Consider the following 114,806-nt stretch of genomic DNA (forward strand, 5'->3'; position numbering starts at 1 on the left):
TCGGTGAGTTCTTCTTCCTCTTCTTCCTCTTCCAGCGCCTCGGGTTCGTCGTCGTAGTCTTCGTGCAGGGTGAATTTCACCGGCCGCATGCTGTAGACCTTCTGGGTCAGGCCCTCGGTGTCGGTCAGCCCCCGCACCACACGGCCATCTTCGCCATTGATCCGATACGGCACGTAGGGCATCGGCGTGCCGTTGTGCCGGTCGAGGATCTGGAAACTGGCGTTCATGGGGTAGATGTATTGCGGGTCTTCGAGCTTCCAGGGTTTAAGGGCATCCTTGAGCGATGCCGCGCCGCCCCAGTCGACATGGTCGTTCTTGATGCGCAGATCCATCGGCGCACCRATTTCGATGGAGCCGTCCTTGAGCTTGATGTAAGCCCCGCCGCTGGCCAGGGTGATGCCCTGTTTGGCGTCGATCAGCACTTCGTCGCCGACGCTGGCGAGGGTCAGTTTCTTTTTCGAGCGCAGGAGCATTTCATCATGCTGGGCCTGGATGTCCACCGGACCATGGGCGGCCATGACCTTGATGCCCAGTCTCTGGGCGAACAGGCTGACGGCTTCGCCTGCGGCCACGCTGAAGCGTTTGAAGACGCTGACGTCGGCGCTGTCGCGCGCGGTGGCGGTCAGGTTCTGACCTGCCGAGAGTTGCAGGCTGGCGGGGGTGGTCAGGGCGATGCCGGCCGGGGCCGAGGCGATCAGGCCGGCTTGCTTGAGTTCGGTCAACACNGTTCTGACCTGCCGAGAGTTGCAGGCTGGCGGGGGTGGTCAGGGCGATGCCGGCCGGGGCCGAGGCGATCAGGCCGGCTTGCTTGAGTTCGGTCAACACYTCCTTGAGCGCGTGCTGGGCTGAGGCATCCGCAGGCAGGGCCTGCGAGTCAGCCGCGCAGTGTGCCAACGCCTTGACCAGCTCCAGGGATTGACTGAGCTGGGCCACGGCGTCATTCATGTCCAGCACATCGCCTTTGCCTTTGGGCTGGTTGTCGGCACTGATGAACACCCCCTTGCCACCGCGAATCGCGCCCCAGCCATCGGTGCGCAGCTCAAACCCTTCGCCACGCTTTTGCTTGTCGGCATCCACCAGATGCCCCAGATTGAGCTGGCTCTTGCCGCTGTTGTCGGTGCTGAGCTTGACGTGTTCCTTGCCCCGTTCATCCTCCATGCGCAGTTTGTTGTTGGCCGGGGTGCGCAGCACGTTGCGGGTGTAGTCGCGGTCCTTGAGGGTGACGTGGTCGGGGTGCTGGCTGTCGTGCAGGGCGTGGGCGATGTAGGGACGGTCGGGGTCGCCGTGTTCGAAGGCAATCGCCACTTCGGTGCCGCAGATCAGCGGCAGGTGCAGGCCGTGGGTGTCGCCGGCGTAAGGCCGGGCCAGACGCAGCCACAGGCTTTCTTCGCCGATGTCCCAGGTGTCGCGGTCGAACAGGAAACTGACCTTGTAGCGGCCTTCCTGGTCGATGTGGCTGTAGGGGTCGTTGCTCTGGCTGCTGGTGACGCGGGCCGGGAGGGTGCCGGCCATTTTCGGCTTGGCGAGTAACGGCGGGCGAAAGCACACGCTGCTCGACCAGGGAATGGCTTCGAAGCTCACCTCAAGACTTGAATCCCGGGCCGCGCGAATCACCAGCCGGGTGATGACCGCGCCGGGCGCAAAGGCCTGCGGCGCRCCGCCGGAAATGTTCAGTATCTGGGCCAGGGCCACGCTGGCGCTGCTGGTCACGCCGCTCAGGCGGGTCTGGTCGTTGAGATAACGCTCATGGCGCAGGCGCCCATAGAAAAACCCGCTTTCGCTTTGCAGGTCTTCGGCCTGATCCAGCTTGTCGCCCAGCGCGGTGTAGGGCTCGGCGTAGTGATAGGCCTCACCGTAGGTGGTTTTCGCCCCTCGGGTCTGGTCCACTTCACCGTTGAGCCAGGCCCTGGCTTCGCGTGGATCGTAGGCGCGAAAGTGCAGGTTTTTTTCCACCACTTCATGGCTGGACTGCAGCCCCCAAACCGCATCCTGCCCGCTGCTGCCAAGGCCCGATTGYGGACGATAGGGCAAGTCGAGCGAGCCTGCGTAATGCCGCTGATCGTCATGAAACTCGACCACATCGATGTTCAGCCGCGCATCGCGGGTGAGGCGGTACCAGATGCCGACCTCGGCCAGCAGCCGCGCGATRAACGCCAGATCGCTTTCGCCGTACTGCATGACCTGCTCGCGAGGAGGGTATTGGCGCACCAGCTTGAACAGGAAATCCTGGCCTTCGAAATCRTGGCGGCTGCGCARAATGCTCTCGACGATCTGCGGCACCGACTGGTGCTGATAGAGGCGGTATTGCCGACCGCGCTCGAGCAACGCAAGCCGCGGCTGMAACACCACTTCATAACGCGCTTCGTCGCTGGAGCCGGACAGGCGCTTGAACGAGGTGATCACCCCGTGCAGCGTACGCAGCGGTTTGACCTCGGGCGTCGGCAGGCTGCGGAACACCTTGGGCAATAAATGAGGCGCTGTGTGCAGGCTGAAATCGGCGGGTTTGCCGAGGATCTGCTCGGCGGCGATGTCCTGCTCGCTGGAGGTGAATTCGAGGGTGTAGCGAAACGGCTGGCTGAGGGTTTCTTCGCCGATGAAGGTCAGGACGTCGAGCTGAGCCTTGAGGTCGTGGACGATGAGTGTATGGCGGCTGTGGTCGAAGAACGTGGGGAATGTGTTCAACATCATTCCACCTCCGCGATTGCAACGGCGTCATCGAATTGCAGGGTGATGCCATCCGCTTCGTTGTAGCCAAACGTCACGCTGCGGGTTTTCAGGCCCGCGGCCTGACGCTCCAGCAATTGCTGACTGAGCACCGGTAAAATCAGCTGACTGAGCACACTGTCGATCGCCCGCGCGCCGTTGTCGGGCTGGGTTTGAGCCGCAAACACCAGCGCGTCCTCGAGCTGCACGTCGATGTCGCACTGCAGCCCGTAATAGCGCCTGAGCCGTTGAGCGACTTTGCCAAGCTTCAGCGAGACGATAGGCTTCAACGCCTCGGCTTGCAGCGGTCTGTAGATCAAGGTCTGGAAGCGGGCCAACAGCGCTGGCTGAAAGTGTTCGCGCAGAATCGGGCGCAGCAGCTCATGCATTGAGGCGTCCGGCGCCTCGGGGGTTTCCCTGAGGCAGGCGTGCAAAGGGTCGCTGCCCAGATTGGAGGTCATGACAATGACGGTGTTGCGAAAGTCGATTTCCCGGCCCTCGCCATCGCGCATGAAACCGCGGTCGAATACCTGATAAAAAAGGTTGAGAACGTCGCGATGGGCCTTCTCTACCTCATCGAGCAGCACGACGCTGTAGGGCCGTTGGCGCACCGCTTCGGTCAGCACCCCGCCCTGGCCGTAACCGACGTACCCCGGTGGTGAGCCCTTGAGCTGACTGACCGTGTGGGCTTCCTGATATTCCGAGAGATTGAGGGTGATCAGCGACTTTTCGCCGCCGAACAGGATGTCCGCCAGCGCCAGGGCCGTCTCGGTCTTGCCGACCCCACTGGTGCCGACCAGCAGGAACACGCCAAGCGGCGCGGCTTCTTCGGTGAGCCCGGTCTTGGCCGCTCGCAGACGTTTCGCCAGCGCGCCAAGCGCGTGATCCTGGCCCATGACACGCTCGCCCAGCTGCTGTTCCAGCGCCAGCAGACTCGCCTGTTCATCCTTGAGCAGACTGCCCAGCGGCACGCCGGTCCAGTCGGCAATGACCTCGGCGACACTGCGCGCGTTGACGTCCAGAGACAGCAGCGGCGTATCGCCTTGGGCTGCGGCGATCTCTTGCTGCAACCGCATGCACACGTCGATCTGAGGATTGTTCGCCTCACGAGCGTCGAGCAGTTGCCGGGCAAGATCACGCTCGCGCTGGTATTGCTGTTCCATTCGAGTCTGCTCGAGCGCGCGTTCGCGATACTGCTCGTCAATGATCGCCACTCGCTCATCCGCATCGCCGCCGGCAAATCGCGCATCCTCCTCAAGCGCCTGACGCTCCATTTCCAGCGCGGCCTGCCCTGCCTTGAGACGCACCAAAGCCTGAGGCTCACAGTCGAGGCTCATGCGCACGCGAGCGCTGGCGGTGTCCAGCAGATCTACCGCCTTGTCCGGCAATTGACGGCCAGGCAGATAACGACGTGACAGGGTGACCGCCGCCTGAACGGCCGAATCTTCAATGTGGACGCCGTGGTGACTGGCGTAACGGGCCTTGAGTCCCCGCAGCATGAGCATTGCGTTGCCGTCGTCAGGCTCCTCGACTTTGACCATCTGAAAGCGCCTTTCAAGCGCCGCATCACGCTCGAAATACTGTTTGTATTCGCTCCAGGTGGTGGCGGCGATGGTGCGTAATTCGCCACGCGCCAGCGCAGGCTTGAGCAGATTGGCGGCATCGGCTCCCCCAGCCTGATTACCGGCGCCGATCAAGGTGTGAGCCTCGTCGATGAACAACAACACCGGATGCTCGGCGCGCTGGACCGCGTCGATCACGTTTTTCAAACGCTGTTCGAACTCGCCTTTGACCCCCGCTCCGGCTTGCAGCAATCCGAGATCAAGGGTGCGCACGCTGACCGGCTTGAGGCTTTCGGGCACGTTGCCCTGTGCAATGCGCAAGGCCAGACCTTCGACCAGCGCGGTCTTGCCGACGCCGGGCTCGCCGACAAGAATCGGGTTGTTCTTGCGCCTGCGGCTGAGGATGTCGATGACCTGGCGAATCTCGTCATCGCGACCGAGCACGGGGTCGATCTCTCCCTTTCGGGCCTGGGCGGTGAGGTCCTGGGTGAACCTGTCCAATACCGCATCCGGCTTGCTGCCGGCGGGTGCCTCCACCGGTTGCAAGTCGTCGGCGGTCGGGTCACTCGCGAGCTGTTGCGCTGTGCGCTCATCGGAGTGTTGTTCCAGCAACGGCAGCAACTGCTGCAATTGCGAGTCGCTGAGGCTCAGCAACGGCCACGTCGCATCGCACGCCAATAGCCCGGGGCTTTCCATCAAGGCACCGAGCACGTGGACAGAACGCAACTGTTCGTTAGGCTCGTCGAGGGACGCACGCAACCACGCGTTCTTGATCAATTGCTGCAACCTGTTGCACAGCTGCGGCTTGCCCTGCACGGTGCAGGACAGGGTGTCCAGATGGTCGAGCAGCCCGCGCCAGAGGCTGTCGATGTCCCACTCGTAACGACGTGCGATGAACACCAGATCACCCTCGCCTCGCTCCAGCAGTTTGAGCAACCAGTGCTCGATGCTGATCCGGGCGTGACCTCGGCTTTGACACAGCGATGCTGCCGCGCTGAGCGCTTGTGCGCAAAAGGGATTGAGGCGGCGAAGCAAGCGAGTGGAACTCTGAGCCATGAGCGATGCGTCCTTGTTCTGAAATCCGGTCGATGAATCGACAAATCCGGGGTAACGCAGGGTGCAGCGAGTCGAGCGCCCGACAACGAGCGCTCAACCCTGTGCGTCACCGGCAAGCGCAACCGCTTGCCGGGGTTATTGCGGGTCAGGCGGTCTGGCGTTCATTCCACGAATCGGAGTGAATGATGTTGCCGTCCTTGTAGGTCCAGGTGACCTTCTCGTAGCGCAGTTCGATGGCCTCCAGATGGTTGTGTTTCTCTTTGTCGGGGTCCTTGACATCGTGCATTTTCGGCGCCACGCGCACGACCTTCACGTTCTCCAGCAGGGTGTTGAAGTACTCGACTTCCTGCCCGGCATCGTCGATGCGATACCACTTGAACTCCGCACTCTTGAGGGTCTGGCCAGTACCTACCGCCTTGTAGAGGTAGGGAGTGCTGGCGTCGACCTCCTTGGTGAACAGAAACGGGGTGTGAACACGGGCACCGGTCAGCTTGCCGGTGTTGTTGTCGGTGGGGATGTAGACGCTGTGGTCCTGAGCGACCACCTCAATGCTGCCCTCGCGGGACTGCACATTGACGGAACCCTTGATCTCTGCACCGCCGTCATCTTTCAGCCACAGGTAAACGGGAATTGCCATTTAAAGCTCCTTCTCTCACTTTTCGAATGTCGCGGATTGCGACTCAGGGTTTCTGCCCGGTGCGGCGACGGGCAGCAGACACGCGCCCTCCTCCGGCACCAGACGGATGTCGACGCGACGGTTGGCCGCGCGTCCTTGCTTGGTTTCATTGCTGGCAACGGGATGACTTGCGCCCAGGCCCTGAACGGCAAAACAGCTGTCGGGAATGCCTCCCATACGCTGCATCCAGTCCCGCACCGCTTCGGCCCGGGCGCGGGACAGGCTCAGGTTTTGCGCTGCACCGCCCGTGGCATCGGTGTGCCCGGTGATCACGATCAGCCAGCCCGAGCGAACTTTGATATCGACCAATGCCTCGATCAGCACTCTGGAAGCTTGCGCCCTGAAATCGGCGCGCCCAGGCATGAACAACGACAGGCTGTTCAGGCGTACTGGCGCGGAACGCTCCGGGACAGGCTCGACCTCCGGTGCGCGGTATCCGGTGATGGCTTCCCAGAGCGGCGCCCGCAGACGCTCCCCCCGATACAGCCCCAGCGCCAGCGACAGTGGCTCGCCGCGGCGGTAGTGATCGTCCAGACGCTGGGCGTCACGGCGCAGGGCCAACAACGACTCTTCGAGCAGTACAAGTTGAGGGGTATCGCGATCGGCCAGAGCGCTCACCGATGAATAACGGCGCAAGTCGTCACTGATTTCCCGCAGCAGCAGCGTGTTCTGCCAAGCGGAGTTGATGAGCGCGATGGCCCCGGCCGCCGCGAACATCCATACCGCGATGACGCTGGCGCGGCGTATCGCGGTGTCGCCCGAGTGACGCGGCAGCACAGCCAGCAATGGGTCCGGAAAGGGTATCGGGTGGCCAGCGGCGACGGTTGGCTCACAGGCATCCTGCAGACCGGTCTTGTCGATCAGCCACTGTTCCCACAGATTGCCACTCGCGGTTGCGCCGGCCGCAGGGACCATCGTCATGACCCAGGCGCATGGCATTTGCCCGCGCTGCCGGCCCTGTGGCGTCACGTGCGGCAAGACACACTCACCCAGCCAACTGACAAGGCTCCTCAGCTGAATCGTGATGAACACGCGCCGCTGCTGTTCGAGGCTGTCGGCCGCGTCGCATTGCCAATCCTCAAGGCCTGCGACCCCGCCATCGACACGCACGCGTATATCGAGCCTGCCCGCCTCGCAACTGAACCACGCCCCGTGACTACCCTTACTTTGCAGGTAGCTGACCAACACCACCGGTAACATCGGCGAGCTCCGACGGGCCAGCGTCAGTTGATGACAGAGCGCGCGAACCTGCCCCGCCAGCACGGCTCCATCAGCATGTGCCTGCGGGTTGACGATGAACATGACGCTCAACTGCCTTCGCCAGTCCGGTCGAACGGTCAGCAGGCCGGCGACCATGTCAGGCAGGCGCTCCACATCGGGGACCCGGACATAGCAACCTCGATTCGTGATACGCAGCATCGACTCCGTCGTGGTGCTCGCGAACAGCCCGTTCGGCGAGTCGCCACAGACCAGAATCACCGGTCGCCGATAGTTCCTGGCTGGCAACGCGTTGACATTGTCGAACGGCAGCGATTCACGAAACCGCGCGGCGCGTCGTTTGGTCCACCTCCATGCGAACCCAAGCACGATCAAAACCAGGACCATCGCGCCGATGCGCATCGCGGTAGTCAGCGCCAGCATGGACAACAACGCAAACGCCAACGCGCCAGCCCAGAGTACGAGCCCGTAGATCATCTTGGGTGTCATCGGCTCGTCACCCCTGATCCATGGCGAGGGAGGCGATCTGCTGAGCCAGCAGGTAATCGAGCCCCCACCAGGTTGCCACCAGCAACAGCCCTGCGACGACGATATGCAGAAGGGGTGACCGCAGCCAGCCAAGCTGCAGTTTCGGCTGGCAAGCGCTGACCACCGTGGGCAGGCCTTGATCCAGACCCAACGGCGCCACTCGTTTCGCCATCTCTGCCACTAACAGCTGGCGCTCGGGATCGTCGAGTTGCGGGTAGCGGCCCAGAAAACCCAGCATCAGCACCCGGTGGTAAACCGTAAGCACGTGCGGATCCGGCGACGGCTGACGCAGGACATCGCGCATCTCCTCGTAGAGAAATTCGCCCGCCTGATGGCGGCTGAAGTACCGCGCCTGCATCGGTTCGCCTGCCCATTTGGCACGAGCCTCTGCATCGGCGTGGCCGAGTACGGTTTCATCGAGCAACGCGCAGTGCGCATAGCTGATCAGATCGACGCTGCGCTTGCTCAGGCCCGCAGTCTCCAGCTGCTGCCGCACCCGTTCGATCTGCACGGTGCACAGGCTCCAGAGATTGCGACTGCTCTTCGCCGCGCCGCCTTGCTTGAGCTCAACGACCAGCAGATAGCTGTCTTGCAGCAGCAGGTCCAGATCCGGAGCGGCGGGTTTCGAGTGTCGGGCATTCGACCGGCTCATGTGCGCAGCACCGCGAAGAGTTCAAGCTGGATCTGCGCCAGGGTGCCGGGGACGTAGAACGCACAGACGCCGTGAGCAAGAACCGCCTGGCCCTTGGGATGGGTGAAATCGAGGGCGAAGTACTGGTTTTCAAGGCGCAACGGGATCGCCGCCGGGACGTGACCGAGTGGTTGAAGAGGCACACCGTCAAGCGCGGCATTGATCAGTTGATCGACATCGTCCGGCGTCCCGACCTTGCACAGGCGCGGAAACTGCGTCTGCAATTGCGCTGCCGAATCACGGCCGCGCACCGACAGATAGAAGTCGGCTGCATCGGCTTCACGCAGGCGCAGGTCATCCAGCGACACCTGCCAGCGATTCGGACCGGTTTCCGTCAGCGCCAGTGCGACGACGCGCGACGGCAGGCTGGCCTCAAGCAAGCTGGAAATCAGCTTGAGCAAGGGGGGAAAAACGCCTTCCAGCTGATCGTGTCGGTACACGGGGATCATCTCGGCATCGTGATCCAGAGAAAATGTCAGCAGCGCTCCGGCGAACTTGACCATCTCCACATAGGCCTGCTCGGGATGCCGAGCGCGATGCCGGATGAGATCGGCCAGCACCGGTTGATAGGTATTCAGGGCGTTGAGCAGCCAGAACAGCGACACATCGGCCACGGCAAAGTCCGCCATGCGCTGGTTGCTTTCCCGGCGCATGCTCATCAGCCGCTGGCGCCGGGCCGTTAATTGCGTCAGCAGATTTTCAAGCTGCGTCACCAGCCCCGAATGACCGGAGACGCTCAGCAATGGGGGAATGAACGAGGCGTCCAGCACCCAGGCACCCTGTCCGTCGCGCATCAGCCGAGCAACCGGGCAAGTCACGTAATCAGCGTTGTCATCGGTGTCCAGACGCAGGCTGAGCACATGCTCCAGCACGCCTACCGATTGCTCCTCGTCTCCATGAACGTCTTGCACTGAACGCCAGTCCTGCCGGTAGCGCACAGGCCGTTCGCAGGCGACCCCATCGAACAGGCAGTTGTTGCCGTTGGCCTGCTCCAGTGGCAGCGCCAGCACAATCGTCGCGCTCGACCCCGCGTTTGCCAGCCATGCGCTCAACTCCAGCGCCGGAGGCAAGCGGTCGAAATGATCGGTATCGATCAGCGTCCCGTCCGGCAAACGTACCCGGACCAGCGCCGCTTTCAGTTTGCCCAGACTCAGCGCCTGGAGGTCGAAACCCACTGCCTGCACACCCCAGGGATGCACCAGCGAGAGATGCGCGATGCTGTCGTTGCTCCAGGCTTCCCAGCGCGCCTGCTGCTGAAATTGCTGCTGGGACAGCAAGGCCCCTGCAGCCCACAAAGGACGGTCGATTTTCATGATGGAAGCACCTATGGCCGACGTCAGGCTTTCGCCTTGGGCATTTGAGAAACCAGCGAAAGATTGACGTCCATGCCTTCCACCTGAAAATGCGGCACGGCATACAACGTGCTGCGGAAGAACCCGGGGTTGTCGTCAATGTCTTCCACCACCACCTTGCCGTCACGCAAGGGATGCGAGGCTTGCAGATCGTCCCCCGGATCCGTCATTTCGGTGACGAGCCCGCTGATCCACTTGTTCAACTCAAGCTCGAGCAACCGGCGGTCCTTGGTGGTGCCGATGTTTTCGCGCTGGATCAGCTTCAGGTAATGCGCGATGCGCGACAGGAGAAAGATGTAGGGCAGACGCGAGTTGATCCGGCTGTTGGCGGTGGCTTCGGCGGTGTCATACAGCGCGGGTTTCTGCGCGGAGTTGGCGGAAAAGAAGCAGCCGTAGTCGCGGTTTTTGTAATACGAAAGAGGGATGAATCCGAGGTTGGCGAATTCGAATTCGCGGGTCTCGGAAATCAGCACCTCGGAGGGAATCTTCACCTGGTTGCCGGTGCCCAGGTCATACAGGTGAATCGGCAGATCGGTCACCGCCCCGCCTGACTGTGGCCCGCGAATCTGCACGCACCAGCCATTGGCGATGAAACTCTTGACCATATTCGCCGCGAAGGCGAAGGAAGCGTTGGTCCACAGGTATTTGCAGTGATCGGGGCCCTTGACGCTCTCGACGTAATTGAAACTGCGCACGGGAATGGTGTCCGGCCCGTAGGGCAGCCGACCCAGAACGCGGGGCATGGTCAGGCCGATATAGCGCGCGTCGTCGGTCTCGCGGAAGGACTTCCACTTGAGGTATTCCGCCCGGTCGAAGTAGTTGCCGATGTCTTTGATGGCGGCGACCTCCTCCATCGTCTCCTTGCCAAAAAACGCTGGCCCCACCGCTCCAATGAACGGCATGTGCGCCGCGGCGGCGACCTTGGAGATGCTGCGCAGCAGCGCGATGTCCTGGGGACTGCGGTCGAATTCGTAATTGGAAATGGCCGCGGCGATGGGCTCGCCACCCGGCGTGTCGTATTCCTGGGTGTAGGTATGGATATAGAGACCGCTCTGGGAGATCTCGGGCGCGTCTTCGAAATCCTGAATCAGGTGATCCTTGCTGATGTCCAGCAATTCGATTCGCACGTTCTGACGAAAATCGGTCTGATCGATCAGCGACTTCACACCGCGCCAGGTCGACTCGACACGTTGAAAATCCGGATGATGCATGACCGCATCCAACTGACGGCTGATCTGCGCATCAATTGAAGCGATGTGTTCGTCGAGCAATGTTTTATCCAGCCGATCGACGGTGCGCGAAGACGCTTTCAATAAATCGAGAAAAACACTGACCGCCGCCGTGACACGCTCATCAGCGGACGTATCGGACAGCACTTCGTTACTCTGAAACACTTCGATATCGCCAAGGGCGGAAACCGGACTCAGGTTTATTTTATTAAACAAAGCGTTGTAAACACTTTGACGTTCTTCGGACAACACTTCGCCGCCGTCCGTCACTGCGGAACTTTGTTTCAAGGACATGTGAAAAGCCTGTTTTATATAAACGAGATGTTTAACTTTTTTCCCGGGAGGAAAGCCCTGTCAGTTCGTTGCGAAGTTCATTGCTGAGGGTTTCATCCTTGAGAATGCGCTCCAGTTCCTGTCGGAAGGTGGCGTTATCCAGCAGGTTGGATTTGAGATCGCGCAAGAGATTGCGGGTCGCCAGAAGGGCCCTGAGTTCGGGAATCTGCCGTGCTACCTGCTCGGGCTCGAAGTCCTTCATTTGCTGGAACCCAAGCTCCACGGCGGTATCGGAGCCGTCTGCGGCAAAGGTATTGGCCACCGTCAGTTTGAGGGAGGGCGAAAATTCGGACAGGACGCTGTCGACATTATTCTTGTTGATATTGACCTTGCGGCGTTCGGACAAGGCGCGTTGTTCGCGGCCATTGCTGTAGTCACCCATGACCATCAGTTTCAAGGGGAGTTCGACCTGCTTCTGCGCACCGCCGGTGTGCAGATCGAGTTTTATATTGACGCGTGCCTTGGGCACTTCGTTTTGGAAACTGTTTGAAGTCATGACGCCTCCACGGACAGTGTTTGCCATAAGGTGGGTAAACGCTCTGAATAAACAGAGCCGATGAGCAGACCAGCGATATTGAATCAGGCAGTCAAACGTTCAGATATATAAACGCAACGGGACGCATGAATAATCGGGCGACCATTCATCTGCGAAAGAGGTTAATCGTCCAGGAATAGAAATTCCAGCCAGCGCATAACCAACAGGAAGTTTCTTACTTATTTGGGGAACATTCTTACAACACGAAATTTTCATGTTTTTTCGGAAAACACCGGAACACTACGAGATAGAGCGTTCCGGGGTTCTGATCGAGGATTCGGCCACTGACGGGCGCAGATCGCGGATCGAGCATGGCACGCTTCAGGCGCGCCCCATTCCTTCTGCCTACAGCCAAACACCCCCTCGCTCAGCCCCCATCAACGAGTGACCCGTCGCGTCAGGTGCCCACCGGGAATCGGATACGACACGTACAACCCCGACTCGACCTGCGCTCGCGAAGCCTGGGCCATACTGCGGACTTTCTTCGCGGCGTCGAGCACAAGATTACGATCAAGGCCCTTTGTTTCCACAGCGTCGACAATGGCGTGGGCAATGTCATCCAGCCCCGCCTCGCTCGACACCAGCAGCAGATGCGCGCCGGCCCGCAGTGCGGCGATCGCGGTATCGGCAATGCTGTTATCACGCAGGATCGACACCGCATCCAGATCGTCGGAAACGATCAAACCATCAAATCCCAGGCTGTCTCGCAACAGACCGATGACCTTTTGCGAAGTGCTCGCCGAGTGCTCCGGATCGAGTGCCGGGAATACAGCAGGGCCAGGCATGATTGCCTGGACTCCGGCGGCGATGACCTGGCGAAAAACGTCGAGCCCGTCCTCCAGCGCCTCGAGTGGGCCGGGCACTCTGGCTTGCGCCACGGCTGGATCATGCTCGGTTTGATAATGCCCCGGAAAATGCTTGGCGGTGGCGATCACCCCCGCTCGCTGCACACCGCGAATGAACGCGCAGGCGATGCGTGAAACCTCGGCAGGATCGGGCCCCAGATTGCGGTTGTGCAGCCACGGATTGGCCCCGGTGACCACATCGACAACGGGCGCCAGGAACAGATTCACGCCCATGACCCGCGCAGAACTGGCCATTTCGTAGCTGCGCGCTTCGATGTCCTCGGTGGTCATTTCCTTGAGCGCCTTGGCGGTCGGCATGCCCGGCACCAAATGGTGCAGACGCTGAATTCCGCCCAGCTCCTGATCTACGGCCACCAGTACCGGCGCCCCCGCGCAGGCCGACGCCTGCTCGGCGATGCCGATGAAGTGCGCGCTCGTCTCTGCGCGGCGTCGCTCGAAGCTCATGTTGCGGGCCAGGTATTCATCGCGGGTTTCGCCCAGCAGGATCGAAACCCCGCCGCGACTCAGGTAGCGCCGCACATTGTCATCCAGCTCCAGTCCGGCAAAGGCCGGAAGGAGCACCGCGTAGGCGGCGCGTTGCAGTTCGTTCGACATACCCTCACCTCGCATTCGGCTCGCTGCAATGCTCGATAGTGAAGTATCTAACATTACAAGTGCTCGTTCTTGCTCACTCTAAACCCAAAGCGAGCAAAGTCAATGCCCTCTTCGCGCGAGCATGGAGCACGATCAAGCCCCAAGACGGGGAAAAAAAAACGGCCACCATCGCTGGCAGCCGCAAGGGGAAAACGTAATTCGCTTGGGTTCACTGCATGTGATGTCCTTCATGACCGGCATGGCTCTCATGCCCCGCATGCATGTCATCGCCCGCCACAGGTGTGACCGGCTGCTGGCGATCGGTCTCTTCCTGCAGATAACGCACGACTTCGGCGATGTCGTTGTCGGCCATGCGCAGGTTGGGCATCGCCACCTTGTTGTAGGCCTCGTACAGACTCATTGCCAGCGGGTCCTTCTGCGCCAGCATCACGTCCGGTTCCTTGAGCCAGCGTCCGAGCCACATGCTGTCGCGTTGACGCGTTACGCCGAGCAGATCAGGTCCCACACCTCGCAACCCGGTCGCTTCTTCGCCTTCGTGGCCGAGGGTGTGACAGGCACTGCAACGGGTGCGGAAAATCTGCTCACCCAGGCCCGGCGCGCGAACTTCAGGGGCATTGGCGTAGCTGTCCTGATGGGCGCTGGCGACTTTCCAGTTCTGCAGGCTGTTGCCCAGTTGATCGGCCAGAATGTAGGGGTTCTCGAACGGCGAGGCCTTCATCCAGCGCCCGGTGGTCTGGTTGCCGACGATCAGGCTCAGGTTGTGGTCGGTGGTGCGGCCGTTGTCGACCCCTTCGATGAACAACCCCAGCTTGCGCCGCAGTTCGATGATGTCGTCCTTGTTGCCGGTCAGGAACTGCCAGCCCGGCGCGACCTTGAACTTGGCAGCGTACTGCTTGAGCACCGCCGGGGTGTCGGTTTCCGGGTCGATGCTGATGGAGTAGAAAAACACGTCGCGCCCGACTCTATCCCCCAGCAATCGCTGAACCTGGCGCAAGCGTGCTGTCTCCAGCGGACATGAATCGGTGCAGGAGGTGAAGATGAAGTTGACCACCACCACCTTGCCCTTGATCAGATCGTCGTAGAAATGCACGGGCTGTTCGTCCTGATTGATCAGCACGGTATTGGGGAAGAATTCCTGCCCCCAGGGCGTGGCCGACTGAACCTCGGCGGCGACGCCCGGAAGGCTGCCCCAGCACACGGCGATCACTGATACGGTCACTGCAATGGCCGCGTTGCGAAGCATCTGGAACATGACTGCAACCTCCCCGATCCTGCGGATCGCTATTTGCCTTTGCCTGAGCCGGAGCCGCCGGAGCCGGATCCTGAACCGCCCGAACCCGAGCCACCGGAACCGGAGCCAGAACCACCGGAGCCTCCCGAACCGGAGCCTGATCCAGAGGCCGCAGCCGCGAGTTTGACCGTAGGGCCTACACCGTCGCCGTCGTGATAGGTGGGCAATGCGGCGGAGCTCACATACCCCACGCCGTCCCACGTTGGCATTGGTGTCGGCATCAACTGGAATTGGCCAGGGTGCTCGATGTCCCAACGCAACAGCATCGAATTGTCTTCATGCTGGGTGTTGTGACAGTGCTCCATGTAGGTCCCGGCGAATTCGCGGAAATGGATCGCCATTTCGACGTTGTCGCCACTGTCGGTGCCGATGCGATAGACGTCTTTGCGTGCCCATTTTTCCCACTCAGGCGGAGCCTTGCCGCCGCGACTGAGGATGATCCCCTCCTCGAAATGCACGTGTACCGGGTGAGTCCAGCCGTTGCCGCCATTCTGGATTTTCCAGACCTCCAGCGTGCCGGTGCCTTGATAGCCAGACTGCGTCGGACCGTTGGACAACTGCATGGCGGTCGACAGTCTGCGCGGGTCCATCAGGAAGCCCAGGCCGCCATCGGTCTTGACCGTCCATGGCGTCGAGTCGGTGCCGTCGGAACGGCCGAAGATGAAGGTGCGATGACGGGCCTGATTGATCAGCGCGATATCGGCCGGATTGTCGCGATGCAGGGTCAGCGGGACCATCACCTTGCCTTCAGCCTTGCCGGGTTTGGCCGGTTCGTACGCCACAGGATCCATGCTCAGGTCCTGACCGCTGTAAGGCTTGACGTTGATCTGCATGAACTTGCCGACCACGGGGTCGCCCTTGTCCCATTGCGGGCCTTTGCTGCCTTGCTTGATGACCGCCAGATACTTCTCGGACAACACATCAGCCAGCGGCACTTCACCCTTGGGTCCCTTGCCGGTGTCGTGCTCCATGACGTTGACGAAGAACAGTTTGTCCCCCGCCTTGATGCCGTTTTTCGCAAAGTTGATGATGATGTCGTAGCGCTCGGCGATGCCCTGATTGGGCAGGATGCCAAAGTTGTTTTTCAGGTCGCCGTCGCCATCCAGGTCCATGCTGCCGTCGAACGGAACGGTGTGCTCCATGATGTTGCCGTCATTGCCGATCATGTGGAACGGCACGCGGGCGTAAGACACGCCGGAGTTCTTCGGCCCGGGAAACTCACCGCCATTGCCTTTGATTTCGCGGACCACGGCAATCTTGATGTAGCGCGATACCGAGCCATTGAGGATACGGAGACGATAACTGCGAGCCCGTACATCGAGGAACGGTTTGTAGCCCCAGTTAACGACCATCTCATCACCGAGAAAGCCATCGGTATTGAACGGGTTGAACCACAACTGGCCAGCCTGATCCCAGGCCTTGTCGGCGACGGTCAGGTTGACGTCGTAGTCGCGGTTGCCCCAGGCCAGCGTCGAGCCGCTGGGGAAACGCAGGTTGACGCCATCGTCGATGGCTTCATTGCCGCGATCCAGCGCGCTGTAGTAGTTCATCATCGCCGCGTTGCCCTTGTAGACGTTCTGGGCGGTGAAATCCATCATGTGGTCGTGGAACCAGTGGGTACTCATGGTCTCGCGCCAGTCGCCACGAATCTTGATCGTGCCGTGATCGCAGGTTTTCAGGCCCGGCGATTCATCGTTGACCCACAGGGTTTCACCCGGCGCACAGGGGAACGCTGCGCGGGGGTCCTGAGCCTTGGTGTTGATGGTGTCGTACCCGGCCAGTTGCATCGGCCAGCGATAGTCGTAGTACTGCCCCGGAAAGAAGAATGCGTTGGCGTAACCATCGCTTTCGGCCGGGTTGTGGCCATTGTGTTCGTGGGTGGAAATGGTGTGCAGACCGAAGCCCTTGTTGGCGGACGGATCGATCGGCAGCCCGTTGTAGTGACGCATCAACACAGGCTGACCGTAACGCACCATCAGCAGTTTTGGCGGCAGCGTGCCATCGAAGGTCCACACCGAATTGTGTTCCTGAACCGGCATAAACGGGTGCAGGCGCACGCCGATGCCAGTGGCGGTGCCGCCGTGGTTGGTGCTGCCGTCAGGATAATAATTCAGGCCGCCCGGGCCCCACTCCCCGCCTTTGTAATCGTGCAGTTGCAGGTGGTCACGAAAGCCGCTGTTGGCGTGCGCGCCGGTCTGCACGGTCTTGTAGGCGATCTGAGGGTAGAACTCGTTCCAGCGCTGATGGGACCAGCCTTTTCCGGGTGGACGCCCTTCGGCTGGCGCATCCACGCGACGGTTCAGGAAGTCCTGAATCTGCGCCTGCCACGGGTTGCGATCCAGCGAGTTGGCGAACTGGGTCGGAAATGGCGTCAGCCCCGGTTGCGCCAGAAAGGCCGCCAAGGCATCAGGCGACGGACCGCTACGCGCAACATTGGTCGGGTCCTGCGCCGGGCCAGGGCCCAGGGTCGGCGCAGGGAACGGCAGCAGCGACGGCGACGCGGCCGGATCGAGTCTGGTGGGCCCGAACTCTTCGAACAACAACACCGCCTGCGTGAATGGCTGAGCTCCGAACAGCGGGCTGGGCTTGCCATTGGTGGGGAAGTTGAAGCTGGTTTGTGCCGAGGGCGGCAGCACGTTTTCGATTCGCGTCGTGGCGCGAGTGCCCTTCTCATCGTTGGGTAAATCGATTGCCCCCTCGTTGGCCTCAGGCAGCGTCAGCAGATTGTTCAGCGCTGCGGCGGGGTCTGCGGGAGGGTCGTAGTAAGCGGAGGGATCGGTAGGCGGTGGTTGATCTTCGTTGTCGATCGGCCCGGCATGGACGCCGGTCAAACCCATGCTTAGGGCCATCAATACCGCGGAAGATCCGCGCAAAAGCTGAAACCCGTGAATGGGGGGAAACTTTAATCGCGCAGGTTGTTTCATGGTGGTTCACCTTCAACTCATGCACAGGGGCATTTGTGTTTCATCCGACTGCCCTGGTGGAGCGCCGAAGCGCCCGCAGGTAGTGGGTGAAGGGGCAAAACCCCTGCCAGAATTGAGGTGTCACAGGATAAAGGCAAAACAGTGGCCAGCCGACGCGGCTAACTTGCGGCTTTCATTGAAAAATATCGTAACAATTTGATGAGCAGAGTTGGCACGGTAAATATGGGCTGCGGGGAAAAGGCCCCGCAGACATGGGGAAATTCACGAAGTATTGGGGACTTGATTGGGGTTTTCGCCAAGCTAAGAAGCCGCTTCCTGCGGCTTCATCCGATGCTTTGAATGTTGCTGTCAGGCGCCGCCGCGATCGTCTCCAGGCTCGCCGTTCACATGATTGCCTCGGTCGTCACCGACTTCACCCAAGGCGTGATTGCCGCGATCATCACCAATCTCGCCGGCTCTGTGAACTCCGTGGTCGTCGCCGATCTCGCCGGCTCTGTGCACGCCATGGTCGTCGCCCACCTCACCCGCCCTGTGATTGCCATGATCATCTCCCGCCTCGGCGTGATCGCCGCGATGGCCGCCGTCTGCGCGTCCGCCGCTGGCACTGCTGGAATGGCCGCCGTCATGATCGCCAGCGCTGTGACCGCTACCGCCGCCATTACCAGCGCTGCTGCCACCATGGCCACCGCCTGAACCGCCAGATCCACCTCCGCCGTTGCCGCCGCCACCACCAGAGCCGCCTCCGCCGTTGCCACCGTGGCCTCCGCCTCCACCGCCGCCGCCACTCCCTCCTCCGCCACCACCACCCCCGCCATCTTTGGCGTACGCGCTGGAATGAGAGATCGGGTCAGGAATCAGGACTGTGGATGCCGACAGCACCCCACCCACGGCGAGCGCCAAAATCGCTTGTTTGAATCGCATAACTACCTCCACCTTCTTGTTCTGGTATCGAACCGCAAACAGAGCCGGTGCAAAACGAAGGCCATTGCCCCAAGGCAATCAAAGCTTCAGCACATCTCGCGACAGCACAGAAAACAGCGGGTGGCCCAAAGAGCCTTCTTCGCACATGTACCGTGAGACCCGACACCCGGAGCACCCGGGTGCGGACGGTGTTCTTGGGGTGAACACGTCAAGGCTGGCGAATATTCGTTTTTCGGTACGAACGGTCACGCTGGAATTTTTTTATAAGCGCTCTTTTCATTTGCGACGTTGCTGGTCAACATATGCGCCAACTAATAGTGGGTACGCCCAGCATCAATGCAAATGGTTTTGTTTCTTAACTTCGCACGATATCTAATCGAGACAAAACAAGCACTTTGCCCGGCACTGTAAACATGGCGGACAGACAGCGCGTTGATGGGGTGTTGCCGTTCTTCACTTCTTAAAGTGTTTCAACTTCTGTTTTCAGGATGAAATAGATGCGTCTTTTTCTGCTCACCAGTGTGCTGGCTGTTGCCCTGACCGGCTGCAGCTCAACCCCGAACAACCCTTCTGTCGACATGGAAACGCCCAAGCCGGCCGCGGACTACGCACAATGCGTTTTCGCCAAATGGCAACAGATCAAACCCGACGCCACCCTGACCGAAAGCAAAGGTCACTACAAACTGCTGGTCTCCGGCAAAGTGGCGCAGGACGATATTCTCGAAGTCTTCAAGGGCAACCCGAACACCCGCGTGTTCTTCTACCAACGGGCTCCTCTGGCGTCGGCGTTCGGCAAAAGTGCGCTGGAGAAAGCGGCTCGCGATTGTCTGTGAAACTGTAGCGGCCCTGAAAGGCCGACGACGCAATCAGGCTGAACTTCGCTTTTTCGATTCCCTCTCAGAGCCAATGGCACCCGTTTTTTTGCGGGTACAGCTCTCACCACAGAGGAATCACGTCATGAGCAATGAACTGAACGGCAAAAAGGTCCTGATCATCACCTCCAATACCGGCATTGAGCGCGATGAGTTGCTCAAGCCACTGGAAGCGTTGAAAGGCATGGGCGCCGCCGTCACTCACGCGACAATCAAGGGCGGCGCTGCGCAGACCTTCCTGCACGACACCGACAAGGACACCAGCGTCACCTCCGACACCCGATTGACGGGCCTTTCGGCGGATCAGTTCGATGCACTTGTAATCCCCGGCGGCACGGTCAATGCCGACACCCTGCGCCAGGACGCCGATGCGCAACGTCTGGTCAATGAGTTCGCCAAGGCCGGAAAAACCGTCGCCGCGATCTGCCACGGGCCGTGGTTGCTGATCGACGCTGGTGTGATAACTGGCAAGACCCTGACTTCTTACCCGAGCGTGCGCATTGACCTGCTCAATGCCAAGGCTGCCGATTGGGTCGACGCCCAGGTCAAGGAATGCCCGGCCAATGGCTGGACGCTGATCACGTCGCGCAATCCCGACGACCTGCCGGCGTTCAACGCCGCCATTGGCAAGTCGTTGCAAGCCGCGTAACCCGAATAGATTAAAGCCCCCAATGAAAAACCCATCGACGCCGCTACTTGCGGCGTCGATGGGTTTTGGGTAAGTCATAACCCCGGTGGAAGACAGCGACGTACAGACCACCGGGGGAGCTCTCGCACTCACAGGCTCTGAACCGCTCTGGGCCAACTAATTCAATCTTTATCGTCTTTTTGCGTATCCCAGGCGATATAAGTGCAATCTGTCTTCGAAAGCGAAAATACTTGCAACCAAATTTTCGCCAGCCCGGTCGACATCGAAAGGCTAACGCGATGACCGCGAGCGCCCACACGAGACTCGCCCATGATTGGAATCATTGTCCCCGCGCACAACGAACAGGACTTCCTTGATGATTGCATCAAGTCGTTGATCGCCGCCGCCAGCCACCAGGAGTTGAAAGGTGAAGTCGTAGAGATCCTGATCGTGCTCGACGATTGCTCCGATGACTCGGCTCTGATTGCCCATGCCCACGGCGTCCTGACCCACAGTTGTCAGCATCGCAACGTCGGCATGACTCGCGCAGCAGGGGCCAAGCTGATGATCGAACGAGGTGCGCGCTGGCTGGCCTTCACCGATGCCGACAGCGTGGTGCCTTATGCATGGCTGGCCGACCAGGTGGCATTTGAGGCCGATGCGGTCTGCGGCATCGTTCACGTCAATGACTGGTCCGAACACCCTGAACAGGTGCGCACCCGCTACGACTCGCTGTATCGCCCGGTCGATGACCACCGGCACATCCATGGCGCCAACCTCGGCGTGTCGTCGATCGCCTACCAGCGCGCGGGCGGCTTCAAGGCACTGGCCGCTCACGAAGACGTGCATCTGGTCGAAGACCTGCAGCGCACCGGGGCTCGCATCGTCTGGACGGCGCGTAACAGCGTCAGCACCAGCGCCCGCAAACACTGCCGCTGCAAGGAAGGTTTCGGCGATTACCTGAATTCACTGGCGACTCATACGTTATTAGGCTAACCCTAGCTACGCGTACAGCACTGAATGCTCCGTTCAGGACGTCAGTCTGCGCCCGTGGCGACCCTCACCTGAGCGGGACAGCAACCGATGCAACCGATTAAAAACCGGGCCAACCCCGGTGACGACACACTGGGCGGCGGCATGCCCAGCGCCAGTGTCGCCATGCCCAAGACCGGCAACTGGTTCAAGCGCCTGCTGGCGTTCACCGGCCCCGGTTACATGGTCGCCGTGGGCTACATGGACCCCGGCAACTGGGCGACCGATCTGGCTGGCGGCTCGCAGTTCGGCTATATGCTGCTCTCCGTGATTCTGCTTTCCAACCTGATGGCCATCGTGCTGCAGGCGTTGTCCGCCCGTTTGGGCATCGTCACCGGCTGGGATCTTGCGCGCGCCTGCCGCGAACGCTACAGCCGGCCGGTGTGCATCGCGCTGTGGATCGCCTGCGAGATTGCGATCATTGCCTGCGATCTGGCTGAAGTGATCGGCACCGCTATTGCGCTGAACCTGTTGTTCGGCATCCCGCTGGTGTGGGGCGCGGTGATTTCGGCGGTTGACGTGTTCCTGATTTTCCTGCTGATGGGCAAAGGTTTCCGGGCGCTGGAAGCATTCGTCATCGCCCTTCTGCTGATCATCTTCGGCTGCTTCGCGATCCAGATGGTGCTGGCGCGCCCGGACATGGCCGAACTGTTTGCAGGGTTCATTCCCAAGGCAGAGATCGTTACCAACCCGGCGGCGCTGTATCTGGCGATCGGAATCATTGGCGCGACGGTCATGCCGCACAACCTGTACCTGCACTCTTCCATCGTCCAGACCCGCGCCTATCCGCGCACTGACGAAGGCCGCAGGATCGGCCTGCGCTGGGCCGTGACCGACAGCACCATTGCCCTGACCCTGGCGCTGTTCGTCAATGCCGCGATCCTCATCACCGCTGCCACGGTCTTTCACAAGGCAGGCAAGACCGACGTTGTGGAAATCGAGCAGGCCTATCACCTGTTGTCGCCGATGCTGGGGGTGGGGATCGCCTCGATGCTTTTTGCCATCGCCCTGCTGGCGTCCGGCATCAACTCCACGGTGACGGCAACATTGGCCGGGCAGATCGTCATGGAGGGCTTTTTGCGCCTGAAACTGCCGGGCTGGGTGCGGCGCTTGCTCACACGCGGGCTGGCAATCATTCCGGTGATCGTGGTGACCAGCCTCTATGGCGCCGAAGGCACCGCGAAACTGCTGGTGCTGAGCCAGGTCATCCTGTCGATGCAACTGCCGTTCGCCATCGTGCCGCTGGTGCGTTTCGTCTCGGACCGCAAACTGATGGGCAGCTTCGTCACCGGCCCGGTGCTGACCACACTGGCGTGGGGGATTGCCCTGCTGATCATCGGTTTGAACATGGTGCTGTTGCTGGGGATGTTCGGGGACTGAACACCGGTCATTGCGACCGGCATTCCTCGTCATGTCAATGCATGGAGCCGTGATCGTGGCTCATGTCCATCGAGTCCATCATCGCCCGCGCCGGAGCTTTTACCTCGATGGTCTCGCGCACGCCCCTGGCGTCTTCGACGGTCAGGGTCAGCGGCACCTGGTCGCCTGCCTTGATCTGCCCGACCAGGCCCATGAGCATCACGTGATAGCCGTCAGGGTCCAGCGAAACAGTCTTTCCCGCAGGCAGTGGCACCGAATCCACCGGCCCCATCCGCATGACATCGTTGGTCATGCTCATCTCGTGAATCTGCACGTCCCTGGCCACCGGCGAGCTGACACTCAGCAGTTTGCTGTCGGTATCGGCAGTGATGCGCATGAAGGCGCCGGAGGAAGGTTGGCCGGGCACCGAGGTGCGCACCCAGGCGTCATCGACCCTGGTCTGCGCGAACGCTGACGCACTGGCAGCCGTCAGCAGCGACACCAGCAGAACCCGGGCAACGTTGAAAAACAGCGCGGTCATCAGCAGACCTCCATGACAGTGAGCAGATCTTCCGCGCATTGCTTGGCGGAAAGCGACGGCGACAGACCCAGGCGCAGGTTGCCGCGGGAGTCGAAGACGAAACTGGTGGCGGTATGGGACATGGTGTAAGTGTCACCGACCGGCACTTTTTCGTAGAACACACCAAATTCCTTGGCCACCGCCTGCGTCTGTTCCAGCGTGCCGCGCAGAGCGACGAAGCCCGGATCGAACTGTTTGACGTAGGCGTCGAGGATTTCCGGGGTGTCGCGCTCGGGGTCGACGGTGATGAAAATCACCTGCATGGTCTTGCCGTCCTCACCCATGAGCTTTTTCGCCTGCACCGCCCGCGCCAATGCGGTGGGACAGACAGACGGGCATTGGGTGAAACCGAAGAACACCACCGGCATCAGGCCGCGATAGCTCGACAGCGTCTTGACCTCACCGGAGGTGTCGGTGAGCTTGAACGTACGGCCCATGATCTTGTTGCTCAGATCCTTGCCGTATTTGAAATCCAGCGCGGTGGTCGAACCATCGCAGCCTGCAAGAAGGCCAAGACCCAACAGGCCCATGCCGGTGACCACCTGACGGCGGGTCAGTAAATCATTCATGTGACGAACTCTCTGAAGCAGCGGCCGGTGTTGCGACCGACCCTGACTCGCCCGCGAGGGACGACGCTCAACAGCATCCTGATCTCGCCCGCGCGCTCAGGGCGCCTGGGGTGACCAGCCGGGGAAGGCGTGTCGCGGCGGTTTGCGCAACAGGTAGTCGGAGCGGGGAACGAGTTTGCGCTTGATCCGCGCCAGCCAGCCAAGGCCGATGAAGAACACCAGCGACAGCGCGAGGGTGCCGGCAAAGGCGCAATCGGTCATGGCGAGTTTCATCAACTGGGCATGATCGCCCATCTGCGCCATGTCCATCTGGCCGGTCATGCCGTGATGATCGTTGCAGACCACCGATTCGCCGGACTGATTGAACGCCCGCAGCATCTGCCCATGGCTGAGGCTGCACACCAGCCCACTGAACAGCACGATGCCGTACAGCATCCAGGCGATCAGCGATTGGTGGGTTCGGACGAATTTCATGGGGCGCAATTCTACATCGTTGCGCCCCATGACAGGTTTCAGCGCCGGACTGCCGGGTGCGACAAAACCGCGCAGGGTGTTCGAGCGCCGGACACCAATGGCACCGGCGACCCGAATGATTGTGGGAGGAAGCTTGCTCGCGAAAGCGGCGGTGCGGTTACCACCGCCAAGTCATCCCGACCTCAGCCCGAAATCTGCCGCGCCCCCTTGATCGGCTCTTGCGGTAAGACCCGCTCATGGCCCTGACGCAAACGCAGCGCTGCAATCGCCGCCACCACCAGCACCACGGCAATCACCTTCATGCCGTTCATGGCATTGCCGGTGCTCTGTTCGATCAACCCCATGACCGACGGCCCGACGAAACCGCCCAGCAGCCCCAGACAGTTGACGAACCCCAACCCGCCAGCCAGCGCCGCGCCTTTGAGGCGTGAGGCCGGGTAGAGAAAGATGATCGACTGCACGACGAAGAACATCACCGCCGAAATGCAGAACCCCAGCAGACTGATCACTGGCCCGGCCAGCGACGCGATTGCCAGCCCGATGGCCATGGTCAGCAGGCCGGTGACGAGCATCCGCCGGGAACGCTGCGGGGTGTTGGCGAATCGTGGCAAGGCGACCGCCCCCACGGCTGCGGCGATCCACGGCAACGAGGTCAGCAGACCGACCTGCACCGTGCTCAGATCGCCGTATTCGCCGATGATCCCCGGCAGAAAGAAGATCACGGTGTAGATGGTGATCTGGTGGCAGAAGTACACGAAGATCGCCAACAGGATCTGCGGCGTCAGGCACTGCTTCAGTGAGTGCCCGCCGTGCCCGGCCCCCTCCTCGGCTTCGCTCGCCAGTTGCCGCTCGATCTGTTGCGCTTCGGCAGGGCTCAGCCAGGTCGCCTTGCTCGGACGATCGGGCAGCTTCTTCCACACCACAATGGCGAAGAACACCGCCGGAAGGCCTTCGAGCATGAACATCCACTGCCAGCCGCGCCAGCCGAACAGGCCATCCAGTTGCATCAGCGCCGCACCCAGTGGCCCACCGATGATGTTTGCCAGGCACACACCGAGCAGGAAATACCCGGTGGCGCGAGCGCGTTGTTCGCGGCCGAACCAGTAGGTCAGGTACAGCATTACGCCAGGAAACAGACCGGCTTCGGCAATGCCCAGCAAGAGACGCAAGACGTAAAACGAGGTCTCGCCCTGGACGAAGGCCATGGCCGCGGAAATCAGGCCCCAGGTAACCATGATCCGGGCAATCCAGAACCGCGCGCCGACCTTGTGCATGATCAGGTTGCTCGGCACTTCCGACAACGCGTAAGTCAGAAAGAAAAGCCCCGCGCCCAACCCGTACGCGGCGGCGGAAATCCCCAGATCCACGTCCAGATGATGCTTGGCCAGGGCGATGTTGGTGCGGTCAAGAAAGCTTAAAACGTAAGCCGCGATCAGCAGCGGCATCAGCTTGACGAACAGCAGCTTGTTCAGCGTGGCGGCGTCGCGGGGTGAAGAAGGCGCTTCGGGCGTTTTTGTAATTGTCATTGTGCGAACCTCTTTTCAACTCATGTAACGGAACGGGCCGGCCAGTTGCGCCGGCGACAGGATTCAGACTTGCGGTTCGATGACCAGCACTTCGGGACGATGGGAAAACAACTGCAGAAAAGCACCGCCCAACGCGCAACCGGCCATGACGAAGAAGCACACGGTGTAACCCCCAAGGCTCGTCCAGCCGCCACCGGCGCTGATCAAACTGCCCATCAAGACCGGTGCGATGCCGCCACCGATGAACATCGCGGTGGTAATGATGCCGTTGGCGGTTGAGGTGGCCGAGGGTTGCGCCGAGTCGGACGCCACCGCGTAGTAGATCGGCCACACCGCGTTGGCCACCAGACCGAACAGCAGTTGCACGACGATGATGATCAGCATGGTGTTGGCGAAGTAGAACGCGCCGACACTGGCCGCCATCCAGAGGCCGCAGATGATCAGCGTGATTCGACGGCCGATGATGTCCGACAGCGATGGCCAGACCAGTTGGCCGACAATGCCGGTCAGGGTGAATACCACGCTCATTCCCGCCGACTCGGCCAGCGACAGGTTGAGAATGTTGTACAGGTAGGCCGGTAGAACGATGTTCACGCCCATGTACACCACCTGCGTCAGCATGGTGTTGCCAGCCGTGAGTGCGATGTTGCGGTTGGCGATCGCCGCCTTGAAGGTCGCCCAGGCCTGGCCCTTGACGTTCGGCGACGGCGTGCTGTCCGGCGCGGTCATGCCTTTGGCGGCGATGTCGACGTACAGCTGAGTGATACGTTCGGCCGTCGAGTAGCGCGACCAGAAAATCATCAACGGCAACGCCACGACGAAGGCAAAGAAGAACACGTAGCGCCAGTTTTCCTCGCCAAAGGTGGCGATCACGAAACTGGCGACAATGCCGCTGAGCATCGCGCCAATCGGGTAGCCGGTGTGGTGCGCCCCAAGTGCAAAACCACGGCGTTCAACCGGCCACCACTCGGCCGTGTTGCTGACCCCTACCGGTTCGCCCCAGCCCGCGCCGAGGTTCACGCCCACGCGCAGCGCGATGAAAGACGCCAGGTGGCCGCTGAGAAACTTGAAGCCCGAGAGAAACGAGAGGGCGGTGTATCCCAGAACCAGCGGCACTTGAAAGCGCGCACGCTTCCAGCCGCCGCCGTACCGGTCGCTCCACACCGAGCCCGGGATATCGAGCACCGCCAGCGCCAGCATGACCACCGTGGCCACGGTGCCCCATTGATCCGCCGACAGGTCGAAATGCCTGGAAATGGTCGGCCCCAGTCGCAGCACGATTTCGCGGTCGTAAGCGTTGAGAATCCAGATCATCCAGCAGACCAGCAACGAAACCCACGAATAGCGATGAATCTTGCCCAACGATGCTTTCTTGTTGTTTTGCATGAGGGTCTCCAGGCGTGCCGCACACGCCTTGTCGAGAGAAGTGTTCCTGTGATCCTTGTGTGTCGATTCGGTCGGTCGTTGCTCAGCCGGCAAAGCGCTGTTCAGCGATGCCGCGCACGCCCAGGCCGGTGATGGCGAACAGTGCGCCGCGTTGCTGGCCGTCTTCCGGGAAGCGCGGCAGCGGCGGTCTGGCCATGGAGGTGGCGAACAGCGTGTCGAGATCCGGGCCACCGAACGTCAGGCTGGTAACCTTCTTCACTGGCATCTCGATCATCCGGTCGACCTGGCCGTCCGGGGTGTAGCGCACCAGTTTTCCGGCATACACCAGCGCCTGCCAGAGGCAGCCTTCGGCGTCCACGGTGCAGCCGTCTGCCGCGCCACCGCCTGAGGTGTCGACCTTGGCGAACGTGCGTCGATTGCGGGTGGCGCCTGTGGAGTTGTCGTAGTCATAGGCCCAGATTTCGCCCGACCAGGTATCGGCGAAATAGAACGTCTCGCCATTCGGACTCCAGCACGGGCCGTTGGACACGATGATGCCTTCATCCAGGGTGTGCAGACTCATGTCGGGATCGAGGCGATACAGCTTGGCGCTGGCCTGATCCTCCTGGGTATCCATGGAGCCAAAAATGAAACGGCCACGGCGGTCGACCTTGCCGTCGTTGAGGCGATTGTGCGGATGGCCGGGTTCCGGATCGACGATCAACTCCAGTTTGCCCGTCGGCAGGTCAAGGCTGTGCAGGCCGTTCTGCAGGGCAACGATGGCGGCGTCGCCGTTCTTGCGCAGCGCCATGGAGCCAATCTTCTGGCCGACGTCCCAGGCGCGTAGTTCACGCCCGTCATCGGTGCAGCGCAGAATCCGGCCGTCGAAGCTGTCGATCCAGTAAAGCCGCTGTTGCTCCACGTCCCAGACCGGGCCTTCGCCCAGCGTGGTCTTCACATCGACGACGATTTCGATACGCATGATTCACTCCTGTCTTGTTCTTATGGGAGGTGATTGCCCTTGTGAGGCGCGCACACCGGGTGCGCGCCTCGTCACGTCGAACAGGCTGCGGGCCTTAGAAATCCACTTCGTTCTTGCCCTTGAGGGCGAGCATTTCCCGCGCCTCGTCCGGGGTCGCGACACGGCCACCCAGCGCTTCGATCACGGTGCGAATGCGCTTGACCTGATCGGCGTTGGACGCCGCGAGTTTGCCCGGGCCGTCCCACAGCGAATCTTCAAGACCGACACGCACGTTGCTGCCCATCGCCAGGCCCATGGTGCCCAGCGGGATCTGATTGCGGCCGGCGCCCAGGATCGACCATTCGTAGGCGTCGCCAAACAGGCGGTCGGCGGTGCGACGCATGTGGGCCAGGTCTTCCGGGTGGCCGCCGATGCCGCCGCGCAGGCCGAACACCGACTGAATGAAGATCGGCGCCTTGAGCAAGCCGCGTTGCAGGAAGTGCGCAGCGGTGTAGAGGTGGCCGATGTCGTAGCACTCGATTTCGAAGCGGGTGCGGTTTTCGGCGCAGGCATTGAGAATGTGGGCGATGTCGCGGAAGGTGTTGCGGAAGATACGGTCGTCGCTTTCTTCCAGGTATGGCCGTTCCCAGTCGTGCTTGAACTCGGTGAAGCGGTCGAGCATTTCGTACAGGCCGAAGTTCATCGAGCCCATGTTCAGCGAGGCCAGCTCGGGCTTGAGTTGGGCCACCGGTTGCAGGCGTTCTTCGACGCCCATCGTGGGCGCACCGCCGGTGGTGATGTTGATCACCACATCGCTCTGAGCCTTGATCTGCGGCAGAAACTGCCGGAACAGATCGACGTCCTGGCTCGGGCGACCGTCGAAAGGATCACGGGCGTGCAAGTGAACGATGGCCGCGCCCGCCTCTGCCGCACCGATGGCAGCCTCGGCGATTTCCTGCGGCGTGATCGGCAGGTGCGGCGACATGGATGGCGTGTGAATCGCACCGGTGACGGCACAGGTGATGATGACTGGACGTTTTTTCGACATGACTGTTCTCCCTTCTTGTTGTTGGTGAGAGCTGTTCCGGGTATGAAGCTTTTATGCGTCGCAGCGCGCAGGTTCAGCGACCGGCGTTGCAATGGTCGCGGTCAGAGATACTCGACATTGCCGTCGACACTGATGGCCTGCCCGGTGACGTTGCGCGCCGCTGGCGAGCAGAGAAACAGCGCCATGGCAGCGACGTCCTCGGCGGTGACCATGCGTTTCAGGGAAATCTTGTTCAGGTACTCCTGACGCATCTCGGATTCCGGCACATTCAGTTGCTCGGCGCGGGCACGAATCACGCCGTCCATGCGCGGCCCTTCGACGATGCCCGGCAGCAGTGCGTTGACCCGGATGTCGCTCTCGCCCAGTTCCGACGCCAGGGACTTCATCAGGCCGACGATGGCCCATTTGGTCGCCGCGTAAGGGGTGCGCCAGGCATAGCCCAAACGCCCCGCCACCGAGGCGATGTGCAGCAGATGCGCGTTCGGCGACTCTTTGAGCAACGGAACCGCGTGATGCGCGAAGCGGTATTGCGCAGTGAGGTTGATGTCGATGGTGCGCTGCCAGTCTTCATCGGTGACGGCGTCGATTCCGGCGGTAGGCCCGGCGATGCCAGCGTTGTTGATCAACACATCGAGGCCACCGAACTGTTCGCGCTGGACCTTGAACACCGCTTCGATCTGCGCGGCATCGCCGACATCGGCGCGGGTCGCCACACTGCCCGGATAACGATCACGAAACGCCGCCAGCGCCGACTCGCTGACATCACACACATGCACCTTGGCGCCCGCTTCGATGTAGGCCGCGGCCAGCACTTCGCCGATCCCGGCGGCACCGCCGGAAATCAGCACCCGCAGGCCGCTGTAGGGAATCAACCGATTGAGAACGCTCATGCTTTTTTCACTCCTGAGGCAGACGACCGCGCACGGTCGTTATTGACGAGCAGGCGCGCCAGCGAATCGGCGGCCTGCATGATGTCGTCGGTGACCGCAGCCCGTGCCCCGGCACCATCGCGGGCGGCCAGCGCCTCGACGATGCGGTCGTGGGCTTCCATCGAGCGCTGCAAGTGCGCCTTGTCCGGCGCGACCAGGGCGAAACATGGCCCCATGTGCAGCCAGAAGTTCTCCACGGCGGCGATGGTCAACTCGGCCTGGGCCACGGCGTAGATGCGTCGGTGAAAGGCAAAGTTGGTCCACAGATAGCGCGACACGTCGACCTTGTCGGCGGCTTGCTGCATCTGCCGGCAGAGTTCGCTGATGTCCGCCAGATCGGCATCGGTGAGCAGCGCCACTGCCCTTTCGGCCAGCAGGCCCTCAAGGGCGACGCGGGCATCACGAATTTCGCGCAGACGTTCAGGCGTCATGATGCGAACGCGCAGCCGCGCGGTTTCAGTCACTTCGAAGGCGTTTTCTGCGCTCAGGCGATGCAGCGCTTCGCGGACCGGCATGGGGCTTGAGCCCAGCGCGTCGGCGAGGCCGCGGATAGTGAGTTTCTGACCGGGTTGAAAACGCCCGCTCATCAACGCTTCGCGGATCTGCCGGTAAACCTGGTCCTGCAACGTGTCGCGGGATACCTGGCGCATGGACGGCAAAGGAATGGGGCGATCTGTCATGGGAGAGAAGCCTGTGTTGTCGTTCTTGTGGCTGAAATATGTGATCACAAATCAAATAAGTCAAATAGTTTCAGCAGACGACTGTGCGACGGCGGCGCAGATTGTTTGAACCCCCACGCGCGCCAGATGCCGAATTTCATGGGCAACGCACGCATCTCGCGACAGCGTTGAAGGATTGGAGAGGCCCGTTCATGCAAGACGACGCACAAGGGATCGAATCAGTTCTGGCTGATTTAGCGCACCGACCCAACCCGCCAAGGACCGACGAAAGGTTGCGTGAGGCGATGCGCCTGTGCGTCGAACGGGGGCTGGACCGCCTGCCACTGCCCGGCAGCGGCCAGACCTTGGCGCGCTGGCAGCAACTGGCAGCGGTGGCAGGGCTCGATCTGGCGCTTCTCAAACTTTACGAAGGCCATACCGATGCGCAGGCCATCCTTGAAGAACTGGGTTGCCAACCCTTCACCGAACCTGGGATCTGGGGTGTATGGGCGGCCGAACCGCCCACGGCACGGGTGGTTGTCAGTGGTCGCAAAGGCGATCAAGTCCGCCTCGATGGCCTCAAGGCCTGGTGCTCCGGCGCGCAACAGATCGACTACGCGCTGATCACCGCCTGGACCGAACAGGACCAGCCGCAGTTGATTGCCGTGCGTCTGGATCAACCCGGAATCGGCATTGATGCTCAAGGCTGGCAAGCAGTGGGCATGGCCACCACTGCCAGTGTCGATGTGCATTTCGACCAAGCGGTCGGACATTGCGTGGGTGACCACGGCGCTTACCTGTCGCGGCCCGGATTCTGGCATGGCGGCGCGGGCATCGCGGCATCCTGGTACGGCGCGGCGGTTGCACTGGCGCGGGTCCTCCATCAACAACGCCAGAAAGGCCGACCCGACCCTCATGCCGACGCCCATCTGGGTGCTGTGGACGCCGCGCTGTATGGTGCCGCTGCGGCACTGCGCGCCTGCGCGGCGTGGATCGATCAACATCCGCAGGACGACGCTCGGCTGCCGGTGCAACGGGTGCGCGCTCAGGTGGAAATGGCCGTCGAACAGGTCTGTCGGCATGTGGGCCGCGCCTTGGGCGCCACGCCATTTTGTCGTGATCCGCACTTCGCTCGCCTTGCCGTGGATCTGCCGGTGTTCATCCGCCAAAGCCATGCGGAGCGGGACCTGGAACAGTTCGGCCAGTTGCTCGCCAGCCATTCAACGCAGGAGTGGGCACTATGAATGCGCAGCGACCTTTCGGTGTCAGCGGCACGCCCTTGAGTGAATGGCAGAACAGCACTGCCCTGCGCGGGGCGCTGTCGATCTCCCTTGAGGAACTGGTGCCGTTGGGGGCCAGACTGGTGGTTCTTGCTCCGCATCCGGACGATGAAATCCTCGCTTGCGGCGGGCTGTTGGCGGGAATGTTCCCGAGACAGGAAGACGTGCAGTTGATCTCGGTAACCGATGGCGAAGGCAGTCATCCCGGATCGACACAATGGCCGCAGTCGCGCTTGCGGGCTGCGCGCCAACAGGAAAGCCAGTGCGCCATGGCCAGCCTGGGGTTCGACATCGACCGGGTGGCTTGGCAGCGTCTGGGAATTGCCGACGGGCATGTGGCTGAGCAGGCGGAATCGCTCATCGCGCTGCTCAGTGAAGACCTGCGTTCCACCGACGTGCTGCTCACCACCTGGCGCCACGACGGCCATTGTGACCATGAAGCGGTGGGCCATTGCGCAGCGCAGGCTGCGGCCAATTCCGGAGCGACACTGGTGGAGGTACCGATCTGGGCCTGGCACTGGGCCGAACCCAACGACCCGCGGATTCCATGGGGCCAGGCGCGCAAGCTGTTGCTCACTGATGAACAGCAGATGCGTAAGCGCCGCGCCATTCATGCTCATTTCAGCCAGTTGCAACCTGACAGCAGCACCGGCGCTGCGCCTGTGCTGGACCCCATCACGCTGGAGCGCCTGCTGCAGCCCTTCGAACTGGTGTTTCTGTGAGCCTGCCTGCCGATTATTTCGATGAACTGTTTGCCGACAGCGATGACCCTTGGGCCTTTCGCACACGCTGGTATGAACAGCGCAAGCGCGACCTGACCCTCGCAGCCCTGCCCCGTCAACGTTATGCCCGCGTGTTCGAACCGGGCTGCGCCAACGGCGAACTGAGCCTGCGCCTGGCGCAGCGGTGCGACGCATTGCTGTGCATGGACATGAGCGCCAGAGCCGTCGAACTGGCACGCGGCAGGCTGAGCCAATACCCCCGAGCAGAGGTCATCGAGGGTCGCTTGCCGCAAGACTGGCCGGAGGAGAAATTCGATCTGATCGTGATCAGCGAGTGGGCCTACTATCTGGAGCCTGCGTTGTTCATTGAAGTGATCGAACGGATTGCCTCCAGCCTGACGCCGGAGGGTGCGGTACTGGCCTGCCACTGGCTGCACCCTATCGAAGGCTGCCCGATGCTGGGCCGAGAGGCACATGCGCTGCTCGATGCACACCTTTCGATGCGACGCACGGTAAGGCATGAGGAAACCGATTTTCTATTGGAGATGTGGAGCAACAAGCCGGGCGGGATCGACCTGGATGAACAGGCTGATTGATACAATCTCGGGCCCGCAGCAAGTCTCGCAGGAGGGAGCTTGCGCCCTTCCACAGAGTTCAGCGTCAAACCGATGATCCCGTACCGACGCTTCATCTGCGCAACGCAATGTACTCGTAGCAGCACGGCTACAGGTTCTGCATCCGCTCCTGCACGAACACCCGCGCCTGGCGGGTCATCTGGTCAAGGTGGCGATCGCGCTGTTTTTCGGCGTCAGTCATGGCCCGTTTGCCGTTCTGCTTGAGCAGGTAGGCGTGGATCTGCCGCACTTCCACGGAGTTATAGATCGGCGCTACATCCAGCACCGCCAGCAAACCATCGGTCTGGTGATCGCGGGTGTTCATCAGCACTTGCGGGCCGCGCGCGCTCAGCACCTGAAAGCCCATCGCCTCGAAATACGGCACCTTGCCAACGAAGCACGCCAGTTCGGCATGGGGATAGCGCTCGGTCATCTTTTGCAGCATCGCTCGGGCAATGCCACGTCGACGCTGACTCGCCTGTACCGCCATATACGCCACCGCGCACGCCTCGGGATCGTCCTGCACCGGCAGGTACAAGAGAAAACCAGACACCACAGACGGGTCTTCATCGTCCAGCGCGACGATCAGCTCCACCGGAAAACCTCTGGAGCCGTTCATCGCCTGCAAGTACTGATGCACTTCATGCCCGACCCCGTATTGATACAACGGATACAGCGGGTTGCTCGGCGCGATGCCGACCATGCTGATATCGCTCACGTAGTCGACGACCATCTGCATGATCTGACTGTCGACGGATTCCGGGGGCGTGCTTTCAAGGCGAGTGATGATAGGCATGAAGGTCCTGACTGGGATAAAGACGGTGCGGCGATGGCGTTGCAGGAAGCTGAATGCGCGCATCATACCGCGTTTCTCGGCCAGGCCTGCCAGGCTCCACGCCAGCGCCGGTTCATTTCGAGTAAGGTAATCCCCAGCCCCACATCGCTTTCAACGGGAACCCGAGCCAACCATGTTCGACTGGGACGATCTGCGTTTTTTCTCCACCTTCGTACGCGAAGGCAGCCTCGCCGCCGCGGCGCGCGCACTGGGCGTCGAACATGCGACCGTGGCCCGACGCATCGCCTCGCTCGAAGCCTCTCTGAACCTCAAACTGGTGGATCGGCGCGGGCGCATCTACGAACTCACCGCCGATGGCATCAGGGTCGGTGAGTTCGCCGAGCAGATGTCCAGCACCTCGTTCGCCTTGCAACGCTTCGTCGGTGGCGAGCACGATCGTATCGAAGGCGAAGTGGTGATCTCCTGCCCTCCCGCATTTCTCGCGACCTTGATCGCGCCCAACATCGGCAAGCTGCGCGAACGTTATCCGGGCCTGCACATTCGCATGGTGGGGGCCAAATCCACCGCCTCGCTGGCGCGCAAGGAAACCGACGTCGCGGTGCTCTATGCGCGGCCGGAAGAAGCCCAGGTGGTGGCCAGACATCTTGCCGATCTGCCCTTCGCTCTCTATGCCAGCGAGCGTTATCTGGCCAACCACGACAGCCAGGATTTCGTGTTCATCGGCTACGACCAGAGCATGGAGCACTCGCAGCAACAGCAATGGTTGCGGTCGCACCTGGCCGGTCGCGCATTGGTGATTTCCAGCAATGACCTGCGAGTACAGGCACAGGCTGCGGCGGGCGACGGCGGGCTGGTATTGCTGCCGGCGTTTCTCGCCCGCGAATATCGACTCAGACGTGCGCCCACTGGCGATACAGCGTTGAGCTTGCCGGTCTGGCTGGCGTATCACGAAGACCTGCGCAGCGCCGGCAAGATCCGCGCGGTACTGGATTTCCTCATCCAATGCCTGGAGTCCCCCGACGAGCTGTGAATTTTTTCACATGCCGTATGCGCAGCCAGCCAATTCTCGGCCCCCTCCTCGCCCTCTATCCTCGCTGGCAATAGAGAAATCGATGAGAGGGTTCAACCATGAACAACCATCCACAACCTTGCGGCACGTTGCCAATCTTCAAGGCGGCCTGGATCGTCACCGCTGTATTTATCCTGTCCAACGCGGCCACGCCGCTGTACACCCATTGGCAGCAGAATCTGGGCTTTGCCTCGGGAACGCTGACGCTGATTTTCGGCTGCTACATCCTCGGCCTGCTGCTGACACTCGCTGTCGCCGGGCAACTGGCCGACCACTTCGGGCGCAAGGCTTTGCTGCTTCCCGGCATCGGCATCGCGATCATCTCGGCGCTGCTGTTCGAACAGGCCAACAGCGTCGCCCTGCTGATGCTCGCCCGTCTGCTCAGCGGCATCTCGGTGGGCATCGTGGTGTCCGCAGGGATGGCCAATGTGGTCGAGCATGCCAGCGAATCTCGCAAACCCTTTGCTTCGCTGATCGCTTCGGTGTCGATGGTGTTGGGCGCCGGGACCGGACCGCTGCTGGCCGGGCTCATCGCGCAATTCATGCCGGACCCGGTGTCCATGGTGTTCAACGTCGAAATCGCCTTGCTGGTGCTGGCCTTGGTGGTGGTGCTGTGCCAGCCCAACCGCAAGCTGGGCAGCGGCCGTTTTCGTCCGCACCTGCCATCGGTTGCCAGAAAACATCTGGGCGTCGTGGCGCAGGGTGTGTCGTTCTTCGGCCCCGGCCTTACCGCCACCTGCTTCGTGCTGGCGCTGGGTCCGAAACTGCTGGCAAATCTGCTTCAGGCCAACAGCCCGTTGATCGCCGGCGCCATGGCGTTCGTGATGTTCCTGACGGCCGTCGGCGTGCAGTTTGCGGCGAAAAAACGCGGCATGAAGCTGATCTTCGTGCTAAGCGGGCTGTCCACCATCGCTGCCATGGCCAGCCTGTGGGGCGCGCTGCAATCTGGTTGCGCTGCGTTGCTGGTGATCTCGGCGATGCTCGCCGGTGCCGGCCAGGGCCTGGGCCAACTGGGCGGGCTGACCCTGATCGCCAACAACATCGCGCCCCAGCGTCGCGCCGAAGCCAACGCGATCTTCAACATGGGCGGCTACATTGCGGCGGGGATCATCCCGGTGGTCACCGGTTACCTGATCGACCTGTTCGGCATTCATGTGGCGATCAGCGTGCTGGCTGCGGTCATCGCGATCCTGGCGCTGCTGGCATTGTCCGTGTTGCTGCGCAACCACAGGGCGCATTCATGCGATGCGGGACAACCTGCCTGATCGAAACAGGATGAGCCTCACCTGCCGTAGCAGTCTGGCTTGCCGGCGTTGCGACTGTAAAACCGTCACCGCCAGCAAGCGCGACGGCTAGAGAGCAACCGGGGAAGCGCCCAAGCGGCCAATCGACATCACGGATCGTTTGCGCAAAGAGACCAAGAGTGCGATATTCGCAACCGCGAATTATTCTCATCAAGCCGTCTCATTAAAGCATTTACCCATGACCCCTACTCTGCTGCTGGTCGAAGACGATGCGCGCCTGCGTGACGATCTGGACCAGCATTTTCAAAAACGTGGTTTCTCGGTCACAGCCTGCCCCTGCGGCACTCAAGGATTGGCGGCCATTCGTGCCGGGCATTTCGATCTGGTGTTACTGGACATCATGCTGCCCGGCATGGACGGCCTATCGCTGCTCGAAGCGCTGCGCGATGTCGAGGACACGCCGGTGATGCTGATGTCGGCCCTCGGTGCCGAGCAGGATCGCATTATCGGGTTCACCCGGGGTGCCGACGATTACCTGCCCAAACCGTTCAGCCTCGCCGAACTCGATGCCCGCGCCAACGCGTTGCTGCGGCGCATGGCCCGCACGCACACGCCAAAATCCGTGCGCGAGGACGGTCGCGTGCAGTTCGACGACGAATTGCAGGACGTTATCCACGCCGGTCAACGGGCCGGTTTGACTGGCTCCGAATATCGCTTGCTGATCACACTGCGTGAGCACGCCGGGGAAGCCCTGAGCAAACCGTTGCTCTATCAGAACGTGCTGCACCGGATCTACACACGGCTCGATCGTGGGCTGGACGTCCATGTCTGCAATCTGCGCCGCAAGCTCACGGCAATTGGCGTGCAGCATCTGCAAATCCAGGCCGTGCGCGGTCAGGGCTACATCCTCATCGAGTCGGACCAAAGCTGATGCGGCGCCATCCCTTGCTGTGGAAGCTTGCGCTTCTGCAGATTTCCTTCTGCCTGCTGCTGACCTGGATCATCTGGACCTGGGGGCTTTCGGCTGAGCGCAGCACCTACTTTCTGGATCAGGCTGATCAACTGTATCTGGCCCGCTATGCGCAGCAGGCCGAGGACGTCTGGCACAACGAAGGCAGCGTGGGCGTTGAGCGTTTTCGTCAGCAGTTGTCTCGCGACGAGAACACGTGGGTGGCGGTGATCGGGCCGCATCTCGAAAGTCTGGGCACCACGCCACTGACCGCGCTGGAAGCCAGTCATCTGACCTTCATGCGCATGCTGCACTGGCCGATGAGTCGGCGTCTGCAGGATGAGCTGCCCTTCGTCAGCATCGAGTTTCCCGATGCGCCGCAACAGGGTCGGCTGGTCATGCAACTGCCCGAGCGTCTGCTGCCCGGCGGCCTGACGCCCTGGACCCACGTGCTCAGCCACGGTGTCGTCCCGACCTTGCTGGCGGCGCTGCTGGGGCTGTTGATCTACCGCAATCTGGTGGTGCCGCTCAATCTTCTGCGCGACCGCGCCGACAGTTTGCGCGCGGACGATCTGGACAGCGAAGGGCCGGGCGTGCCGTTGATGGGCCGCCGCGATGAACTGGGGGAACTGGCCGGCGCGTTCGAACACATGGCCAATCGTCTGCGCCAGAGCCTGAACCAACAACGCCTGTTGTTGCGCACCCTGTCCCATGAATTGCGCACGCCCCTGGCGCGCCTGCGGATCGCTCATGACAGCCAGCTACCGCCCGAACAACTGCGTGAGCGACTGGACCGGGAAATCGGCGACATGCAGCGCTTGCTCGAAGACACCCTGGACCTGGCGTGGCTCGACACCGAACGGCCGCAGTTGCCGACCGAACCGGTGCTGATGCTGTCGATCTGGGAAGCGCTGTGCGAGGACGCCTGCTTTGAAAGTGGCTGGCCTGCGCACCGTCTGATAGGCCTGGTGGACATCGACTGCCTGCTGCAGGTGCACCTGGACAGCGTCGCTCAGGCGCTGGAAAACCTGCTGCGCAACGCGATTCGCTTCTCGCCCCCGCAGGGCAAGATCACCCTCACCGGCTGGCGCGAGGATGAGCATTGGCACCTGTGTCTGCAGGACGAAGGACCGGGGGTGGCCGAACAGGATCTGGAGCGGATCTTCGTGCCCTATCAACGACTGGACAACAGCACCGAAGGTTTCGGCCTGGGCCTGGCGATCGCCCGCCGCGCCGTGGAATTGCAAGGCGGCAGGTTATGGGCGAGCAACGGCAGCCCGGGCTTGATCATGCACATGACGTTGCCGGCCGCCGCGGCGGGCTGATCCCGATGATCGTTCACACGATCACGGACAGATGATGGTTCCCACGCTCCGCGTGGGAATCTATCCCCTGACGCTCCGCGTCATCCCCTGGCAGACGCAGAGCGTCTGGAACGGCGTTACCACGCTGAGCGTGGGAACGATCATGGACAGATGGTTCGCGCAGACCTGGGTGAGGCCTGACAAAGCCGCTTCAAGTGTTTAGAAAGTTAATGCGCTTTACTCGCAAAAAGCAGTCATTATCATTCGTGATCTTCTGCGTCATGTCGTTCCTCGGAGATCATCGATGTCGTTTCGTCCCCTGCCCTCATTCACGCCCTTCATGCTGCTGTCCAGCTGCCTGCTGGCGACCGCCGTTCACGCCGCGACCCAGCCGCAAAACCCGGCGGCCATTCAGTTGCCAGACCAGAACGTCGTCGCCACCGCCGAGGAAGAAATCAAGCAGGCACCCGGCGTGTCGGTGATCACCGCCGAGGACCTGAAGAAGCGGCCTCCGGCCAACGACCTGTCGCAGATCATCCGCACCATGCCCGGCGTCAACCTGACCGGTAACTCCAGCAGTGGTCAGCGCGGCAACAATCGGCAGATCGACATCCGTGGCATGGGCCCGGAAAACACCCTGATTCTGGTGGACGGCAAACCGGTGGGCAGCCGCAATTCGGTACGGTACGGCTGGCGTGGCGAGCGTGACAGCCGTGGCGACACCAACTGGGTCCCGGCCGATCAGGTCGAGCGCATCGAAGTCATCCGTGGCCCGGCAGCAGCGCGTTATGGCAACGGCGCGGCGGGCGGCGTGGTCAACATCATCACCAAACAGCCAGGCACCGAAACCCACGGCAACGCTACCGTTTACACCTCGTTCCCGAGCCACAGCGACGAAGGCGCCACCCAGCGCATGAACTTCGGCCTCAACGGCCCGCTGACCGACAACCTGAGTTATCGCGTCTACGGCAACGTCGCCAAGACCGATTCCGACGACGCCGACATCAACCAAGGCCACGAATCGCTGCGCGCCGGTAATCAGATCGGTACCCTGCCCGCGGGTCGTGAAGGCGTGCGCAACAAGGACGTCAACGGCCTGCTCAGCTGGCACCTGACGCCGGAGCAGACCCTGGATTTCGAAGCCGGATTCAGCCGTCAGGGCAACATCTACACCGGCGACACCCAGAACACCAACAGCAACGCCAACGTGAAAAGCCTGCTGGGCCACGAGACCAACCGCACCTACCGTGAGACCTATTCGGTGACCCATCGCGGCGACTGGGATTTGGGCAGCACCCTGGCCTATCTGCAATACGAAAAAACCCGTAACCGGCGAATCAACGAAGGCTTGGCGGGCGGCACGGAAGGCATCTTCAGCAACAGCGATTTCTACACCGCGACCCTGCGTGACCTGACCGCCCACGGCGAGGTCAACCTGCCGTTGCACGCAGGCTTCGACCAGACCCTGACCCTGGGCAGCGAATGGGTCGAGCAGAAACTCGACGACCCCAGCGCCAACACCCAGTCCACCAGCGAAGGCGGCGCCGTCAGCGGCCTGAGCAGTACCGGGCGTGACACCGACTCCTCGGCGCGTATCTTCTCGCTGTTCGCCGAAGACAACATCGAGCTGTTCCCCGGCACCATGCTCACGCCGGGCCTGCGCTTCGATCATCACGACATCGTCGGGGACAACTGGAGCCCGTCGCTGAACCTGTCGCATCGGCTCACCGACACCTTGACGCTCAAGGCCGGTATTGCCCGTGCCTACAAGGCGCCGAACCTCTATCAACTCAACTCCAACTACCTGTTGTACAGCCGAGGTCAAGGTTGCTACGGCCAGACCACCAGTTGCTATCTGCAAGGCAACGACAACCTCAAGGCCGAGAACAGCATCAACAAGGAACTGGGGATCGAGTACAAGTCCGATGGCTGGGTGGCCGGGCTGACATACTTCCGCAACGACTACAAGAACAAGATCGAGTCAGGCCTGTCGCCCGTCAGCAGCGCCACGGGCGGCACTGGCGCCTACGCCAATGCCGCGGTGTATCAGTGGGAAAACGTGCCCAAGGCCCTGGTCGAAGGGCTTGAAGGTACGCTGACCGTTCCGTTGGCCGAATCACTGACCTGGAACAACAACTTCACCTACATGCTGCAATCGAAGAACAAGCAAACCGGCGACGTGTTGTCGGTGACCCCGGAATACACCCTCAATTCGATGCTCGACTGGCAGGCCACCCATGACCTGTCGTTCTCCACGAGCGTGGCCTGGTATGGCAAGCAGACACCGAAAAAGTACGACTACCACGGCGACAGGGTGACCGGAACCTCCAACAACCAACTGTCGCCTTACGCCATCGTCGGGGTCAGCGGCACCTACGCCATCACCCGCAACCTGAGCCTGACCACGGGCATCGACAACCTGTTCGACAAGCGCCTGTTCCGCGAAGGCAATGCTCAGGGTGTGGCCAATATCGAAGGCGCGGGCGCGGCGACGTACAACGAGCCGGGCCGCACGCTCTACACCAGCCTGACCGCGTCGTTCTGACCCTGACGAGACTGCCTGATGAAGCTTTCGATGAAATCTCTGGCGCTCATCCTGTTGCTTGCCGTGCCGGGGTTGAGCACCCTGGCGCGGCCCGCACCGGACCAGCCGATGGACACGCAGATCCTGCAACGCCAAGACCTGCCTTACACCTTCAATACCCTCGACCTGGACTCGGCTGACGGACAGCGCCATTACCGCGTCTGGATCGGCAAACCGCGTCAGCCATCGCCGCCTCAAGGTTACCCGTCGCTGTGGATGCTCGATGGCAACGCAGCGGTGGGCGCGCTCGACGAAGACCTGCTCAAGCGCCTGGCCCAAGGGCGAGCCCCGCTGCTGATCGCCCTCGGCTACCAGACCCCGCTGCGCATCGAACGCAACGCTCGAACCGTGGATTACACACCAGAGCGACCGGGCCTGGACGTGCAGAAGGACCCGTTAACGAACGTGCCTAGCGGCGGCGCGGACGCCTTTCTCAATTTGCTGCGTGATCGCATTCGACCGATGGTCGCAGAACAGGCACCGCTGGATGCCCACGAGCAGACACTGTGGGGCCATTCCTATGGCGGGCTGTTGGTCCTGCACACGCTGTTCACCCGTCCGCACCTGTTCAACCACTACGCGGCGGCGAGTCCTTCGCTGTGGTGGGACGAGACATTGCTGTTCGAAGAAAGCGCTCAACTGAAAACGCCGAATGCCAGCCTGCTGCTGATGCGCGGAACTGCCGAACCGGCTTCGCCGCAGGGTCCGCCCGCCGCTGAACCGGATGGTCTGGCACGGCAAATGGTCGAACGCTTGCAGGGCGTGAGCGGACTGAAACTCGACTACCACACCTTCGACGGCATGAGCCATGGCGAGACGTTGTCAGCGTCGCTGCGCTATGTGATGGAGACGCTATACCTGCGTTGATTCGGGGCTGTCGCAGATTCTGCAATCACGCAAACTCATGTGGGAGGGCGCTTGCTCGCGAAGACTGAGGTTAAGCCGACACATGAGTGGCGACTGAACTACCGCTTCGCGAGCAAGCTCCCTCCCCCGCCTGGTCCTGGTAACGGCAGAACATGGGGCATGTGCCTCTTCCTTCGTACAGGGTTTACACCACCCGACGCCCCTCGATCGGATAACCCGGATCGGTATACCCCGGTGTCGATGCATGCCCCGGCACCACCAGGCTGTCGACCAGCTTCTCGTCCTCCGGACCGAGTTCCAGGGTCAGCGCGTCAAGATAGCTGTCCCACTGCGCCTCTGTCCGGGGCCCGGCAATGGCCGAGCTTATCAGCTGGTTTTTCAACACCCACGCCAAGGCAAACGCAATGGACGTCGTGCCGCGCTCGGCTGCATGGTGAGCGATGGTCTGGGCGATTTTCAGCGATTCTGGCCGCCATTCTGTCTGCTGTAGACGCTTGTCCCCGCGCCCGGCACGGCTGTCGGCGGCAGGCGCTGCATCGACCGCGTATTTGCCGCTGAGTACGCCTCGGGCCAGCGGACTGTACGGCACCACGCCCAGACCATAATTCGCCGCTGCCGGCAGTTGCTCGACCTCGGCAGTGCGGTCGACGATGTTGTACAGCGGCTCGCTGACCACCGGACGCTCGATGCCCAGTTGATCGGCAATGCGCACGACTTCGGCGATGCGCCAGCCGCGGAAGTTGGACACGCCGTAGTAGCGGATCTTGCCCTGACGAATCAGATCGCCAATGGTTCGCATCGCTTCTTCCAGTGGCGCGTCGGCCAGAGCGCGGTGGAAATACAGCACGTCGATGTAATCGGTGCCCAGATTCCTCAAACTGTTCTCGACCGTCTGCATGATCCACTTGCGCGACTGGCCCTGCTCGTTCGGGCGTTGCTGCATCGTCGCTGGATGGGTCGGATAACCAAATTTGGTGGCGACGACCCAGCTGTCCCGCTGCGGGGCGATCGCGCGACCCACGACCAGCTCGGAACGCCCGCCATGGTAGGCATCAGCGGTGTCGATGAAGTTGACGCCCTGTTCAAAGGCTTTGTCGATGATGCGTGTGGACGTCGCCTCGTCGGCTTCGCCGCCAAACATCATGGCGCCCAGGCAAAGAGGCGAGACTTTCAAGGCGCTGCGGCCCAGATAACGGTAATCCATGGAAGGTCTCTCAGTGTTTGGAATCGGTCGTCGGCGGACACCTTTGCTGCTCTACCGCTGACTGTTGATACCATCCTATCGGCCGACATTCCTGCGATTAAGACCCGATAAAAGGATGCAGCTATGAATGCACCTCATGAATGATGGGGATTCAGATGCTGGTCAAGGGTTCTGTGAATAGCGCAACGCATCGACCACCAGGCTCAGCGCGCGCGAAGACTGGCGACGGCTCGGGTAGTAGATGTGAAACCCGGGAAAGGTCGGAAACCACTCTTCGAGCACCCACTGCAAGCGGCCGGACGCGACGTAGGGGCGCGCCAGGTCTTCCGGGATGTAGGCCAGCCCGAAGCCCGCCAATGCTGCCTCAAGCATTTGATACGCACCGTTGAACGTCAGTTGTCCTTCGACACGCACCTGAAGCTCGGTTTCGCCATTGCTCAGCTCCCACGCGTAACACCCACCATGGGTCGGCAGGCGCAGGTTGATGCAGTTGTGCCGAGTCAGTTCCTGAGGCGTGGTCGGGGCCGAATGCTGGTTCAGGTAGGTCGGTGAGCCCACGATGGCCATCCGCATGTCCGGCGCAATTCGCAGGGCAATCATGTCCTTGGCCACTTGATCGCCCAATCGCACACCGATGTCATAGCGCTCGGCGACGATATCGGTCAGGCCATAGTCGGTCATGATCTCGACCTTGATTTCCGGGTACTGCGGCAGAAACTTCAACAGCCGTGGCCAGAGAATGGTGTTGGCCGCATAGTCCGTGGCGGTGATGCGGATCGTCCCGCGCGGCTTGTCGCGCAGTTCGAGGATGGCGGCCAGGTCGGCGTCGATTTCTTCGAAGCGCGGGGCCAGGCTGTTGAACAGGCTCTCTCCCGCTTCGGTCGGCGCAACGCTGCGCGTGGTGCGGGTCAGCAAGCGTACGCCCAGCCGCGTTTCCAGCGCACGAATGGTGTGGCTCAACGCCGACTGCGAAACCCCGAGCTGAGCTGCCGCACGGGTGAAACTGCGCTCCCGCGCCACGGCGAGAAAGGCCAGAAGGTCGTTGTAACTGTCGCGGGACATTCGTGTTCCTCGTTGGTAAGCGTTCACTGCAACCTGGTACGCGCTCAATGGGTATCAGTTGCCGACACCGCTGCCCACTCCCGGACCGCATCGGCAAACAACTTCAACGCCAGCGGCGGATGGCGGTTCGCAGGGTAGTACAGGCAGACGCCAGGGTAAGTCGGGCCCCATTCCGGCAGCAGATGCACCAACCGCCCTTCGCGCAGATCCTCTTCGACCTGGGTCAGCGGCGCCCAGGCAATGCCGATGCCATTCAGCGCCGCGTCGATCATCATGTTGATGTTGTCCAGGGTCATCGGCCCGTCGACGTCGATACTGGTGCTCTGCCCCATGTATTCGAAATCCCAGCGAAACAGCGCACCACTGGCGAACTTGAAGCGAATGCAACGATGCTCCTTGAGGTCGTGAGGCAATTGCGGCGGCGCATGGCGCGACAGGTATTCGGGAGAGGCCACCGCACCAAAGCGAATGTCCTCACCGAAGCGCACGGCGATCATATCCTTTGGCACGTCATCGAAAATCCGGACCCCGGCGTCGAAACCTTCCCCGACGACGTCCACCAACCGGCTGTCGGCGATCAGCTCGATATGGATCTGCGGATAGGTCTGGAGAAACTTCGGCACTACGTTATGGATCAGGGTTTTTATTGACGATTCGGAGGCACTGATCCGGATCGAACCCGACGGGGTGTTGCGCGCAGAAGTGACTTCATTGACTACATTGGTGAGGTCAGTGAGCAAAGGTCGCACGCCTTGCAGAAGTTGCTCCCCTGCCTCGGTCAGCGCCACCGAACGCGTGGTGCGGTTGAACAGACGCATCTCCAGTCGCGCTTCCAGATTGCGCATCGAATGGCTCAGTGCCGATGGCGAGACCCCGAGCACGCGCGCCGCGCCGCTGAAGCTCTGGTGCTCGGCGATGGCAATGAAGGCCGTCAGTTCTGGCAGATCGGCACGAATCATTTATGAATTCTCCTCATGTAGCCATGCAATGCCGGGCGGATTGTTGAGGATGGTACAGCAATATAAGGTATGTCCAACGCTATCGAAGGAGACAGAACATGCAACAGCGCACATTGGGCAAAAGCGGTCTGCAGGTGTCGACCATCGGCCTTGGCTGTATGGGCCTGAGCTTCGCCTACGGTCCGGCGATGGAGCAATCCGCCGCCATCAAGTTGCTTCACGGCGCAATCGAGCGCGGCGTGACCTTTTTCGACAGTGCTGAGGCTTATGGCCCTTTCACCAATGAAACACTGCTGGGTGAGGCGCTGGCCCCCTTTCGCGACAGAATCGTGATTGCCACCAAGTTCGGCTTCAAGAACGGCGAACCACCACAGGGTCTGGATAGCCGCCCACAGACCATTCGCGCCGTGGCCGAAGCCTCGCTCAAGCGTCTGAAAACTGATCGCATCGACCTGTTCTACCAGCACCGCATGGACCCGAACGTCCCCGTCGAAGACGTCGCCGGGACCATCAAAGACCTGATCGCCGAGGGCAAGGTCAAGCATTTCGGCATGTCCGAGGCTGGCGCCGATGCGATTCGTCGCGCCCATGCGGTACAGCCTCTGGCCGCGCTGCAAAGCGAATACTCGATGTGGTGGCGCGAGCCGGAAAAGGAAATTCTGCCACTGCTGGAAGAACTGGGCATTGGCTTCGTGCCGTTCAGTCCGTTGGGCAGAGGTTTTCTGACCGGTGCCATCGACGCCAGCACCACCTTCGCTGACGACGACTTCCGCAAAGGCCTGCCACGCTTCAGCGAAGAAAACCGCAAGGCCAATGCGCAGCTGGTCGACGTACTGGGCACGATTGCCGATGGCAAAGGCGCCACCCGCGCACAGATCGCCATCGCCTGGCTATTGGCGCAGAAACCCTGGATCGTGCCGATCCCCGGCACCACCAAACTGAACCGTCTGGAAGAAAACGTCGGCGCCGCCGACATCCAACTGGCTACAACCGATCTGCAAGCCATCGAGTCGGCACTCAAGGCCATCGAAGTGATGGGCGATCGCTACCCTGCGCATCTGCGGAAAGCCGTCAATCGCTGATCCTTCCCACCGCCTGCGCCAGCCCTGCGATCGAGCACGGCTGGCGTGCGCCCCACCCTTTGCGTCATGAAGCGTGAGCCAACACTTGTCCAGGCCCTGATTCACCACGGTGAATAGGTCGGCCGTGAGCAGGACAAGTTTTGCATTGATGAACGGCGCTCATGAGTGCATCCCGTTCAACCCTCTTAATCATCACGTCATGGTTGCCTACCATGGGGGTTCTGTCTCAGGAGTCGAACCATGAAACTGATCGCGACCACCCTCGCCAGCGTGTTCTTTTCCGCGCTGGTGGGCGCTGAGGAAAGCAAGCCCCGGCCGGACCCGAAACCTTCGCCGGACGTGCTGGAAGTCACGCCTCAGCTGTACGCGTACACCACCGAATTGCTGTTTGGCGAAGTCTGGAAACGCCCTGATCTGGTCCCCCGTGATCGCAGCCTGATCACCCTCGCCGCGCTGCTCGCCAGCGGCCAGACCGCGCAAATGACCGGGCACATCAAGCTGGCGTTGGACAATGGGGTGAAACCGAGTGAAATCACTGCGCTGATCACCCATCTGGCGTTTTACAGTGGCTGGCCCAACGCGATGTCTGCAGTGGGCGTGGCAAAACAGGTGTTCGCCGAACGAGGGCTTGACCCCGAGCAAATTACCCCACCGCCAGGCGAACCGCTGAAGCTGGATGCAGACAGCGAGACCAAACGCCGCGCCGCGGTTCAGGCATCGGTGGGCGCCACGGCGCCGGAACTGGCCCGTTACACCAACGATGTACTGTTCGGTGATCTGTGGCGACGCACCGATCTGACGCCGCGAGATCGCAGCCTGATCACGGTCGCGGCGCTGATCGCGCAGAACCAGTCGGCGCAACTGACATTCCACCTCAATCGAGCGATGGACAACGGTTTGACCCGGGAACAGGCCGCCGAGGTGGTCACCCATCTGGCGTTCTACGTCGGCTGGCCCAAGGCGATGTCGGCGGTCCCAGTGCTCAAGGACGTGTTCGCCTCGCGTAACGCTGGCTGAGCATCCGCTACAGCGCCCGGTGTTGAATGCCGCTGGACACCCGGATCATGACCGCCATCACTGCGATGCCGATTTGAACGGGTGTCCTGCTGCGCGGATTCAGGCCGGTGAGGCAGGGATTCCATAGAGCACGGTGGTGTTCGGCCCACTGACAGGCAAGAACCACTCAGCGCAACTCGACCCGCTCAAAACGCCCCGCCAGCACCCCGTAGGCAAATACACCCAACAACCCATGAGCCGCCACGAACCACAAGGCGATATTGAAAGAACCCGTGGTGGCCACGATATAACCGATTACCACTGGGGTGATGATCCCGGCGATGTTGCCGATGCCGTTGAACACCCCGCCGCTGAGGCCCACCATGTTTTTCGGTGCAGTGTCAGAAAGCACCGCCCAGCCCACGGCAGCCAGTCCCTTGCCGAAGAAGGCGATGGCCATCAGCGCAATGACCACCCAGTTGGCATCGACGAAGTTGGCCACCACCAGCACTGTGGACATGACCATGCCGATCAGAAACGGCGTCTTGCGGGCAATCGAAGGATGCACGCCACGTCGGATCAACAGGTCTGAGAACATCCCGCCCAGCACCCCTCCCGAGAACCCGCAGATCGCTGGCAATGCCGCCACCCAGCCGGCTTCCATGATGGTCATGCCACGGCCCTTGATCAGGTAGATCGGGAACCAGGTGATGAAGAAATACGTCAGCGCGGTGATGCAGTACTGCCCCAGGTAGATCGCCCACAGCGTGCGACTGGTGAACAGTTGCTTGATCTCCTTGAAGGTGGCTTTGCTTTTCTGTTCCTTGCGGTTGAGCTCCAGATCCACCAGCGCGCCGCCTTCACGCATGTATTCCAGCTCCTTGCTGCTCAGGCGAGTGTCGCTGTGGGGTTCGCGATAGAGGGCGAACCAGAAGACGCTCAGCACAAGGCCCAGCGCGCCCATCCACAGGAACACATGTTCCCAGCCTAGCGCGTGGGTCAGCCAGGCCATGAGCGGGGTGAACAATACCACAGCCATGTACTGGGCCGAATTGAACAGCGCCGATGCGGTGCCGCGCTCGCTGGTCGGGAACCAGCAGGAAACGATGCGGTTGTTGGCCGGAAACGCCGGGGATTCCACCAACCCCAGCATGAAGCGCATGGCGAACAGGCTCATGGCGGCGGACGCCCCCATCAGGCCGAACCAGCCGACCGTGCCCTGAAGCATGGTGAACACTGACCACAAGACCAGACTTGCACCGTAGACCCTGCGTGCGCCGAAGCGGTCGAGCAGCCAACCGCCAGGAATCTGTCCCAGTGCATAGGCCCAGGCGAACGCTGAAAAGATCATGCCTAGCATCATCGGGTCCAGCCCCAGGTCCTTGACCACGCCGGTGCCGGCGATGGACATGGTTGCCCGGTCGGCATAGTTGACCACGGTGACGATGAAAATCATCGAGAGAATCAGGAAACGGTGGCGGCCGACCTTCGCTTGCGCGTCGGCGTAATCCGCGGGAAGGGATTTGCTGAGCATGGTATGTCTCCCATAAGGGCGTTTTATTGTTGTTGTCGTACAACTCTCGCCGCGATGATAGGAGCAGGTATCGATTCAGGTCTAACATAGAGACTGTATGGATTGATGCGGATATTGAATCGTGGAATTACACCAGTTGCGTTGTTTTGTCGCCGTGGCCGAAGAGCTTCACTTCGGCCGTGCCGCCATCCGGATGCACATGACTCAACCGCCCTTGAGTCGACAGGTGCAACTGCTTGAACGCGGGTTGGGAATCCAGTTGCTGGAGCGCAATAACCGCTCGGTGAAACTGACGGCGGCCGGTCAGGGATTCCTGCGCGATGCACGGCACATCCTGGCGTTCTCCGATCAGGCAGCGGACGGAGCACGGCGTCTGGCGCGGGGTGAGGCAGGTAGCCTGACGCTCGGATTCACGGCGGTCAGTGCCTATCAGATGATCCCGCAACTGTTGGCTCGCGCGGCGCAGGACCTGCCCGGCCTGCAGTTCACCCTCAAGGAAATGGTCTCCAGTGCGCAGCTTGAAGCGTTGGCCGCTCACCGCATCGATGTGGGATTCGTTCGCCAGGTCAATGATTACGCCACCCTGGATGCCCAATTGATCAGTCGCGAGCCGCTGTTGGTGGCCGTGCCGGACAATCATCCGCTTGCTCGACAGCCAGCCATCGCCGTGCGCGACCTCGACCAGCAGGCTTTCGTGATGTATGCCGCCGATGAAGGGCGGTATTTCTACGACTGCATCGCAGGCCTGTTCGCCATGACCGGCATTACCCCCCGCTACGTCTATCACCTCGGTCAGACCCATACCGTGGTGAGCATGGTCAAGGCGGGGCTGGGTGTGGCCATCGTCCCCGCCTCCGCGATGCAATTGCACAGCGACAAGCTGGTGTTTCGCCCGCTCAAGGACGCGGAGTTGCACGCCGAGCTGTACATGGTTTCGCGCCAGGACAATGACAATCCGGCGTTGCCGGCTTTCAAGGGCCTGGTGGACGTACTTCGCCCTGATTGAGACATGCCGCCGCTCAGGTGATCGATCACGCTGAAAAGACAACTATGGAGACTGACGATACCCGTCATCCAATAAATGGATTAACCAGTTGGTCCATTATGTGTTTTCATTGCGCCCGCTTGTGAGCGCCCTCGCGTGCCGCCCTTTTCCTCTGCCTTCGTCCCTGCGACGACTCTGTGTATTTCAGGTTGATCAATGAGCATTTCTTTGCAGTATTCCGCTGATTCCGGCTCGCGCCGTGGATTCTCGATGGCCCTGGTTGTCGGTTCGATGATGGCGATGGCGACCTCCTCGCCTGTCATGGCTGACGACTGGATGGACCGTTCGACCATGACCGGGGACTGGGAAGGCAGCCGCAGCCGGCTGGCCGCGCAAGGCGTGAAGATCACCGGCGATTACAGCGGCGAAACCGTCTACAACGCTCACGGCGGCAAGCAGCGTGGCACCCGCTATTCGCAGAACATCAAACTCGGTGCGCAGTTCGATCTGGGTAAATTGCTCGAGCTGGAAAGCGGCGGCAAGATCCAGCTGACCATCAACGACCGACGCGGCAACGACGGTTCGGGCGATCTGGTGGGCAACCGCCTGCCGGTGCAGGAGAACTACGGCGGGCTGTACACGCGCCTCACCGAACTGAGCTACGAGAACACCCTATTCACCCCGGCGCTCAACGTCAAACTGGGCTACATGGCGATGGGCAACGATCTCGGCGGGTTGAGCAGCGGCATCCTGTGCAACTTCATGAACGCCGGTTTCTGCGGCCACCCGTTGGCGATGTCCGGTGGCAGCGGCTGGAGCAACTACCCCAACGCGCATCTGGGGGCGATGGCCAAATACCGCTTCACGCCGAACTTCGCGCTGCAGGTGGCAGCATTCAAGGTCGACGCCGCAAGCAATGGTGAGTCGAGCCGCGCCTGGGACATGGCGCCCAAGGACAGCACTGGCAACATCCTGCCCATCGAAGCGATCTACAACGTGCTCGGCGACATGCCCGGCGAGTATCGCGTCGGCTACTACTACGACACGTCAGATGCTTCGCGCATCGGCACCAACCGGGAAGTCGCCGGCCGTGAAGGCTCCTACTTCCTGATGGATCAGGCGATCTGGAATTCCAGCGAGGTCAGCGGTCGCAATGTGCACATGTTCGGGCAGTTCTCCAATGCCAGCGCTGCGGCCTCGCCGTTCCGCCGCTGGTACTCCACCGGTTTCGCCCTGAAAAAGCCGTTCGTGTCCCGCCCCAACGACACCGTGGCCATCGGGTATGGCCGCGCGGTGTTCAACTCGCGAAGCCGTGAGGTGCAGGAAACCGCCGCACTGGCCAACGGTCAGGATTTTCCCGATCTGGCCAGTGGCGAAGGTCTGGTGGAGATGACCTACGGCGCGCAAGTGGCACCGTGGCTGACGCTACGGCCTTCGATTCAGTACATCATCGAACCGGGCGCGTTCTACGGCGAGGACATCGACAACACACTCATCGTTGGATTGCAGGTCAAAGCGACGCTATAAGGCGCCGCTTCAGCGTCTGCCGCCTCAAACCGGCGGCAGATTCGCCAGAATCAACAACGCGCCCATCACCGTGATCGCCCCGCCGATGCGGGTCGATATCTGCGCGAACGGCAACAGCTGCATGCGGTTCGCTGCGGTCAGAATCGCAATGTCGCCAGTGCCGCCCAAGCCACTGTGGCAACCGTTGACGATGGCGGTTTCAATCGGATACATGCCCATCTTGCGGGCGATCACCAGCCCCGTGAGCACCAGCGTCAGCACCGTCGTGGTGATGGTCAGCACGTTGCCTATATGGAACGCCGCCGTCAGTTCACTCCAGTGGGTCACCGCGATGGAGTTGGCGAACAGCAGCGGATAGGTCACGCAGGTCGTGAAGAACTTGAACAGCACCTGCGCACCGACTTCCAGCCGCTGCGGAATGGCGTTGCACAGTTTCAACAGCACCGCGAGAAACAGCATGCACACCGGCCCCGGCAAACCGAACAGCGAATGCAGCAGCACGCCCGCCAGATACAGGGTGATTGCACACATGCCCGCCGCGATCACCTGATTGACGGTCTGACCGTCGAATCGGGTTTCCTTTTCCACGTCTGGCACTACTTCATCCTGGGGCAGTTCCAGCATCTGTAGACGACCGTTGCCGGTCAGATGCGGGAAGCGTTTGCCCAACAGATCCAGCGCCCCGCAGGCGAGAATCGCACAGAGGTTGCCCAGCAGAATGATCGGCAGCAATTGCGCGAGGATCTTGCCTGAGTCCAGGCCGAGGATTTCGCCGTAACCGACCGACAACGGAATCGCGCCCTCGCCCAGCCCGCCACCCATCACCGGCACGATGACGAAGAACAACACCTGACGCAGCTCCAGACCACAGAGCATCCCGACCGCGATGCCGGCAATCAGCGCCAGCACCGAACCCAGCAACAACGGCACGAAGATCTTGGCGAAGCCCTTGATGATCAGGTTGCGGTCCATGGTGAAAATGCTGCCCACCACCACCGATGAAACGAACAGGTAAATGAAGTTGCTCGACTTGGTAAAGGTGGTCACCGGCACGATGATGTCCTGCGGGACCCAGCCAAGGCTGACCAGATACGACGGCAGAAACGCCGAAACAATGGCCGCGCCGCCGATCTTGCCGAAAAACGGCAGACGCTTGCCGATCTCACCGCAGGTGGCGCCGCCCAGGCCGATGATCGCGACCATGGTGGGCAGGTCCGGCTTGAGTTCCTTGCACACCAGCAGCCCGGCGATCAGCGCCGCCAGCAGCAGGTAAACGGGTAAGGGAATGAAACTGATGCGGATGTCCATCAGGCGCCAGAACAGTCTGTTGCCTCCGGCCTCGGGCGCAGCCACGGCGGGCTTGGCCAACGAATCGGCGTTGTGCATGGGAACCTCGTCTTGTCTTGTTGTTGTAGATCGGGGTGTAACTCGGTGCCGGGGATCAGTGCGTCAGCAAACCGGCCTGGCGGGCTTGGTCGAGGATCATTCGAGCTCGCACCACAAAAGGCGCGTCGACCATCTGCCCGTCGACCTGGTACGCCCCGACGCCAGCCGCCTCGGCCTCATCGGCGGCAGCGACAAAGCGCTGGGCGCGATCGATTTCTTCGGCAGACGGCATGAAGGCTTCGTTGGCCATGTCGATCTGGGTCGGGTGAATGCAGGATTTACCGGTAAAGCCCAGGCCTCGGGCATAACGCGCTTCTTCGTGGTAGGCCTGCGGGTCCTTGATGGCCGCGAATGCGGCGTCGTAGGCGGCGATGTTGGCTTCACCGGCAGCCATGCGCACGCTCAGTTGAATCTGGCGGATCACAGTGGCTTCGCGTCGATTGATGCCCAGCGGTTCGAGCAGGTCGGCAAAACCCAGTTGCAGGCCCATGACCCGCGGGTGAGCGCAGGCAATGTCGGCGGCAAGACGCAAGCCGCGAGGCGATTCGATATTGGCGAGAATCCGGATATTGGCCGCTGAAGGTGCCATGCGCTCAATACGCTCGAGGTCCGCCACCAGCTGCAAAATCTGCGCGGCGCTTTCGACCTTGGGCAAGTTGACGATGTCGACCCGGGTACCGGCAAGCGCTTCGAGATCAGCCAGGTAATGCGCTGAATCGAGACCATTGATGCGTACGACAAGGGTTTTCTCGGTGTGCGGCAACTGGCCGAGGAAGGTCGCCAACTGATGGCGGGCGGCGGATTTGGCGCTTTCGGCGACTGCATCCTCCAGATCGAAACTGACGCCATCGGCGCGGGACGCCAGGGCTTTTTCGAAGAGTTCGGGACGGGATCCGGGAACGAACAGTTTGCTGCGCATGGGCGACTCACTGGATGACGACGCAGGCCCAGAGGCGTGAATGCGTCGCGCCGGATGACAGGTTCGAACCCATACCCGGCATTGTTGTTGGTGGCCGGGTGCGTGGGCCCGGCAGTGTGGCGTAAAGCCGAGCCCATATTGCAAAAGTGCAAAAGCTAACTAAAGTGCGTATTTCTACGTTTAGAATCCAGAATTTTTAGACTATGGACACTCGCTACCTCGACAGCTTTTTGCAAGTCGCCGAACTGGGCTCAACCGCCGCTGCCGCGCGCAAGCTCAACCTCACCCCCACGGCGGTGGCACAACGGATCAAGGCGCTGGAGCACGAAATCGGCCAGCCGCTGCTCAGCCGGGCCGGACGCAACATGCAACTGACGGCTGCTGGTTCGGCACTGCTGGGGCCTGCCACCGAACTGTTGGTGCGCACCCGGGAACTGCGCGCCATCGCCGCACTGGACGCTGTGGCCGGGGAGCTGCGCATCGGTTGCATCACCACCGCGATGGCGTATCTGGTGCCTGATGTGCTGGCGACACTGATCGCCAATTACGAACACCTGCGCCCCCATGTCGAACCGGCATTCTCGACTGACCTCTATCGCAAGGTGCTGTCCGGCGAGACCGATATCGCGATGATGGTGGCCCCGCAATTCGAGCTGCCCAAGGAGTTCGTCTGGCGCCCGGTGCGTGACGAACCCTTCGTGGTTCTGGCGCCTCGGCATCTGGCCGATCAAGACCCGCACCAAGTACTGCGCAGCCAGCCGTTCATTCGTTACCACCGCCGCTCCTGGGGTGGCGTACTCGCCGACCGCTACCTGCTACAGGCCGGCATTCAGCCAGAGGAACGCTTCGAGATGGACGCACTGGACGCCATCGCGGCGATGGTCAAAGGTAATCTGGGTGTGTCGCTCGTACCGCAATGGCGACCGATGCACGCGCAGCTTGGCGAACTGGCGCAAATCCCGTTGCCGGGCGCAGGGCTGTATCGACCGATCGGATTGTTATGGAAACGCAATTCGGCCAAAGAACGGCTGATCGATGTGTTCTGCAAAGTCCTGTTCGAACAGCTCAGCGCCCAATGAATCCACTATTTATGGATTCTAAAGCTAGCTAAAACGCATTTTATTTCTCGATCCCGCTCACCAGAATGGCGCCATGTGCTGCAATGGAGCCCTCATCGTTCTGCTCCGTTCGGCGATAACAAGATCGGAGAAATATTCATGTCCCATCCCGCCTCGCCAGCGTCGGCCAACGCCACCGGCCCGCTTTCCGGCATCACAGTCCTCGATCTCAGCGCCTACATTGCCGGCCCCTACGGTTGCTCGCTGCTGGCCGATCAAGGCGCCACGGTGATCAAGATCGAACCGCCGACAGGCGACAATCTGCGCAAATACCCGTCGACCCTGGCCTCTGAAAGCCGTGCATTTCTGGGCGTCAACCGCAGCAAATCCGGCGTGGTGCTGGACCTCAAGGCCGCCGGGGGACTTGACGCGCTGCTGACGCTGGTGCGCGAGGCCGACGTGCTGGTGCACAACTTTCGTCCCGGCGTGCCTGCGCGTCTGGGCATCAGTTACGAACAGTTGAGCAAGGTCAATGCGCGCCTGATCTATTGCGCGGTCACCGGTTACGGCGAGCAAGGCCCGCTGAAGGCCAAGGCGGGCTACGACCAGGTGCTGCAAACCATGACCGGCATGTGCGCGGCCCAGAGCAAGCCCGACGGCCCGCCGGAAATCCTTTACGGCTCGGTGGTCGACTACTACGCCGCCTCCCTGGTGGCGGGCGGTGTGTCCTCGGCACTGTTTGAGCGCGAGCGCACCGGGCACGGCCAGGAAGTGGGGGTGTCGCTGCTGCGCAGTGCGCTGGCAATGCAATCGGCTCGGCTGGTCTGGGCCGACAGCGAGCCGCGCTCGCTGGATCGCGACATGCGTTCGGGCGGCATCACCGGGATTCATCCGACGCGCGAAGGTCATCTGTATCTGTCCGCCAACACCCCGCATTTCTGGCAGGCGTTGTGCGAAAAGGTCGGGCTGCCACATTTGGCGGCTGACGAGCGCTTCGACAGCGTGCGTAAACGCGCCATCCACCACGAAATCATCGTTCCGCAACTGCATGAGGCCTTGCAGCAACACAGTGCGCTGGAGTGGGAAGCGATCTTTGGCGAGGCTGTGCCGTGCGCCGCTGCGCGTCGGGTCGAGGACATGTTCGATCATCCGCAGTGTCAGGCCGAATCGCTGATCGCCGAGTTCGAACATCCGGTAGTGGGCCGTTATCAGGGCTTCACCCGCGCCATCGCTTTTGGCCGAACCCCAGGGCCGGAGCCGTTTGCGGCGCCCGTGTTCGGCGCCGATTCGGACCGGGTGATGACCGAGCATGGCTTCACCGAACAACAGATCGGCGAATTGCGCGCCAGCGGAGCCTTGATCTGACGCGAGTACGTTAAAATCCGCGCCGACCTGATCGGCAGCATTCCCACAAACACAATAAAAGGGATAACCCGATGCACAACACCACAACGCTCTCCCTGCGCGGAGGGTTGCGGGCATGAATACCTCCGTTGCCGTCTCGAGATCCCTGCGCACCCGCTTCACCGACAGCACCATCAGGCTGTTCGAAAGGACCATTCCCGATCCGTTCGTGCTGGCGATTTTCATCACCGTCGTGGTGGCCGCCGCCTCCTGGTTCGTTGCGCCCAATGCCTCGCTCGATGCGCTGCTCAGCGGCTGGTACAAAGGCTTCTGCAACATCTTCACCTTCGCACTGCAGATCACTCTGGTGCTGGTCCTCGGGCATGCCCTGGCCCATGCACCGGTGGTGCAGCGGTTCTTCACCCGGCTGGTAGCCCTGGCGCGCACGCCGGCCCAGGCCGGGGCGATGATCTTCCTGTGTGTGGCGATCACCTCGTTCTTCAACTGGGGGTTCGGCCTGGTGCTCAGTGCCCTGCTCGCCCGGGAAATCGCCAAGCGCATGCGCGTCGATTTTGCCTGGATCGTCGCCGCAGGCTTCTCCGGCTGGGTGGTCTGGGCGGGTGGCCTGTCCAGTTCCATCGTGCTGGCGCAGACCACGCCGGGCAACCCCATGAATGTGGTGCAGAAACTCACCGGCCAAGTGCTCAGCGTCGGTGACATGGTCTTCGTGCCCTACAACATGGTGCCGACCATTGCGCTGCTGGTGATCATGCCTTTCGTGCTGGCCGCCCTGCGCCCCAAGGACGAAGACGCAGTGTGCCTGGATATCAGCAAGTACCCCGATCCGGAGCCAGCCAAGCGCCCTCAAGGCAAACGCAGCTTTGCTCAGTTCCTTGAATACTCGCCTCTGGGCAGCGTGATCATGGGCGCCCTGGGTGTCGCGATCGTCGCCTACTCATTCACCGGCAAGCTGCAATTGTCCGGGGTCAACGGCGTGATCGTGATCATGTTCACTGCCGGCATCATCCTCCACGGCTACCCGCTGGCGTATGCCAATGCGGTGAAGGGGGCTGCCAAACAGAGTGGCTCGATGATCCTGCAATATCCGCTGTACGGCGGAATCATGGGCATGATGGAAGCCACCGGGCTGCCGGGTGTGATCGCCAAGGTGTTCGTGGCGATTTCCACCACCCACACCCTGCCGTTCTGGAGCTACGTGTGCTCGCTGCTGGTGACCTTCCTGATCCCGAGCGGTGGCGGCCATTGGGCGGTGCAAGGCCCGTTCGCGATCCCTGCGGCGGTGGAACTGCATGCGTCGTTGTCGGCCACCACCATGGCCGTGGCGATGGGTGAACAGGTGTCGAACATGATGCAGCCGTTCTGGGCCGCTCCGGTCGTTGCCATGGCCGGCGTCGGCGTGCAGCGAGTGCTGGGCTTTACCTTCGTGACCTTTCTGGTGGCTGCGGTGGCTTACGGTGCGGCGCTGTTGCTGCTGGTGTGAACACTATTGTCATGGCTGGCGAGGCTCCCTCCCACAAGGCAGCGCGACTCTGCGCAATACCCGGTCAAACGAACAAGGTGAAGTGATGAAGCAACCTACGCTGAAAACCCCGGCCAACGCCTGCGACGCGCATATCCACATCATCGACCCGCGCTTCGCCCCGGCAGATCCGGCAACCCCGGCGGCGCAGGGCCAGTCCCTGGCCGATTACCGCACGGTCCAGACACAACTGGGCCTGCGCCGGGCGGTGATCGTGCAGGCCAAGTATTACGCCACCGACAACCGGTGCACGCTGGACGCCATCGCGCAGATGCAAGGCCAGGCCCGGGGCATTGCGGTGGTCGACACCCGCGTGACCGACAAGGAACTGGTGCGCTTGCATGAAGGTGGCATTCGCGGTTTGCGCTTCAGCCTGTGGAACGCGGGCAATCAGGTGGTCAGTGTCGACATGATCAGGCCGCTCGCCGAGCGCATTGCCGAACTGGGCTGGCACGCGCAGATTCACATGGCGGCCGAGCAGATCCTCGAGCAGCAGAGCCTGTTGGCAACGCTGCCGGTTCCGGTGGTGTTCGATCACATGGGACGACTGCCTGCGGGCGCCAATGCCAGCCATCCGGCGTTCCGCTTCATTGCGCGCCTGATCGATGCTGACAAGGCCTGGGTCAAGCTCAGCGGCCCTTATCTGAACACCATTGAAGGCGGCCCCCGCTTTAGCGATGTCCGCACCCTCGCCAGGGACTTCGCGACACTTGCGCCGCAACGGATGGTCTGGGGCAGCGACTGGCCCCACGTCACCGAGCAGCACAAGCCCGACGATGGCGAGCTGCTGGGCCTGTTGCTGGAGTGGACCGGCAGCGACGCCGCACGGCAGGCGATACTGGTGGATAACCCGGCGCAGCTTTATGGGTTTGATGGCTAGAGGACCTTGATTCAATGTGCAGACCCTGCACCTCCCACAGGTCTCTGTGATGACCCAGCCATTCCTTTGAAATCACGCAGTCAACCGCCCAGCAACGCCGCCACATAATCGACGAACACCCGGGCCTTGGCGCTGGTCATGCGCCCGGCCGGGAACACTGCCCACACATCAATTGGCGGCAACGTCCAGTCGTCCAGCACTGTGACCACTTCGCCGCTGGCCAGCTCCGGGGCGAACATCCATTCCGAGGCCATCGCCAGCCCCAGATTCGCCCGCACGGCAGCCCTGACACCCTCCGCCGCCGACACCCGCAACCGCCCACCGACGGTGGCGCTGTAGGTCACGTCATCGCGGCGCATGGGCCAGGTATCGCCACCGCCCGCGCGGTTGTAGATCACGGCCTGATGCGCCTCAAGGTCTCGAGGGTGCTCGGGAACGCCGTAGCATTGGAAATAGGCAGGCGTAGCGATGATCCGGCGACGTCCCTGGGCGATTTTCCTGGCCGTCATCGATGAGTCTTCCAGCACGCCCATGCGCAAGGAAACGTCGATCCCCTCCTCCACCAGATCGACGCTGCGGTCATCGAGAATCACCTCGACGTTCAATTCAGGATGTTGCTTCAGCAATGGCCCAAGATAAGGAATCACATGCAGGCTGGCGAAGGTCGTGGCGGCGCTGATCCGCAATCGTCCGGTGAATCCCGAGCCAGCGCCGCGCACTGCCGCATCGGCTTCGTTGGCCTGGTCGAGGGTGCGCCTGGCTGCGTCGTAATAGGTCTGCCCGGCCTCGGTGGGCGTCAGTCCGCGGGTGGTGCGCAACAGCAGGCGCGTGCCGAGGCTTTCTTCCAGCGCAGCAATGGTTTTCGACACCGCAGGTTGTCCCACTCGCAAGAGCTTGGCGGCGGCTGAAAACGAACCCGTCTCCACGGCGCAGATAAAGGTTTCCATGGCGGCCAGCCGATCCATTACACATCCTCAGTCATCTTCATCGAGCACGCAGCATCGCCCATAGTCGGCCCGCCTGCAAAAGCCCGAGAACGCAAAAAGGCCGCCACACTTCGTGACGGCCTAGATTCAGCTCACTGTTTACCCTCGCAAGGCTGGCAACAGATCGGTCGGCTCAGGACGCTGGGTGTAATCGGGGTTGACCTCGGCGTACTTGATCAGCCCATCCTGACCGATGACGAAACGCCCTGGCATGGGCAGTACCCAGCTTGGGTCATCGTTGAAGGTTGGCAGATCGTTGCCAAAACCCTTGTAAAGATCCACCAGGTAATCCGGCAGTTTGAAGCGCAGCCCGAAGGCCTCGGCCACCTGACTTTTCGCATCGCTGAGGATCGGGAAGCTCAGGTGATTCTGGCGCACCGATTTGCGGCTGTTGGCCTGAATCTGCGGCGAGATGGCGACCAGACTGGCGCCCAGGTCCAGATACTGCGGCAGCGCGGCCTCCAGTGCTTGCAGCTCCATGTTGCAGTACGGGCACCAGACACCCCGGTAGAAGCTGATCACCAACGGCCCTTTACTCAACAGTTCGGCCGAAGACACCGGGTTGCCCTCCGGATCGTTGAGGGTGAAGACCGGCGCCTTGTCGCCGACTTTCAGCGTGCGTCCGGCCTGCCCGGAGGCGATAAGTTCGTCGGTGGCGCGCTTCATGACCACGTGCACTTGCGCAGGGGCGTTGTAGGGAGGCTTGCCGGCAACGAAGTCGGCTTTGAAGGCGTCGAGTCTGGCTTGCAGCGTCATGGCGGTATTCCTTGCGAGAGATGAGTGAAGCGACGGGCTCATCCTCTCAATCCGCGCTGCGCCCCAGTAGACAGGCCCGGGTGATAACAGTCATGCCGTCGGGGAATAACGAGCGCAGCTGCATTAGATCCGGCGCTAAAAAAATAGTCTCAAACAGGAACAATGTCCGGCACAACGCAGAATATCGGGGAAATGGCGCACAATCGCCAAGGCGATGTACGGTCAGCCGGTCAGCTTTTTGCGGTTGTCACTGCAAAAAGCTGCCATCGGACTGCAACCTCCGGGGATTGTATGGTTCAGACTATTTCGATAGAGGCAAAATCGCGCATCATGGCAGCGGTCAGCTCAAGGGAGATTTTCATGCGCTTCACTTTTTCCACCACGGGTCTGGCAGCCTTTTCCTGCCTGCTGATGCTGACCGGCGCGGCGCAGGCCAGCGAAGAAACGCAATTGGTGCAGTCGATCAACAGCTTTCGCAGTCAGGCGCAGCCGTGCGCCAACGTGGTCTCTCAGGAACTCCCTCCCCTGACCGCCGACTCACGCCTGAACCTGCCAGCGACCGGTAGCGTCGATCTGCAACAAGTGCTGGCGCGGGCGTCCTACCCGATGGTGACCGTGCAGGCGATCTCGCTGTCCGGCCCGCGCGACGCGCAATCGGCGATGAAAGCCATTCAGGAGAGCTTCTGTCAGGTGGTGCTGGACCCGCAATTCGTCGACGTCGGCGTCAGCCGCAATGATCGGGACTGGCGCATCGTCCTGGCGCGGCCGCTGCTGGCCGGTGGGCTGGGCAACGCTCAGGCCGAAGGGCAGAAGATGCTCGGGCTGATCAACGCCGCCCGCAGCGTGCCCCATCAATGTGGCGGCCAACCCTTCTCCGCCGCAGCGCCACTGGCCTGGAACGACACGCTGGCCTCTGCCGCCGAAGGGCATACACGCTCCATGGCCAACAACAATTACTTCGACCACAAGGGCCGTAATGGCGGCACCCCGGGCGACCGGGCGGAACTGGCGGGCTACATCGGCCAGCAGATCGGCGAGAACATTGCCGCAGGCCAGGACAGCGCGCGCAAGGTGGTGGAAGGCTGGCTGGCCAGCCCCGGCCACTGCGCCAACCTGATGAACCCGGCCTTCCATGACCTCGGCGCGGCGTACGCGACCGACCCGAAAAGCGACGCAGGGATTTACTGGACGGCGATGTTCGGGGTGAAGCAGTAACCCGGCCCGTCTGTCGATGCCCGTTTACCCCAGGCTCACCTGATGATCGTTCCCCCGCTCCGCGTGGGAATGCATTGCAGGGCGCTCTGCGTCCAAGGTGACGCAGAGCGTCGATCGCTGTGTTACCACGCGGAGCGTGGGAACAATCGGCAAGCCGTTGATGATCGTTCCCCCGCTCCGCGTGGGAATGCATTGCAGGACGCTCTGCGTCCAAGGCGACGCAGAGCGTCGTTCACTGTGTTACCACGCGGAGCGTGGGAACAATCGGCAAGCCGTTGCTACAGGTCTTCGGCTCACAAGGCCGATTACTTCGCCTTGCCGTCCCGGGGTTTGTAGAACAGAAACTTACCGGTCTCGGCTGTCTTGATGTACTCGCCTGCCCAGGCCGGTCTGACGTTGCGGTCGTGGAAATACATCGCGCCTTTGGTATGGTCGGTGAGTTGCTGATTGAGCGCCTTGCGGGCGATTTCCTTGGACGCCGCGTAGCGGTCGTCCTCCTTCACCTGATCCGAGCGGCCATCGCACCACCACGAGAACTGGCACGCCTTCTTCTCCACCCCCTGCTTGACCACGCCACAAATGGTGTCGGGGTAGCCCTCGTGGCCCAGACGGTTGAGCACCACATTGGCCACCGCCTCCATGTCCGCATCGGTGCCGCCCTTGGCCTCCCAATAGATGGTCCGCGACAGGCAGACAATGGCATCGTCCACCGATGCAGCACCTGCCGGGTCCACGGCTTGGGCTTCGGATTTGGTGATGATCTCGCTCTTCGGTACGGCGGGGGTGGGGCCGTCTTTCTCGGCGGCCTTTTCTTCCAGTACCTGAGCCTTGCTGACCACGGCTTCGGGCGCCGGTGTGGCATCGGCGGCAAACGTCTGGCCGACGGACAGCGCCGCCAGCAAGCAGATAAAAGGGTAAATGAGGCGCATCGTCGAACCTTCTGCGTAAGGCCGATCGGTCCTGCACCGGGTCACTGCTGCGCGGTGGCTGCCAAGGGCGCCAGCCAGTAATGAAGCCGAACATCGCAAGCTGTCGTCGACAAATGATGGGTTATTTTTGGGAGACGCCGAAGCACAACAGCGATCTGAAAATAGCTCGCTGGGAGCAGCATAGTGGCGTTTTAACTTTGTGCAATGGGCGAATGCACTGTGATGAGCGGCGCTTGCCAACCCGCCGCGCAGTTGACGATATTGGCGGCCATTGACGCCCTTTATTCGAGACCCGCAGATGGCCCCTCGACAACTGATCCTGATGCTCGCATTGATGCTCTCGATTCAGGCTTACGCCGACAACGGGCAACCTCTGAAAGATGCACTGACACGCGCAGCGCCGGACGCCAACCCCAGGGTCATCGAACTGGCAGTGCAATCGGCGCAGTGCCGGATTGCCCAGTCAAAACCCCAACCGACGAAACTGGCGGTCATCGACTATTCGTTGCCCTCGACCGAACGGCGCCTGTGGGTGTTCGACCTCGCGCAACGCGCCCTGCTCTTCCACGAGCTGGTCGCCCACGGCCGGAGCAGCGGAGAAGACAGGGCGACCTATTTTTCCAATGAACCCGACAGCCTCGCGTCGAGCATCGGCCTCTACAGCACCCGCGAATCCTACGTCGGGCGCAACGGTTATTCGTTGCGCATGGACGGTCTGGAGCCGGGCTTCAATGACAAGGCGTTCGACAGAGACGTGGTGATTCATGGCGCCGACTATGTCAGCAACGACTTCGCCCGCGTAAACGGGCGAATCGGCAGAAGCCATGGCTGCCCTGCGGTGCCGACGGCCATGGCGCGGCCTGTCATCGACACGCTGAAAGACGGCCAGCTGCTGTTCATCTACTACCCTGACCCGCAGTGGCTGAAGACGTCGTCCTTCATCCACTGCGAACCTGGCACAGATTAACCCTGCGACAGGCGACTGAGCGCCGGCAGCATCCCGGCGGCGGGCGACGGGCTGGGCGGTGATTTATCCGTTGCCGGCGCCTCGACCTTTTCCGGCTCAGGCTCGCCGTTGAGCGCCCGGTTCATCTTCTCGGTGTCCAGCGCCCCCACCCATTTGGCAATGGCCATGGTGCCGACGCCATTGCCGATGGTGTTGGTGATCGCCCGTGCCTCGGACATGAAGCGGTCGACGCCCAGCAGCAAGACCATCCCGGCCACCGGAATCGTCCCCAGCGAAGCCAGGGTGGCGGCGAGGATGATGAAGCCCGAGCCGGTCACCCCCGCAGAGCCCTTGGAGGTGAACATCAGCACCGCCAGCACGATCAACTGATCGGTCAGGGTCAGCGGCGTGTTGGTGGCCTGAGCGATGAAAATCGCGGCGATGGTGTAGTAGATCGCCTGGCCGTCCGGGTTGAAGGTCAGCCCCGAAGGAATGATCATCCCGGCCACCGGTTTCGACACACCGGCCTTTTCCATCTTGGAAATCATCTGCGGCAGCACAGATTCCGATGAACTGGTGCCCAACACGGTGAACAGCTCTTCCTTGATGAAACGCAGGAACTTCCACAGGCTGAAACCGCTGTAACGGCAGATCGGCCCCAGCACGAAAATCACGAATACCGCGCAGGTCAGGTACACGCAGGCCATCAACTTGCCGAGAGAGAACAGCGAGCCGAAACCGTATTTGCCAATGGTGAAGGCAATGGCCCCGAACGCACCGATGGGCGCCAGACGCATGACCATATTGACGATGCGAAACATGCCCTGCATCAGGCTGTCCAGCGCATCGACGAACACCTTGCCGCGAGGCCCGACCTGCGCCAGGGCGACACCCAGCAGAATCGAGAACAGCAGAATCTGCAGCACATTGCCCTTGGCGAATGCATCGACGATGGTGTCGGGAATGATGTTCATGATGAAGTCCATGAACGAGGCATGTTTGGCCGCCGTGGTGTAGGTCGCCAGACTTGCGGTGTCGAGCGTCGCGACATCGATGTTCATACCTGCGCCTGGCTTGAACACATCGACCACGATCAGCCCGACCACCAGCGCCAGGGTCGACACCACTTCGAAATACAGCAGCGCGCGAAAACCGACGCGGCCCAGCTCCTTCATGCTTTCCATGCGCGCGATGCCGGACACGACGGTGAGGAAAATCACCGGCGCCAGGAGCATCTTGATCAGTTTGATGAACGCGTCGCCCAAGGGTTTGAGCGCGGTGCCGGTTTCCGGAACGAACACGCCGACGATGGCGCCGAGAATCACCGCGATAAGGACTTGCACGTATAACTTGCCAAGTATTCTTTTCATGACAGGGCCCTGATTTTTTATTGTTGTCAGGAAATACCGAAGGGGTCAGGGAATGCCCTGCCCCTCGGCGATAACTGCATTACTTTGAATCGATGCACCGGCTCAGCGGTTGATCAGCGCCAGCACTGCATCGGTGATCTGCCGCGTGGTGGCCGTGCCGCCCAGATCCGGGGTGTGCAGGCCGCTCTCGGTGACGGCCTCGATGGCCGACATCAGTTGCTTGGCGGCGGCCGCTTCGCCCAGGTGCTCGAGCATCATCGCGGCGGTCCAGAAGGTCGCCACCGGGTTGGCCACGCCTTTGCCGGTGATGTCGAAGGCCGAGCCGTGAATCGGTTCGAACATCGACGGGAATTTGCGCGACGGGTTGAGGTTGGCGGTGGGCGCGATGCCCAGGCTGCCGGACAGCGCGGCCGCCAGGTCAGAAAGGATATCGGCATGCAGGTTGGTGGCGACGATCACGTCCAGCGTTCCGGGCTTGAGCACCATGCGCGTGGTCACGGCGTCGACCAGTTCCTTGTCGATCTTCACATCGGGGAAATCCTTGGCGACTTCATAGAAAATTTCGTCCCACAGGACCATGCCGTGACGCTGGGCGTTGGACTTGGTGACCATAGTTAGATGTTTGCGTGGGCGGCTTTGCGCCAGTTCAAAGGCAAAGCGATGGATGCGCTCGACACCGGCGCGGGTGAAAACCGACACCTCGGTCGCGACTTCCTCCGGCAAGCCGCGATGCACGCGGCCACCGTTGCCGGAATACTCCCCTTCAGAGTTTTCGCGCACTACTACCCAGTCGATCTGCTCGCCGTTGTGCAGCGGGCTTTTCACACCTGGCAATACGCGAGCCGGACGGACATTGGCGTATTGGTCGAAACCCTGGCAGATCGGCAGCCGCAGGCCCCACAGCGAGATGTGATCCGGCACGTTGAGCGCGCCGACAGCACCGAAGAAGATGGCGTCGAATGTCTTGAGTTCAGACAGGCCACCCTCGGGAATGTAGTAGCCGTTTTTCAGGTAATTGTCCGAGTTCCAGTCGAAGTGTTTGAAGTCCAGTTCGAAGCCGGATTTCTTCGACAAGGCCTGCAGCACTTCAACGCCGGCCGCGATGACTTCGACGCCGATGCCGTCGCCTGGGATCGCTGCAATTCTGTATGCGCTCATGATCAACTCCACTCTCGTAACGTTTTTGTTTTTGCCTCTTGAACCGGACTGTTCAAGCAGGGTGTGAGCGGAGTATATGTAGTGAGCGCAACGCAGTGAGTGACTCCAAATCACTACATCCATAACTTTGGGTTACGAAATGAATCAGTCCCTGGATCTGCAGTTTTTCTACCTCTTGGCCAAGCAAGGCAGCCTCGCCTCGACCGCCCGAGAGCTGGGCGTGACACCCCCTGCGGTCAGCAAGCGCCTGAGCGCGCTGGAGGCTCGGCTGGGTATTCGTCTGGTCAATCGCACCACCCGCTCGATGAGCCTGACCGCCGAGGGCGAGCTGTATATTTCCCACGCTGCGCGCATCCTCACTCAGATCGAGGAAGTCGAGCAGTTGGTCAGCAGCAGCCGCGCGACGCCCAAGGGACTGATTCGGGTCAATGCGTCGCTGGGGTTCGGCCGGCGTTACATCGGCCCGGCACTGGCGGCGTTTTTCGCGCGTTATCCGGAGGTGGAAATCCAGCTGGAGATCAGCGATCACCCACTGGACCTGACCGCCCATGGTTTCGATCTGGGCATCCGATTCGGCACCCTGCCTGACGCTGCGTTTCATGCGCGCAAGATTGCCTCCAACCGCCGGCTGTTATGCGCCTCGCCGCTGTATCTGGAAAAACACGGCGTACCCACGCGGTTGACCGATCTGCAGAACCACAACTGCATCTTCCTGCGCCAGAACGAAACGCCTTACGGGGTGTGGAGTTTCACCCACGGCGGCAAGACCCAGAACATCAAGGTGCGCGGGGCGCTGGGCTGCAACGACGGTGAAGTGGCCCTGAACTGGGCGCTGGAGGGGTTCGGGATTCTGCTGCGTGCCGAATGGGACATCGCCCGCTACGTACGCAGCGGCCGACTGCGACTGGTGCTGGAAGACCAGACGCCGACCCGGGCCGACGTCTACGCGGTGTACCCGCAGCAACTGCACCTGTCCGCGCGGGTGCGCAGCCTGATCGACTTTCTGGTGGAGCGCTTCAAGCACATCGACAGTCTGGGCGAAGCGGCTTCGGAGATGGAGTGATCACTCTGTAGCAGCACGGCTTGCCGGCGGTGGCGATTCCAAGGGCGCCACCGTCGCTGAACCGGGTGATTGCGCGGCCTCTTCAGCGGCCCGGTCGGTGTAGTGCACGCGATGGGGTAGCGCTTGCCCTTGCGCATTGAAAAGGTGACAACGCCCTCCGGACACACCGATCAGCAATTGCTGGCCGGCTTTCACCTGGGACATGCCATCGCCCTTGATCATCAAGTCGGCGCCATCGGCGGTTTCGGCGTGGGTAAAGGTTTCTCCGCCCAGATGCTCGACCACCAGCGCTTTGGCCGGAATCTGCGCTTCGCCCTGACCCAGCTCGGACAGGTGCTCCGGCCGCAGCCCCAACGTCAGGGCATCCCCGGCCTTGACCCCATCGCCATTGACCGGCACCCGCAAACGCCCGCCACCGGGCAGGATCACCTCGACCCCCTCTGTGCTGACGGAAGCCGCCGAGACTTGCAAAAAGCTCATCTGCGGCGAGCCGATGAAGCCTGCCACAAAGCGATTTCGCGGGTGGTGATAGAGCTCCAGTGGCGAGCCGACCTGTTCGATGCAGCCCTTGTTGAGCACCACGATCTTGTCGGCCAGGGTCATCGCTTCGACCTGGTCGTGGGTCACGTAAACCATGGTGGCCTGAAGATCGGCGTGCAGCTTGGCGATCTCGATGCGCATCTGCACCCGCAGCGAGGCATCGAGGTTGGACAGCGGTTCGTCGAACAGAAAGATTTCCGGCTCATGGACGATGGCCCGGCCAATGGCGACCCGTTGTCGCTGCCCGCCGGACAGCGCCTTGGGTTTGCGATCCAGCAGAGGCTCGAGCTGCAGAATGCGCGCTGCGTTTTGCACCTTGGCCTGGATCTGCTCCTTGGGGAGTTTCTGCATCTTCAGGCCGAAAGCGATGTTGTCGTAGACCGACATGTGCGGGTACAGCGCGTAGGACTGAAAGACCATGGCCACGCCACGGTCGGCGGGTTCCAGATATGTCACGTCTCGGGCGCCGATGCGGATCTGGCCCTGAGTGATGCTTTCAAGACCTGCGATACAGCGCAGCAGGGTCGACTTGCCGCAGCCGGAAGGCCCGACGAAAACCACGAACTCGCGGCTTTCGATACTCAGGTGGATGTCATGCAACACCTTGATGTCGCCATAGGCTTTCTCGACGCCACTCAAATTGAGCTCAGTCAAAATCGTGTCCCCTGAAATTATTGTTGTCTGGGTCCGGCAGCGACGCAGAGGTCACTTGAGCCAAGCATGAAGCTTCACACTTGACAGCCAAATAATTCGTCCTACGATCATTTGTAATTCTAAAAATACAAATGTCAAGGAGCGCACCGAATGCGGGCTGCATACATCCATGGCATCCGGGACATCCGCATCGGCGAAAAGCCGCTGCCTGTGCCGGTTGGCGACGAAGTGTTGCTGCGGGTCAGCGCTGTCGGGGTCTGCGGCAGCGATCTGCATTACTACAAGGAAGGCGCCATCGGTCATGCGCGCATCACTCAGCCGTTCATCGCCGGGCATGAGTTCGCCGCCCGCGTGGTCGAGGATCAGCCGCAACTCGGGCTCAAGGCCGGGCAACTGGTGGCGGTCGACCCGGCCAAGCCCTGCGGCGAATGCGAATGGTGTCATCGCGGCCACGTGAACCTCTGCCCCCATGTGCAGTTTCTCGGCTCACCGCCTCACACCCATGGCGCGATGACCGAATACATTGTGGTCGCACCCAGCCAGATCTACCCGGTTCCCGACCACTTCACCCCCGTGCAGGCGGTCATGCTCGAACCCTTGGGCGTGGCGATCCACGCAATGGATCTGGCGGGCACCAAAAAGCTCTTTGAAACGGTGGCGATCATTGGCTGCGGCCCCATCGGGCTGTGCCTGCTGCAACTGGCGCGGATGATGTGCAAGAAAGCCATCTATTGCATCGACCCGATCAACTATCGCACCGAAAAGGCCCGCCAGCTGGGCGCCGATGAGGTGGCCGCCGACCACGCTGCCATCGCCGAATGGACCGATGGCCGTGGCGTCGATCTGGTGCTGGAAGCCACCAACTCCCCCGAGGGTTTTCAGATCGCCGCGCAGTCCGCGCGCATCGGTGGGCGCGTGGTGCTGGTGGGCATTCCCGATGGCGACCAATACGCCCCGTTGAGCGCGTCGATGCTGCGCCGCAAGGGCCTGGACATCCGCATGTCGCGGCGCATGGGCCACGTCTACGACCGCGCGATTCAACTGGTCGCTCAAGGCTCGGTGGATGTGGATTGCCTGGTCACCCACCGCTTCGATCTGCAACAGGCCACCGAGGCGTTCAGCTATCCCTCGGAGTTTCTCGACGGCGCGCTGAAGACCATCGTTCTGCCCAATCCTGATTAACCAAATGGCAACTCCCGACGCGCGTGAGCGCTGACACCGCGTAATCCTCACCACAATAATAAAGAGGTCACGTAATGAAGAAGCTGGTATGGAATGCCCTCGCCCTGTCCGTCGCGCTGGGTTCTGTCCTCGGGTCCGGCGCCGCGCAGGCCTGGACACTCGAAGAAGCCTCCGCCCCGTATAAAGGCACCGAGATCAAGGCGATTTTCCTCGACCGCCCAGGCTATGCCGCTGCGATCAAGCTGCTGCCGCAATTCGAGAAAAAGACCGGGATCAAGGTCAGTTACGAAACCATCCCCTACGAAAACAGCCGCGAGCGTCAGGTGTTGAATTTCACCTCCGGCGAGCAACTCGACGTGGTGCTGACTGACGTGGTGTGGATCGGTGAGTTCGCCGGCAACGGCTGGCTGGAGCCGATCAAGACCTTCACCGATGACACCAGGCTGGCTGACCCGGAGCTCAAGCTGGACGGGTTCTTCCCGATTCTGCTGGAGTCTTTCGGCAGTTGGGACAACAAGACGTACGGCCTGCCGTTCGATAACTACTCAGGCCTGCTGTTCTACAACAAGTGCATGCTCAAGGACGCCGGCTTCGACAAGCCGCCAGCGACCTGGGATGAACTGCTCAAGGTCTATGCGCCCAAGCTCACCGACAAGTCCAAGGACCGCTATGCCTATGCCCTGCAATCGCGGCGCGGCGAGACCCAGTCGGCTGACAGCTTCATGCGTTTCCTCTGGCCGTTCGGTGGCTCGCTGCTGGATGCCAACTTCAAATCCAACCTGAACTCCAAGGCCTCTCAGGAGGGCCTGCAATTTCGTCAGGACCTGATGAAGTTCATGCCGCCGGGCATCGTCGACTATGACCACAACGAGGCGGTCAACGCGCTGGCTCAGGGCAAAGTAGCGATGATCACCGAGTGGTCGGCGTTCTACAGCACCCTGGCCGACCCTGCAAAATCGAAGATCACCGATTGCCTGGCCGTGGCCACCGAACCCAAGGGGCCTGCGGGGCTGAAGCCTGCGCTGGGCGGCTTCTCGCTGGGCGTGAACGCGCATTCCGACGACAAACAGAAAGCGGCGGCGTGGCTGTTCATTCAATGGGTCACCTCCGAAGCGATGGCCAAGCCATATCTGGAAGCCGGTGGCGTCAGTGGCCGGATGTCGGTGTACAAGGACCCGGACGTTCAGAAGAAATACCCGTTCGTGCAACCGATGGTGACTTCGTGGGAAGGCGGCGTACCTGACTATCGCCCACGCTTCCCTCAATGGCCGGAAATCTCCGAAGTGGTCGGTGAAAACGGCACCGCGATCATGCTCGGCAAGAGCAGCGTGGCCGACGGCGCCAAAGCCATTGGCACCAGGATGGAGGAGATCTTGAAGAAAGCGGGCTACTACGACGGCAAGGTCAAATTGCTGAAATAGACGTGCGCCGCTGGCTGGCGATGCGGTGTGTCAGTTGCCTGTTTGTTGGCTGACACACCGTCATCGCTGCCGTCGTGGCCTCCGGCGTCTCCCACAGCATTTGGATATGGCTTGCGATGTCTACTGACTGAAGACCGCACGGTACGGCTGCCTCAATCTGGAGATAACCGCAGAGTTCGTGTCAGGCACAGGACCTGTGGGAGACGCCGGAGGCCACGACGGCAGCGAAGCGGTAGATCAGCCAACAAAGATGTCTTCGACGTGAGAACAACCAATATGTCCAACAACAAAAAAGCGGTGTTCCCGACCTTGTGGAACAACACCCGGGCAGCGTTTTCCTTCCTTGCGCCAGCCACCGTTGCGCTGGCGTTGATCGGGATCTTTCCAACCGTGTTCGCGCTGGTCAATTCGTTCCGCCAGTACAACCTGGCGCGACCCAAGGACGGCACGCCCTTCATCGGTTTCGACAACTACCTCAACGTCCTCTATGACGCCTCGTTCTGGGCGGCGCTGGGGCGTACGGGCCTGTTTCTGATCACCGTGGTGCCGATACAGCTGGCCCTCGGGTTGATCATCGCCCTGATGCTGCACAAGCCCGGCCTGTCGGGCTTCAAGCTGTTGGCGAGAATGAGCCTGGTCATTCCGCTGGCCACCGCACCCGCTGTTGCCGGCCTGATCGGACGGCTGATTTTCAACCGTGACTTCGGCGTCGCCAACGCCCTGCTGGCGATGCTCAACGCAGGCCCGGTGGAATGGCTGGGCGACACCACCAACGCGTTCATTGCCGTGGCGCTGATGGACATCTGGCAATGGACACCCTTCTGCGCCCTGGTGCTGCTGGCCGGGCTGACCATGGTACCCAACGAGATCGAAGAGGCGGCGCGCCTGGAAACCCGCAGCCGCTGGCAGATCGTGCGTTACGTGCAACTGCCCTTTCTGCTGCCCAGCGCCACGGTGATTCTGATTCTGCGCACCGCCGACATCCTCAAGATGTTCGACACCGTATTCACCATGACCCGGGGCGGCCCGGGCGCCGCGACCGAACTGGTCAGCGTCTACATCCAGCGCATCGGCTTTCGGGTGTTCGATCAGGGGGTGGCGTCGGCGCAGGCGATTCTGCTGCTGATCCTGACCATCGTACTCGCACGTCTGTACATCAAATTCGTCTACCGGGAGATCTGACATGGCCACCGTTCCTGCTGCAAAAGTCCCGGTCGTGTCCCACACCCCGGCCCATGTGCGCCCGCGCATGAAGGTCAACGCCTGGCACCTGGTGGGGCTGCTGGCAATCTTCCTGTTCGCTGTTTTCCCCTTCTACTGGATGGTCGCCACCAGCCTCAAGACCCAGGCCGAAGCACTGGCTTCGCCGCCGATCTGGGCCTTTACCCCGCATCTGGATAACTACGTCAAAGTGCTGTTCGAGCGAGATGTATTGCACAGCCTCGGCAACTCGCTGATCGTTGCCGGGTGCACGACATTGCTCGCCGTGGGCCTAGGAACCCCTGCGGCCTATGCGCTGGCGCGTTTCGAGTTCAAGGGCAAGGAAGACTTGTGGTTCTGGTTCATCACCAATCGCATGCTCAGCCCCATCGTCGTCGCGCTGCCGATCTTTCTCATGGCGCGCAATCTGGGCCTGGTCGACACCCATCTGGTGCTGATCCTGGTGTACCTGACCTTCAACCTGCCGATCGTGGTGTGGATCTGCACCGACCAGTTCCGCGGCGTGCCCAAGGATCTGGACGAAGCCGCGCGCCTGTCAGGTGCCTCGCGCTTCACCATTTTCTGGCGCATCGCCCTGCCACTGGCGATGCCGGGGGTCGCGGTGTCGGCGATTTTCTCGTTCATCTTTTCCTGGAACGAGCTGCTCTACGCGCTCGTGCTGACCCGCAACGTCGCTCGCACGGCACCGGTGACCGCCACCAGTTTCATGAGCGGCTACGACCTGCCCTGGGGCGAGATCATGGCCACCGGCACCCTGATCGTGTTCCCGGTGATCATTTTCGCGTTGATGGTTTCCAAGCATCTGGTACAAGGTCTGACCATGGGCGCCGTGAAATAGGCGCTCTGCTCTCAAGGCTTTACCAAGGACACTGCCGTGCAGAATCGCTATTCGGAACTGACCACCGACACCGAACCGGTGAACGCGGAAGACCAGTTGAACATCCGTATCGCCTGGTATTACTACGTCAACAACATGACCCAGCAGCAGATCGCCGACCGCCTTGGCATTACCCGAGTGCGGGTCAACAAGGCGCTGGCGACCTGTCGCGAAACCGGCGTGGTACAGATCCGCATCAATTCACCGCTCGCCTCCTGCGTTGAGCTGGAAGAGCGGATTCAGGAGCGCTTCGGCCTGGAACGCGTCACCGTGGTGCCCTCCCCGGATGACCCGGCGAGCATCTTTCGCGTACTGGGCGTGGGCGTTGCGCCAAGGATCGAAGAGCATCTGGCGGACGGCTGCATCATTGCCGTGGGCTGGGGGCGTACGCTGCGCCAGGCGGTGCGCGAACTGCAGGGCCGCGCGCTGCCGAACATGACCGTTCTGTCGCTGCTGGGCGGCCTGCATTACGGCTCGGCCAACAACACGGTGGAAATCGCCTCAAGCCTGGCGGGTCTGTTCGGCGGCTCCTACTACTACCTCGCAGCCCCGGTGTTTGCGCCGTCCGAGCAGTACCGCGACATGATTCTCGAAGAGGCGTCAGTGCAGGATGTGCTGGGCAAGGCGCGACAGGCCGATCTTGCCTTGCTCACCGTCGGCGACCTGAGCGAACGTTCGTTGATGCTGGAACTGGGCTTGGTCAACTCCGAGGATGCGCGCTCCCTGCGCACGGCCGGTGCGGTGGGTGATCTGCTCGGGCGCTGGCTGGATCGCGACGGCATCGAGGTCAATCATCCACTCAACCGGCGGGCGATTTCGCTGGATCTGGAAGACCTGCGCAAGGTCAAGAAAGTGGTGCTGGTGTCCGGCGGCCCCTACAAGGCGGAAATCATTCGTGCGGTGCTGCTGCGCAATGTCGTGCATGAACTGGTGATCGACGAAAGCGCCGCGCAGCAATTGCTCGAACAAGACTGAACAGCCCATTCTGGAGAGCGGCCATGGCCACCCACGACTTCATCGGCAAACGCATTCTGGTCACCGGCGCCGGCAAGGGGATCGGCCGTGAAACCGTGCAATGGCTGGCCCGCTGTGGCGCCGAAGTCATCGCCCTGGGGCGCAACGCCGCCGATCTTTCCTATTGCCAACAAACCCTGGTGGTGGACCTGGCCGATGTCGCAGCCACTCAGGCGGCAGTTGCGTCGATGCTGCCCATCGACCTGCTGGTCAATTGCGCGGGCGTGGTGGAGCTGGAGTCGTTTCTCGACACCTCGGCAGAGACCTTCGATCACTTGATGGCGGTCAATACGCGTGCGCCGATGGTCGTGGCGCAGGTGGTCGCCCGGGACTTGATCGCCCGTGGCGTGCCGGGAGCCATCGTCAACGTCTCAAGCCTTGCCGCTGCCGTCGGGACCCGCGACCACTTGGCATATTGCGCGTCGAAAGCAGCACTGGATGCGATGACCCGGGTCATGGCCGTGGAGCTGGGGCCTCATGGGATTCGGGTCAACAGCGTCAACCCGGTGGTGACGCTGACGCCCATGGCCGACAAAGCCTGGAGCGACCCGGTGAAGGCGGCTTCGATGCTGTCGCGGATTCCGCTTGGGCGGTTCGTCCAGCCCAGTGAAATCGCCTCGACCATTGCGTTTCTGCTCAGCGATGACGCCGGGATGATCAATGGCGTGACCTTGACCGTGGACGGCGGTTTCAGCGCCGGTTGAGGTTTGCCAGACGCGGATACAGGTCGCGCAGGCGCGGATAGAGTTCACTGTAGAGGGCCAGCAGCTCCCTATGAAACTCGCGCAGTACCGGGTTCGGCAGGAAGGTTTCGCCGTCCTGCGTCATCACCTGCGCAGCGCTGGCGAAATCCTCGTACCAACCTGCTCCGACCGCAGCTGCGATGCCTGCGCCCAGACTCGACGCTTCTTGAGTGGCCGCCCTGATCACCGGGCGGTCCGTGATGTCGGCAATAATCTGGCACCACAAGCGGCTGGCCGCGCCACCACCGATGGCAACGAAGGTGTTGACCGCCTCCCCGGTGGCCTGAACCATGCGCTCGGTCGCCAGCGCCTGCTCCAGCGCGATGCCTTCCAGCACCGCCCGATAGATTTGTGCGCGGCCGTGATCCGGCGACAAACCCAGCAGACAACCCCGCGCATCCTGGTCCCAATAAGGGTTCATCACGCCGTTCCAGTACGGCAGCAGGATCAGCCCTGCGCTGCCGGGCGCGACCCGTGAGGCCTCGACTTCCAGACGCGACAGGGTCTCGGGTTGAGCGACCACATCGATGTCGAAGAATTGTCGCAGCAGGCTGTTGATCAGCAACGTGCCGGAGCGCAGTGAGGTCTCCAGCACATAGCCCCGGCGGTCGATGGCGCACATGGTGCGAAACGCTTCGTTGACTTGAGGCATGTCGGCGTAGACCCCGGACACAATCGCGGTCCCCAGATTCAGATACGCGGTGCCAGGGCTGACCACGCCAATGCCCAGACCGCCTGCCTGCCCGTCGCCACCTCCCGCCACCACCAGCGTGCCCGCTGGCAAGCCGGTCAGCGCTTCAGCGTCCTCGGTCACTGTGCCGAGAACCGTACCCGGTGCCGATGCTGCGGGGAAACAGTCAACGCTCAACGGGATCGGCAGCGCCTGGAGCACGTCCTGCGCCCATTCGTGGCGGTGGATATCGAACGCGCCGAAGGGATCGGCACTCGCCCAACTGGTGACGAACTGCCCTGTGAGTTTGCGCACCAGCCAGGCGTGTGGCTCGTAGACGTGACGGATCTGCTCGAACAGCAGCGGCTCGGCATCGGCCATCCACGCCAGGCTATAGATGGCCGGTGCCCAGTCATGGGGTTTGCCGGTGATCGCGTGCAGACGCTCGTGGCCGACTCGCTGGCAGAGCGCGGCGACTTCATCCTTGCGGCGCTCGTCGAGCCACAGAATCGCCGGGCGTAGCAGCTGGTCTTCGGCATCGGTAACGGCCACGGTCTCCCGCTGATTGACCACCGACACGGCGGCGATGACCTTGCCTTCGATCATTGGCAACAGCGTTTTCAATGCCTGTTGTGTCGCCCGCCACCAATCCTGCGGATCCTGCTCATAAGCATTCGGCGCCGGGCGAGAGAGGGCCAATGGCGCTCGCGCCTGCGCCACCAGCATGCCCCGCGCGTCCCAGGCGATGGCCTTGCAGGTGGTCGTGCTCAGATCGATACCGATTACCAGTTTCTGCATGCGCGCCCTGCTCCATCCCCGTCCGTGACAATCCCCGAGTCGAAGGGCAAGACTAGCTGAGGAATGACCGAGCTGTCGCGTCAGCAGCCCGCGGAGATAGCCCTCGCAGCAACCCGACTTGCCGATCCGCCAGCCCGAAGCGGATCCCTGTGGGAGGGAGCTTGCTCGCGAACGCTGGCTTACATCCGATAGATATCTGGCAGATGTACCCGAGTCTTCGCGAGCAAGCTCCCTCCCACAGGTCTTGTGGTCATACCCGAGCGATAGTTCATGTCGCTGGGAGTAAGAAGCGTCAAGTGCCGACGCTGCTCAGCCAGCCCCGCCAAATATCGTCGGATTGACAACCTCCCCCGGCTCACCGAGTCTTGTCGTCCGCACATTGCAGGAGCGCATGATGGCGAGCAAAGAAGAAATCGCGGCGTTCATCGCCCGGGAATTTCCGCAGACCCGGATCGTCGTCGAGGCAGTCGGCGATCAGAAGGCGACCATTTCTCAGGTGGTCAACGAGTCGGACCTGCGCCCCGGCGGCACGGTTTCCGGCCCCACGCTCATGGCGGTCGCCGACGTTGCGCTGTACGTCGCGGTGCTCGGCGTCATTGGCATCGTACCGTTGACCGTGACCACCAGCCTGACCATCAACTTCCTGCGCAAACCCGAAGCGGGTCGGCGCATCATCGGCGAGTGCCAGTTGATGAAAGTCGGCAAGACCCTGGCGATCGGCGAAGTGTCGCTGTATTCCGAAGGTTCGCCGGACGCCGTGGCCCATGTGGTCGGCACCTACGCCATTCCGCCGCAGCACCTGCGTTAAGCGTGCAATGCAGGCGAACCTAAACATTCGCGCACACTCAAATCCCACGCAGCACCCGAAAGCTGCGGGCCGTTCAGCTAACCTGAACGTCGAATCCTCACAACTTCGATGGAACGCTTATGAAACGTTATCTCTGGCTCGGTCTTCTCGGCACCCTTTCCCTCGGCGCCCAGGCGGCCTCTCTCGACGTCCCTGTCAATCTGGTCAGCGCTGACGGCGCGCCACAACCCATCGGCCAGGTCACCATCAGCGAAACCGCTTACGGTCTGCTGTTCACGCCAAAGTTGAGTTCCCTCCCGGCCGGCGTTCACGGCTTCCACGTGCATGAGAACGGCAGCTGCGACTCAGGCACCAAGGACGGTAAAAAGGTCGCGGCGCTGGCCGCCGGCGGCCACTTCGACCCGAAAAAAACCGGCAAACATCTGGGCCCGTACGGCGATGGTCACCTAGGTGACCTGCCGGCGATTTACGTGACCGCCGATGGCATGGCCACCTATCCGGTGCTCGCCCCTCGGTTGAAGAAAATCTCTGAGGTCAAAGGTCACGCGCTGATGATTCACGCAGGCGGCGACAACCACTCCGACATGCCGATGCCGTTGGGCGGTGGCGGCGACCGGATGGCCTGCGGCGTGATCTGATCCGCTTGATGAACATCGAAACCGGCCATACCCGCCTGGGCATGGCCGGTTTTTTTCGTTTCCGTGAGGCGCAATTTTTTACAAGCCAGCGGTTGCAGAGGCCGACTATGGTTCGACAGCCAAGATGAGCGTTGCCAAAGGAGCCTTAGATGCTGCACATCCGCACCCCACTGATTCTGCACCCCGGCCTGTCGACACCCGACAGGCGCATCTGGCTGAAGATGGAAAACCTGCAACCCAGTGGCTCATTCAAAATGCGCGGCATGGGTCGGCTCTGCACCTATGCCGCCGAACAAGGCATGAAGTCCGTGGTCTGCCCGTCCGGCGGCAATGCCGGTCTTGCCGCCGCCATGGCTGCGATCAGTCTGGGCCTGGAGGCGCTGATCATCGTGCCGGTCACGACACCCGAAGCCACTCGCCAGCGCATCGCCCGGACCGGCGCACAGGTGCGCGTTCACGGTCAGGTCTGGGATGAGTCCAATCAACTGGCCCTGAAACTGGCCGAAGACCCACAGACCCAATACGTGCCAGCGTTCGATCATCCGTTGTTGTGGGAGGGTCACAGCACGATGATCGACGAGATTCTCGAAGACTGCCCGCAGGTCGATACCCTCATCACCTCGGTGGGCGGTGGCGGTCTGCTGGCCGGGATTCTCACGGGGCTTGAGCGCCATCAACGGACCGATTGCCGAATCATCGCCTGCGAGACCGAAGGTGCAGCCTCGTTCGCCGCAGCCGTTGCAGCTGGGCATCCGGTGAAGCTGTCGCAGATCAAAACCATCGCCAGCTCACTGGCCGCCTCTCAGGTGGCGGCGTGGCCGGTGGAGCACATTCGCCGTTTTCCCCACGACTGCGTCGTACTCAGCGACGACGCCGCGATCAACGGCGTCGTGCGCTTTGCCGAAGACATGCGCCAGTTGGTCGAGCCCGCCTGCGGTGTATCGCTGGCCGTGGCCTATCAGCACAACCCGGTCATCGCCGAGGCTCGCGACGTAGTGATCGTGGTCTGTGGCGGGGTCAGCGTCAGTGCACAGACTGTCTCGAACTGGCAGGTCTGAGATTCAGGCCCTCTCATTCACCCAGAAGCTTATCGCCATGAAGACAGCGAGAGGCTCCGGATGACTTCATACCGTGGGGGCGAAACTTGCTTGCGAAGGTGCCGGTCAGACCCTGCAACAGTGACTGATGCACCGCTTTCGCGAGCAGGCTCCTTCCCACGGATTTTGTCAGTCGATACACCTGCATCGACCGACAGGTCGCCTGAGCGATCAACGCATCAACCCCAGAGCGTGCGCCCGAAGAAGGTCAAGGTGCGATCCCACGCCAGCTGCGCCCAGACCGGATCGTATTGAGTGCCCGAAATCCGCCCGTAACCCACCGCCTCTTCGTTGGTGAACGCGTGGTGCGCCAGGTAGCGGTGGAATTCGATGTCCACCCCGCCCTCGCTGAGCTTTTCTTCGAGCTTGTCGACGTTTTCTGCCGGGAAGAACTCATCCTGGGTTGCCCAGTGCGCCTGGACCGGCACCTTGATCGCCTTGGGATCGAGATACTCCAGCGGCGGCATGCCGTAGAACACCACCCCCGCCGACAGCTCGGGGATGAAGTTCAGCGCCAGCAGGGTCAGCGCCCCGCCCATGCAGAAACCGGTGACGCCCACGTTCTGCGTGTGGCCCTTGAGGTATTGCACCGCGCCGCGAATGTCTTGCGTGGCGGCGTCGGCGAAGTCGAGTTTGCTCATCAGGTGATGGGCTTCCTCTTCTTCGACGGTCTTCTCACCACGGTACAAATCAGGCACCAGGGCCAGGTAACCCGCTGCGGCGAGCCGGTCTGCGACGCCACGGATCTGGTCGTTGAGGCCCCACCACTCCTGAATCACCACGATGGCCGGGGCGCCTTCAGGCTTTGCCGGGCTGGCGAGATAGCCGCTGACGTCCTTGCCGTCCGGGCGTTTGTAGCTGATGGTTTTTCCAGCAGGCTGTTTGGATGGTTGAGTCACGTTGTTCTCCGGAGATGAAAGAAAGTGTCTGGATCGCGGCCTGCAGGTCATCAGGCCGCACGAACTCACAGTTCTACGTCACTTGCTCGACGCTTGAAAGGACCACAAGCGCCCACTGCATGAAACGTGCAATCAGAAGGTGCCGGGGTATCCGCCGCCGTCCAGTAACAGGTTCTGACCGGTCATGAAGCCTGCGTGTTCACTGCACAGAAACGCACAGAACGCGCCGAACTCATCGGCGGTGCCGAAACGCTGGGCAGGCACGGCCTTGCGTCGCTGATCGGCAAGGGCATCGACGCTGACGCCATTCTTGTCGGCGGCCAGGCTGATGTTCTTTTGCAGGCGCTCGGTGTCGAACGGCCCCGGCAGCAGGTTGTTGATAGTGACGTTCTTGCCCGCCAGTTGCGGCTGCCGGGCAAGGCCTGCAATAAACCCCGTCAGGCCACTGCGGGCGCCGTTGGACAGGCCCAGAGTGTCAATCGGCGCCTTTACCGCGCCTGAGGTGATGTTGATCACTCGGCCAAAGCCGCGCGCCGCCATGCTGTCGACACAGGCCTTGATCAGTTCGATGGGCGTCAGCATGTTGGCATCCAGCGCCTTGATCCAGTCGTCACGCTGCCAGTCGCGAAAGTCGCCAGGCGGCGGCCCGCCGGCGTTGTTCACCAGAATGTCGACCTGCGGACAGGCGGCGAGCACCTGCGCGCGAATGTCGGCCTGACTGATGTCGCCGGTGACGGTGCGCACCTCGATCCCCGGCGCCAGCGTGCGCAGTTCGCTGGCCGCGGCCTGCAAGGCTTCATCACCCCGGGCGTTGATCACCAGATTGACGCCCTCTTTGGCCAGCGCCTTTGCGCAGCCCAGCCCCAAGCCCTTGCTCGCCGCGCAGACAATCGCCCAGCGTCCCGACAATCCCAGATCCATGAAATGACTCCTGTTCATTCGAAGATGAAAACACAGGCGTCAAACTTAGCACCAAGTGAAGGGAGGAGCGCGATCAGCCGTTCTGCAGATCAGAAGTAATCGAAGGGTTGCACAAGTCAGCGCGAGACTGTTGACGGGACGCAGCTCGTTCGGCGTCACGCATGTCGCGCAGCTGTTTTTTCAGAATAGGCACCGAAGGCGCATAGAGAAAACCGAACGACACGCTGTTGCGTCGGCCTTTCACCGCGTGGTGCATCAGGTGGGCATGATAGAGGCGCTTGAGGTAGCGATTGCGCGGTTTGGGGCGAACCGGCCAATGCCGATGAACCACGCCGTCGTGAACCAGGATGTAGATCAGCCCGAAGGCCGCAACCCCCGCGCCCACCCACTGCAACGGGTCGTGGCCGCTGTTGCCGAGCACGATCAAGCCGACCGCGACCAGGCCCAGCGCCAGCAGGTAGATGTCGTTGGTTTCGAACGCGCCCAGGTGTTCTTCATGATGTGAGCGGTGCAGGAACCAGCCCCAGCCGTGCATGACGTACTTGTGCGCGAGAAAGCCGACGCCCTCCATGGCGATCAGGGTGCCGAGGAAAATCGCGAAGTTGAGGATCATGAGATTGAAAACATCGTGTCAAGGTTGCCGCAGGCGTCTGAACGTCGAGGTGCAGCATACCGGGACGGACCGGAAAATCCAAAGCCACAGGCCCAATGGCGATGCTGTGCCAAAGATTTCACTCACAACGTTTGCTTTCCTGACCGAGCGATGTAAAAAATGGCCCCATGGGTGGGCGTGTATGGCGCTCACTGTACTAATGCCGGCAGCCGACGACGGTGGGCAGGCATCGCTTTCAAGGAATTCAGAATGGCTCCAAGACACGTAATCAACGCTTCGGTCAGTCCAAAAGGTAGCCTGGAGACTCTGTCGCAACGTGAAGTACAACAGCTCAGTGCCGCAGGCTCGGGCAGCACCTACAACCTCTTTCGCCAGTGCGCCCTGGCCATCCTCAATACCGGCGCCCATGTCGACAACGCCAAGACCATCCTCGAAGCCTACAAGGACTTCGAGGTGCGCATTCACCAACAGGATCGCGGGGTGCGCCTGGAGCTGCTGAACGCGCCGGCGGACGCCTTCGTCGACGGCGAAATGATCGCCAGCACCCGGGAAATGCTGTTCAGCGCCCTGCGCGACATCGTCTACACCGAGAGCGAACTGGACAGCCAGCGCATCGACCTGAGCACGTCTCAAGGGATCACTGACTACGTCTTCCATCTGTTACGCAACGCCCGCACCCTGCGCCCTGGCGTCGAACCCAAGATGGTAGTGTGCTGGGGTGGCCACTCGATCAACACCGAAGAATACAAATACACCAAGAAAGTCGGCCACGAACTGGGCCTGCGCAAACTGGACATCTGCACCGGCTGCGGCCCGGGCGTGATGAAAGGCCCGATGAAAGGCGCGACCATCGCCCATGCCAAACAGCGCATCAACGGCGGTCGCTATCTGGGCCTGACCGAGCCTGGCATCATCGCCGCCGAAGCGCCGAACCCGATCGTCAACGAGCTGGTGATCCTGCCGGACATCGAAAAACGTCTGGAAGCGTTCGTCCGCGTTGGCCACGGCATCATCATCTTCCCCGGCGGCGCCGGCACCGCTGAAGAATTCCTGTACCTGCTGGGCATCCTCATGCACCCGGACAACCAGGGCCTGCCGTTCCCGGTGATCCTGACCGGGCCGAAAAACACCGCGCCGTACCTGGAGCAACTGCACGCTTTCGTCAGCGCCACGCTGGGCGAAGCAGCGCACAAGCACTACAAGATCATCATCGATGATCCGGCCGAAGTGGCGCGCCAGATGACCGAAGGCTTGAAAGAAGTGCGTCTGTTCCGTCGCGAGCGCGCCGACGCGTTCCACTTCAACTGGCTGCTGAAGATCGAAGAGAGCTTCCAGCGCCCGTTCGATCCGACCCACGCCAACATGGCCAGCCTGCAACTGAGCCGCAGCCTGCCGCCCCACGAACTGGCGGCCAACCTGCGCCGCGCGTTCTCCGGCATCGTTGCCGGCAACGTCAAGGACAAGGGCATCCGCTTGATCGAAGAGCACGGCCCGTACGAGATTCATGGCGATGCCGAGGTCATGAAGCCGCTGGACAAGCTGCTGCAGTCGTTCGTCGAGCAGCACCGGATGAAACTGCCGGGCGGCGCGGCGTATGTGCCGTGCTATCGCGTGGTTTCCTGATCAATCGGCAACCCGTGCCACGCCCCCCTGTAGCAGTCCGGTTTACCGGCGGTTGCGACTTGGACGACGCCACCGCCAGCAAGCCGGACGGCTACAAAGGCATCCTGCAACGCCCCGATTCGTTTCCCTGATGGAACCTCCATGATTCAGATCCGCCCCATGACCGCCGATGATTTCGAGCGCTTCTGGCCCACTTTCCAGACTGTGATCCAGGCGCAGGAAACCTACGCTTACGATCCCGGCCTGAGCTACGAGCAAGCCCTGCACCTGTGGCTGGAATACCCGCTGCACACCCTGATCGCCGAGGAAGACGGCGTACTGCTCGGCAGTTATTACCTCAAGGCCAACGCCGCCGGCCCCGGCAGTCACGTGTGCAACTGCGGCTACATGGTCACCCCCGCCGCCCGCGGTCGCGGAGTCGCGCGTCTGATGTGCGAGCACTCCCAGCAACTGGCCGTGGACAGCGGCTTCTCGGCCATGCAGTTCAACTCCGTGGTCTCGACCAACGATGTCGCCGTCGCCCTCTGGCACAAACTCGGCTTCGAAACCGTCGGCCGCCTGCCCCGCGCCTATCGCCATGCCCGACACGGGCTGGTGGACTGCCTGGTGATGTACAAATGGCTGGCGGACATGCCCGCCTCGCGCAAAGCCAAGAGCCCGTTGCTGATCGGGCGCAAGAATATCGAATCGGTGGTTTCGCGGCCTCGTCGCCCACGGCCGGACTGAGCCCATCGCAACGCCTCATTGATCGGGAACCGTTCGGGTCATCCATGCCACTCAGGGTGCAAACTCCCTGCATGGATGAACTCCCGTGGAAGCCCCTCGCGTCAGCCCGAATGCCAGCATCGCTCACGTAACTCGCGCCCAGCCCCGTGATAACGACGGCATTTCGCAACGAAGCGGAACGCTCGCCCGGGCATCCTCCACCAGCCAGTCGACCCAGCGTTTCGGCATGGCGCGGATGACTATTCTGGCCAGGCAGGTGAAAACCGCACTCACGCCAAGAGCCTTCAGGACCGCGCCTGCGGACGAGCCAACGGAACTGCCGGTCCTGACGACGCCAGCGGCCCATGTACTGTCCCTGCGCCTGGAACACGGCAAGGCCGCATTGGGCGAAGAAGGCCGGAACCAGTCTCACACCGAAAAGCTGCTGGAGTCGGTGCTGAACAAAGGCGAGGCACGGTATCAGGACCTCACAGCCGACGGTGACGGGTTTGTGCTGCACGATACGCAAAGCCGCAGGGTCCATGCCCACGCAACGAATCTGGCTGTGTCAGTGTTCAAGAGCACTGAGAACCGCGTAGGCATGACCCCTGCCTTGCCGGGCGATGCATTGCGCGCGCAGATCACCGGCGTCCACAAAGATGCCGCAGGCGATGCATTTCGCATTCACGAAAACCGACTGCACGCCTTCAATGGTGAGCGCTGGGCCGACAGTGGCTTTAACACCGAGCTTAAAAGCCTGCACAACCTGGGTGGAGCCCTTTATGCCATCGACAACGAGGGCAAGGTCCGCGCCCTGGCTGACCTGAACACGCCGCTGGCCATCAAGCACAAGGTCCAGTCGCTGACAATGTCGCAAGGCAGCCTGATGGCGCTCACCGAGGACGACGACAAAAATCTCTACGTCGAGCGTCCGGACACGCAGGGCACTCTGGGATTGGGCTATCACGGTATTCACCCGTTGCGCGGGGCAAGTGGTCTGCTGAACGCCGAAAGCCCCGACAAACCTGTGTCCATTTCCCTGCACAACGACCGTCTGCGCCTGACCACCGCAACTGGCAAGCTGCATCAAATCCAATTGCCCGCCGAAACCTTTGCCGAAGCCGGAGAGGAAGAGCCCTATACCCTCGACCCGTTGTCTCTGGGCGCCCCGCTTTCATCCCCGGCGCTGCAAACCGCACTCGGTCCCCACAGCTATGGCGAACTGTTCTGCGACCAGAGCAATCAGTTGTTCGCCAAGGTCAAGGACAAGCATGGCAACGAGCACAGCGGTCACTGGGACGAGACCGACAACAGCTTCAAACCTGGCTGGAACCTGAGCCAGACGTTGGTGCTGGATCGGCAACAGGGCCTGACGCCTCTGACACCTGAGGCCAAACAGCAGATTCAACTGCCGCGCGGGAAAATCGCCCGGGTCGGCGATGACCTGCTGACTCAGGACACTCGCACTGACGAATGGAAAAAGACCAGCGAAAAGGACATCAAAGGGCTGATCGCCGGGCGCGACGGCTTCGCGTATCTGATCGACAAGGACGGCAAGCTCAAGCAACTGAAAGTCGCGCCTCAGGCCACCGCTCACGACCTGGGCAAGGGGCTCGATCTTGCCCTGCCCGGCCGCAACACCGAGGCCAAGGGCACCATTCTGCGCGGAGCCGAACACCTGACGGTCGAAAAGGCCGCAGTGCAGAACGACCAGCGCTACATGACCTTGAGCGGCGGGGAGTTGCGCCTGCACGATCAGAACGGCGAGCGGGCAAAACTGCCGACACCGCCGGGGACCGGCAACATCACCGGCATTGGCAGCGACGGCAAATCCTGGTTTGTGTTGAAAGGTACTGTCCTGCAGCAGATGTCCGACGCCTCGCCCAAAAATCTGTCAACTGGCCGCCAATGGCAGGAGGATCCCCTCGCAGGACTCCCGCCTGGCGCCGTGCCCCAAGACCTGTACACCGACAATGAGGGCCGCCTCTGTCTGAAGGCAAAACTGCCCGGCGCCACGCCTGAAGCCCCTGGAGCGGACAGCGAGTTCATTCACGACGCCGACGGCAACTGGACACCCTCGACGGCCACTGCGCCAGCCACCGGCATGCCTCATGAACACTTCCAGAACCTCGCCGACAACGAACCGGGCTTCACTCGCCGCGGCAACGTCAAGACCAGCTTCAATGTCCTCGGCCGCAATAACGTGGAAACGGCCAAGGTCAGGAATTACGCCCCCAACACGCTGACGCAGAACTACCTGACCTCGCACCTGGCCTCCACTGGGGCGTTCAAAGTGCCTGCCGACAGCGTGCAACACGCCTGGAGTGGTCGCGAAGGCCTCAAGCCGGTGTATCAACACGAGATTGCCGTACTGCGGGGGCTGTCCGAGGCGGCAGCCGAACCTGCGTTACACGTATCTTCATCAATGTCGGCGCGCCTGGAGGCGCTCAGCCAACTTGAGCTGACGCCCGAAACAGCCGAACTCACAGAGATTTTCAAATGGTTTCACCAGACCGTGACCGACGACATGCAAAAGACCTTGCGTGAGCTGGCAGAGGGTCAGGGTGCGTTGCTCAGCAACGGTGCAGTCAATCTGGAATATCGCCCCGGCAAGTCTGCGAAAACCGACTTGCTCAAGGAAGTCTCGCAGGTGCTGAAGAACGGCGGCGGGACCGATGACGAACCGTTGGGGGCGATGATCAAATCCCTGCAGGACAAGGGGTTCAGCCTGGAGCACCGAAACCCCGCCTCGTCGATGGACCACTCACGCAAACGTGGCGACACCCAGTCGCTGCTCAGTGCCAGGCTGGCCAGCAATGCGCTGGTCATGAACAAGATGAACGCCATCCTCAAGCGTTTGGTGATGGACGCGAGACACCCGCAATTGGCGCGTCCGGACCGCATCGCCAAAGCCATGGCCGATCTGCACAACGACACCTACGACAGCAGCCCGATCAAGCGCTACACCGACGCGGGTTTTCGCAGTTACGCGGCACTTGAAGCCAGCTACGACGCGACCAAAAGCCTGCTCAAGTACATGCGCAAGGAGAACCATCCGGTCAAACGCAATGCTCTGGAAGGTTTGCAGTCGAGCAACGACGCCGAGTTGAAACACAACCTGACCCAAGCCTTGCGGGACCTGGAACCCCGGGAAAGCCTGAAGATCAATCGCAACTATGGCGGCGGCGTGACGGGCGGGATCACCGGCCCGGCAGGCGACTCGTTTCTGGGTTTTCGCGGCTCGGTCGACCCGGACCGTACCTATGGCATGACCTTCACCCGATTCGACCGCGGCTTGAAAGTGGCGATGAACCGTGAAGGCACTGTCAGCAGCACCGCCAGCTTCGGCTTTGGTGGTGGGCTGAGCGACACCAAAACCACGCCGGGCGACAGCCACCAGAATCACCAGACCAATGGCGGCTGGTTCGGCGGCAGCCTGGATGCGAAGCACAAATACAGCGACAACACCGCGTTGAGCTTTTTCATTCGCGACGACGAGCTGGAAGGTTTCATGAATGACCTGCTGACCACGCCGCTGCACCGCAGCAAAAGTCCGCAGCCCGGCAGTCTGAAACCCATGGAATTGATGAACCGTGGCGTCGAACAGGAAGTGCGGACCACCGGCAAACACAACTTCGACCTTGAGCTGAACGCCAATATCGAGTCGCGCACCAACTACGGCCAGACCGACGCAGAACCGGTGGCAGGCTTCATGCGTTTCGGCGTCGGCCTGTTGGCCAACCTTGCGCTGTTGAGCGCCGAGCGCGAACGCACACAGGGCCGCGGCAATGACGGTTTGAAAACCGATATCTACAGCAGCAACCGGGCGCGCTTTCTGGAAAAAGGTTCGGTGAGCGGCTACGCGCGGATGTTCAGCACGATTTTCACCTCGCGCCCGGACAACCTGTTTCTGGCCGGTGGCGCGCCCATCGGCGTTGCGGCCAGCCTGTCGTTCGACAACAAGACCGGCAAGACCTACGACGTGCGCTTCAAGGATGCCCTGCCGGTGCAGGCCAGCGACCTGAAGAGTCTGGAAAGCAGCCTGGAAAAAGCCTTCCCCGAACTCAAGCAGGAAAAACCGGGAGACAAGACCGTCGACCAGCGGCTCGCCGCCTTGCAGACGCAGTACGCCAGCAAGACCGCCGAGAACGACGCCCAGCATTCGGCGCTCATGAGCCTGGCGCAAACCCGCCGTCAGCAGACCGCCAGCGCCCAGGGTTCAGCCCTGATGTCGTTGATGGACATGGTGGTCAAACACAACAACGTCAACCGTATCGATCAGGCGGCACTCACCAAACGCGGCATCGATGTGGTCAAGGAAATGCTCGGCAGGGACGCCAACCCCGGCAACGCCGAGCGCATTCACGAACTGATGAACAACGACCCGCAACTCAAGGCGCTGCTGGATGAACTCAAGCGTTCCAAAGGCACCACGCGGGCGGAAATCAAGCTGGAGGTCAAGGACTCGGTAAAGAAGGAAATCGAGGACGGCGCGATCAACGGCACGCTCACCAGCGACGGGCTGAAGAATCAGCTCTCCAATCGCGACAACCTTCGGATCAAGAGCATCGCGGTGTTCCGCAGCGCCGCCAAGGACGACTCATTGGGCGTCCCCCTGCCCTACGTCAGCTTCAAGAGCGGCAGCAGCCTGAGCATCGAACGTTTGCAGGGCGAAATCACCTTCGACTACGGCCTGGATCAGGTCAATCCCAAAAAATACACCCTGGATGGCGAACTGGCCGATGCCGCAAGCGAACAGACCGCAAAACAGGCAGCTCGCGACCTCGGCAACGAGGATCAGGGCGCCTACCGCCCTCGCTGATCGAACTCTCAACTGAAGGCTCAAAGGACAGAACCATGACCACACCCGAGACACTGCTCAGCGCTCTGGGCAAAGCCCTGAACACAGAATTGGCCCTGGAAAACGGCGTCTGTGCGCTGTTCGACAAGGACCGCGAAGTCGCCATCATCGAAATCCCGCCCGCGGGCGACGTCGCGATTGTGCATTGCAGGCTGCCGTTGCGTGCGGACCCTGGCAGTTATGAACGCCTGCTACGGCTGAATTTCGACACCGGCGCGATGCACGGCTGCTGGCTGGCGCTGGACGAACGCTCCCACGTGCGGCTGTGCGCCGAAACCGCGCTGGACTCGCTGAGCGAATCGGCCTTCGTGCATTGGGTTCAGGGCTTCGTGCGCCAGACCCGGGAGATTCCGGGGATGCTTCGCATGGCGTCGGATCGCCCCGCGAAACTCCCGGCGTCGGGGCTGCGCATGCCAGGGCTGGCGCGCAGTGTGTGAACCTGATGAGCACGGGTGGGTGCGGGTTTGCGGTGGTTCTGGCTGAACGCAGGGGTCATGACGCTTTTGATCATCTGCGCGGCGCTTTCAAAACTTGCCGGAATGCCATCTCTCTACGATTCTGTATGCACGGCCCGAATCACGCGGCCGCGCTCACAATACGCGCCGGAGAGGCCAGCATGACGACCGTAGCCGAACTACTGAAGTTGAAAGACGAGCAACATCGCGTACCTCATACCGTAAGTCCCGAGCAGATGGTCTTCGAAGTGATTACCTTGATGGCGGAGAAAAACATCGGTGCAGTGCCGGTAGTCCGGGACGGCAAGGTGGTTGGCATCGTCAGCGAACGTGACTACGTGCGCAAAATGGAGCTGAAAGGCCGAGCGTCCGTCGGCACGCCGGTGAGCGAGATCATGACCCACGACGTGAAAACGGTGGATTCCCATCACAAGGTCGACCAGTGCATGAAAATCATGACCGACAGCCGTCTGCGCCATTTACCGGTAGTGGATGACGGTCAGCTGGTGGGTCTGCTGTCCATTGGTGATCTGGTCAAGGAGGCGATTGCCGAACAGGCCCGGCTGATCGAAAAGATGCAGGAATACATTCGCGGCGAAAGCTATTGAACAACTGAGGGAGTCAGCTTCCTGGCTCCCTCATGCTGTTACTGAACCGGCAGGAAATTCAGGAACAACAGACTCTGGGCGTAGTTCAGACCGATCCGTCTATAACGCTCATCGAGCATTTGGGTCAGCAGATCGAGCCGCGCGACGATTTTGCCGAACTCGGTGGCAAAGCTCAGGTTGCTGCCCTCCTCCGAGATTTCATTGGAAAACAGCATCAACTCGCCATTGGCGTTCTGACGCTGACTCAACAGCCAGGTCGCCTTTTCGATGTTACGCGCGGCGTTGCTGACGAACTTCGGATTGATCTGGTCAGTCATGAAGAACTCGAGTCGCCCGCCGTGGGCGGTCACCAGCATGCTGCCAATGGCATAAATGAACGCGCCCACGCGGTCGCCAAGAAACTCAGGGCTCAAGGCGTAACTCAAGGCCGCGAGATCGCGACGATTACCCATCTGCGCCAGTGGCGTCTGTTGCTCGATGGCATTGCGTACATTGCGCTCGGCCGAGCGGGCATCGACGAAACCGGATTTGCGCCACTCTGCCGGGTTGCGCAGATACAGCTTGTTCATCAAAAGATACAAACTTTCCAGGTTGTCGTGCATGGCCAGTGTCGCCATGCGATCAACGCTGGTCTGGAAGAACTCCTGCGGCCGGGTTTCGCTGAACTGCGTCGCCACATCGCGCCCGTCCTGACGCGTGCAACCCGCCGCGCAGAGCATCAGCAGGCACACCGAAAACAACAAGCGCCCCTTGCGGCGCACACTGGAATAAGGGGAAACAGAGACCATCAATCACAAGCTTCAACTATCTGGACGCCGCGCGAATCGCCGCGTCCCGGCCATGCATAGAGCGGCAAACCGGCAAAAAGTGCGATATGCAGAGCAAATGCCCGAAAAATCCAAGGGCACTGTGCAAAATAAAGCCCTGTCGAACCTTTCACGGATTTGACGCCGCCCTCGCCTTTCACCAAGCTAGCCGCCTTCACTGGTTTTCAGGAAACACCCCGCGTGATGACCCCAAGCCTGCACTGGCGCCGCTTTCTGTTGTGCCTCGCCCCACTGATCGCCTTGCTCGCTGCCTGTGACGGTGGCGCGCCCAAAACCAAGCCTTCCGAAGCCACGACGTACGTCAGCGTCGAGTGGGACAAGCTGCCGGCAGTCAACGATCAGGATCTGATGGCGGGTTACAACAGCTGGTTCTCGGCGTGCAAGCGCCTGGCGAAAGATCCGGTGTGGGGCAGCACCTGTGCCCTGGCAGCCCAAGTGCCGGCGAATCCCGCCGCCGTGCGCGACTTTCTCAAGAACCAGCTGCAGGTCTATAGCCTGCGTTCTTCAGAGCATGGCGCCAACGGCCTGATCACCGGCTATTACGAGCCGATCTACAAAGGCAGCGAGCAGCAGGACGATCAGCACCCGGTGGCGATCTACGGCGTGCCGGATGACCTGATCATCGTCAATCTGGACAGCATCTACCCTGAACTCAAGGGCAAACGCCTGCGTGGCCGACTCGATGGCCGCGTGCTGCGTCCCTACGACGACGCGGCGACGATTGGCGAGAAGGGTGTGAACGCGCCAGTGCTGGCCTGGCTGGAAAACCCGATAGACCTGCAGTTTTTGCAGATCCAGGGATCGGGCCGGGTCCAGCTGGAAAGCGGTCGCCAGTTGCGCATCGCCTACGCCGACCAGAACGGCCATCCCTATAAGCCGGTGGGTCGCTGGCTGGTCGAGCAAGGCCAGTTGACCAAGGATGAAGTGTCGATGGGTCGGATTCGCGACTGGGCCATCGCTCATCCGGAACGCGTCCACGAATTGTTGGGCAGCAACCCGAGCTACGTGTTCTTCACCCTTCGCCCTGACAGCACCGAGGGCCCACGCGGCTCCCTGAATGTGCCGCTGACCGCCGGCTACAGTGTGGCCATCGATCGCAAGGTGATTCCGCTGGGCAGCCTGTTATGGCTGTCATCGACCCGCCCTGACGGCACGCCGCTGGTGCGCCCAGTGGCTGCGCAGGACACAGGAGGCGCCATCGCCGGTGAAGTGCGCGCCGACATGTTCTGGGGTACCGGCGACGCCGCGGGCGAGCTCGCGGGCAACATGAAACAGCAAGGACAGATCTGGATGCTGTGGCCCAAAGGCGCAGCCCTGCCCAACGCCAAACCCAAGGACTGACAGAGCATGAGCGCCACTGTAGTCGCCACCGAACAAGTGGTGCTGACCGGCAACAACGTGGAGTTGTTGCCATTGCAGGCCGAACATGCCACCGGCCTGCTGCAGGCGGCGGAAGACGGCGAATTGTGGAACATGAAGGTCACGGTCATCCCGGGCCCGGAAACCGTCGATACTTACATGAGCACGGCAAGTCCACACGCACGTTGATTTCATCCTCTGTTCCGGTTTCGGGTTGATCTGAAACCGGTTTCAGGTATAACAGGATGTTTCCTCTTTTAAGTCTTACGCCAAGTCCCCCATGAAAAACACCTCCGACACCCCACATGATTTCCACATGGGCTGGCTGCTGTTCGCCCTCGCCATGGGCGCGTTCGCCATCGGCACCACCGAGTTCGCCTCGATGACCCTGCTGCCGTTCATCGCCAGCGACTTCCAGACCACCCAACCGCTGACCGGGCACGCCATCAGCGCCTACGCGCTGGGCGTAGTGGTCGGCTCACCGGTGATCATGGTGCTGGGCGTGAGGCTGGAGCGCCGGGCATTGCTGGTCGGCCTCGCAGCCTTCATCGGCATCGCCAATGCCCTGAGCGCGATTGCCCCCTCGTTGCCATGGCTGGTGTTCTTCCGTTTCCTGAGTGGCTTTCCTCATGGCGCCTACTTTGGCGTCGCCATGCTGCTCGCCGCCTCGCTGGTGCCGACCAATCAGCGTGCACAGGCAATCTCCCGGGTGTTCATGGGCCTGACCATCGCCACCATCATCGGCGTGCCGTTCGCCACCTGGATCGGCCAGACCATCGGCTGGCGCTGGGGCATGGCCATCGTCGCCGTGCTGGCGGCCATCACCGCTCTGCTGATTCGCTTCCTGGCACCCGTTTCTCCCGCACAAGCCGACGCCAGCCCTCTGCGTGAACTCGGCGCCCTGCGCTCCCGCCAAGTGTGGTTGACGCTGGGCATCGCAGGCATCGGCTTTGGCGGGGTGTTCTGCGTGTACACCTATCTGGCGGCGACATTGATCGAAGTCACCCATGCCTCGGACTTCATGATTCCCGTGGTGATGGCGGTGTTCGGCCTGGGCACCACGGTCGGCAATCTGATCTGCGGCTGGGCAGCGGATCGCGCCACCATGCGCGCGGCGGGCATTTCCCTTGCCTTCACGGCGCTGGTACTGGCGCTTTACCCCTCGGCGACAGAGAACCTGTGGCTGCTGATTCCTCTGGTGTTTTTCATCGGCTGCGGCGTGGGCCTTGCGGCGATCCTGCAGACCCGACTGATGGACGTCGCCCCCCATGCGCAGTCATTGGCCGGGGCGCTGGTGCAGAGCGCATTCAATCTCGCCAACGCTATCGGCCCCTGGGTCGGCGGGATTGTCATCGCAGCGGGCTTCGGCCTGCCGGCAACCGGCTACGCGGCAACCGCTCTCACCCTGGGCGGACTAGGGATGTGGTACTGGGCGCTGACCGACGCCCGACGCGCCGAACAGCGTTTCGCCCGGCAGGCCGCCAGCGAGGCCTGATTTTTTCTGCTGCAAGGGATGAGCCTGCGGCACCGTGTCACCGACCGACTGACCGAAAAAGTCTTGTCCGACGTGTCAAGGCAGGCATAATTCAGGCTATCTCTTGCCAGCAGTGAGTAATCCGGCCTTGAAACGTGCGACATCCTGCTCAGATCCCACCATGGCCAGCAGTTGCGCCAACGGCTCGGTACGCCGCGCCTCTCGCCGCCTGGGGCAAATCTACGATGAAGCCTTCACGACCTGCGGCTTGAAAGCCACCCAGTACTCCCTGCTGTCGCAGATCGCCCGCAGTCGACAGCCGAAAATGCGCGACCTCGCGCAAGCGCTGGTGATGGACCTGTCAGCCCTCGGCCATACATTAAAACCGCTGGTTCGTGACGGGCTGGTGGAGTTGCAAGTCGATGAAACCGACCGCCGCAGCCGACGCGTGCTGCTGACCGAAGCCGGGCAGCAGAAATACACCGAGGCACGCAAGATTTCCGAACACGTGTCTCAGGTATTCGATAAAACGTTCGGTGCTGAGGAAACGGTGAAATTGCGCCAGGCGCTGGACTTCATCGCATCCGAAGGGTTCGCGCAGTCCTTACTCGAAGAGTTGCAATCCAGCAGCGCTTAACGCGCCAGTTGAAGGACAGCCCTGCGCCCCCGTCCTACTGAAGGTCGGGGTCCTCGTCAGGGGCCGGAAACAGCGTATCGATCTTGTGCCTGTTGGGCGCCCGAACCGGCGCCATTGCGGCAGACTCAGCAAGCTTGGTCGCCATGTCCCAATGCCGGGCCTCCTGCCCTTCAGGTCTGCCTTCGGTTTCCCAGATCAGTTGTGCAAGTTGACGAACAGCTTCTTCGTCGACACTCATGCATCTCCCCCTTTTAGACCGTTGCAGATCGTTGCCCGGCATCAAGTAGATCCCGTGGCCCTTATCTGTGGCAACGCCTGACAAGCCTGCTACCAGCCAGACTACATGGCTCGGCACCGACGCGCTGTCGCTGCGCCTGTGCCCACCCGCAGGCGAAAATCGACCTCCCGCCCCCCGACGCATGATTGCGATACCACGATTGCGCATCACGATCAGCGCTCCTCAATGCCGGTCGCGCATCAGCAGCAGGCTGGCGATCAGCCCTACCCCCGCCGCCGCGCCAACAGCAATCAATGGGCGCTCTTTGACGTACCGCTTCACGTCGCCCAATACCCGTGTCAGAGGCGGCTCCTGCTCGATGGTTACAACCGAAGCATCGACGCCCTTGAGAAAGTCCGTCAAACGTTCTCGCGCCGTCGCCGTCCGGTCTTCATGCAAGGCATCGCCCGCAGCCAGCAGGGCATTGGTTTCATCGAGAAAAGTATTCAGCTGCGCGCGAGTCTTTTCGTACAGATCTTCACGCAAAGTTTCGCTGATATCACTGGGTATTCGAGTCATGTCGCGCACCGGATTCGGGGTTATTGAATTGGGTTGACCGAAGACACTCTCAATTCGTTCCAAATAACTGAAGAGCCGCGACAAATCCGACTACTCCGACACATTGCGGCGGCTCAAACCTCAACATCGCGGCCGTCGACCCACTTCTTGAAGCGTGCCGGCGTACCCACAAACACCGCATTGGCAGGCACGTCCGAGGTCACCACGCTGTTGGCACCAATGACGCTATTGTCGCCAAGGGTGACGCCTGGCAATACAACGGTGCCCGCACCGATCCAGACATTCACGCCAATGGTGATGGGTAGCGAACGCGTGTCGCTATGCCGCGTCTCGGGTTTGAGGTCGTGGGTTGTCGTGCAGAGACGCACTTGAGGGCCGAGCATCGTATCGGCACCAATGGTGATGGCGGCTTGATCGAGAAAAATACAGCCTGAGTTGATCAGCACGTTGCGGCCCAGGGTTATCCGCCCTCGCTCGAAATAAAACGGCGGGCGTATGACCGCATTCCCCTCCGTCATGACCCCGGTCTTGCTTAACAGCCGATTGCTTTTCTTCTTGCCGAGGTCGTAGCGACTGAGCAACCGAACGTACTCAGCGGGCTTCAATGTCTTTTTTAGCTCATACCACCACAGCATCATAGAGTCGGTCACTATCGCAAGTTGGGAGGCCACCTGCGGGCCTCGAGCAACTCGGGAGTCTACCGTCTGCAAAGGGCGAGATCGAACACCGTTTTTGCACGGCCTCTGAGGTCAAACGGTTGAGCCCGTCGCGATAACCGGGTACCCCGATAAAAGTGCGCCCATAAAAAAGCCCGACACAGCGCCGGGCTTACATTCTTTTATATGACACACGTTCAAACAACCAGCCCGAAAAATGACCTTTATTACTCGTCCACCGAGCGTTTGCCGGGCCGGACAGGGTCATTGCTGGTCCTCGCCGGGTGTGGCGGATCAACTTGCGGGTCGGACAGATCAGGTGAATCCGGATCGAATCCGAGCTCATCGTCGACGCCATCTTCATGACTGTCTCCACCCTTCTGTGAAAAATTGCCCGGTGCGTCGGGATTAATAGCCATCTCGATTCTCCCTGCTGAGTGCATGTGGCATGCACGTTCAGGATTGGGATATGAAGGCTGGACGAGAGTGCCCATGAATGGACGAATGGTCTACAGCCTTTAATGAGTCACCGGTAGCCCACATGCCCCCTATCAGCAGGGCGAGCGCGGCAGCATTCAGGTCCGCCGCAAACAGTGACTCGCCAACGACCTTGTATTACTGGACCGAACAGCCATCGCACAGAAGATACGGAGCGCAAGAGCATGTGGATCACGATCGAACAGATCCCCGAGAAACAGACCGCTGTTTAGTTGATGATCAGCGCGCAGGCGATCAGCGACAGCCCCAAACCCGTAAAAGCCGGAATGTTGTAAAAGAGCCCGACGGCCAGCACGGGCACCCCGATGACAAACGTCGGATCGCGAAAAAAAGCGAAAGCTCTCAATGGCGCAGCTCCTGAACGATGAGCGAGCAGCATAGCACCGCCCCACCGAAAGGATGATGTCCCAAAAAAGTCCCAGCCATGAAAAAGCCTATCCTGACAGATTGGGATAGTTATTGAACTAACCGATGGACCCAGCGCGTAAGCAGACGAAAATAATTCAGTGCTGGGTGCTAGTCGCCAATCGTCCATATAACTGACTTCGAGCGCCAATTCACTCGCGCTGATTACCCCCCATCTATCCACATGTCTGCCGATCTACGGGGGGTGATCAAGCGATGCTGAGGAGTTTTGCGGGGGGCTTTTCATCGGCTTTGAGATACAGGTAATCGCGCCAACTTCGAAAGGCGCGCTGCTGCCGATCAAAGGCTTCCTGCCATTCCACAGTGCCGACCTGGTCCACGCCCAGAGCCATCATCTGCTCGGTTGCGTCATCCAGTTCTTTGACGAGGTCGAGCGCATTAGGTGCATCACAAACTTTCGGTCGCATAAATTCCATTTCCTTTGGCTATCCCATTGAGTAGCCAACCTCTTGATAGTGCTCGGGTTCCGACGAGCGGTTACATCATCTGCAACTATATCCCGTATTTGACTACGGGCAGGAAACGCCTGCGTCTCTGCCAATCGTACTAATCAAATACTCACCACACACTGGCCCCAATGCTCACCAAGCTGGAGGAGAAGAAGAAGAAGTCGAGCCGCAAGCCGTACCCGATGTCACGGGATAAGAGGTCGATTATGTCCGGCGAGTTGCCGGCGCACTTGCAAACGATGGCTTTGTTCAAGGTGAGCACGGGCTGTCGCGAGGAGGAGGTGTCCAAATTGAGGGCGGGGCTGCGAGATACCGGTACCGGAACCCAGCACCCGGGCAGCGGGTGTCACAGAGGAAGAACGCAAGGCTTTGCTCGGGCACAAGAACGGCAGCATCACCAGCCATTACTCCGGCGCGGAGCTTGGAAAGCTGATTGAGACTGCAAATATGGTAACAGCTACCGACTCACGCGGGCCGGTCCTGACGATCTTGAAGAGGAAGATAGGATGAAGTCCCGAAATTCCCCCGAAGCATGAAAAAGCCCAACCTGAAAAGATTGGGCTAAGTCATTGAAAAATATGGTCGGGACGGAGTGATTCGAACACTCGACCCCTAGCACCCCATGCTGGGGCCTGTACGGACGCAACCATCTGATTCATATAGAAAATAGCCCGTATCAGAGCCTGCAAAATACGGCGTTTCCTGTGATTTTGCAAACGAAAACACGCGGCCTTTAGGGGAGGTTTTGCGCAGCTAATTGGCTATGGCCGACCTCGTAATCTACGATCGCGCGCGTTTCTACTATCCTCAGAAAAGCAGAAATAGCCACAGGTAAAGCTCTGCTTTGAAAAGCCCCCAAAGGGTTTTCCAACCTCTGCCGATGCGGCAAGATATCCTCACTCCCAGACTGCAAGGAAGGTCAAGAATGGCTAAGTCGATCGAATTTCACTTTGAGCTTTACGAAAATTCCTTTGTAAACGACCCCGTGTGGAGCGTTCAGGCTTCATCAGCGTTCCCAGCGGTTTCAATAGGCGACAGATTTGAACATCGAGCACTGAGCAACGTCGCATGGAGTTCTCCTCCCTCCAAAGGCCAAGAGTTCAGAGTGAAGGACGTCGATCACATTTTTTGGGAAGTCGACACCCATATCGGTCATAAACTGATGGTATTGATAGACCTCACAGAGCTTGGTTAAGCCACTTGGAACTTATTCATGAGCGCTGAGATATATTTCAAAGACAGCTTTCACGATTTAAAGACAAAATTCCAAGGACTCACAAACGAAATACATCTTGTATCCAAAGCCACGATGGCCGGTGAAACATGCCTTTTGACGGCTTGCAATATTAGACACGACGAAAAGTTGTTTTTTAAAGATCCCGAGCTTGGAACAATTGATCCTCTTGATTATGGCACACGTAATGCTGCCGGGGTCATGATAGGTTTCACGCGAGAAGGCATCAGGCAGAGCGCAGTATTCATCAACGATCAGCTTTTGGAAGAAAAGCACGATGGACTGGAATGGATGTGGAGATACAACTCCCTTCACCATGAACTTATGCATGCACTTGATCTATCTAAACAGAAGAATTTCAACGTAACCACGATGACTATTGACTTAGTGGCCGCGGAGGCTTTCGCCGACACTAAAACCATAAAACATCTTCACTCTTCTAAAAATGCTTATCATAATTTCGCTCTTTGGCAGTACGCAAAAAACGTCGTATCCGTACGCAACCACGGCCCCATTAGGTCAAAGATATTTGACAATATAACGAAAACTGTGGGTGCTAAAAACCTAGAGTATTGGGCATCAGATAAGTACTACGAGGATGTCCTTAAGCGGTTAGATTGAGCAGTGCTAAGATCGGTGAAGCGCTGGACTGACTTGTGATCAGTAGGTCCCGGGATCAACTCCTGGTGCCCGGCACCATACAAAAGAAAGGATTGCAGCGATGCAAGCCTTTGTTTTTCTGCTCCACATCCAATTCTGCGTACAATTCAATCGGGGGGATTCCCTTCCAGTGGAGTTATCAACACCCTCCCGCACCTTTCGGCGTTTTCCCAACTCCGAACCCTCTCCGGCGTCCGCCGACATTCACCCTTCCCCTTTTTCTAATTTCTTGGCCGCCTTTACCTGCAGCCACTCCCGAGTCAGCAACTCCTCGGCGACGGGCTGTAGGCAGCGTCGGCGAGCTCCAGCTTTCCCGAAGTTCTTCCTCGGCAATGACACCAAGCCTGCCCAGCGCCATAGCGTGCCCGGCCAGCCCCCCGCCCAATGCTCGATTGCGCACACTCGCCGCGCTTCATGCTCGAGCAGGTCGTTCCAGATCTTCAATTTTCGCTCTTTGACGTCCGTTCTCAATTCCTGTCGTGGTCCCGGATACTGTAGGTGACCACGCCCCACACCTCGAATTCGTTGTTCTCCAGGATGAAGCGCGGCGGGTATTTCGGGTTGGCAGATCGGAGCACCGGCATCCCGGCGGTGAATGTCAGATACTTCACCGTGGGCTCACGGTCGATCAGTGCAATGACGACGTTTCCGCCGACTGGGTCCAAGCCCTTGTCGACGATCAGGATGTCGCCGGAGAAGATGCCGGCCCCTTCCATGCTGTCGCCGTCGACCTTTATCAAGTACGTGCCGGGCGCCCTGATGTTGAGCAGCGCATCGAGGGATATCTTGGCCTGGTCTTCAAGCATGGTTGGCTACCTCACGCAAAGCGGCACCACCACGACTGTGCATACAGTGCGTCGTCGATCATCTCGACCCCGGTCAGATTCATCCCGCCAGTGGCCATGCCTGTTATGCGCACGTCCAGCAGTCTTGGCAAAATGTTCTCCCCAGGCGCGGAGCTGAATATCCATGCGGTGGTCGTCGTGCGGCCAAGCAGATTTTCATGCGCCTCGATGATCTGCACGTCTCCCCGGATCGGTGGGATTTTCGCCAATTCCTTTTTATCGACGGCCACGCCAAGGCGCCGTCGGGGTGTGATGAGGAAATACATAGGTCATGCTCGATACTGTATATGCGTACAGTTAACTAAGCTGCGCTGCGGTGGTCAACACTGTATAAGACGATTTTCGACAGGTGACAGCATGTGCGGACGCTACTCGATCTACGAACCGATGGACCACTACCTCAAGGAACTGGCGCCCCAGCAGCTGATTATCAACGGCTATGACCTCTGGCCGATCGAGCGCTACAACGTGGCACCGACTACCCGCGTGGAGATTATCAGGTCGACAGCGGAGGGTCTGAGCGTCGACAAGGTGAAGTGGGGATGGTCGCCGTTCTGGGCGAAAGGTGAAGGGAAGCGGCCTGCCCCGATCAATGCCAGGGTAGAAACGGTAATGACGGGGAAATTTTTCAAACAGCTATGGCCGAATGGGCGAGCACTGGCGCCGGCTAACGGCTGGTTTGAATGGGTGAAAGATCCGGACGACCCGAAGAAGAAGCAGCCTTATTTCATCAGGCTGAAGGAGGAAGGTCCGATGTTCTTCGCCGCGCTGGCTGAAGTGCATCAGGGTTTGGAGCAGGACCCGCAGGACGGCTTTGTGATCATCACCGCCGATTCAGATCAGGGGATGGTGGATATTCACGACAGGCGCCCGGTGGTGTTGAGCCCTGAGCACGCCCGGGAGTGGGTCGATCCAGAGACCACGCCGGAGCGCGCTGCCGAGATCGCCAAGGAGTGCTGCAGGCAGACCGAGGACTTCACCTGGTTCGAGGTGAGCAAGGACGTGGGGAATGTGCGGAATCAAGGCCCGTATTTGGTGGAGGCTAGTGCTAACGATTAGCCCCCCGGCGATAGCAGAATATCATCATCATCTGGCGGGGCTTGGTTGGACAAACCTATCTCGGGTGCCTATCCTTAAACTACAAAAAATGCGCTGTAACGTACTAGCAGTAGTATCGTAAATTATAAGGTTGATTCGCGAGGAATTTTCCCGTGAAAAAAATTTTTTTTATCTCACTGATTCTGTTGAAATCTGGGCTTTGCCAGGCAGGCGGGCTGTTCGACAATATCTATCAAACCATCCCTTTAAGCAGGGAGGAGTCCGCAGCTTCAAGCCAAATATATGCTTTACCTGAAAATGCTATTCAACCTCGAAAGTCCGAGGTCGACACTTATCGTAATGCCTCCAACGCTAGCAATGCACTTCCGCTCCCGCCGCCAATACCTAGGTACCCAACCCAGAACCCATATGCAGTCTACACCTCGGTCTGCCTGACCTCGATTGGAGCCTGCCCACTGCCTAGCACAGCGCCGCCTAACACCCCGTGCTACTGCATGACACCCAAAGGAGTGGAAAATGGTATCTCGCAATGATCCGGCAGCTAATGTACGGAATGCTGGTAAGCACAAACCGGATCAAAAATCGGCAATACAATGGCTAAACGACTATAAGGAGCTTATTTCTTTAGTGGCGTTTTTCGTAGGCGGGTTACTGTGGCTTTATAACGTTTTTGCAACGAAGCATCAGATTGCCGAACTAAAATGCTTAATGAGCGCAAATGTGGATGCAATTTACAGTCAACTAGATCAAGGGGCGCTAACTAAGCTACTTATTGAGAACATGCAAGAGCAGCAGAAAATCAAAGTGAAAAGCTCGCCAAACGAGGAGGACCAGGAGCGACTTAGCATGCTCACAGTCGCAATGGGCGATATTCAAGTGAGGCTGCAGAATGCAACTGCGGTGCGCACGGAATCATCAAAGACGTTGCGTTCCAGCAAATGCAGCGACTGAGCCGGATGTACAGCTGGCTTAATTCGGCAGGCCCGGCCACCGTGCCCCTAGCAACTCTTATGGTTGCCCCAGCAGCCCGCAGACATCCCTGATATACGACTGGGCTGCCCTCAGGGCTGCTTGATCAGCAATGATCCCGGCGCGGATATCGAGAACAGATCGTCCAGCTGCTGGAGCGAGTTCGACGGAGCCTGCATCACCCACGCCGGAGGTGCCGGCGGTACCGGGCACGTTCCCGCCACCGGCACTACAACTGCCCGCGATCCGCAGCCGGCGAGTGCCATCAGCAACAGCGCGGCGCAATATTTCGTTTTCAGCATTGGCCCTTTCCTTCTGTTCTGTGGCGTCTTTGTCCAAGGCTGCGAGTTTCTGCTCGGCATCCTGCTGTTTGGCGAGCGCCTTGCGCGCCTGATCTGACCCGGCGTTGGCAATCAGCGCGATATCGGCCTGGCGGTTGGCTTCATTGGTGGCGATGACCTTGCCGTAGGCGTTTGCCTGCCAGAGCCATGCAACCGACCCGCCGGCAAGGAACAACGCGGCGGCAATCACCGCGGCGCCGATCAGCTTCATTTGCGCTTCGGTCATGGCACGTCCCTGAAGAAGATGTGGTGCCCGAGCTTCAGCGTCTGCTTCGCCTTGGCAGCCCAGGCCGGTGGTTTCGGCATAGTGGTCGCGTAATAGTGAGTCGCGCCGCCGGTAGGGTCAGGCTTCAGCCCGCCAATGACCTGCTCAGCAGCGAGGCGGCACATCGTGAGCTCCGCCGCCGGGATCGGCTTCGCGCCGCTCAGGAACGGATAGTTCGGGTCGTTCTTGTTCCAGCAGCTGAACTGGTACGGCTTCTGGCAGACACCGGCATAGCCCTCGCCCCACCATGATTTGTCCTTGCCGTCGTCGACACGGTTGCGGATCGACCAGGCTACGGCAATCATCCCCGCCAGCCCCTCCCCGCGCGCTTCGCCCCACAGGGTTCGCGCCAGCACATCACGATCTTTCTCAGTCACGTCCATCAGGTTCTCCAGGCGAAAAAAAACCCGCATGCAGCGGGCTCGTTCAAACAGCTATGATTGGTACTTCACCAAATATGGAGAAAGACCAATGAGGATATGGATTGTCTTGGGCCTCGTTGCAGCACTATCAGGCTGCGGCACGGTGAAGACGCTAAACGACGAGAAAGGCGCGGCTGACGACCTCGCGAAGTGGCAATCCAACTGCCACACAATCCCCCGGGCTTACAGCGGAATGAGTTATCAGTTTTGCAACCTGAACAGCCCACCCCGGTCAGGTTCTCACTGGGCCGTAACGCCAATTGCCTTCGATCTCGTTGCTTCCGCAATCGCGGACACGATCCTGATTCCTTACACCGGTTATCAGCAATACCAGCGTGGCGATATCCAAGTGCGGCGTAAGCAGTACTGATTAGAGTCCGTCCAACTATGACGGCCCAAAGCGCACTAGGCGGGCATTGGTGAGCGTTGTGTTACTCGGCCGTCTGATCCTGCTCAGGAACGTCTTCGGCCGTGATGGTCACCTGTGCGCGGTAAGTCTTGAGCAACTGCGCGGTCCGGATGTTGGACTGGGGGAACGCCTGCAGGATCTCGCGGGCCTTGGCGTCCGCTTCTGCCTCGGTGGCGTACTCAGTCTGGTTGCTTGGGTCGTAGCTGTTGCTGGTGTTGATTACGATGTAAGGCATGGTAACGCTCCATGGTTGGTAAAATTTCAACCGGAAATGGTTGTGTAGCCGTTTTCTGGCCGCTCACGCAGCTATCTTTGCGAACACCGCAGGAAGATGGAAATCGTAGGGATTACTGAACGCCTCAGTGATGGCATACATATTTCCTCCCGCGAAGTCCCACCAGGTGAACAGGTTTCTGCCTTCGGAACCTCCTGAAAGCAACGTCATTCCGAACGAATTAATCATGAGATATTCGTTCTCAGGGAAATTGAAATCCACCCGATAGTAGTTTCGATACGAGGTCGTGGGTGTCTGCTCGGACTTAACATATGTCCAGTTCGAAAATGATCGGGTGAACAAGGCTGCCTGGGTACCGCTGTCGAACAGCAACTTGCCTGCCCCGTCCCATAACCTCAACCCATAGTTGGCCACAGGTTGGGCCGCGAATGCCGCCACAAAGTAACGCCCGTTTGGCTGCGCCGTGGTAACGCCATAAGTCCTGACATAAAACCCGGTCCAATTCCCCGGGCCTCCCGTCAAATACATCTTCCCTGCTGCGGCGATGACGTTTGTGGTGTCTGGCCGGATGAATACCAACGGGGGCTCTTGCGAGGTCACAGGCCTGACGAACGTGGTCAGTGAGGCGAGACCACCTTCCTGATTGGCTGCGTACCGACCTCCGGAGATGACGCAAAGCCGGGCGAACTCAGAGTCAAGAATGACGGTATTCTGATTGTTGGTGAAGCTGAGGCCGTACGTCATTTGAACCTCATCACAATGAGTCGCATCGAGCCCGAAGCCGTGTTGAATATGGTGGGCGAATTCCTCATCCAGTTCGCTACCTCGACAACACCGTTTCCCACCAAGACTTCGAACTGTCGATCATTACTACCGTAGTTGCCTATGGGTATGACAACGGCATTCGCATTGTCCGGCGTGCATCCTGGTACTGAAAAACTTTGCACTCCGCGTTCAGTGCCGAAGCTGACTACCTGAGACAGCACTACTCGGATAGTGAAAGAGTTTTCGTCCAGTTGCAGGGCGCCGTCGGCGCCCCACACTCTCATTCCATAAGCCATCACTCACCCCAAGTTGCCAAGCTGAACACGCAAGGTTCCGTTTTGGTCGTATACCTTTACCCCAGCGCTGGTAATAACGATCCGACCGGCACCGGGCGTGTTGCCGTTCATTTCGAAGTAACCCGTTTTTGATATCGCCCATCCCGTCTGGCCTGAAACCCAGTTATTCGACTGGATCACTTCACCAATCTTTGCATTGGTGATAGAGCCGTCTTGAATGAACGCATCGCTGATGAAGGTCTGCCCGTTGACCACCGCAAACGGGGCAGTCAAAACATTGCCCGCCACGGTGTTGAGCACGGCAAACCGGTCGGCACTGACAACGAACGATGATTGTAAGGCGCCAGAGCTGTTATCCAGCCCAAGGCCGAACCCGGCCGCGTAATACTGGCCACCAGAAGACAGGGCCAATCGCACGCTGTATGAAGAAGCAATTTTGTTGGCCGAGTCCGCGATCGTTGTTGCCTGCTGCTGCAATTGAGCAGTGTTGCCGCCGACCGAGCTTTGCAGGCTTACGATTTGCTGAGACTGCGACGTCTGCGTTGCGCCCTGCGTGGTGACAGTCGATGTAAGCGACTGTAATGCGCGGCTCGATGCGGCAGGCCCGACACGACCGACAGCAATCCAGTCGATATCGAATGCGCTACCGCTCACAAGTCCAAGATCGACACGCAAGGCCGTGATGGTGCTGGACGTCCAGTCCGCTCCGCCTGCGGTGAGCGCCGCCATGTCAAACTCAAGGATGGTGCTTGCGCCAACAGCGAGGTTAGGGTTTGCGAGCACCTTGCGGAAAGATGCTGTAAAACCGTGCCCGCTGGTGGAGTAGAAGAACTGACCATCCCAGTCTGTTGCGGCGGCTCCAGCGCGGCGCGTGATGGACATCCGGACCTTCGTAAACAAGCCTCCGTTGATGGACAGGCCGGACACTTGGATGCTCGGATCGCCAGCAGTCGCGGTTTGGCGTATTACCCCAGCGGACGGGAACGACAAGGTCGAGTTGTTGGCCGTCCAGCCCTCTGCCGTACTGTCAAAATTCCACGTTGCGTTCTCTGCCGGATCAAGCCCGGAAGCGCCCAAGCTGCCCTGAATGGTCGACACCGATGTTTGAAGATCGGTGATGCTGGACGATTGCGCGGTGTTCACGCCCTCAGCGCTGGTTACCCGATTCGACAACGTCTGCAATGCAGCCGCGCTGGCCTTGGTCGCAAGCCCGTCCGTGGTGCTGTTCACCGCGTTTTCAAGCGTCGTAGTCCGCGCAGCAACGCTGGTCAGCGTGCTGCCCTGCTGGGTGACCGTAGACGAGAGCGAATCAACTGCCGCCGATGTCACCGCCTGCGCGTTGGTGACAGCCTGCACCGACGGGCTGTAGGCGGTGGCAACAGAGCCTTCCTGAAGCTGCACGTTATCCAGCTCGATCCACATATCCGCAGTTGCGCCGGAGCGATTCAACAGACGTCCGGCGTATACATGCGCCTTGACGGCGCCAGCTGGGCACGTCGCGGTAAAATTGATCCGAGTGAACGTCGTTCCTACTTGCGTCTCCGCGAGTTGACTGGTTGAAACAACGACGCTGGCCGCGTTCATCCACTGGATGTACATGGCAAACCGAGCCGAGGAGCTGGACAGCTTGGCATACACGCTCAGGGTGTACACTTGCCCCTCTGTGACTTTTGGCTGGTCAGCATCGGGGGTGTTCCAGTTCAGGTCTATGTACCCGCCGTTCGCCAAACCTGCGCGAGTTAGACGAACGGCTTTGACGCTTGAACTCAGGGTCGAATCGACAAATGTCAGTGTCGGCGTGGCGCCAGTGCTGCCGCCGACTCTCCAGTAAGTCGGGCGAGTTGTGTCTCCACTTGGAGTCTGCTCAAACGAGCTGTTCGGCAGCAAGTTGTCACCGCCCATACTGCCGATGCTGTTGTTCAGTTGGGTAAGTTGACCGCTCACGCTGGTCAGTCCGGTTTCGGCCTGGGTTACCCGCCCCGTCAGCGCGGTGGTAGCTGCAGCCTGGGCGGCGATGTCGGCTGAAGCCACCTTGCCGCTGTCCTTCCAGCCACTTACGACAGGAGAGACTTCAAGTTGCGCACGGTCCACCTCTGCAAATCCAGCGGTAATCGAACCCGCCGAGTTTGGACGCACTCGAAGAAGTGGCGTTGTAACTACGGTCCCGGCGGGAAGTGCCGCACTGGTCAGTGAGACCCGCTGCCAACCATCGGTTAGCGTATTGACGCCCTGCGACGCGGTCGCCAATACGGCCCCATTTGCATCCCGATGCTGCATAAACAGCTGAAAGCCGAGCCCTGCCGTCCCCCTTACGCTGGTGGACAAGGTGATTACCTGACCGGCTGATACCGCTGGCCTATTAGTCACCACCGGGGTCAAGTCGGCATAGGTGCTGGTTGTCAGGCCTGACACATCGATCCGCTGTGACTTGCCAGAAGGATCAAGTGTGGAAGCAACTTGAGAGAAGATTGCAGACGGCCCCGCGGGGACAGTGCTCACCCAGCCATCAGCAATCGGCGAGCTTGCCGTCGCAAACCTGTCAAACGATGGGTTGTACAGCAGGTTCTCACCACCAACGTTCGAAATGTTTGCGGTGATGTTGGTGATCGCATTCCCGGCCGCTGTCAGGTCAGTCCCCTGCTGGGTAACCGTGTTGCTCAACGCCTGGACAGTTGCTGCCTCGGCCTTGGTTGCCACCTGCGCCAGAGCGCTCGCAGCCGCCGCCGCAGCATCCGTCGCAGCCTTGTCTGTAACAGCGTCCCACTTGCTCCCCGTCCAACGTTTTGGGGTGTTCGCGTTATTGGTGATGTCGATCCACAGGTTCTGCGCCAACTGATCGGCAGCCGTCGGCGCCGCCGACTGAACGATGACCTTGCCCTTCCCGCCTGCCAGCGTGTTCGCCGCATTCGCAGCATTCTGCGCGGCGGTCACGTTCTGGTTTGTGGTCGTCAGGCTGCTGTTCAGACCGGTGATCGCCGTGCCCTGGCTGCTGAGGGTGCCCTCGGCGGTCGTGACCCTGGTCGTCAGGCTCTGGACAGCAGTGGATGACGCTTTGCCATCCAGCGAGGTTTGCAGGCCGGTGATCTGGTTCGCCTGCGAGGTGTTCACGCCCTCGATGCTGGTGATCTTGGTTTCAGCGGTGGTGACGCGTGCGGCCAAGCCATTCGCTGTCTGCACCGCCTGGCCAACGCTCAGCCAGTAGGTGGCGTTCGGGGGTGCCGTGTTTTTCGGGACGTTCTGGGTCGCCTGATAGATGATCCCGTCAGCGCCGAGTACGCCCTGCCCGGCCGTGTATGTCTGGTCGGCCTTGTAAGGCATCGAGTCAGCCAGATCCGCAATCTGATCGATCTGTGCTTGGAGCTCGTTCTGCACTTCGGCCACGGTGTTGTTGACGTCGGTGATCTGGCCGCCCAGGTCGGTCCGTACCTGGTCAAGGCGTTCATTGACCGAACCCGGGCCGTCACCGCCGATCTTGCCGATCTCCGACAGCAACTCCTGACCCAGTTGGCTTTCGGTGATCTCGCCTACCAGATAGTCGAGGATGTCATCAGCATTGGAGCTCGCCTGCCCGTTCACGAAGCCGGGAGCTGTCGGGAACCATGGGCCGACGTTGCCGGTGCGGTCGACGAGGCGCGCCCAAAAGAAGAACGATTGCCCTGCCTTCAGACCCTGCATGGTGTAGTCGGATTGCGGGTAGGCCAGATCGGCCAGTTTGGTCGCGCTATCCAGCTGCGGCGTTTGGCTGTACCAGAGTTCAGTACGCTGGGTGTCCTCGGCTCCGGCTGGGAAAGTCCATTTCAGGCCGATGCCGAAGATCAGGCTTTCAGTGGTCAAGGAAGTGACCGCAGGCGGCAATCCTTCCTTGCCGTTCAGCTGTGTCAGGTTCGACGAGCGCCAGGTCGACGAAATGTCATAGGCGCTGACGGCGCGTACACGGGCCAAGTAGCCGCCCGAGTAAATGCCGGGGATGTCAACGCTGGTGTTACCGGTACGCTGGGCCTTGATCCAGTTACCGTTGTCCTTCCGCCATTCGACGTCATACCCGACAGCGCCGTTTACGGCAGGCCAAGTGATGGTCATGGTGGTGACAGCGATACCCTGATCGATCGCCGAGTTAGAAGTCAGCGTAACGCTGGCAGGCGCCGGAACGACGGTGATCGGAATGACGCTGATCGGCCGGTCTTCGAGTTTTGCGCCGGTGTCGATGTATGGAAATTTGCTGGGCTCGAACTGGAGCGCGGCAATCTCATAGTCGCCTTCGGCGGTGCGCTTCCTGCTGAGTACGCGATACAGCGGAATAGCCAAGTCATCGGCATCAAGTGCCCACTGGAGTTGCGCCGCTGGGGTCTCGCTGTAGGCGGTGGTCACCGTGACGGCGCGACCTGCCACAGACTGGACAGTGCGGCCCTCTGCTTTGCCGGTCGGCAGGTTGATGATCAGACGATCTCCGGCCTTGGCTTGAGTGTCACGATCCAGTGTCACAACTCGGCCAGCTGCAGCGGAGATACGCCCGCCGATTTCTCGGCCCGCAAGCAACGAGTCCGCAACCGGAATGATGTAGCCCGGCAGTGGGATCGCGCCTTCCATGCCGGTCTTGAAGTTCACAGTGCGGTCTTGGTTGTTGCTCATCACCACCCATTTCCCGCGGCGCTGGGCTTCAGACGCGCGGGTGCAACCGATGGCGCTGATTTCGACAGGCTTGTCACCAAACCGACGCTGCAAGACCGGGTCGGCATAGGCCGTCACGTCGGTGTCGTAGTTGTTCGCTGGATTGTCGTAGCTGACGATCGCCCGGGTATAGCGAGTCTGCGACGAGGCGCTGCCATAGGAAAACTTACCGTCGATGACATTGGCACGCGTGAAGACGTAGTCGAAGTCTTGCGCGCGCGGCATGTCGGCCTGCATCACAAGTTGGCCTTGCGCCCAGTAGGTCATCCCCCGGTATATCGCCGAGATGTCTCGCAGCAGCGTCCAGGCCTCGGCCTTACCTTGCAGGTTCATATCGCAGAGAAAGCGCGGCTCAAGTCCGCCGATGCCATTCGGCACCAACTGATCACAGTACTGGGCGATTCGATAAAGCTCCCACTTGTCGACCATAAACGGCTTAATGCGCTTGCCCAGGCCGAAACGATCTACCGTACAGACCCCGAATGTCGCCCACGCGGGATTGTTGGTCCACGCCGACTTGAAGGTGCCATCCCACACGCCTGAATAGGTGCGCGCGACAGGGTCATAGTTGCTCGGAACCTGCCATTTGCGCCCGTTGCAGTCCACCGTCACGGTCGGAATGTTAGTGAACTGCTCGGCATCGAACTCGATGTAGAGCAGCGCGGTGTTCGGATACCGCAGTTTCGCGTCGATAACTTCGGTGTAGCCGGCGACCAGCATCGTATCGGCGATCTTGTTGCTGTTCTGGTTTGGCGTGATGCGGCGGACGCGGATCTGCCAGCCGGACATAGCCGCTGGTAAATCGATGCGGCGCGACCGCTCATAACGGGTGGTCGTCTTGCCGTCGACCGCCTCGTCCAGGACCTGCTGATAAGCGCCGCCGTCCGTGGCAACATCGACCGCGTATTCGATTCGGTAGCCACCCACGTTCCCATTTTCATCCTGCTGCTGGAGAGCTGGCCAAGCGAAACGCAAGCGTACGGCGGAAAGCTGGGTATTGGTTAGTGAGCGGACCCAAGAGGTGTCGCTGCGCAGCTCGACGTTCACCGTCGTTTCATTCTCGACCGACGGGATGCCCGGAATATAGGACTGGTCCACCGCGCCGGTACGCCATTCCCACTTCACGTTCGGGAAATTGACGTTGCCGCTGGCATCGTTGATCGGCGTGTTGTCCAAATAGAGGTTCGCAGCTGTCGGCGTTCCGTCGAACTCACCTTCGCCCACAGCTATCAGGAGTTTGGCGAGGTTAGTCGAGCGCAGGCTATCCGCAGCCTCGGTGGGAGTTTTGGGGCTGCTGCTGCCGCCCTTGGCGCCACGGATGTCGATTTGTTCAACTGCGCCCATGCTTTTCTCCAGGCATAAAAAAACCGCCAGTAGGCGGTCGGGTAATCCAGTTCAGAATCAGGTTTTGTCTTCGGCGTAGATCGATGCGGAAATGATCGCGCCACCCCATCGCCGGCGGCCGATGCAGATCGGAACCGGGTTGCCGCTGGCCGTAGTGTTCTTGGCAGAGCCGAAGGCGTAGGACGGGAGATTTTCCGGCGCGGCACTCTGACGAAGCCCTGATGCCTGAGGGCTAAGCATCTGGATCACGCCGCCAGCTACAAGAGCGACACCAGCAGGAGCCAAAGAAGGAAACCAGATACTTGCCACAAGCAGCACTGCACCCAAAACAGTTTGCAGAATGCCTGCTCGCTTACTGCCCTCAAGCACTGGGGCGATCTTAACTTCCCTGGTGCCGCCGATATTTAAGCTGTCGACCCCAACGTTCTGCCCATTCCGGAAAACAGCAAACCTCATCCCTAGTCTGGCGAGTCGCTTAATCTCCTCCTCGAAGCCCTCAAGCGTGCAATTTAAAGCTTTAAGGGCCTCCCACGCGCGCCCGCTGTCAAGCTGACGGCGGTGCATGCGCCCAAACTTCTTTCGGAGCGGACCGGTGAGAATGATTGTGGTGACTGGGTCGAACTGCGCAGCTGTTGCGGCCATGTTTGCTCCGGACATAAAAAAACCGCCCTGAGGCGGCTGTTTAAAATTCGTTTAAAGACAGGATCGCACTGCCGATTCGACCGCGCTGCGTCCCGGCATCATGGACCAAGCCATACGCTGGTGGAGAACAACTGAACTACCGGTTGAGGTCTTGGTGATGTCGAGCATCTCGTCTGCCATGTTGTTACTGGCTACAAGCAGTCGGTATCCGTTTTCGGTCTCAGACATCGTTGAATCGGTTCGAGCGTTCTGCCACTTGGGGAATACGCAAAGGGCGTAACGCTTCGGATCTTTCCTGGTGGAGGCTGTGATGCTTGGCTCGTTTTGCACCAGATCGCCCGGGCCGACGCAGCCAGCCAGCAGGGCAACAGCCAGCGCCCCTATCAAAATTCGCATGATGATCCCTCATTGAGAAAGGGCCGAGGATAACGCTAATCGGCGTAAGCACACATTCCCCCGATCCAAGCATCGCCCGGTCACAAAGATGTTCAGCTATTGCCGATTCGCGATGTGCTTGAGGTACTCCAAGAGTTTCGCTGTCGATTCCGGCGTCACAACAAACTCATCAGACCGACCGTCTCTTTCGGCGATAGTGGCAATTGCTAATTGGAGCCACCCTTCGCATTTAGCAGTCCAGGACTCACACCGACTGATGAACCGGAAAAGAAAGTCTTCTGGATCCTGCAACGACCTCCCGCCTCTTATTTTCGCCTTAGTCATCCGCCAGTAGTCGTGAGCTATCAAATTTCTGTCACCTACCAGACGGGTGAGCTCCTCGCTATCGATTTGAAAATCAGACGCGAACTCGCGAACTATGTCACCCAGTGTGGCCTTGGTTGTGGAGCCATCTCCACGCAAGAACTCTTCTGGATCTAGATTTTTGAATTTCCCCCCGCGCTTTTTAAGGTGAGAGGCCATCCCATATAAGACGAATTCTAGCTTTTGCGCAGCCAGCATGGCCCCACCGAGGAGCATCATCTCATCCGGAAGATCTAGCTTTCCAATCTTGGGCTGCTTTTGGTCCATATCGTCGCTCATGCGGTTCTCCTAGTGGGGCATTAACCGTTCTGCTCGCCAATTGCGAGAAAACGGAATGCAACGATACATGTGTCCTGTGTACCCATCCAGCGTGGACAAACGATCAGTAACGAACCTGACACAGGCCGTAGTAGCTTTTCGCCTCCAATGAACCGCCTCGGTCCGTTGTCTGCAAGCCCATGGACCGGGGCAATGTGACCTAGGAGGTCAAGATGTCTACGAAATCAACTTCCGTCGACGACGCGATTAACCAATTGGCAACAGTTGTTCTCGCCCTCGCACAGACCCAAGCGGCGCAACAACCTGACCACACACTTGCTCGCCTCGGCGCAGCAGTCATAGCGAGTCGCAACCAAGGTTACGGTGACGGCTATGCCTTACAGATATTTGAACAGGTTTTCCCTGGGCGGCCGCTGCCTGTAGTTTTGTCCGAAGAAGAGCTAGCTAAGAAGCAGCGTGAGCTCGGTCAGTAATCACTGATTTGATGGTCGATGATTGGATCAGTGCACTGCTGATGTAAAGTCGACCATCACTCCCAATCAAAAATGGTAAGGCAGCACTCGGCTTAGGCGAATTCTTCATACTTCCTCCTGCGGCAACGCCGCTCACAGTTTTGCGTCTTTGTGCCTGAGGATCAGGCGCGTTCTGTCATGCCACGGCCCGCCGAAGACGACGATCTCGGACGGCTTGCCGTACATGTGGTGAAGCAGAAATGGTCCAGCGCCGTGCACTGCCGCTGACTCGCCTGGCAGCCCCGGATCAGAACCCAGATAGATACCGGCATGGTTCGGGTGCTTCGTCCGCCCTACTTCCATCACGACCATGTCGCCGCGCCGTGGCGTGCCAACACGCTCGAAGCCCGCTGCTTCATAGGCCTGTTCATAAAGACTCGGCCCATCGGCATGCTCCCACCAACCGTCCTCACGCTTGAAGGCATCGAACTCCAGCGCCCATTCGCGCTTATACCAGTCAGCGCAAACCTGCCAGCAGTCCCAAGCCCCATGCACGAAGGGACGCCCTAGCAGCGGCGTGTGACCGGCGGGCAAGATGGTGCGCAGATCACCTTCCGGCCAGCTCAGAATGTGCCAGGGCAGCTCGGTCGCCTCACACATCGCGAGATCGCGCGGTGACGGCCTGCTGGTCGCGTCCGGGTGCGAATGAACGATACCGATCACCTCGCCTTGCTCTTCCGCGGCGGCGTAATCCTCCGGAGCTATCCGAAACTCTTCGCTCGGCTCGGTCGCGGTATTGGCGCAAGGGGTGTATTGCTGTTTGCGTCCAATGCTGATCAGTAGCCCGCAGCACTCGCGCGGGTATTCTGCGGCAGCATGTGTCTTCACCGCTTTAAGGATGTGCTTCAGCATGGTCAACTCCGGGCAATCAGCGAGACAGCCGGGAAGCCGCCAAAAGGTAGTTCGTTGTTGGCGCCCCAGCGCGGCTCACAGCCGGTCGTGAGCAACCCATTGCACTCGTCGAGCTCCGGGTTATTTGTCGGATTACCGTCCTTGTCGAAGTACGGACCGATATAGCCGCAGTTTGGACCTCGATAACCGCCAGTGAGGCACCAATGGCACAGCGTGGTCATCTGGCGCCCGATCGATTCGCCACCCACATCGCCCGGGCTGGCGAGCTCCCACGAAACGGTTTCGCCGTCCTCGTTGGTCTTCTGGTCCAAGTACCAGACTTCGATGGATTCCTGAGTTGGGTCAGCCTCAGCATTGCCTGCGGGGAAGTTGGCCGCGTCGATGTAGCGAGCCAACGTGTGCCGCATGGTCAACTTGAACTCAAGCAAGTCCTCGAAAGCCAGGCACAGCGCAGTAATTCGGCCATTCACGTTGCCAACTGACAACGTGGGACGCACGGCGGTCCCATCGCCGTTGGCCTCGATGCCGTCGATCTGCATCGGCCAGGCGCCGTACTCCTCTCCCTGCCACCAGATCGATTTCGCCGGCATTTGGTCGGCATCGGCACCAGCGGCGAGCAGCTCTGCTGCGGTGTACGGGATCGCATGGCCGTGGAAACGCAGGACATCGGCTCCGTAGTCAGACCCATCCAGTTCAAAAAGAAGAATTTCGGCACCAGGCTCTAACTGCTGAAGTTGAGTGATCAAGCTCATGGGTGATACGCCCTTTCAAAGGTTGCCGTGAGCGCAACGATCCCGCCGGGTTTACGCTGTTGCCGGAATGTCTCGCATCGGTACATCCCCAGCACGCCCTCAGGCGTGGTCCAGAGAAACGACTTGGCACCACCATGCCGCCGTATAAAGGCGAGAATGGGGACGACCTCATCGCTTACTCCCCCAAAGGTAAGATCCCAGCTCTCTTGCTCGCTGTTCAGTCCATCAGTTGAAACTTGAACGTATCCGTCGCCGAATTGAGACTTCCTTGTCTTGAGAGTGGTGTCGCTGCTGGGCTCATCGTCGGGCGACCAGGTGAATGTCTCGATAGCCATCAGCCTCTCCCGATACTATTTCGGTGGCTGGTACCGCCGGGACGCCAGGAATCGGCAATCGCCTTTTGAGCAGTGGCCACCATTTGCTTTTGCATGTTTTGTTGAAGCGCAGCGGGATCCAGTTCCATCCCGTCAGAACTTCGGTCCGGCACCGTGAGGTACAACGGCGCATCGACCTGCACTACCGTTCCGCTGGCGGTAGCCCCACCAACCATACGCACGCCTAGGGACCCATCCGAAGATCGCACCAGAGGCATGATCGCCTCGGGCCCGGCCTCGCCCATGACTCCAGTGCCGCCTCCAGCCATACCGAACGCCGTTGGTGTGTTTACGATGCCGTTGGTGAACGCCGCGCCGTTGGCGAACATCTGTATGCCGTTGAGCCAGGCGCCGCCGTCGGCCTGCGGAAAGTAGGTAGATGAGTAACCTGCTTGGGAGGCGCCCAAATTAGACGACGCAGCCCCAGCAGACCCGGCCGCCAGTCCGTTACCGCCCCCACCGGTGAAGTAGTTGAGACCTGCCCCGAATAATGAACTGAGCAAAGAACTCGATGCTTGTCGTGCGGCGATTTTGGCCATGTCGGCCAGGATCGAGCGAGTGAAATCACTGAAGCTGAATTTACCCGTCGTCACGAAAGTATCGATGGCATCATCCATGGAGCTGAACGCCGACGTAAACGCAGATTTTGTTTGTCCGGCGACATCTCTCGCAGCATCGGCGTAGTCCTGAAATGCTGACCTCGCCCCCAGTCTCCAGTCGCCCTGCGCCTCATCGACTTTCTGATAGCCTTCCACCATCGCGTCGACCTGCAATGCACCATACTTCTGCGTCAGCGCAATCTGATTCTCCAGCTCCTTTTGCTGCTTGTCGGTGGTAGCCGTGGC

The 114,806-nt window shown here is 60.7% G+C and carries 106 protein-coding genes and 5 pseudogenes (1 of these 111 running past the window's edge); 49 read left to right on the forward strand and 62 right to left on the reverse strand.

All coding sequences use genetic code 11. The features are described 5' to 3' along the window. The 13 genes and pseudogenes from BWR59_RS32830 to BWR59_RS32835 form a co-directional block, all read right to left on the reverse strand. A partial coding sequence (locus BWR59_RS32830; protein ID WP_230982031.1) for a DUF2345 domain-containing protein occupies positions 1-725 on the reverse strand: 725 nt, incomplete at its 3' end. A gap of 214 nt (positions 726-939) precedes the next feature. Further along, positions 940-2,688 (reverse strand): annotated as a pseudogene (gene vgrG, locus BWR59_RS16455) (type VI secretion system tip protein VgrG); the annotation flags it as partial. Continuing rightward, entirely contained in the window at positions 2,685-5,321 is a 2,637-nt protein-coding gene (gene tssH / locus BWR59_RS16460; RefSeq protein WP_081566709.1) for a type VI secretion system ATPase TssH, read from the reverse strand. The pseudogene vgrG and the gene tssH, both read right to left, overlap by 4 nt. 145 nt (positions 5,322-5,466) lie before the next feature. Beyond that, a complete protein-coding gene (locus tag BWR59_RS16465) occupies positions 5,467-5,958 on the reverse strand; it encodes an Hcp family type VI secretion system effector (protein ID WP_081566710.1) in 492 nt (163 codons plus the stop codon). A 15-nt stretch (positions 5,959-5,973) separates the two neighbouring features. Beyond that, on the reverse strand, positions 5,974-7,704 hold the full coding sequence (locus tag BWR59_RS16470; protein ID WP_081566711.1) for an OmpA family protein: 1,731 nt from the start codon (positions 7,702-7,704) through the stop codon (positions 5,974-5,976). A gap of 7 nt (positions 7,705-7,711) precedes the next feature. Further along, complete coding sequence (gene tssL / locus BWR59_RS16475; RefSeq protein ID WP_081566712.1) at positions 7,712-8,395, reverse strand: type VI secretion system protein TssL, short form; 684 nt, start codon at positions 8,393-8,395, stop codon at positions 7,712-7,714. Continuing rightward, positions 8,392-9,747: a type VI secretion system baseplate subunit TssK gene (tssK, locus tag BWR59_RS16480; protein WP_081566713.1), complete on the reverse strand. Its 1,356-nt coding sequence runs from the start codon at positions 9,745-9,747 to the stop codon at positions 8,392-8,394. Before tssK ends, tssL begins: the two co-directional genes overlap by 4 nt. A 23-nt stretch (positions 9,748-9,770) precedes the next feature. Continuing rightward, positions 9,771-11,309: a type VI secretion system contractile sheath large subunit gene (tssC, locus tag BWR59_RS16485; RefSeq protein ID WP_081566714.1), complete on the reverse strand. Its 1,539-nt coding sequence runs from the start codon at positions 11,307-11,309 to the stop codon at positions 9,771-9,773. 31 nt (positions 11,310-11,340) lie between these two features. Beyond that, positions 11,341-11,844 carry a type VI secretion system contractile sheath small subunit gene (tssB, locus tag BWR59_RS16490; RefSeq protein ID WP_081566715.1) on the reverse strand — a complete coding sequence of 168 codons (504 nt, stop codon included), beginning with the start codon at positions 11,842-11,844 and terminating at the stop codon, positions 11,341-11,343. A gap of 416 nt (positions 11,845-12,260) precedes the next feature. After that, positions 12,261-13,343: a glycoside hydrolase family 3 N-terminal domain-containing protein gene (locus tag BWR59_RS16495; RefSeq protein ID WP_081566716.1), complete on the reverse strand. Its 1,083-nt coding sequence runs from the start codon at positions 13,341-13,343 to the stop codon at positions 12,261-12,263. 208 nt (positions 13,344-13,551) lie between these two features. Then, positions 13,552-14,595, reverse strand: a complete 1,044-nt coding sequence (locus BWR59_RS16500) for an SCO family protein (protein ID WP_143490849.1) — start codon at positions 14,593-14,595, stop codon at positions 13,552-13,554. A gap of 29 nt (positions 14,596-14,624) precedes the next feature. Continuing rightward, positions 14,625-17,483 (reverse strand): multicopper oxidase domain-containing protein, encoded by a 2,859-nt coding sequence (locus BWR59_RS16505; protein WP_230982042.1) that lies wholly within the window; start codon positions 17,481-17,483, stop codon positions 14,625-14,627. A 423-nt stretch (positions 17,484-17,906) separates the two neighbouring features. After that, complete coding sequence (locus tag BWR59_RS32835; protein WP_081566718.1) at positions 17,907-18,479, reverse strand: hypothetical protein; 573 nt, start codon at positions 18,477-18,479, stop codon at positions 17,907-17,909. Positions 18,480-18,976: 497 nt separating this feature from the next. Here BWR59_RS32835 and BWR59_RS16515 point away from each other — a divergent pair, with 497 nt between their 5' ends. The 4 genes from BWR59_RS16515 to BWR59_RS16530 all read left to right on the forward strand — a co-directional run bounded on the left by BWR59_RS16515 (position 18,977) and on the right by BWR59_RS16530 (position 22,391). Further along, positions 18,977-19,312 (forward strand): hypothetical protein, encoded by a 336-nt coding sequence (locus BWR59_RS16515; RefSeq protein WP_081566719.1) that lies wholly within the window; start codon positions 18,977-18,979, stop codon positions 19,310-19,312. A 124-nt stretch (positions 19,313-19,436) separates the two neighbouring features. Continuing rightward, a complete protein-coding gene (locus BWR59_RS16520; RefSeq protein ID WP_081566720.1) occupies positions 19,437-20,000 on the forward strand; it encodes a type 1 glutamine amidotransferase domain-containing protein in 564 nt (187 codons plus the stop codon). Positions 20,001-20,309: 309 nt separating this feature from the next. After that, positions 20,310-20,975, forward strand: coding sequence for a glycosyltransferase (locus tag BWR59_RS16525; protein WP_081566721.1), 666 nt, complete (start codon positions 20,310-20,312; stop codon positions 20,973-20,975). A 141-nt stretch (positions 20,976-21,116) separates the two neighbouring features. Beyond that, entirely contained in the window at positions 21,117-22,391 is a 1,275-nt protein-coding gene (locus BWR59_RS16530) for an Nramp family divalent metal transporter (protein ID WP_218191242.1), read from the forward strand. A gap of 34 nt (positions 22,392-22,425) precedes the next feature. On the opposite strand, the gene BWR59_RS16535 is transcribed toward BWR59_RS16530, so the two are convergent. From BWR59_RS16535 to BWR59_RS16575, 9 genes are all read right to left on the reverse strand, one after another. Then, the gene (locus BWR59_RS16535; protein WP_081566723.1) at positions 22,426-22,911 is read right to left on the reverse strand and encodes a copper chaperone PCu(A)C; all 486 of its coding nucleotides are present in this window, start codon (positions 22,909-22,911) and stop codon (positions 22,426-22,428) included. Next, complete coding sequence (locus BWR59_RS16540) at positions 22,911-23,519, reverse strand: SCO family protein (RefSeq protein WP_081566724.1); 609 nt, start codon at positions 23,517-23,519, stop codon at positions 22,911-22,913. The genes BWR59_RS16535 and BWR59_RS16540 overlap by 1 nt, the downstream gene beginning before the upstream one ends. A gap of 96 nt (positions 23,520-23,615) precedes the next feature. Beyond that, positions 23,616-23,993 carry a DUF2946 family protein gene (locus BWR59_RS16545; protein WP_143490851.1) on the reverse strand — a complete coding sequence of 126 codons (378 nt, stop codon included), beginning with the start codon at positions 23,991-23,993 and terminating at the stop codon, positions 23,616-23,618. 182 nt (positions 23,994-24,175) lie between these two features. Then, positions 24,176-25,519 (reverse strand): MFS transporter, encoded by a 1,344-nt coding sequence (locus BWR59_RS16550; protein WP_081566726.1) that lies wholly within the window; start codon positions 25,517-25,519, stop codon positions 24,176-24,178. A 63-nt stretch (positions 25,520-25,582) separates the two neighbouring features. Next, positions 25,583-26,905 (reverse strand): MFS transporter, encoded by a 1,323-nt coding sequence (locus BWR59_RS16555; protein ID WP_081566727.1) that lies wholly within the window; start codon positions 26,903-26,905, stop codon positions 25,583-25,585. A gap of 82 nt (positions 26,906-26,987) precedes the next feature. Beyond that, on the reverse strand, positions 26,988-27,866 hold the full coding sequence (locus BWR59_RS16560; RefSeq protein WP_081566728.1) for an SMP-30/gluconolactonase/LRE family protein: 879 nt from the start codon (positions 27,864-27,866) through the stop codon (positions 26,988-26,990). A gap of 94 nt (positions 27,867-27,960) precedes the next feature. After that, complete coding sequence (locus tag BWR59_RS16565) at positions 27,961-28,893, reverse strand: 3-keto-5-aminohexanoate cleavage protein (RefSeq protein WP_081566729.1); 933 nt, start codon at positions 28,891-28,893, stop codon at positions 27,961-27,963. A gap of 101 nt (positions 28,894-28,994) precedes the next feature. Further along, complete coding sequence (locus tag BWR59_RS16570; protein WP_081566730.1) at positions 28,995-29,783, reverse strand: SDR family oxidoreductase; 789 nt, start codon at positions 29,781-29,783, stop codon at positions 28,995-28,997. Next, positions 29,780-30,502: a GntR family transcriptional regulator gene (locus BWR59_RS16575; RefSeq protein ID WP_081566731.1), complete on the reverse strand. Its 723-nt coding sequence runs from the start codon at positions 30,500-30,502 to the stop codon at positions 29,780-29,782. Before BWR59_RS16575 ends, BWR59_RS16570 begins: the two co-directional genes overlap by 4 nt. A 191-nt stretch (positions 30,503-30,693) precedes the next feature. Between BWR59_RS16575 and BWR59_RS16580 the strand changes: the two genes are divergently transcribed. From BWR59_RS16580 to BWR59_RS16590, 3 genes are read left to right on the forward strand one after another with little or no spacing between them, the layout of a single operon-like run. After that, positions 30,694-31,725, forward strand: coding sequence for an acyl-CoA dehydrogenase (locus BWR59_RS16580; protein ID WP_081566732.1), 1,032 nt, complete (start codon positions 30,694-30,696; stop codon positions 31,723-31,725). Further along, positions 31,722-32,483 (forward strand): PIG-L family deacetylase, encoded by a 762-nt coding sequence (locus BWR59_RS16585; protein WP_081566733.1) that lies wholly within the window; start codon positions 31,722-31,724, stop codon positions 32,481-32,483. The genes BWR59_RS16580 and BWR59_RS16585 overlap by 4 nt, the downstream gene beginning before the upstream one ends. Further along, positions 32,480-33,079, forward strand: coding sequence for a class I SAM-dependent methyltransferase (locus BWR59_RS16590; RefSeq protein ID WP_081566734.1), 600 nt, complete (start codon positions 32,480-32,482; stop codon positions 33,077-33,079). Before BWR59_RS16585 ends, BWR59_RS16590 begins: the two co-directional genes overlap by 4 nt. Positions 33,080-33,206: 127 nt before the next feature. Here the strand turns inward: BWR59_RS16590 and BWR59_RS16595 are convergent, their stop codons facing one another. After that, the gene (locus BWR59_RS16595) at positions 33,207-33,893 is read right to left on the reverse strand and encodes a GNAT family N-acetyltransferase (protein WP_081567160.1); all 687 of its coding nucleotides are present in this window, start codon (positions 33,891-33,893) and stop codon (positions 33,207-33,209) included. A gap of 172 nt (positions 33,894-34,065) precedes the next feature. Here BWR59_RS16595 and BWR59_RS16600 point away from each other — a divergent pair, with 172 nt between their 5' ends. The 6 genes from BWR59_RS16600 to BWR59_RS16625 all read left to right on the forward strand — a co-directional run bounded on the left by BWR59_RS16600 (position 34,066) and on the right by BWR59_RS16625 (position 41,910). Further along, positions 34,066-34,923, forward strand: a complete 858-nt coding sequence (locus tag BWR59_RS16600; RefSeq protein WP_081566735.1) for a LysR family transcriptional regulator — start codon at positions 34,066-34,068, stop codon at positions 34,921-34,923. Between the two features lie 98 nt (positions 34,924-35,021). Next, positions 35,022-36,227, forward strand: a complete 1,206-nt coding sequence (locus BWR59_RS16605) for an MFS transporter (protein ID WP_081566736.1) — start codon at positions 35,022-35,024, stop codon at positions 36,225-36,227. A gap of 217 nt (positions 36,228-36,444) precedes the next feature. Beyond that, positions 36,445-37,137, forward strand: a complete 693-nt coding sequence (locus BWR59_RS16610) for a response regulator transcription factor (protein WP_081566737.1) — start codon at positions 36,445-36,447, stop codon at positions 37,135-37,137. Next, positions 37,137-38,480 (forward strand): sensor histidine kinase, encoded by a 1,344-nt coding sequence (locus BWR59_RS16615; protein WP_081566738.1) that lies wholly within the window; start codon positions 37,137-37,139, stop codon positions 38,478-38,480. Before BWR59_RS16610 ends, BWR59_RS16615 begins: the two co-directional genes overlap by 1 nt. Before the next feature lie 283 nt (positions 38,481-38,763). Next, positions 38,764-41,004 (forward strand): TonB-dependent siderophore receptor, encoded by a 2,241-nt coding sequence (locus BWR59_RS16620; RefSeq protein WP_081566739.1) that lies wholly within the window; start codon positions 38,764-38,766, stop codon positions 41,002-41,004. Positions 41,005-41,022: 18 nt separating this feature from the next. Next, on the forward strand, positions 41,023-41,910 hold the full coding sequence (locus tag BWR59_RS16625; protein ID WP_143490852.1) for an alpha/beta hydrolase: 888 nt from the start codon (positions 41,023-41,025) through the stop codon (positions 41,908-41,910). Between the two features lie 184 nt (positions 41,911-42,094). Here BWR59_RS16625 and BWR59_RS16630 read toward each other — a convergent pair whose 3' ends face one another. From BWR59_RS16630 to BWR59_RS16640, 3 genes are all read right to left on the reverse strand, one after another. Continuing rightward, positions 42,095-43,114, reverse strand: coding sequence for an aldo/keto reductase (locus BWR59_RS16630; protein WP_081566740.1), 1,020 nt, complete (start codon positions 43,112-43,114; stop codon positions 42,095-42,097). A 162-nt stretch (positions 43,115-43,276) separates the two neighbouring features. Continuing rightward, the gene (locus BWR59_RS16635) at positions 43,277-44,176 is read right to left on the reverse strand and encodes a LysR family transcriptional regulator (protein WP_081566741.1); all 900 of its coding nucleotides are present in this window, start codon (positions 44,174-44,176) and stop codon (positions 43,277-43,279) included. 44 nt (positions 44,177-44,220) lie between these two features. Continuing rightward, positions 44,221-45,135, reverse strand: a complete 915-nt coding sequence (locus BWR59_RS16640) for a LysR family transcriptional regulator (protein WP_081566742.1) — start codon at positions 45,133-45,135, stop codon at positions 44,221-44,223. Between the two features lie 98 nt (positions 45,136-45,233). On the opposite strand from BWR59_RS16640, the gene BWR59_RS16645 reads away from it, so the two are divergent. Continuing rightward, positions 45,234-46,217: an aldo/keto reductase gene (locus BWR59_RS16645; RefSeq protein ID WP_081566743.1), complete on the forward strand. Its 984-nt coding sequence runs from the start codon at positions 45,234-45,236 to the stop codon at positions 46,215-46,217. A gap of 240 nt (positions 46,218-46,457) precedes the next feature. After that, positions 46,458-47,234, forward strand: coding sequence for a carboxymuconolactone decarboxylase family protein (locus BWR59_RS16650; RefSeq protein ID WP_081566744.1), 777 nt, complete (start codon positions 46,458-46,460; stop codon positions 47,232-47,234). Positions 47,235-47,400: 166 nt separating this feature from the next. Here the strand turns inward: BWR59_RS16650 and BWR59_RS16655 are convergent, their stop codons facing one another. After that, positions 47,401-48,747: an MFS transporter gene (locus tag BWR59_RS16655; RefSeq protein WP_081566745.1), complete on the reverse strand. Its 1,347-nt coding sequence runs from the start codon at positions 48,745-48,747 to the stop codon at positions 47,401-47,403. A gap of 121 nt (positions 48,748-48,868) precedes the next feature. Here BWR59_RS16655 and BWR59_RS16660 point away from each other — a divergent pair, with 121 nt between their 5' ends. Beyond that, on the forward strand, positions 48,869-49,753 hold the full coding sequence (locus tag BWR59_RS16660) for a LysR family transcriptional regulator (protein WP_218191222.1): 885 nt from the start codon (positions 48,869-48,871) through the stop codon (positions 49,751-49,753). Between the two features lie 249 nt (positions 49,754-50,002). Continuing rightward, the gene (locus BWR59_RS16665; protein ID WP_230982043.1) at positions 50,003-51,259 is read left to right on the forward strand and encodes a carbohydrate porin; all 1,257 of its coding nucleotides are present in this window, start codon (positions 50,003-50,005) and stop codon (positions 51,257-51,259) included. Positions 51,260-51,283: 24 nt separating this feature from the next. Here the strand turns inward: BWR59_RS16665 and BWR59_RS16670 are convergent, their stop codons facing one another. Together BWR59_RS16670 and BWR59_RS16675 are read right to left on the reverse strand one after the other, a co-directional pair. Then, positions 51,284-52,645, reverse strand: coding sequence for a 2-hydroxycarboxylate transporter family protein (locus BWR59_RS16670; RefSeq protein WP_218191224.1), 1,362 nt, complete (start codon positions 52,643-52,645; stop codon positions 51,284-51,286). 55 nt (positions 52,646-52,700) lie between these two features. Beyond that, positions 52,701-53,564: a CoA ester lyase gene (locus BWR59_RS16675; RefSeq protein WP_081566747.1), complete on the reverse strand. Its 864-nt coding sequence runs from the start codon at positions 53,562-53,564 to the stop codon at positions 52,701-52,703. Positions 53,565-53,767: 203 nt separating this feature from the next. On the opposite strand from BWR59_RS16675, the gene BWR59_RS16680 reads away from it, so the two are divergent. From BWR59_RS16680 to BWR59_RS16695, 4 genes are all read left to right on the forward strand, one after another. Continuing rightward, a complete protein-coding gene (locus BWR59_RS16680) occupies positions 53,768-54,643 on the forward strand; it encodes a LysR family transcriptional regulator (protein WP_081566748.1) in 876 nt (291 codons plus the stop codon). A 138-nt stretch (positions 54,644-54,781) separates the two neighbouring features. After that, positions 54,782-55,987: a CoA transferase gene (locus BWR59_RS16685; protein ID WP_081566749.1), complete on the forward strand. Its 1,206-nt coding sequence runs from the start codon at positions 54,782-54,784 to the stop codon at positions 55,985-55,987. A 115-nt stretch (positions 55,988-56,102) separates the two neighbouring features. Beyond that, positions 56,103-57,467 (forward strand): TIGR00366 family protein, encoded by a 1,365-nt coding sequence (locus tag BWR59_RS16690; protein ID WP_081566750.1) that lies wholly within the window; start codon positions 56,103-56,105, stop codon positions 57,465-57,467. An 85-nt stretch (positions 57,468-57,552) separates the two neighbouring features. Continuing rightward, positions 57,553-58,386, forward strand: a complete 834-nt coding sequence (locus BWR59_RS16695; protein ID WP_081566751.1) for an amidohydrolase family protein — start codon at positions 57,553-57,555, stop codon at positions 58,384-58,386. 80 nt (positions 58,387-58,466) lie between these two features. Here BWR59_RS16695 and BWR59_RS16700 read toward each other — a convergent pair whose 3' ends face one another. Both BWR59_RS16700 and BWR59_RS16705 read right to left on the reverse strand, forming a co-directional pair. Then, positions 58,467-59,351, reverse strand: a complete 885-nt coding sequence (locus BWR59_RS16700) for a LysR family transcriptional regulator (protein WP_081566752.1) — start codon at positions 59,349-59,351, stop codon at positions 58,467-58,469. A gap of 120 nt (positions 59,352-59,471) precedes the next feature. Further along, on the reverse strand, positions 59,472-60,128 hold the full coding sequence (locus tag BWR59_RS16705) for a peroxiredoxin-like family protein (protein WP_081566753.1): 657 nt from the start codon (positions 60,126-60,128) through the stop codon (positions 59,472-59,474). A 411-nt stretch (positions 60,129-60,539) separates the two neighbouring features. Here BWR59_RS16705 and BWR59_RS16710 point away from each other — a divergent pair, with 411 nt between their 5' ends. Continuing rightward, positions 60,540-61,343: a CAP domain-containing protein gene (locus tag BWR59_RS16710; protein WP_230982044.1), complete on the forward strand. Its 804-nt coding sequence runs from the start codon at positions 60,540-60,542 to the stop codon at positions 61,341-61,343. Between the two features lie 305 nt (positions 61,344-61,648). Here BWR59_RS16710 and BWR59_RS16715 read toward each other — a convergent pair whose 3' ends face one another. Next, positions 61,649-62,272, reverse strand: coding sequence for a cell wall hydrolase (locus tag BWR59_RS16715; RefSeq protein WP_081566755.1), 624 nt, complete (start codon positions 62,270-62,272; stop codon positions 61,649-61,651). 298 nt (positions 62,273-62,570) lie between these two features. On the opposite strand from BWR59_RS16715, the gene BWR59_RS16720 reads away from it, so the two are divergent. Beyond that, positions 62,571-63,239, forward strand: a complete 669-nt coding sequence (locus BWR59_RS16720) for a murein L,D-transpeptidase catalytic domain family protein (protein WP_081566756.1) — start codon at positions 62,571-62,573, stop codon at positions 63,237-63,239. Here BWR59_RS16720 and BWR59_RS16725 read toward each other — a convergent pair. Together BWR59_RS16725 and BWR59_RS16730 are read right to left on the reverse strand one after the other, a co-directional pair. Further along, on the reverse strand, positions 63,236-64,588 hold the full coding sequence (locus tag BWR59_RS16725) for a dicarboxylate/amino acid:cation symporter (protein ID WP_081566757.1): 1,353 nt from the start codon (positions 64,586-64,588) through the stop codon (positions 63,236-63,238). The genes BWR59_RS16720 and BWR59_RS16725 overlap by 4 nt on opposite strands. A 102-nt stretch (positions 64,589-64,690) precedes the next feature. Then, the gene (locus BWR59_RS16730; RefSeq protein WP_081566758.1) at positions 64,691-65,746 is read right to left on the reverse strand and encodes a tartrate dehydrogenase; all 1,056 of its coding nucleotides are present in this window, start codon (positions 65,744-65,746) and stop codon (positions 64,691-64,693) included. Between the two features lie 139 nt (positions 65,747-65,885). On the opposite strand from BWR59_RS16730, the gene BWR59_RS16735 reads away from it, so the two are divergent. Further along, a complete protein-coding gene (locus BWR59_RS16735; RefSeq protein WP_081566759.1) occupies positions 65,886-66,809 on the forward strand; it encodes a LysR family transcriptional regulator in 924 nt (307 codons plus the stop codon). On the opposite strand, the gene ugpC is transcribed toward BWR59_RS16735, so the two are convergent. Further along, a complete protein-coding gene (ugpC, locus tag BWR59_RS16740) occupies positions 66,810-68,003 on the reverse strand; it encodes a sn-glycerol-3-phosphate ABC transporter ATP-binding protein UgpC (RefSeq protein WP_081566760.1) in 1,194 nt (397 codons plus the stop codon). Positions 68,004-68,153: 150 nt separating this feature from the next. On the opposite strand from ugpC, the gene BWR59_RS16745 reads away from it, so the two are divergent. The 6 genes from BWR59_RS16745 to BWR59_RS16770 all read left to right on the forward strand — a co-directional run bounded on the left by BWR59_RS16745 (position 68,154) and on the right by BWR59_RS16770 (position 74,422). Beyond that, positions 68,154-69,185 (forward strand): alcohol dehydrogenase catalytic domain-containing protein, encoded by a 1,032-nt coding sequence (locus BWR59_RS16745; protein ID WP_081566761.1) that lies wholly within the window; start codon positions 68,154-68,156, stop codon positions 69,183-69,185. A gap of 74 nt (positions 69,186-69,259) precedes the next feature. Then, positions 69,260-70,606, forward strand: coding sequence for a sugar ABC transporter substrate-binding protein (locus BWR59_RS16750; RefSeq protein ID WP_081566762.1), 1,347 nt, complete (start codon positions 69,260-69,262; stop codon positions 70,604-70,606). 276 nt (positions 70,607-70,882) lie between these two features. After that, positions 70,883-71,788, forward strand: a complete 906-nt coding sequence (locus BWR59_RS16755) for a sugar ABC transporter permease (protein ID WP_081566763.1) — start codon at positions 70,883-70,885, stop codon at positions 71,786-71,788. A 1-nt stretch (position 71,789) separates the two neighbouring features. Then, entirely contained in the window at positions 71,790-72,665 is an 876-nt protein-coding gene (locus BWR59_RS16760) for a carbohydrate ABC transporter permease (RefSeq protein ID WP_218191226.1), read from the forward strand. Between the two features lie 36 nt (positions 72,666-72,701). Further along, positions 72,702-73,679 carry a sugar-binding transcriptional regulator gene (locus BWR59_RS16765; protein WP_081566764.1) on the forward strand — a complete coding sequence of 326 codons (978 nt, stop codon included), beginning with the start codon at positions 72,702-72,704 and terminating at the stop codon, positions 73,677-73,679. Between the two features lie 23 nt (positions 73,680-73,702). Next, on the forward strand, positions 73,703-74,422 hold the full coding sequence (locus BWR59_RS16770) for an SDR family oxidoreductase (protein WP_081566765.1): 720 nt from the start codon (positions 73,703-73,705) through the stop codon (positions 74,420-74,422). On the opposite strand, the gene BWR59_RS16775 is transcribed toward BWR59_RS16770, so the two are convergent. Beyond that, complete coding sequence (locus BWR59_RS16775; RefSeq protein WP_081566766.1) at positions 74,409-75,929, reverse strand: FGGY family carbohydrate kinase; 1,521 nt, start codon at positions 75,927-75,929, stop codon at positions 74,409-74,411. The two genes, BWR59_RS16770 and BWR59_RS16775, sit on opposite strands and share 14 nt — an antisense overlap. Positions 75,930-76,320: 391 nt before the next feature. Here BWR59_RS16775 and BWR59_RS16780 point away from each other — a divergent pair, with 391 nt between their 5' ends. From BWR59_RS16780 to BWR59_RS16790, 3 genes are all read left to right on the forward strand, one after another. Then, positions 76,321-76,737 carry a PaaI family thioesterase gene (locus BWR59_RS16780; protein WP_081566767.1) on the forward strand — a complete coding sequence of 139 codons (417 nt, stop codon included), beginning with the start codon at positions 76,321-76,323 and terminating at the stop codon, positions 76,735-76,737. Positions 76,738-76,856: 119 nt separating this feature from the next. After that, on the forward strand, positions 76,857-77,375 hold the full coding sequence (sodC, locus tag BWR59_RS16785; protein ID WP_081566768.1) for a superoxide dismutase family protein: 519 nt from the start codon (positions 76,857-76,859) through the stop codon (positions 77,373-77,375). 149 nt (positions 77,376-77,524) lie between these two features. Further along, positions 77,525-78,433 (forward strand): pyridoxal-phosphate dependent enzyme, encoded by a 909-nt coding sequence (locus BWR59_RS16790; protein WP_081566769.1) that lies wholly within the window; start codon positions 77,525-77,527, stop codon positions 78,431-78,433. A gap of 218 nt (positions 78,434-78,651) precedes the next feature. Here BWR59_RS16790 and BWR59_RS16795 read toward each other — a convergent pair whose 3' ends face one another. The 3 genes from BWR59_RS16795 to BWR59_RS16805 form a co-directional block, all read right to left on the reverse strand. Continuing rightward, positions 78,652-79,371 (reverse strand): dienelactone hydrolase family protein, encoded by a 720-nt coding sequence (locus tag BWR59_RS16795; RefSeq protein WP_230982032.1) that lies wholly within the window; start codon positions 79,369-79,371, stop codon positions 78,652-78,654. Positions 79,372-79,503: 132 nt separating this feature from the next. Beyond that, entirely contained in the window at positions 79,504-80,292 is a 789-nt protein-coding gene (locus BWR59_RS16800; RefSeq protein ID WP_081566771.1) for an SDR family oxidoreductase, read from the reverse strand. Positions 80,293-80,365: 73 nt separating this feature from the next. Beyond that, positions 80,366-80,905 (reverse strand): sterol desaturase family protein, encoded by a 540-nt coding sequence (locus BWR59_RS16805; protein ID WP_081566772.1) that lies wholly within the window; start codon positions 80,903-80,905, stop codon positions 80,366-80,368. 249 nt (positions 80,906-81,154) lie between these two features. On the opposite strand from BWR59_RS16805, the gene ppnN reads away from it, so the two are divergent. The 5 genes from ppnN (at position 81,155) to BWR59_RS16830 (ending at position 89,157) form a co-directional block, all read left to right on the forward strand. Then, positions 81,155-82,528: a nucleotide 5'-monophosphate nucleosidase PpnN gene (gene ppnN, locus BWR59_RS16810; protein ID WP_081566773.1), complete on the forward strand. Its 1,374-nt coding sequence runs from the start codon at positions 81,155-81,157 to the stop codon at positions 82,526-82,528. A gap of 141 nt (positions 82,529-82,669) precedes the next feature. After that, complete coding sequence (locus BWR59_RS16815; protein WP_081566774.1) at positions 82,670-83,254, forward strand: N-acetyltransferase; 585 nt, start codon at positions 82,670-82,672, stop codon at positions 83,252-83,254. 85 nt (positions 83,255-83,339) lie between these two features. After that, entirely contained in the window at positions 83,340-88,055 is a 4,716-nt protein-coding gene (locus tag BWR59_RS16820) for an AvrE-family type 3 secretion system effector (RefSeq protein WP_081566775.1), read from the forward strand. Positions 88,056-88,090: 35 nt separating this feature from the next. Further along, positions 88,091-88,531 carry a type III secretion system chaperone gene (locus BWR59_RS16825; RefSeq protein WP_081566776.1) on the forward strand — a complete coding sequence of 147 codons (441 nt, stop codon included), beginning with the start codon at positions 88,091-88,093 and terminating at the stop codon, positions 88,529-88,531. 179 nt (positions 88,532-88,710) lie between these two features. Next, a complete protein-coding gene (locus tag BWR59_RS16830) occupies positions 88,711-89,157 on the forward strand; it encodes a CBS domain-containing protein (RefSeq protein WP_081566777.1) in 447 nt (148 codons plus the stop codon). A 38-nt stretch (positions 89,158-89,195) separates the two neighbouring features. On the opposite strand, the gene BWR59_RS16835 is transcribed toward BWR59_RS16830, so the two are convergent. Continuing rightward, positions 89,196-89,945 carry a hypothetical protein gene (locus BWR59_RS16835; protein WP_081566778.1) on the reverse strand — a complete coding sequence of 250 codons (750 nt, stop codon included), beginning with the start codon at positions 89,943-89,945 and terminating at the stop codon, positions 89,196-89,198. Between the two features lie 222 nt (positions 89,946-90,167). Between BWR59_RS16835 and BWR59_RS16840 the strand changes: the two genes are divergently transcribed. The 4 genes and pseudogenes from BWR59_RS16840 (at position 90,168) to BWR59_RS16855 (ending at position 93,454) form a co-directional block, all read left to right on the forward strand. Further along, the gene (locus tag BWR59_RS16840) at positions 90,168-91,325 is read left to right on the forward strand and encodes an MltA domain-containing protein (protein ID WP_081566779.1); all 1,158 of its coding nucleotides are present in this window, start codon (positions 90,168-90,170) and stop codon (positions 91,323-91,325) included. A 6-nt stretch (positions 91,326-91,331) separates the two neighbouring features. Then, positions 91,332-91,514: pseudogene (locus BWR59_RS16845) on the forward strand (GNAT family N-acetyltransferase); the annotation flags it as partial. A 109-nt stretch (positions 91,515-91,623) separates the two neighbouring features. Next, a complete protein-coding gene (locus tag BWR59_RS16850; protein ID WP_081566780.1) occupies positions 91,624-92,838 on the forward strand; it encodes an MFS transporter in 1,215 nt (404 codons plus the stop codon). Positions 92,839-92,998: 160 nt separating this feature from the next. Continuing rightward, complete coding sequence (locus tag BWR59_RS16855; RefSeq protein WP_081566781.1) at positions 92,999-93,454, forward strand: MarR family transcriptional regulator; 456 nt, start codon at positions 92,999-93,001, stop codon at positions 93,452-93,454. A gap of 94 nt (positions 93,455-93,548) precedes the next feature. Here the strand turns inward: BWR59_RS16855 and BWR59_RS16860 are convergent. The 6 genes and pseudogenes from BWR59_RS16860 to BWR59_RS16880 form a co-directional block, all read right to left on the reverse strand. After that, positions 93,549-93,692 (reverse strand): annotated as a pseudogene (locus BWR59_RS16860) (DUF2934 domain-containing protein); the annotation flags it as partial. Positions 93,693-93,914: 222 nt separating this feature from the next. Then, positions 93,915-94,250: a DUF883 family protein gene (locus BWR59_RS16865; protein WP_081566782.1), complete on the reverse strand. Its 336-nt coding sequence runs from the start codon at positions 94,248-94,250 to the stop codon at positions 93,915-93,917. 113 nt (positions 94,251-94,363) lie between these two features. Then, complete coding sequence (locus BWR59_RS16870) at positions 94,364-94,888, reverse strand: sugar O-acetyltransferase (protein ID WP_081567166.1); 525 nt, start codon at positions 94,886-94,888, stop codon at positions 94,364-94,366. Between the two features lie 245 nt (positions 94,889-95,133). Beyond that, the gene (locus tag BWR59_RS16875; protein ID WP_081566783.1) at positions 95,134-95,325 is read right to left on the reverse strand and encodes a DUF6021 family protein; all 192 of its coding nucleotides are present in this window, start codon (positions 95,323-95,325) and stop codon (positions 95,134-95,136) included. A gap of 287 nt (positions 95,326-95,612) precedes the next feature. Further along, on the reverse strand, positions 95,613-95,783 hold the full coding sequence (locus BWR59_RS32405; RefSeq protein ID WP_168184495.1) for a hypothetical protein: 171 nt from the start codon (positions 95,781-95,783) through the stop codon (positions 95,613-95,615). A gap of 235 nt (positions 95,784-96,018) precedes the next feature. Continuing rightward, on the reverse strand, positions 96,019-96,246 hold the full coding sequence (locus BWR59_RS16880; protein ID WP_230982033.1) for a hypothetical protein: 228 nt from the start codon (positions 96,244-96,246) through the stop codon (positions 96,019-96,021). A 158-nt stretch (positions 96,247-96,404) separates the two neighbouring features. Here BWR59_RS16880 and BWR59_RS32840 point away from each other — a divergent pair. The 3 genes and pseudogenes from BWR59_RS32840 to BWR59_RS16895 form a co-directional block, all read left to right on the forward strand. Beyond that, positions 96,405-96,789, forward strand: a pseudogene (locus BWR59_RS32840) (hypothetical protein); the annotation flags it as partial. A 415-nt stretch (positions 96,790-97,204) separates the two neighbouring features. Then, the gene (locus tag BWR59_RS16890; protein ID WP_081566785.1) at positions 97,205-97,474 is read left to right on the forward strand and encodes a hypothetical protein; all 270 of its coding nucleotides are present in this window, start codon (positions 97,205-97,207) and stop codon (positions 97,472-97,474) included. 18 nt (positions 97,475-97,492) lie between these two features. Beyond that, the gene (locus BWR59_RS16895; RefSeq protein WP_081566786.1) at positions 97,493-98,134 is read left to right on the forward strand and encodes a hypothetical protein; all 642 of its coding nucleotides are present in this window, start codon (positions 97,493-97,495) and stop codon (positions 98,132-98,134) included. Between the two features lie 506 nt (positions 98,135-98,640). On the opposite strand, the gene BWR59_RS16905 is transcribed toward BWR59_RS16895, so the two are convergent. After that, on the reverse strand, positions 98,641-98,979 hold the full coding sequence (locus BWR59_RS16905; protein WP_081566788.1) for a S24 family peptidase: 339 nt from the start codon (positions 98,977-98,979) through the stop codon (positions 98,641-98,643). A gap of 11 nt (positions 98,980-98,990) precedes the next feature. Next, a complete protein-coding gene (locus BWR59_RS16910) occupies positions 98,991-99,284 on the reverse strand; it encodes a hypothetical protein (protein ID WP_081566789.1) in 294 nt (97 codons plus the stop codon). 91 nt (positions 99,285-99,375) lie between these two features. On the opposite strand from BWR59_RS16910, the gene BWR59_RS16915 reads away from it, so the two are divergent. Both BWR59_RS16915 and BWR59_RS16920 read left to right on the forward strand, forming a co-directional pair. Next, the gene (locus BWR59_RS16915; protein ID WP_081566790.1) at positions 99,376-100,077 is read left to right on the forward strand and encodes an SOS response-associated peptidase family protein; all 702 of its coding nucleotides are present in this window, start codon (positions 99,376-99,378) and stop codon (positions 100,075-100,077) included. Between the two features lie 516 nt (positions 100,078-100,593). Continuing rightward, entirely contained in the window at positions 100,594-101,028 is a 435-nt protein-coding gene (locus BWR59_RS16920) for a hypothetical protein (protein ID WP_081566791.1), read from the forward strand. Positions 101,029-101,085: 57 nt separating this feature from the next. Here BWR59_RS16920 and BWR59_RS32040 read toward each other — a convergent pair whose 3' ends face one another. Continuing rightward, a complete protein-coding gene (locus BWR59_RS32040) occupies positions 101,086-101,613 on the reverse strand; it encodes a lysis protein (RefSeq protein ID WP_143490853.1) in 528 nt (175 codons plus the stop codon). After that, positions 101,610-102,035: a cell wall hydrolase gene (locus tag BWR59_RS16930; protein ID WP_081567167.1), complete on the reverse strand. Its 426-nt coding sequence runs from the start codon at positions 102,033-102,035 to the stop codon at positions 101,610-101,612. Before BWR59_RS16930 ends, BWR59_RS32040 begins: the two co-directional genes overlap by 4 nt. Before the next feature lie 88 nt (positions 102,036-102,123). Between BWR59_RS16930 and BWR59_RS16935 the strand changes: the two genes are divergently transcribed. After that, positions 102,124-102,444, forward strand: coding sequence for a YceK/YidQ family lipoprotein (locus BWR59_RS16935; protein ID WP_081566793.1), 321 nt, complete (start codon positions 102,124-102,126; stop codon positions 102,442-102,444). A gap of 61 nt (positions 102,445-102,505) precedes the next feature. Here the strand turns inward: BWR59_RS16935 and BWR59_RS16940 are convergent, their stop codons facing one another. The 8 genes and pseudogenes from BWR59_RS16940 to BWR59_RS16970 all read right to left on the reverse strand — a co-directional run bounded on the left by BWR59_RS16940 (position 102,506) and on the right by BWR59_RS16970 (position 111,471). Then, on the reverse strand, positions 102,506-102,718 hold the full coding sequence (locus BWR59_RS16940) for a hypothetical protein (RefSeq protein ID WP_081566794.1): 213 nt from the start codon (positions 102,716-102,718) through the stop codon (positions 102,506-102,508). Between the two features lie 63 nt (positions 102,719-102,781). After that, complete coding sequence (locus BWR59_RS16945) at positions 102,782-103,462, reverse strand: hypothetical protein (RefSeq protein WP_081566795.1); 681 nt, start codon at positions 103,460-103,462, stop codon at positions 102,782-102,784. Further along, entirely contained in the window at positions 103,459-103,767 is a 309-nt protein-coding gene (locus tag BWR59_RS32845) for a hypothetical protein (protein ID WP_081566796.1), read from the reverse strand. Before BWR59_RS32845 ends, BWR59_RS16945 begins: the two co-directional genes overlap by 4 nt. A gap of 15 nt (positions 103,768-103,782) precedes the next feature. Next, positions 103,783-106,056 (reverse strand): DUF1983 domain-containing protein, encoded by a 2,274-nt coding sequence (locus tag BWR59_RS33130; RefSeq protein WP_343286994.1) that lies wholly within the window; start codon positions 106,054-106,056, stop codon positions 103,783-103,785. A gap of 813 nt (positions 106,057-106,869) precedes the next feature. After that, positions 106,870-109,791: pseudogene (locus BWR59_RS32855) on the reverse strand (host specificity protein J); the annotation flags it as partial. A 57-nt stretch (positions 109,792-109,848) separates the two neighbouring features. After that, entirely contained in the window at positions 109,849-110,433 is a 585-nt protein-coding gene (locus BWR59_RS16960; RefSeq protein ID WP_081566798.1) for a tail assembly protein, read from the reverse strand. Between the two features lie 51 nt (positions 110,434-110,484). Continuing rightward, positions 110,485-110,829 carry a hypothetical protein gene (locus BWR59_RS16965; RefSeq protein ID WP_081566799.1) on the reverse strand — a complete coding sequence of 115 codons (345 nt, stop codon included), beginning with the start codon at positions 110,827-110,829 and terminating at the stop codon, positions 110,485-110,487. 96 nt (positions 110,830-110,925) lie between these two features. Further along, a complete protein-coding gene (locus tag BWR59_RS16970) occupies positions 110,926-111,471 on the reverse strand; it encodes a hypothetical protein (RefSeq protein ID WP_081566800.1) in 546 nt (181 codons plus the stop codon). Positions 111,472-111,683: 212 nt separating this feature from the next. Here BWR59_RS16970 and BWR59_RS16975 point away from each other — a divergent pair, with 212 nt between their 5' ends. Next, positions 111,684-111,944, forward strand: coding sequence for a hypothetical protein (locus tag BWR59_RS16975; RefSeq protein WP_081566801.1), 261 nt, complete (start codon positions 111,684-111,686; stop codon positions 111,942-111,944). Between the two features lie 132 nt (positions 111,945-112,076). On the opposite strand, the gene BWR59_RS16980 is transcribed toward BWR59_RS16975, so the two are convergent. The 4 genes in view from BWR59_RS16980 to BWR59_RS16995 are tightly spaced (at most 2 nt apart) and all read right to left on the reverse strand, a layout consistent with a single transcriptional unit that may run on beyond the window. Further along, positions 112,077-112,835, reverse strand: coding sequence for a C40 family peptidase (locus tag BWR59_RS16980; protein ID WP_081566802.1), 759 nt, complete (start codon positions 112,833-112,835; stop codon positions 112,077-112,079). A 2-nt stretch (positions 112,836-112,837) separates the two neighbouring features. Continuing rightward, complete coding sequence (locus BWR59_RS16985) at positions 112,838-113,587, reverse strand: phage minor tail protein L (RefSeq protein ID WP_081566803.1); 750 nt, start codon at positions 113,585-113,587, stop codon at positions 112,838-112,840. Continuing rightward, positions 113,584-113,922 carry a phage tail protein gene (locus tag BWR59_RS16990; protein ID WP_081566804.1) on the reverse strand — a complete coding sequence of 113 codons (339 nt, stop codon included), beginning with the start codon at positions 113,920-113,922 and terminating at the stop codon, positions 113,584-113,586. The genes BWR59_RS16985 and BWR59_RS16990 overlap by 4 nt, the downstream gene beginning before the upstream one ends. After that, positions 113,922-114,806, reverse strand: partial view of a phage tail tape measure protein gene (locus BWR59_RS16995; RefSeq protein WP_081566805.1) — the end only. 2,607 nt of this gene lie beyond the right edge of the window; the window shows 885 of its 3,492 coding nt (coding positions 2,608-3,492); the start codon falls outside the window, past its right edge; its stop codon occupies positions 113,922-113,924. The genes BWR59_RS16990 and BWR59_RS16995 overlap by 1 nt, the downstream gene beginning before the upstream one ends.

The organism is Pseudomonas sp. Bc-h, assembly GCF_002080045.1.
In the GTDB taxonomy this organism is placed as follows: domain Bacteria; phylum Pseudomonadota; class Gammaproteobacteria; order Pseudomonadales; family Pseudomonadaceae; genus Aquipseudomonas.

Coding starts and splice junctions, on each gene's coding strand:
- tssH (WP_081566709.1), bottom strand. CDS start 5,321: ATGGCTCAGAGTTCCACTCGCTTGCTTCGCCGCCTCAATCCCTTTTGC.
- BWR59_RS16465 (WP_081566710.1), bottom strand. CDS start 5,958: ATGGCAATTCCCGTTTACCTGTGGCTGAAAGATGACGGCGGTGCAGAG.
- BWR59_RS16470 (WP_081566711.1), bottom strand. CDS start 7,704: ATGACACCCAAGATGATCTACGGGCTCGTACTCTGGGCTGGCGCGTTG.
- tssL (WP_081566712.1), bottom strand. CDS start 8,395: ATGAGCCGGTCGAATGCCCGACACTCGAAACCCGCCGCTCCGGATCTG.
- tssK (WP_081566713.1), bottom strand. CDS start 9,747: ATGAAAATCGACCGTCCTTTGTGGGCTGCAGGGGCCTTGCTGTCCCAG.
- tssC (WP_081566714.1), bottom strand. CDS start 11,309: ATGTCCTTGAAACAAAGTTCCGCAGTGACGGACGGCGGCGAAGTGTTG.
- tssB (WP_081566715.1), bottom strand. CDS start 11,844: ATGACTTCAAACAGTTTCCAAAACGAAGTGCCCAAGGCACGCGTCAAT.
- BWR59_RS16495 (WP_081566716.1), bottom strand. CDS start 13,343: ATGTCGAACGAACTGCAACGCGCCGCCTACGCGGTGCTCCTTCCGGCC.
- BWR59_RS16500 (WP_143490849.1), bottom strand. CDS start 14,595: ATGTTCCAGATGCTTCGCAACGCGGCCATTGCAGTGACCGTATCAGTG.
- BWR59_RS16505 (WP_230982042.1), bottom strand. CDS start 17,483: ATGGCCCTAAGCATGGGTTTGACCGGCGTCCATGCCGGGCCGATCGAC.
- BWR59_RS32835 (WP_081566718.1), bottom strand. CDS start 18,479: ATGCGATTCAAACAAGCGATTTTGGCGCTCGCCGTGGGTGGGGTGCTG.
- BWR59_RS16515 (WP_081566719.1), top strand. CDS start 18,977: ATGCGTCTTTTTCTGCTCACCAGTGTGCTGGCTGTTGCCCTGACCGGC.
- BWR59_RS16520 (WP_081566720.1), top strand. CDS start 19,437: ATGAGCAATGAACTGAACGGCAAAAAGGTCCTGATCATCACCTCCAAT.
- BWR59_RS16525 (WP_081566721.1), top strand. CDS start 20,310: ATGATTGGAATCATTGTCCCCGCGCACAACGAACAGGACTTCCTTGAT.
- BWR59_RS16530 (WP_218191242.1), top strand. CDS start 21,117: ATGCCCAGCGCCAGTGTCGCCATGCCCAAGACCGGCAACTGGTTCAAG.
- BWR59_RS16535 (WP_081566723.1), bottom strand. CDS start 22,911: ATGACCGCGCTGTTTTTCAACGTTGCCCGGGTTCTGCTGGTGTCGCTG.
- BWR59_RS16540 (WP_081566724.1), bottom strand. CDS start 23,519: ATGAATGATTTACTGACCCGCCGTCAGGTGGTCACCGGCATGGGCCTG.
- BWR59_RS16545 (WP_143490851.1), bottom strand. CDS start 23,993: ATGAAATTCGTCCGAACCCACCAATCGCTGATCGCCTGGATGCTGTAC.
- BWR59_RS16550 (WP_081566726.1), bottom strand. CDS start 25,519: ATGACAATTACAAAAACGCCCGAAGCGCCTTCTTCACCCCGCGACGCC.
- BWR59_RS16555 (WP_081566727.1), bottom strand. CDS start 26,905: ATGCAAAACAACAAGAAAGCATCGTTGGGCAAGATTCATCGCTATTCG.
- BWR59_RS16560 (WP_081566728.1), bottom strand. CDS start 27,866: ATGCGTATCGAAATCGTCGTCGATGTGAAGACCACGCTGGGCGAAGGC.
- BWR59_RS16565 (WP_081566729.1), bottom strand. CDS start 28,893: ATGTCGAAAAAACGTCCAGTCATCATCACCTGTGCCGTCACCGGTGCG.
- BWR59_RS16570 (WP_081566730.1), bottom strand. CDS start 29,783: ATGAGCGTTCTCAATCGGTTGATTCCCTACAGCGGCCTGCGGGTGCTG.
- BWR59_RS16575 (WP_081566731.1), bottom strand. CDS start 30,502: ATGACAGATCGCCCCATTCCTTTGCCGTCCATGCGCCAGGTATCCCGC.
- BWR59_RS16580 (WP_081566732.1), top strand. CDS start 30,694: ATGCAAGACGACGCACAAGGGATCGAATCAGTTCTGGCTGATTTAGCG.
- BWR59_RS16585 (WP_081566733.1), top strand. CDS start 31,722: ATGAATGCGCAGCGACCTTTCGGTGTCAGCGGCACGCCCTTGAGTGAA.
- BWR59_RS16595 (WP_081567160.1), bottom strand. CDS start 33,893: ATGCCTATCATCACTCGCCTTGAAAGCACGCCCCCGGAATCCGTCGAC.
- BWR59_RS16600 (WP_081566735.1), top strand. CDS start 34,066: ATGTTCGACTGGGACGATCTGCGTTTTTTCTCCACCTTCGTACGCGAA.
- BWR59_RS16605 (WP_081566736.1), top strand. CDS start 35,022: ATGAACAACCATCCACAACCTTGCGGCACGTTGCCAATCTTCAAGGCG.
- BWR59_RS16610 (WP_081566737.1), top strand. CDS start 36,445: ATGACCCCTACTCTGCTGCTGGTCGAAGACGATGCGCGCCTGCGTGAC.
- BWR59_RS16615 (WP_081566738.1), top strand. CDS start 37,137: ATGCGGCGCCATCCCTTGCTGTGGAAGCTTGCGCTTCTGCAGATTTCC.
- BWR59_RS16620 (WP_081566739.1), top strand. CDS start 38,764: ATGTCGTTTCGTCCCCTGCCCTCATTCACGCCCTTCATGCTGCTGTCC.
- BWR59_RS16625 (WP_143490852.1), top strand. CDS start 41,023: ATGAAGCTTTCGATGAAATCTCTGGCGCTCATCCTGTTGCTTGCCGTG.
- BWR59_RS16630 (WP_081566740.1), bottom strand. CDS start 43,114: ATGGATTACCGTTATCTGGGCCGCAGCGCCTTGAAAGTCTCGCCTCTT.
- BWR59_RS16635 (WP_081566741.1), bottom strand. CDS start 44,176: ATGTCCCGCGACAGTTACAACGACCTTCTGGCCTTTCTCGCCGTGGCG.
- BWR59_RS16640 (WP_081566742.1), bottom strand. CDS start 45,135: ATGATTCGTGCCGATCTGCCAGAACTGACGGCCTTCATTGCCATCGCC.
- BWR59_RS16645 (WP_081566743.1), top strand. CDS start 45,234: ATGCAACAGCGCACATTGGGCAAAAGCGGTCTGCAGGTGTCGACCATC.
- BWR59_RS16650 (WP_081566744.1), top strand. CDS start 46,458: ATGAAACTGATCGCGACCACCCTCGCCAGCGTGTTCTTTTCCGCGCTG.
- BWR59_RS16655 (WP_081566745.1), bottom strand. CDS start 48,747: ATGCTCAGCAAATCCCTTCCCGCGGATTACGCCGACGCGCAAGCGAAG.
- BWR59_RS16665 (WP_230982043.1), top strand. CDS start 50,003: ATGGCCCTGGTTGTCGGTTCGATGATGGCGATGGCGACCTCCTCGCCT.
- BWR59_RS16670 (WP_218191224.1), bottom strand. CDS start 52,645: ATGCACAACGCCGATTCGTTGGCCAAGCCCGCCGTGGCTGCGCCCGAG.
- BWR59_RS16675 (WP_081566747.1), bottom strand. CDS start 53,564: ATGCGCAGCAAACTGTTCGTTCCCGGATCCCGTCCCGAACTCTTCGAA.
- BWR59_RS16680 (WP_081566748.1), top strand. CDS start 53,768: ATGGACACTCGCTACCTCGACAGCTTTTTGCAAGTCGCCGAACTGGGC.
- BWR59_RS16685 (WP_081566749.1), top strand. CDS start 54,782: ATGTCCCATCCCGCCTCGCCAGCGTCGGCCAACGCCACCGGCCCGCTT.
- BWR59_RS16690 (WP_081566750.1), top strand. CDS start 56,103: ATGAATACCTCCGTTGCCGTCTCGAGATCCCTGCGCACCCGCTTCACC.
- BWR59_RS16695 (WP_081566751.1), top strand. CDS start 57,553: ATGAAGCAACCTACGCTGAAAACCCCGGCCAACGCCTGCGACGCGCAT.
- BWR59_RS16700 (WP_081566752.1), bottom strand. CDS start 59,351: ATGGATCGGCTGGCCGCCATGGAAACCTTTATCTGCGCCGTGGAGACG.
- BWR59_RS16705 (WP_081566753.1), bottom strand. CDS start 60,128: ATGACGCTGCAAGCCAGACTCGACGCCTTCAAAGCCGACTTCGTTGCC.
- BWR59_RS16710 (WP_230982044.1), top strand. CDS start 60,540: ATGCTGACCGGCGCGGCGCAGGCCAGCGAAGAAACGCAATTGGTGCAG.
- BWR59_RS16715 (WP_081566755.1), bottom strand. CDS start 62,272: ATGCGCCTCATTTACCCTTTTATCTGCTTGCTGGCGGCGCTGTCCGTC.
- BWR59_RS16720 (WP_081566756.1), top strand. CDS start 62,571: ATGGCCCCTCGACAACTGATCCTGATGCTCGCATTGATGCTCTCGATT.
- BWR59_RS16725 (WP_081566757.1), bottom strand. CDS start 64,588: ATGAAAAGAATACTTGGCAAGTTATACGTGCAAGTCCTTATCGCGGTG.
- BWR59_RS16730 (WP_081566758.1), bottom strand. CDS start 65,746: ATGAGCGCATACAGAATTGCAGCGATCCCAGGCGACGGCATCGGCGTC.
- BWR59_RS16735 (WP_081566759.1), top strand. CDS start 65,886: ATGAATCAGTCCCTGGATCTGCAGTTTTTCTACCTCTTGGCCAAGCAA.
- BWR59_RS16745 (WP_081566761.1), top strand. CDS start 68,154: ATGCGGGCTGCATACATCCATGGCATCCGGGACATCCGCATCGGCGAA.
- BWR59_RS16750 (WP_081566762.1), top strand. CDS start 69,260: ATGAAGAAGCTGGTATGGAATGCCCTCGCCCTGTCCGTCGCGCTGGGT.
- BWR59_RS16755 (WP_081566763.1), top strand. CDS start 70,883: ATGTCCAACAACAAAAAAGCGGTGTTCCCGACCTTGTGGAACAACACC.
- BWR59_RS16760 (WP_218191226.1), top strand. CDS start 71,790: ATGGCCACCGTTCCTGCTGCAAAAGTCCCGGTCGTGTCCCACACCCCG.
- BWR59_RS16770 (WP_081566765.1), top strand. CDS start 73,703: ATGGCCACCCACGACTTCATCGGCAAACGCATTCTGGTCACCGGCGCC.
- BWR59_RS16775 (WP_081566766.1), bottom strand. CDS start 75,929: ATGCAGAAACTGGTAATCGGTATCGATCTGAGCACGACCACCTGCAAG.
- BWR59_RS16780 (WP_081566767.1), top strand. CDS start 76,321: ATGATGGCGAGCAAAGAAGAAATCGCGGCGTTCATCGCCCGGGAATTT.
- sodC (WP_081566768.1), top strand. CDS start 76,857: ATGAAACGTTATCTCTGGCTCGGTCTTCTCGGCACCCTTTCCCTCGGC.
- BWR59_RS16790 (WP_081566769.1), top strand. CDS start 77,525: ATGCTGCACATCCGCACCCCACTGATTCTGCACCCCGGCCTGTCGACA.
- BWR59_RS16800 (WP_081566771.1), bottom strand. CDS start 80,292: ATGGATCTGGGATTGTCGGGACGCTGGGCGATTGTCTGCGCGGCGAGC.
- BWR59_RS16805 (WP_081566772.1), bottom strand. CDS start 80,905: ATGATCCTCAACTTCGCGATTTTCCTCGGCACCCTGATCGCCATGGAG.
- ppnN (WP_081566773.1), top strand. CDS start 81,155: ATGGCTCCAAGACACGTAATCAACGCTTCGGTCAGTCCAAAAGGTAGC.
- BWR59_RS16815 (WP_081566774.1), top strand. CDS start 82,670: ATGATTCAGATCCGCCCCATGACCGCCGATGATTTCGAGCGCTTCTGG.
- BWR59_RS16825 (WP_081566776.1), top strand. CDS start 88,091: ATGACCACACCCGAGACACTGCTCAGCGCTCTGGGCAAAGCCCTGAAC.
- BWR59_RS16830 (WP_081566777.1), top strand. CDS start 88,711: ATGACGACCGTAGCCGAACTACTGAAGTTGAAAGACGAGCAACATCGC.
- BWR59_RS16835 (WP_081566778.1), bottom strand. CDS start 89,945: ATGGTCTCTGTTTCCCCTTATTCCAGTGTGCGCCGCAAGGGGCGCTTG.
- BWR59_RS16840 (WP_081566779.1), top strand. CDS start 90,168: ATGACCCCAAGCCTGCACTGGCGCCGCTTTCTGTTGTGCCTCGCCCCA.
- BWR59_RS16850 (WP_081566780.1), top strand. CDS start 91,624: ATGAAAAACACCTCCGACACCCCACATGATTTCCACATGGGCTGGCTG.
- BWR59_RS16855 (WP_081566781.1), top strand. CDS start 92,999: ATGGCCAGCAGTTGCGCCAACGGCTCGGTACGCCGCGCCTCTCGCCGC.
- BWR59_RS16865 (WP_081566782.1), bottom strand. CDS start 94,250: ATGACTCGAATACCCAGTGATATCAGCGAAACTTTGCGTGAAGATCTG.
- BWR59_RS16870 (WP_081567166.1), bottom strand. CDS start 94,888: ATGATGCTGTGGTGGTATGAGCTAAAAAAGACATTGAAGCCCGCTGAG.
- BWR59_RS16875 (WP_081566783.1), bottom strand. CDS start 95,325: ATGGCTATTAATCCCGACGCACCGGGCAATTTTTCACAGAAGGGTGGA.
- BWR59_RS32405 (WP_168184495.1), bottom strand. CDS start 95,783: ATGCTGCTCGCTCATCGTTCAGGAGCTGCGCCATTGAGAGCTTTCGCT.
- BWR59_RS16880 (WP_230982033.1), bottom strand. CDS start 96,246: ATGGAATTTATGCGACCGAAAGTTTGTGATGCACCTAATGCGCTCGAC.
- BWR59_RS16890 (WP_081566785.1), top strand. CDS start 97,205: ATGGCTAAGTCGATCGAATTTCACTTTGAGCTTTACGAAAATTCCTTT.
- BWR59_RS16895 (WP_081566786.1), top strand. CDS start 97,493: ATGAGCGCTGAGATATATTTCAAAGACAGCTTTCACGATTTAAAGACA.
- BWR59_RS16905 (WP_081566788.1), bottom strand. CDS start 98,979: ATGCTTGAAGACCAGGCCAAGATATCCCTCGATGCGCTGCTCAACATC.
- BWR59_RS16910 (WP_081566789.1), bottom strand. CDS start 99,284: ATGTATTTCCTCATCACACCCCGACGGCGCCTTGGCGTGGCCGTCGAT.
- BWR59_RS16915 (WP_081566790.1), top strand. CDS start 99,376: ATGTGCGGACGCTACTCGATCTACGAACCGATGGACCACTACCTCAAG.
- BWR59_RS16920 (WP_081566791.1), top strand. CDS start 100,594: ATGGTATCTCGCAATGATCCGGCAGCTAATGTACGGAATGCTGGTAAG.
- BWR59_RS32040 (WP_143490853.1), bottom strand. CDS start 101,613: ATGACCGAAGCGCAAATGAAGCTGATCGGCGCCGCGGTGATTGCCGCC.
- BWR59_RS16930 (WP_081567167.1), bottom strand. CDS start 102,035: ATGGACGTGACTGAGAAAGATCGTGATGTGCTGGCGCGAACCCTGTGG.
- BWR59_RS16935 (WP_081566793.1), top strand. CDS start 102,124: ATGAGGATATGGATTGTCTTGGGCCTCGTTGCAGCACTATCAGGCTGC.
- BWR59_RS16940 (WP_081566794.1), bottom strand. CDS start 102,718: ATGCCTTACATCGTAATCAACACCAGCAACAGCTACGACCCAAGCAAC.
- BWR59_RS16945 (WP_081566795.1), bottom strand. CDS start 103,462: ATGACGTACGGCCTCAGCTTCACCAACAATCAGAATACCGTCATTCTT.
- BWR59_RS32845 (WP_081566796.1), bottom strand. CDS start 103,767: ATGAGAGTGTGGGGCGCCGACGGCGCCCTGCAACTGGACGAAAACTCT.
- BWR59_RS33130 (WP_343286994.1), bottom strand. CDS start 106,056: ATGCAGCATCGGGATGCAAATGGGGCCGTATTGGCGACCGCGTCGCAG.
- BWR59_RS16960 (WP_081566798.1), bottom strand. CDS start 110,433: ATGGCCGCAACAGCTGCGCAGTTCGACCCAGTCACCACAATCATTCTC.
- BWR59_RS16965 (WP_081566799.1), bottom strand. CDS start 110,829: ATGCGAATTTTGATAGGGGCGCTGGCTGTTGCCCTGCTGGCTGGCTGC.
- BWR59_RS16970 (WP_081566800.1), bottom strand. CDS start 111,471: ATGAGCGACGATATGGACCAAAAGCAGCCCAAGATTGGAAAGCTAGAT.
- BWR59_RS16975 (WP_081566801.1), top strand. CDS start 111,684: ATGTCTACGAAATCAACTTCCGTCGACGACGCGATTAACCAATTGGCA.
- BWR59_RS16980 (WP_081566802.1), bottom strand. CDS start 112,835: ATGCTGAAGCACATCCTTAAAGCGGTGAAGACACATGCTGCCGCAGAA.
- BWR59_RS16985 (WP_081566803.1), bottom strand. CDS start 113,587: ATGAGCTTGATCACTCAACTTCAGCAGTTAGAGCCTGGTGCCGAAATT.
- BWR59_RS16990 (WP_081566804.1), bottom strand. CDS start 113,922: ATGGCTATCGAGACATTCACCTGGTCGCCCGACGATGAGCCCAGCAGC.